Raw genomic sequence first — 111,350 nt, forward strand, 5'->3', positions numbered from 1 at the left:
CCCTCGTTCGCCAATGGCGCGCCGCTTCCGCGGCTTCCTGCCCGTCGTCATCGACGTCGAGTGCGGCGGTTTCAACTGCGCCACCGACGCCTTGCTGGAAATCGCTGCGGTGACCATCGGCATGGATGAGCAGGGCCTGCTCTATCCGCAGGAGACGCAGTTCTTTCGCGTCGAACCGTTCGCCGGCGCCAACATCGAGCCGGCAGCATTGGAATTCACCGGCATCAAGCTCGATCACCCGTTGCGCATGGCAGTCAGTGAAGACCACGCGCTGCACGAGATCTTCCGCAACGTGCGCAAGGCAGTGAAGTCCAGTGGCTGCAAGCGGGCGATTCTGGTCGGTCACAACAGCAGCTTCGACCTGGGCTTCCTTAACGCCGCGATCGCCCGCTGCGATATCAAGCGCAACCCGTTCCATCCATTTTCCAGCTTCGACACCGCCACGCTCGCCGGCCTTGCCTACGGCCAAACCGTACTGGCCAAGGCCTGCCAGGCTGCCGGGATCGATTTCGACGGGCGCGAGGCACACTCGGCACGCTACGACACCGAGAAGACGGCCGAACTGTTCTGTGGGATCGTCAACCGCTGGCGGGAAATGGGTGGCTGGGAAGAGTTCGACGAATAACCCCACAGCGACATCCGCCGCGGCGGCGAGGCGTCTGAAACGCCCCCGCTAGAATGTAAAAGGCCAGTCTCGCGACTGGCCTTTTACCTTGCTGCGCTCCGCTTACAGCGGCTTACCGCGATTACCATGCTGACTGACGAAGGCCTGAACCGCCTTCAACTCATTGGCCAGCACCGTGCAGCGCTCAGGCCGCTCGAACAGATCGGCCAGGTGCACCGGCAGCCCGAGCGCCTTGCCCACTCCTGCCTTCTGCACTGCCTCAGGGAACTTCACCGGATGAGCGGTGCCCAGCGTCACCATCGGCACGCTCAGGCTGCGTCGACATTCACGCGCGGCGCGCACGCCAATCGCGGTGTGCGGATCGAGCAATTCACCGGTTTCGCGGAACACTTCGGCAATGGTCGCGCAGGTCTGCGCATCATCCACCGCAAGCGAATCGAATAGCTTGCGCGCCTCGGTCCAGCGGTCTTCCTCGACCGACAACTTGCCGCTGGCCCTGAACGCATCCAGCAGATCAGCCACGGCCTTGCCATTACGCCCGTGCAGGTCGAACAGCAAACGCTCGAAGTTGGACGACACCATGATATCCATCGACGGCGACAACGACGGGTGCAGGGTGTCCTTGTCGTAGCGATTGCCGGACATGAAGCGGTGCAGGATGTCGTTGCGGTTGGTGGCGACGATCAGCTGGCTCACCGGCAGGCCCATGTTGCGCGCCAGGTAACCGGCAAAGATGTCGCCGAAGTTGCCAGTCGGCACCGAGAACGCTACCGAACGTGCAGGACCACCCAGCTGCAGCGCCGCATGGAAGTAGTAGACGATCTGGGCCATGATCCGCGCCCAGTTGATCGAGTTGACCGCCACCAGCCGGGTGCCCTTGAGGAAGCCCTGGTCGGCGAAGCTGGCCTTGACCATCTCCTGGCAGTCGTCGAAGTTGCCTTCGATGGCGATGTTGTGGATGTTGTCGCCGGCGATGGTGGTCATCTGCCGGCGCTGCACTTCCGACACTCGGTTATGCGGATGCAGGATGAAGATGTCGACGTTCTCGCAGCGGCGGCAACCTTCGATGGCGGCCGAGCCGGTATCGCCGGAGGTCGCACCCATGATCACCACGCGCTCGCCGCGCTTGGCCAGCACGTAGTCGAGCAGGCGGCCGAGCAGCTGCAGGGCAAAATCCTTGAACGCCAGGGTCGGGCCGTGGAACAGCTCCAGCACCCACTCGTTACCGTTCAGCTGGCGCAGCGGCGCCACCGCAGCGTGGGCAAATACGCCACCTTCGCCAGTGGCGTAGGTCTGCTCGAGAATCTGCTTGAAATCGGCATCCGGAATGCTGCCGCTGACGAACGGCCGCATCACCCGGAAAGCCAGCTCGTGGTACGGCAGCCCCGCCCAGGAGGCGATCTCCTCGACGGTGAAGCGCGGCAGGTTTTCCGGCACATAGAGGCCGCCGTCGCTGGCCAGACCGGCCAGCAGCACATCTTCGAAATTCAGGGCCGGAGCCTGGCCGCGGGTACTGATGTAGCGCATTTTGCAAACCTTCGGTTTGAGCCTGAAACCGCAAGCAGCAAGGCCTACGGCTCGTAAGCTCCGGTTAGTTCAGTTGTTCGACGCGAATCCGCACGACCTTGTCCGCCACGTCGTCGAGCGCTTCGAGCGCGGCAATCGCGTCATCGATGCGCTGCTCGACAACCCGATGGGTGACCAGAATCACCGGCACCAGGCCATCATGCTCCTCGACTTCCTTCTGCATGATCGACTCGATGTTGATCCCGCGCTCGGAGAGGATGGTGGCGACCTGCGCCAGCACACCCGGATGATCCTTGGCCTGGATGCGCAGGTAGTACGCGCTCTCGCAGGCAGTAATCGGCAGGATCGGGTGATCGGACAGCGAATCCGGCTGGAATGCCAGATGCGGCACGCGATTATGCGGGTCGGTGGTCAGCGCACGGGCGACATCGACGAGATCGGCCACCACCGCCGATGCGGTCGGCTCCATGCCGGCCCCGGCGCCGTAGTAAAGCGTGCTGCCCACGGCATCGCCATTGACCATCACTGCATTCATCACGCCATTGACGTTGGCGATCAGGCGATCCGCGGGAATCAGAGTCGGGTGCACGCGCAGCTCGATACCCGCTTCGGTGCGACGTGCCACACCTAGGTGCTTGATACGATAACCCAGCGCTTCGGCATAGTTGACGTCGGCGGTAGTCAGCTGGCCGATGCCTTCGGTATAGGCTTTGTCGAACTGCAGCGGAATGCCGAAGGCAATGGAAGCTAGGATGGTCAGCTTGTGCGCAGCGTCGATGCCTTCGACATCGAAGGTCGGATCGGCCTCGGCGTAACCCAGTGCCTGTGCCTCCTTGAGCACGTCCGCGAAGGCCCGCCCCTTGTCGCGCATCTCGGTGAGAATGAAGTTGCCAGTGCCGTTGATGATCCCGGCCACCCAGTTGATACGGTTGCCGGCCAGCCCTTCGCGAATCGCCTTGATTACCGGAATGCCACCGGCCACCGACGCCTCGAATGCGACGATCACGCCCTTCTCGCGGGCTTTGGCGAACAGTTCGTTGCCGTGGACAGCGATCAGCGCCTTGTTGGCGGTAACCACGTGCTTGCCGTTATCGATGGCCTTGAGCACCAGCTCGCGCGCCAGCGTATAACCGCCGATCAGCTCTACGACGATATCGATCTCGGGATTGTTGACGACGTCGAACACGTCATCGGTTACCGGGGTGCCGGTGGTGTCGCACTTGGGGTTTGGCTGGCGTGTGGCGATCTGCGCGACCTCGATGCCACGTCCGGCGCGGCGGGCAATCTCCTCGGCGTTGCGCTTGAGCACATTGAAGGTACCGCCACCGACGGTTCCCAGCCCACAGATGCCAACTTTCACCGGTTTCAAGCTGCACTCCCCCATTTACGGCGATCGACCGGGGGCACCGGCCGAACAAAAGAGTCGCACATTACGAAGGGCGTCGCCGTTAGTCAATCGGCCATCGCCGCGTCATCGACACCAGCCAGGCCCAGCCGCCGATGCCGCTACGCCAGCAACTCATCCGCCTGTGCGCTGAGGCTTTTGCTGCCCCTAGCAATGTCGTACCGCGCCCGGCCGAGGCACGAGCCCACCATCAGGTGCACGCCTCGGCGGATTGCGCATCGACCCGCCGAGGCGTGGCGACGAATCAGCTCGGGCCAGCCGTCAGTTGGCCTGCAGCGCCAGCTCCGCCAGCTGCGGTGCGGGCTGATAACCAGGAATCATCTGACCGTCGGCGAGGATAATGGCAGGCGTACCCTGCACGCCGATCAGCTGGCCGAGAGCGTACTGCTTGGCAATCGGGCTGTCGCAGCTGGCCTGCGGCACATCCTTACGCGCCTTGGCCAAGTTCATCGCGGCCTGGCGATCCTTCGCGCACCAGACGCTGGTCAGAGTATTGGCACCGTGACTACCCATGCCTTGGCGCGGAAAGGCGACGTACCGTACCTCCACGCCCAGACGGTTCAGCTCGGGAACCTCGCTATGCAGCTTCTGGCAATAGCCGCAATCGGTGTCGGTGAAGACGGTGATGTGGGTTTTCGGATTCTTCGGCGCGAACACCACCATCTCGCTCGCCGGAATCGCGTCGATCTCCCGCGCGACCGACTGACTCTGCGCCTGTTCGGTAAGGTTGACTGCCCGGCCGTCTTGAAAACGATAGAGGAAGCCCTGCAAGACGAACTGGCCGTCGGCGCTGGCGTAAAGCTGGCGACCGCCCTTCAGCTGCACCTGATAGAGCCCCGACATCGGACTTTCGGCAATCGCCTCGATCGGCAGGTCCGGCTGAGCCGTTTGCAGCGTCTTGCGAATCGCCTGATCAGGGTCAGCAGCGAAGACGAAGGTACTGGCCAGGCTGGCGACCACGACGGTAAACAAACGAATCGCGCCCATGAAAACTCCTGCAACGACGGTCGAGAAAAGGCGTACAGCCTATCACAGCAGCCGCCTGCAAATCGTTGCATGCAAGCCGACAGGCACAAACACCGAAGCGCGTCGCAGATTGGTGCGATTTTCCTCAACCACTCGCAGCTAGCCCCGCGGATGGTGCTCGGCATGCAGCGCCTGCAGGCGCGCGCGCGCGATGTGCGTATAGATCTGCGTAGTCGATAGATCGCTGTGGCCAAGCAGCATCTGCACGGTACGCAGATCGGCGCCATGATTGAGCAGATGCGTTGCAAAGGCATGCCGCAGGGTATGCGGCGAGATGGCGGCAGCGATCCCGGCCTGCCTGGCATGCAGTTTGATTCGATGCCAGAACGTCTGGCGTGTCATCGGATCGCCTCGCCGACTCAGAAATTCGACATCGCCCAGCTTATCGCCAAGCAACAGGCCACGCGCGTCGCGTCGATAGCGCTCCAGCCAGTACATGGCTTCATCGCCCAGCGGCACCAGGCGCTCCTTGTTGCCCTTGCCGAAGGTGCGTAATACACCCTGGCGCAGGCTTATCTGCTCCTGACGCAGACCTACCAGCTCACTGACGCGCAGGCCGCAGGCGTAGAGCACCTCGAGCATCGCGCGGTCGCGCAGGCCAAGCGCATCACCAATATCCGGCGCGGCCAGCAGCGCTTCGACGTCGGCCTCGGACAAGGCCTTGGGTAGCGATCGGCCCAGTCGCGGCAGCTCGATCCTCAGCGTCGGATCGCTCTCCACCAAACCTTCACGCAGCAGATAGCGATAGAAGCCACGCATACCGGAGAGAAACCGCGCGGTCGAACGCGCCTTGTAGCCATTGGCCAGGCGCCAGGCCAAGTGATCGAGAATGGCGTCGCGGCCCACACCGACCAGGGAAGCCCCACGCTCCGCGAGCCAACCATTGAACAGGGCAAGGTCACTGCAATAGGCGTCGCGCGTATTGTCTGCTAGGCCTTTCTCCAGCCACAGCGCATCCAGAAAACGATCAATGATTGGATCGTGTAGTGCCGGCATATCGAGACTCTCGTAAATTACCCGCGAATCTGCCACTCAGCACCGCCCGTGCCTCACCGGCAATAACGTGGGGGACGGGCATAAAAAAAGCAGCCCGCAGGCTGCTTTTTTCGTGCATCGAGAAATGCGCTCTCAGGACAGCTTTTCCTTGATGCGTGCGGCCTTACCGGACAGATCGCGCAGATAGTACAGCTTGGCCTTGCGTACGTCGCCGCGGCGCTTGACGCTCAGGCTGTCGACGACCGGGCTGTAGGTCTGGAAGGTACGCTCGACACCCACACCGTTGGAGATCTTACGGACGGTGAAGGCGCTGTTCAGGCCGCGGTTACGCTTGCCGATCACCACACCTTCGAAGGCCTGAAGACGCTGACGATCGCCTTCCTTCACCTTCACCTGGACAATCACGGTGTCGCCAGGGGCAAATGCCGGGATTTCTTTGTTCATCTGCTCGGCTTCGAGCTGCTGGATGATCTTGTTGGTCATGCTGTGCTCCTAAGACAAGCCCTTATGGCCTGCCATCGATACGTTGCGTTAACTATCGTCCCGCTGGCGGATGTACTCCTCCAGCAGCTTCTGTTCTTCTCCAGAAAGCGAGCGGCTATCCAGAAGATCGGCACGGCGCTCCCAGGTTCTCCCAAGGGACTGCTGCAAACGCCAGCGCCGGATGTGTTCATGGTTGCCGCTGAGCAGCACTTCAGGAACACGCTTGTCCGCATACACCTCAGGTCGCGTGTAATGCGGACAGTCGAGCAGGCCGTCAGTAAACGAATCCTCCTCGGCGGAATCAGCATGGCCCAACGCTCCGGGGAGCAGACGGGTCACTGCATCGATCAGCACCATCGCCGGCAGCTCGCCACCGGACAACACGTAATCACCGATCGACCACTCCTCATCTACGTGCGCTTCGATGAAACGCTCGTCGATACCTTCATAGCGGCCAGCGATGAGGATCAATGCCTCCTCCTTCGCCAACTGCCGGACATCCGCCTGTTTCAGCTGACGCCCCTGCGGCGAAAGATAAATCACCTTCGCCGCTTCCCCAGCCACATGACGTGCGTCCGTCAAGGCGCGCTCCAGCGGCTGGATCTTCATCACCATTCCGGGGCCGCCACCGAATGGTCGGTCATCCACGGTCTGATGACGATCGTCGGTGTAGCTCCGCGGGTTCCAGCAGCACAGCTGCAAGAGCCCCTGCTTGACCGCGCGACTGGTTATCCCGTAATCGCGGATCGCAGCGAACATCTCTGGGAACAGACTGATGACTTCAACGCGCAAACCAGACATGAGGCTCAGAAGTCCGCATCCCAGTCGACCCGCATCTCACCCAGCTCCAAATCGATGCGCTGCACGCACTGATCGGTATAGGGCAGCAGCCGCTCCCGCTCATCCAGGCTGCCGGCGCAGGGCTTGACCACCAGAACGTCATTGGCACCGGTCTCGAGCAGATGATCGACAACACCGAGCAACTGCTCGAGCTGGTTGATGACCTTCAACCCCTGAAGCTGGTACCAGTAGTACTCATCGCTGGCCAGCGCGGGCAGTTCCGTACGTGGAATGCAGATTTCGAAATCCGCGTACGAACGCGCGACCTCGCGATCATTCAGCCCTTTCAGCGACGCCACCAGGATCTTGCCCTGAAGGCGCCCCCTGACCAGCTCGACCTGCTTGACCTCGTCACCTCGCCGCAGCGTCCAGTGACGGTAGTCGAGCAGATTGTCGATCGGATCGGTAAAGGAGTAGACCTTTACGTCACCTCGCACGCCATGCACCGAAACGATCTTGCCGATGACGATAAGATCCTCGGCCGGAGCAGACGTTGCGCTCATGCGATTCAGGCAGCAGCCTTGGCAGCTTCCTTCAGCAGCTGAGCAACACGCTCAGACGGCTGGGCGCCCTGGCTCAGCCAGTACGCGGCGCGCTCCTGGTTCACCGAAAGCTTCACTTCCGCACCGCTGGCGATCGGATTGAAGAAACCGATGCGCTCGACGAAGCGACCATCGCGCGCATTGCGGCTGTTGGTCACGGTCAGGTGGTAGAAAGGGCGCTTCTTGGAGCCGCCACGGGCGAGACGAATAGTTACCATGTGAACATCGTTCCTGTAGTCGGTGCTAACTTAAGGCACACACTTAAAATGGGCCTAGGCCCGAAAGGCCGCGCATTTTACGAGTAAAAGCGACAACCTTCAAGCTGCCAGCCACAAGTAATCCCGGCAAGCAGGGCCGCTTGCAGGCGACCCGTCGTTCAAAGTACCGCCTCAGCTCAGAACTTCGGCATCCCGCCACCGGGGAACATGCCGCCCATACCGCGCATCATCTTGGCCATTCCACCCTTGCCGGTGACTTTCTTCATCATCTTCTGCATCTGCTTGTGCTGCTTGATCAGCCGACCGATGTCCTGCACCTGGGTACCGGAGCCTAGCGCGATGCGACGCTTGCGCGAACCGCTGATGAGATCGGGATTGCGGCGCTCGGCCGGCGTCATCGAGTTGATGATGGCCTCCATCTGCTTGAACTGCTTTTCTGCCGCGCCCTGGGCATTGCCCATCTGCGCAAGGTTAACGCCACCGATCGACGGTAGCTTGTCCATCAGCCCGCCGAGCCCGCCCATGTTCTTCATCTGCTGCAACTGGTCGCGGAAGTCCTCGAGGTCGAAGCCCTTGCCCTTCTTTAGCTTCTTGGTGAGCTTCTCGGCCTTCTCGCGATCGAGGGTCTGCTCGGCCTGCTCGATCAGACTGAGCACGTCGCCCATGCCGAGGATGCGCGATGCGATGCGGTCAGGATGGAACGGTTCGAGCGCGTCGCTCTTCTCGCCCATACCGAGGAACTTGATCGGCTTGCCGGTAATGTGACGTACCGACAGCGCGGCACCGCCACGGGCATCGCCATCGACCTTGGTCAGCACCACGCCAGTGAGTGGCAGCGCGTCGCCAAAGGCACGTGCGGTATTGGCGGCATCCTGGCCGGTCATGGCGTCCACTACGAACAGCGTCTCGACAGGATTGATCGCCGCATGCAGTGCCTGAATCTCGGCCATCATGTCGGCATCGATGGCCAGACGGCCAGCCGTATCCACCAGCACCACGTCGATGAACTTCAGCCGCGCCTCGCGGATCGCCGCCTGGGCAATCTCTACCGGCTTCTGGCTGATATCAGAGGGGAAGAAGGTCACACCCACTTCGCCAGCCAGCGTTTCCAGCTGCTTGATCGCCGCCGGACGGTAGACGTCGGCCGACACGACCATCACCGACTTCTTCTTGCGATCCTTGAGCAGCCGCGCAAGCTTGCCCACGGTCGTGGTCTTGCCCGCACCCTGCAGACCTGCCATCAGCACCACTGCCGGCGGCGCGACACTCAGCGCCAGATCCTCGTTGGCGGCACCCATCAGCTCCTCGAGCTCGGCACGCACGATCTTCACGAACGCCTGGCCCGGCGTCAGGCTCTTCGACACCTCGGTGCCGACCGCACGCTCCTTGACCTTGTTGACGAAGTCCTTGACCACCGGCAGCGCGACGTCGGCCTCGAGCAGGGCCATCCGCACCTCGCGCAGGGTGTCCTTGATGTTGTCCTCGGTCAGCTTCGCCTTGCCCGTGACATGGCGAAGGGTTTGTGACAGGCGATCGGTTAGGTTTTCGAACATGAGGCGTTCCACGTTGGATGTGGTGAAGGCAGCGATTATAGAGACTCGGGGCATCCGGCCGGTACCCCGGCAATGATGCTTTTCATGTAAGCGACCTCCCGCCGCTTTTGCACCTTGGGGGTTTGTGCCACACTCACGGCCTTTCGAGTCGCTACCAGAACCTATGCACCCTCTGCTGCCCAGCCTCACTGCCGCTCTTCTATATGCTGGCGTCACGGGCTATCAAAGTTTGCGTCTGGCACAACGTTCTGTCCCGGACAAACGTCTGCTGCTCGTTCTCGGCGCGTTGGCACTGTTGGCGCACGGCGCCAGCCTGTTCATGCAGCTGCTTTCCCCGAGCGGCCTGCACCTGGACTTTTTCAATGCCTCAAGCCTGATCGCCGCCGCCGTGATCCTGCTGATTCTCCTGGCCCTGCAACGGATGCCGGTTGAGAACCTGCTGGTGTTGCTGTTTCCGCTCGGCTGCCTGACGGTTCTGTTCGCACAGTTCGCGCCGACCGGCACCGCGCCAGCGATTACTGAAGAAGCGGGCATCCTGGCACACATCCTGTTGTCGATCCTGGCTTACGGCATGCTCACCATCGCGGTGTTCCAGGCGCTGCTGCTGCTGCTGCAGGATCACCATCTGAAGAACAAGCACCCATCCGGGCTGATCCGCAACTTCCCGCCGCTGCAAACCATGGAAAGCCTGCTGTTCGGCTTCCTCTGGGCCGGCTGGCTGCTGCTTTCGGCTTCGCTGCTGTCCGGCTGGCTGTTCCTTGACGACCTGTTCGCCCAGCATCTGGTGCACAAAACCCTGCTGTCGGTGGTCGCCTGGGTGGTCTTCGGCCTGCTGCTGTGGGGCCGCCACCAGCTCGGCTGGCGTGGCTACAAGGCCATCCGTTGGACCCTGGTCGGCTTCTGCCTGTTGATGCTGGCGTACTTCGGCAGCAAGCTGGTTCGCGAATTCATCCTGCACATCTAAGACACGGGACAGATACGTGGAACATCTACATCCCGGCCTAGTGGTCGGACTGCTGGTTTTCCTGATCCTATGTTCCGCGTTCTTTTCGAGCTCCGAAACCGGGATGCTCAGCCTCAACCGCTATCGCCTGCGCCATCGCGCCAGAGAAGGCCATCGCGGAGCCAGGCGCGCCATCGACCTGCTGGCGCGACCGGATCGGCTGCTAGGCACCATTCTGGTCGGCAACAACTTCGTCAACATCCTCGCATCTTCGATCGCTACGGTGATCGCCGTGCAGCTGTGGGGCGAAGCCGGTATCGCCATCGCCACCCTCGGCGTGACGCTGCTGTTGCTGATCTTCGGCGAAATCGCGCCCAAGACCTTCGCCGCGCTGCATCCGGAAACGGTGGCCTATCCAGTCAGCCTGCCGCTGGCCGCACTGCAGAAGGTGCTGTATCCGGTGGTCGCCCTGCTCGGCTGGATCAGCAACGGCCTGCTGCGCCTGGCCGGCATCGATCCGACCGCCAAACGCAGCGACAGCCTGTCCAGTGAGGAGTTGCGCAGCGTAGTCCGTGAGTCCGGCAGCGATCTACCGCTGAATCGCCAGAGCATGCTGCTCGGCATCCTGGATCTCGAGCGGGTGACAGTGGACGACATCATGATTCCGCGCAACGAAGTCGCGGGCATCGATCTCGAAGACGATCTGGAAACCATCATCGGCCAACTGCGCACGACCTCGCACACCCGTCTGCCGGTATTCCGCAAGGACATCAACCAGATCGAAGGCATCATCCACATGCGGCACATCGCCCGCCTGCTCAGCCATGATCAGTTGACCCGCGACAGCCTGCTCGAGGCCTGCAGCCCGCCGTACTTCGTGCCGGAGAACACGTCGCTCTCCACCCAGCTGCTCAATTTCCAGAAACAGAAGCGCCGCATCGGCATCGTCGTCGACGAGTACGGCGATGTGATGGGGATCGTGACCCTGGAAGACATCCTCGAAGAAATCGTCGGCGAGTTCAGCAACCAGGACACCCTGCGCAGCCCAGACATCCATCCTCAGGACGACGGCACGCAGGTGATCGATGGCGCCGCGTACCTGCGCGAGATCAACCGGGCACTCGGCTGGCAGCTTCCCTGCGACGGGCCCAGGACGCTCAACGGGCTGATTACCGAAGCCCTCGAACACATTCCCGACAGCGGTATATGCCTGCAGATCGGCCGCTACCGGCTGGAAATCCTGCAGGCCGCGGACAACCGGGTGAAAAGCGTTCGCGCCTGGGCCATCGAGCCTCCTCGAGACGAGTAAGCGGCGCTCTGGCCCGACCGCTAGAGTTGAATCTTGACCGCCGCCGCGGCGCGTTGAGCCTTTGCCCGCGCAGTCTCGAGCGACACGTCGCGGGCCAGCGCCACTCCCATCCGCCGTTGGCCGCTGACACCCGGCTTGCCAAACAGGCGCAGCGACGTGTCCGGCTCAGACAACGCTCCTTCCAGATTGCCGAAGCAGACCTCGGTCGACTCGCCCTCCGCCAGAATGACGGCCGAGGCGGAGGGACCGAGCTGGCGAATCGCCGGGATCGGCAAGCCGAGAATCGCCCGCGCATGCAAGGCGAATTCCGAAAGGTCCTGCGATACCAGCGTAACCAGGCCGGTATCGTGCGGACGCGGCGAAATCTCGCAGAACCAGACCTGCTCGCCCTTGATGAACAACTCCACACCGAACACGCCACGGCCACCCAGTGCGTCGGTCACCGCCAGCGCAATTCGCTCGGCTTGGGCAAGCGCCGCAGCGCAAACCGGTTGCGGTTGCCAGGACTCCTGGTAATCGCCCTTTTGCTGCCGGTGTCCGATCGGCTGGCAGAAGGTGCTGCCGCCGGCATGCCGCACCGTGAGCAGCGTGATCTCGTAATCGAAATCGATGAATCCCTCGACGATGACCCGACCACGCCCGGCGCGCCCGCCGGCCTGCGCGTATTCCCATGCGGCGTCGATGTCCGCCTCGCTGCGCAGCAGCGTCTGCCCCTTGCCGGACGAACTCATCACCGGTTTGATCAGGCAGGGAAAGCCCAGCGCCAGTGCCGCCGCCCGGCATTCTGCCAGTGAGTCGGCGAAATGATAGGGAGACGTCGGCAAGCCCAGTTCCTCCGCTGCCAGGCGCCGAATACCCTCGCGATTCATGGTCAGCTGAGCGGCACGCGCAGTTGGGATCACGGTGAAACCTTCGGCCTCCAGTTCAACCAGCGTGGCAGTGGCAATGGCCTCGATTTCCGGGACGATGTAGTGCGGCTGCTCCTGCTCGATCACAGTGCGCAACGCCGCGCCAACGAGCATGTCGATCACATGGGAGCGATGCGCCACCTGCATGGCCGGAGCGTTGGCGTAGCGATCCACCGCGATCACCTCCACGCCCAGACGCTGCAGCTCGATCACCAGCTCCTTGCCGAGCTCGCCGGAGCCACACAGCAGGACGCGCGTGGCGCTGGCAGTTAGCGGGGTGCCAATTCGGGGCATGGAAGTCCTCGTCGTTCGTCAATCAGCGGCGCACGATGCGCATACCTAAATCAGTTGTCCGCTGGCGCGGGCTCGCTCGGCGCACTGGCGCAACACTTGGCGTCGCTCATCGTTGTCCATGAGCCCCCAGCGACGAATCTCATCGGCGCTGCGCTGGCAGCCCACGCACACGTCGTCCTCACCCAACGCGCAGAGGCTGACGCAGGGCGAGCTGACAGGCTTGTCGCGGTCGCTCACTCGTCCGCCTCCAGCTCGCGCGCGTAGCGCTGGGCGTTGTGTACGTAGTGCGCAGCGCTGGCTTCGAGCATCTTCTTCTGCTCCTCGCTCAGCTCGCGCACCACCTTGCCTGGCGAGCCCACCACCAGCGAGCCGTCAGGTATTTCCTTGCCCTCGGCAATCAGCGTATTGGCGCCGATGATGCAGTGCTTGCCGATCTTCGCGCCGTTGAGGATCACCGCATTGATACCGATCAGGCTGTAATCGCCGACGCTGCAGCCATGCAGCATGGCGTTGTGACCGACGGTAACACCGGTGCCCAGCGTCAGCGGATGCCCCATGTCGGTGTGCATCACGCTGCCATCCTGAACGTTGCTGTTCGGGCCGACATGGATCAGCTCGTTGTCGCCACGCAACACGGCGCCGAACCATACGCTCGCCCCTTCATCGAGACGAACCTTGCCGATCAGCGTCGCCGTCGGAGCAACCCAGCTCTGCGGGTGGGCTTGGACGCGCGATTCTCCCAGACGGTATTTCACATGCGGATCCTCTCTGAATTCCGACGAAAAAGGCGCGGTGCTGGTGGTTGTCAGCGTGCGGCGCGCCCGGTGAGATCGATGAAAGATGCCGAGGCCTTGCGCATCTCGATACCGGCGTCGTAAACCAGATTCACCAGCTCGACGATCATGATCGCCGTCAGCCCCCAGATTTGGTATTCGCCATATCGGTAAGATGGGATGTACCAGCTCTGCCCCTGATAATCGATACGATGCGTGACCTCGCGAGGGTCCTGACAGAAGAAGCTCAGCGGGACGGAGAACACCGAGGCGATCTCCGCGTCGTTGGCGCGATACTCCACGTAATCGGGAACGATGCCGACGTAGGGCGTGACATGAATGCCATGCACCGAAATCAGGCTGCTCAGCGGCCCGATGACTTCAACCATGCCCGGCGCCAGACCGACCTCCTCCTCCGCCTCGCGCAACGCTGTATGCATGAGGTCGCGATCCTCCGGATCGCGGCGCCCCCCGGGAAACGCCACCTCGCCGCCATGCGTCGACAGCCCGCTGGCGCGCAGTGTCAACACCAGCTCCGGATCCTCGCTTCGGGTGATGGGCATCAGGACGGCCGCCTCGGGCAGTCGCCCCTCCGGCTCCAGAAGATGCGGAGAGTAGTCGCGCACCCGGCGAAGAATGGTATCCAGCATAATCATCTCAATTCATCTTTGACCGGCATCATGGCATGAAAGGCGCAACCGCCCAAGGCCCGCCGCAGCGCCCTGTACGCCAGCCTGAACGGCGTGCCGGACCAGCACGCGGGTCGTTGCGCGGAGCCGATGATCCGGCTCGTGTGTTCCGTAGCAATGACCCGCAAAGCGCCTGGAATGTTGCAGCCCGTCGCGTCGCTCGCCAATGCGCTGGCGATATCCGAATCCCCAGAGCCGACGCAGACGCGCTCCCGGTCGGCCCGCCTTTGCGCGCATCCACCGGTAACCTAGAATGTCGCCTCACTGACCGGGTGCAGCAGACCCTCCCGGTACGAGCAGGCGCCATGCCATCGCAACCCCAGGTCTGATGTCGTCGTATTGCAGGAAGAGTTCAGATGCGCTGGCTGTTCGCCGTTTTCTGTTTTACCTTCGCCACTCTTTCCCATGCCAATGCAACGCCGCATCTGGACGGGACGTCGATCGACAAGGTGCTGGTCATCAAGTCCGAACGCCAGCTGCATCTGCTCAGCCGTGGCAAGACCCTCAAGAGTTATCGCGTCTCGCTCGGCAAACAGCCAGCCGGCGCCAAGCTGCGCGAGGGTGACCAGCGCACTCCCGAAGGGCTCTACTGGATCGATTGGCGCAAGCCCAGCGACAAATTCAATCTGTCCATGCACATCTCCTACCCCAACGCCCGCGACCTCGCTCGCGCCGAGGCGCAGGGCGTGCCGCCCGGGGACATGATCATGCTGCACGGCACGCCGCTGGACGAGGAGTATCCTGAGTGGTTCTTCCACACCCTCGATTGGACCGAGGGCTGCATTGCGCTGAAGAACGCCGACATGCAGGAAATCTGGCAGTTGGTGCGCAACGGTACGCTGATCGAAATCCGGCCTTGAATCACCGCGGGCGCCTTTGACGCCCGATTTCGTTCCGTCAGAACTGCATGTCCGACAGACGCCAGACATCGAACGCCGGCGTTTCGTAGGGATGCGCCTTCTTCAACGCTTTGACGCTGTCATGAATCAGCTCGTCGGCAACCACCAGCTCGACCTTCCACTCAGCGACCTGTTGCACCTGCCCCAGTTGCCCGAGAAAAGGCTGGCTGTTCTCCAGCGGACGGTACTGGCCATGCCCGAGCGTCTGCCAGCAGCAGTTATCGTAAGCGCCGATACGGCCGGCACCGGCTGCGAACACTGCTTTCTTGACTGCATCCAGATGGCTCTCCGGAACGTAGAAACACAGCTTGTACATCGGGTTCTCCAGACGGGAGGTGGACCAGTGCCCACCGACAATGGATGGCATTTTGGCATGACGATGCACAGCGAAACGGTGCGGTCGATCAAAGCTAAGACGCGGTAAGACGATCCGGGTTCACCTCCTCGGCGACAGCACCCGGGCGCAAAAAAGCCCGATGGCCACGGGGTCCATCGGGCTTGTGCGTTATGGATCGATCCGCGTGATCAATCCACCCAGACGCGGGCGTTGCGGAACAGGCGCATCCAGCCGCCGTCTTCGCGCCACTCGTCCGGGCGCCAGGAGTTGGTCACGGCACGCACCACCCGCTCGGGGTGCGGCATCATGATGGTCACCCGGCCGTCACGACTGGTGAGGCCGGTGATGCCGCGCGGCGAGCCGTTGGGGTTGGCCGGATAGCGCTCGGTGACCTTGCCGTGATTGTCGATGTAACGCAGCGCCACGGTGCCGGACAGATCGGCCTGCAGCAGAGCCTCCTCGCTGGCGAACTCGGCATGCCCCTCGCCATGAGCGATGGCGATCGGCATACGCGACCCTGCCATGCCTTGCAGCAGGATCGACGGCGAATCCTGCACCTGGACCATCGCTACGCGCGCCTCGAACTGCTCCGAGCGGTTACGCACGAAGTGCGGCCAGTTCTCGGTGCCCGGAATCAGCTCGTGCAGGTTGCTCATCATCTGGCAACCGTTGCACACGCCGAGAGCGAAGCTGTCCTTGCGCTCGAAGAAGGCCTGGAACGCGTCGCGCGCGCCAGCATGGAACAGGATCGACTTGGCCCAGCCTTCGCCGGCACCGAGCACGTCGCCGTAGGAGAAGCCGCCGCAAGCGACCAACCCCTTGAACGCCTCGAGACTGACGCGCCCGGCGAGAATATCGCTCATGTGCACGTCCACCGCTGCGAAGCCGGCCCGATCGAACGCCGCTGCCATCTCCACCTGGCCGTTGACGCCCTGCTCACGCAGCACCGCCACCTGCGGACGCACGCCGCGCTTGATGTACGGGGCGGCGATGTCCTGGTTGACGTCGAAGCCAAGCTTGACGCTGAGGCCGGGGTTGTCTTCCTCCAGCAACGCATCGAATTCCTGATCGGCACAGTCGGCGTTGTCGCGCAGGCGCTGGATCTGGTAGCTGGTTTCGGCCCACTGGCGCTGCAGCAGGCGACGGTCGCCGCTGAACACTTCACTGCCGGCGAGACGGATCGACACGTAACCGTTGTTGGTCGGCTGACCGATCACCGCGACGCAATCGCCGAGGCCGGCGGCGCTGAACTGCGCCAGCACGATTTCAGTATCGTCCTGACGCACTTGGATGACCGCACCCAGTTCCTCGCTGAACAGCACGGCCGGTACGTCGTCTGCGTCGTCCAGCAGGCTATCGAGATTCAGATCGAGGCCGCAGTGGCCGGCGAAGGCCATTTCCAGCACGGTGGTCAGCAGGCCGCCGTCGGAGCGATCGTGATAGGCCTGCAGCAGGCCATCGGCATTAAGCCCCTGGATGACCGCGAAGAACGCGCGCAGGTCCTCGGCATCATCGACATCCGGCACTTCACGGCCGAGCTTGCCGTAGACCTGGGCGAGGATCGAGCCGCCCAGGCGGTTCTGCCCACGGCCGAGGTCGATCAGGATCAGGTCGGTGGCGCCCTTGTCCAGACGCAGCTGCGGGGTCAAGGTCTGGCGGACGTCGACCACCGGCGCGAAGCCGGACACGATCAGCGACAGCGGCGAGGTCACGCTCTTCTCGGCGCCCTCGTCCGACCAGCGCGTTTTCATCGACATCGAGTCCTTGCCCACCGGGATGGTCAGGCCCAGTTGCGGGCACAGCTCCATGCCGACGGCTCGCACGGTGTCGTACAGCCGCGCATCCTCGCCCGGGTGGCCGGCAGCAGCCATCCAGTTGGCCGACAGCTTGATATCGGAGAGCTTCTCGATGCGTGCTGCGGCCAGGTTGGTTAGCGTCTCGCCGATCGCCATGCGCCCCGAGGCCGGCGCGTCGAGCAGGGCCAGCGGCGTGCGCTCGCCCATCGCCATCGCCTCGCCGGTGCAGACGTCATAGCTGGCGGCGGTCACTGCGCAATCGGCCACCGGCACCTGCCAGGGGCCGACCATCTGGTCGCGCGCCACCAGGCCGGTGATGCTGCGGTCGCCGATGGTGATCAAAAAGCTCTTGCTCGCCACCGCCGGGTGGCGAAGCACGCGGCCCACGGCCTCGTCGAGGTAGACCGACGCGGCGTTGAAATCATCGCCCTGCCCGGCTTCGCGCTGTGCGCTGCGATGCATGCGCGGCGCCTTGCCGAGCAGCACGTTGAGCGGCATGTCCACCGGCTTGTTGCCGAAGTGGCTGTCGGCGACGGTCAGGTGCGCTTCCTCGGTGGCCTCGCCGACGACCGCAAAGGGGCAACGCTCGCGCTCGCAGATGGCGGCGAAGCGCTCCAGATCGGCGGCATCGACCGAGAGCACGTAGCGCTCCTGGGATTCGTTGCACCAGATCTCGTGCGGAGCCATGCCGGGTTCGTCGTTGGGGATGTTGCGTAGCTCGAAGCGACCACCGCGACCGCCATCGTTGACCAGTTCGGGGAAGGCGTTGGACAGGCCGCCGGCGCCGACATCGTGGATGAACTTGATCGGGTTGCGCTCGCCCAGTTGCCAGCAGCGGTCAATGACTTCCTGGCAGCGACGTTCCATTTCCGGGTTGTCGCGCTGCACCGAGGCAAAGTCCAGGTCAGCCGAACTGGTACCAGTGGCCATCGACGACGCCGCGCCGCCGCCCAGGCCGATCAGCATGGCCGGGCCGCCGAGCACGATCAGCTTGCCGCCGACCGAGATCTCACCCTTCTGCACATGATCTTCACGGATGTTGCCCATGCCGCCGGCAAGCATGATCGGCTTGTGGTAGCCGCGTACTTCCTCGCCGCGCGGCGAGTCGATCGCCTGCTCGAAGGTGCGGAAATAGCCGGTCAGCGCCGGGCGGCCGAATTCGTTGTTGAACGCGGCGCCGCCCAGTGGGCCTTCGATCATGATGTCCAGCGGCGTGACGATGCGCTCGGGCTTGCCGTAGGGCTTCTCCCAGGGCTGCTCGAAGCCGGGAATGTTCAGGTTGGAGACGGTGAAGCCCGTCAGGCCGGCCTTGGGCTTGGCGCCGCGGCCGGTCGCACCCTCGTCGCGGATTTCGCCGCCGGAGCCGGTGGAGGCACCGGGGAACGGCGCGATGGCCGTCGGGTGATTGTGGGTCTCCACCTTCATCAGGATGTGCACCGGCTCCTGGCTCGCAGCGTACTCGCGCGTCTCCGGATTCGGATAGAAGCGGCCAGCAACACTGCCGACGATGACGGCGGCGTTGTCCTTGTAGGCCGATAGCACGCCCTCGTTGTGCAGCTGGTAGGTGTTCTTGATCATGCCGAACAGGGACTTGTCCTGGCTTTCGCCGTCGATGTCCCAGCTGGCATTGAAGATCTTGTGGCGGCAGTGCTCGGAGTTGGCCTGGGCGAACATCATCAATTCGATGTCGTGCGGGTTGCGTGCCAGTCCGGTGAAGGCCTGTACCAGATAGTCGATCTCGTCTTCGGCCAGCGCCAGGCCCAGCTCGACGTTGGCCTTTTCCAGCGCGGCGCGACCGCCGCCGAGCACATCCACGGCAGTGAGCGGCTTGGGCTGGGCATGGCTGAACAGGTTGGCGGCTTCCTCGAAGCGGCCGAGCACCAGCTGGGTCATGCGGTCATGCAGCGCGGCGGCGACGAGCTCGGCGTCGCTGTCGGACAGCTCGCCCTGCACGTAGTAGGCGATGCCGCGCTCCAGGCGCTGAATCTTCTCCAGGCCGCAGTTGTGGGCGATGTCGCTGGCCTTGCTCGACCAGGGAGAGATGGTGCCGAAACGCGGCACCACCAGGAACAGCCGACCGGCCGGCTCCTGCACCGGCACGCTGGGGCCGTACTTGAGCAGGCGGGTCAGGACCTGCTGCTCTTCCGCGCCAAGCGCGCCGGAAACCTCGGCGAAATGGGCGAACTCGGCATACAGCCCGCTCACGGCGGGGACCTTCTCGGTCAGTTGTGCCAGGAGCTTGCCGTGACGGAAGGCGGAAAGAGCGGGAGCGCCGCGCAGAATCAACATCGTCGGAACAGCCTCGAAGAGGGGAGCAGTCGGGGCGCGTATTCTAGCCCATGACGGCGGTCAAAGGGGCAGCGACCCGCTGCAAGCGCAGCCGCCGACGAGCGCCCGAGCCCGACCGACGCTAACGCGCAGCGCCCTGCTGGGACTCGATGCCACGCCAGACGCTGTATTTGCCCACCGGCCGCTTCATCGGCAGGCGTTTGACATCCTCCAGACTCTGCGTATCGAACACGATCACGGCACCGTCATCGCGCCACAGACTGGCCAGCGCGTAGCGGCCGTCACGGGTGAATTCGACGTGCGCCAGCGTATCGCCCGGCTCGGCCGCGAAGTGTCGCGCGACCTCCAGGGTTTCCCGGTCGATCGCCTGCAGCACATGCCGCGAATCGGCCGCCAGCATCGAATCGACGAACAGGTAGCGACTGTTCTCATGGCCGGCGAGGAAAAAGCCCGGCCCCTGCAGGGCGATACGTTGCACCAGTTCGCGCCGCTGCGGGTCGACCACCGCAACTTCCGGCAGCTTGAGGTTGGTGCTGGCCATCAGCGTCACCCCCTGGCGGCGCCAGGTGACGGCCGTGCCCATGTGCGGACGCCCCTGCAAAGGCAAGCCGCCGATTCGCTGGCGTGCATCCAGGTGAATCACCTGCACCTCGCCCTGCGGCGACACGCCGAACAGCTCGGCCTGATCTGGATTGAAGAAGAAATCATCCAGCGGCGCGTCCAGCTCGATGCGTCGTGGATTGAGATACCCCGTGACGAAGGTGCCCTCCCGATACTGGAAGTCGTGCACCAGACCGATCGCCATGTCTTCAGCCTGCGGGTCGTAGCTGACCTCCCACAACTCGGCGATGTCCTTCATCGCCACGACGAAGGACCGTCTCGACGGCACGCTGTAGACCGCCGACACCCGGGAGCTGCGCTGCGTCTTCTGGTCGAGCGCCGGCATCGATTTGAGCAGGTTCAGGTCGCCATCCAGCAGCACCAGGGTATGGGGCTGGTAGTTGGCCACGGCGACGTGCTCGCCCGTCGGGTCGACGGCAATGTTGCGGGTGTCCAGCCCCGCGCGCACCTCGGCCACGACCTCCAGCGTCCACAGGTCGTACTTGGTCACCCAGCCATCGCGGGACACGAAGAATGCGTAGCGACCGTCGCGGGTGAATGTCGGACTGCCATGCAGCTGCGCCCGGGTGGCAAAGCGATGCAAGGGCTCGAACTTGTCGCCATCGAGGATCGTGATGTGAGAATCGCCAGTCTCGACCACCAGCATCAGCCCCAGCGGATCGGCCTGGTAGACCGGCGCCTGCGCCATCGTGGCCTCGCGCAGCACTTGGCGGGACGCGCGGATGTCTTGCTCGCGCCACGACTCCTGCCCCTGCGCGGCGGTGGCCAGCAGGCTCGCCAGCAGTCCGGCGACCAGGCCCTGCAGCGACCGCATGACACCACTTTTTCTGCGCCTGGACATGGCCCGCTTCCCGAACTGCGACGATGGGCAACGATTACATGCCAGGCGCAAACGCAACCCCATGACCGGCGTCAACCGAAGGCCGGGCGACGCCGCGCAGCAGTATTCCGCCCAGCCCTCGCTCAATGCAGGATCTGGCTGAGGAACAGCTTGGTCCGGTCGTTGACCGGATTGCTGAAGAACACCTCCGGCTCGGCCTGTTCGACGATCTCGCCGCGGTCCATGAAGATCACCCGGTCGGCCACGGTGCGGGCAAAGCCCATCTCGTGGGTGACGCAGAGCATGGTCATGCCGCTCTCGGCGAGGGCGATCATGGTATCCAGCACTTCCTTGACCATTTCCGGATCGAGCGCCGAGGTCGGCTCGTCGAACAGCATGATCTTGGGCTTCATGCACAGCGCCCGGGCGATCGCCACGCGCTGCTGCTGGCCGCCGGAGAGCTGGCCGGGATATTTGCCGGCCTGCTCCGGAATGCGCACCCGCTCAAGATAATGCATGGCGATTTCCTCGGCCTGGCGGCGCGGCAGCTTGCGCACCCACATCGGCGCCAACGTGCAGTTCTGCAACACCGTCAGGTGCGGGAACAGATTGAAATGCTGGAACACCATGCCGACTTCGCTGCGAATCGCCTCGATCTGCTTGAGATCGCTGGTCAGCTCCACACCATTGATGACGATGCGTCCCTGCTGGTGTTCTTCCAGCCGGTTCAGGCAGCGAATGGTGGTCGACTTGCCCGAGCCGGAGGGCCCACAGAGCACGATGCGCTCGCCCTGGCGCACGCTCAGGTTGATGTCCTTGAGCACATGGAACTGGCCGTACCACTTGTGCACGCCCTGCATCTGGATGACCGGCTCGCTCGCCTGCTCCGGTCGTGCCACGGTATCGCTCATAACCCTCTCCTAGTTCCTGTGACCGGTATCGAGCTTGCGCTCCAGGTGCATCGAATAGCGCGACATGCCGAAGCAGAACAGCCAGTACACCAGCGCGGCGAATACGTAGCCTTCGGTGGACATGCCCAGCCAGGCCGGGTCCGCCGTGGCGCGTTTGATGCTGTTGAGGAAGTCGAACAGGCCGATGATGATCACCAGGCTGGTGTCCTTGAATAGCGCGATGAAGGTGTTCACGATGCCGGGAATCACCAGCTTCAGCGCCTGCGGCAGGATCACCAGCAGCATGCTGCGCCAGTAGCCCAACCCCATTGCCGCGGCGGCCTCGTACTGCCCCCTCGGAATCGCCTGCAGGCCGCCGCGCACCACCTCGGCGATATAGGCCGCCTCGAAGAAGATCACCATCAGCATGGCGCGCATCAGCTTGTCCAGATTCATGCCCTCGGGCAGGAACAGCGGCAACATCACCGACGACATGAACAGCACGGTGATCAGCGGCACGCCGCGCCAGAACTCGATGAACGTCACGCACAACACGCGGATCGCCGGCATGTCGGAACGCCGGCCCAACGCCAGCAGAATGCCCATGGGCAGCGCGCCGGCGATGCCCACGGCAGCGATGACGATGGTCAGCATCAGGCCGCCCCACTGACTGGTCGGCACCGTCTGCAGGCCGAGGAAGCCGCCATGCAGCAGCCAGTACGCCAGCACTGGGTAGATCAGCAGATAGGCAAACCCGTAGCGCACCTTGTGCGGCATCTGGCGCAGGAAGAACGGCGTCGCCCCGAGGATCGCCAGCCACACGCTGAGGTCGACCCGCCAGCGCAGCTCCGCCGGATAGAAGCCGTACATGAACTGGCTGAAGCGCGTCTGCACGAAGACCCAGCACGCACCTTCGCGCGTGCAGTCGGCGCGGGTTTCGCCCGTCCAATCGGCGCTGAAAACCGCCCAGTCCAGCAGCGGCGGAATCACCAGCCAGACTACATACAGCCCCAGCAGAGTCAGCAGCGTATTGCCGACACCGGAGAACAGGTTCGCCCGCAGCCAGCCGATGGCGCCCAGGTTGCTCGATGGCGGTGGCAGGTCAGGTTTGAAACGATGAGTCGTCATGGCCTGGTCCTCACCGTTCGATCAACGCGATGCGCCGGTTGTACCAGTTCATCAACAGGGAAATGCTGATGCTGATGGCCAGGTACACGCTCATGGTGATCGCCATCGTCTCGATCGCCTGGCCGGTCTGGTTGAGCACCGTACCGGCGAACAGCGAGACCATATCCGGGTAGCCGATGGCCGCCGCCAGCGAGGAGTTCTTCGCCAGGTTGAGGTACTGACTGGTCAGCGGCGGGACGATCACCCGCAGCGCCTGCGGGATGATCACCAGCCGCAGCGTCTGCCCGGTACGCAGCCCCAGCGATGCAGCCGCCTCGCTCTGCCCGTGGCTGACCGCCTGGATGCCGGCGCGCACGGTTTCGCCGATGAACGCCGCCGTGTAGACCGCGAGCGCCAGCACAATCGACACCAGTTCGGGAATCACGATCCAGCCGCCGCGGATATTGAAGCGCTGCAGCTGCGGCACCTCCCAGTCGAACGGCGCGCCCCACAGCAGCACACTCAAGGTCGGAATCGCCACCAGCAACCCCAGGCTGGACCAGAGCAACGGAAACGGTTGCCCGGTCGCATGCCGACGCGCACGCGCCCAGCGCGCGAGCACCACGACGGCCAGCACCGCCACCAGTAGCGCCAGCCAGAATGGCCAGAAACCTTCCGCGGCACTGGGCGCCGGCAGCTGCACGCCGCGGTTGTTGAGAAAGATCACGCCCCCCAGGCTCAGGCTGTCGCGCGGGCCGGGCAGCGGACCGATCACCGCGAAATAGACGAAGAAGATCTGCAGCAGCGGCGGGATGTTGCGGAACGTTTCGATATACAGCGTCGCCAGCTGGCGAATCAGCCAGTTCGACGACAGCCTTGCCACGCCGAGCGCAAAACCGATGAGCGTCGCGAGAATGATGCCGATGACACTCACCAGCAGCGTATTGAGCAACCCGACCCAGAATACCCGGCCATAGGAGTCGCTTTCGCTGTAGTCGATCAGGTGCTGGGAAATGCCGAAGCCGGCGGCATTATCGAGAAAGCCGAAACCGGAGGTGATACCGCGATGGGCCAGATTGGCCTGCGTGTTGATGAACAGGAACCAGCCGAACGCCACCACCACGGCCACCGCCAGCACCTGGAACACCCAGGCACGCACACGTGGATCGGTCAGCGGCGAGCGTCGCACCAGCCTTGATTCAGTGCTGCGCATCGAAAACCCTCGTGCGGCACCGCCGGAACGCCGCGCGCGCCGTCAGTGCCGTTCCCTGGAAACGGGCCGGCAGCGCTGGCTGACGGCCCCGGATACCTCAACGCACCGGTGGTGCGTACTGCAATCCGCCCTTATTCCACAGGGCATTGAGGCCGCGCTCGATCTTCAGCTCGCTGCCGGCGCCGACGTTGCGCTCGAAGATCTCGCCATAGTTGCCCACCTGCTTGACGATCTGCACCGCCCAGTCCGCCGGCAGCTTGAGGTCCTTGCCGTACTCGCCCTCACCACCGAGCAGGCGCGCCACGTCCGGGTTCTTGGTTTCCTTGGCGGTCTTCTCCACGTTCGCCGAGGTCACGCCCAGCTCTTCGGCGTTGAGCAAGGCGAACAGCGTCCAGCGCACGATATCGAACCATTCCTCGTCGCCCTGGCGCACGGCCGGGCCGAGCGGCTCCTTGGAAATCACCTCGGGCAGCACGACATAATGATCGGGATTGGCCAGCTTGATGCGCTGCGCATAGAGCTGCGACTGGTCGGAGGTCAGCACGTCGCAGCGCCCGGACTCCAGCGACTTGGCGCTTTCGTCGGAGGTGTCGTAGGTGATGGGGGTGTACTTGAGGCCGTTGGAGCGGAAGTAGTCGGAGAGATTGAGTTCAGTGGTGGTACCGGCCTGAATGCAGACGGTGGCACCATCCAGCTCCTTGGCGCTGCTGACCCCGAGTTCCTTGTTCACCAGAAAGCCCTGGCCGTCGTAATAGGTCACCCCGGTGAAATTCAGCCCCATCGCCGAATCCCGCGAGCTGGTCCAGGTGGTATTGCGTGACAGCATGTCGATCTCGCCGGACTGCAGCGCGGTGAAGCGCTCCTTGGCCGTCAACGGACTGAACTTGACCTTGCCGGCATCGCCGAACACCGCGGCCGCCACCGCGCGGCAGACATCCACGTCGATTCCCTTGTACTGCCCCTTGGCGTCAGCGAAGGAGAACCCCGGCAGTCCGTCGCTGATGCCGCATTGCACGAAGCCCTTCTTCTTCACGGCATCCAGGGTCGCCCCGGCATGCGCCGCCCCGCTGATGGCGAACAGCGTCGCAGCACTCAGCACGGCCAGTGTGGATTTCACCCTCATCATCGAAACCTCCAGTTTGCTTTCTTATTCTCGGGTCGGGGCCGTCTGCCGTCGCGCGAGCGCGTAACGGCAGAGCCAGACCTGAGTCTAGTCGCAGCTGAGTGATCGGCAATGTCGTCGATCTGCCCTGATCTCGCCGTCAGCGAAGGCGCCCGGCACGCTGGCGGCGACAATGCAGGCGATTGCAAGCGGCGTACCAGCGTCCACAACGCCAGGCTGCGCGGTGCCACGGGTGCACCGGTGCCGCACAACCGGGTAACCTCGCACGACTTTCACCACGGGCGATTCGCCCGCGCCCCAAGATAGGGCGATGCCGCCTTCAGCCGCCGGAGCCATCCCATGAGCGAACCCCTGATCATCGAACCAACCCGGCAGGCCGATGCCTGCGTCATCTGGCTGCACGGTCTGGGCGCCGACCGCTATGATTTCCAGCCGGTCGCCGAAGCCCTGCAGCAGCGTCTGCTCAGCACCCGCTTTGTGCTGCCACAGGCGCCAACCCGCCCGGTCACCATCAATGGCGGCTGGCAGATGCCCAGCTGGTACGACATCCAGGCGCTGAGCCCGGCACGCGCGATCAACCGCGACGAACTGGAGGAATCCACCGAGCTGGTCATCCGCCTGATCGAGGCGCAGCGCGACAGTGGTATCGATCCGGCGCGCATCTTCCTCGCCGGCTTCTCCCAGGGCGGAGCGGTCGTGCTGCATACCGCCTACCTGCGCTGGCCGGGCACGCTGGGCGGTGTCATCGCGCTGTCCACCTACGCCCCGACGTTCAGCGAAAACCTCCAGCTCGCCGAAACGGCGCGCCGCCAGCCGGTGCTCTGCCTGCATGGCAGCCGTGACGACGTGGTGCCGCTGCCGATGGGGCGCGCGGCCTATGAATGCCTGCAGGCCGCGGGCGTCGCGGCGTCCTGGCGGGACTACCCCATGGGCCACGAGGTATTGCCGCAGGAAATCCGCGACATCGGCGAGTGGCTGGCCGAACGCCTGGCCTGAAAATTCGTCCGGCAAAGCGAAGCGGCGCGGCCGACGTTACGGAGCTACGCTTGTCGCAAGGCCGAATGCTTCGGAGTCGTTGCGCGTGACGCACGTCCGCCAGTTCGCGGCGCGTGGGAGGGGGCGCGATGAGTACCGCCAGAGAGTGTCGCCGCGATACGGGCCCGCGGCGATGAAGCTGCTCCAACAACCGGTTGACCTGCTGCAACTGAGCCAGATGCGCCTGATGCAGCACGTCGACATCGGCCATCTGCGCATGCTCGCCGATCGGTTCGAGCTGTGCGAAATGGCGGTCGACGAGGTGCTGCTGTCGCCGCGCAGCGTCAACCGCTTCCTCTATCTGCTGCTCGAGGGCCAACTGACGGTCCACCTCGACACGCTGGACAGTCCTGCGCTGCGGTTGATCGAGCCCTGTGAGTGCGCCGGCGAAGTGAGCTTCATCGACCGGCTTCCGCCGCCTACCTATGTCGTCGCCAGCCAGCCGAGCCGGCTGCTGCGCCTGCACAACCGGGACTTCGTCTGCCTGACAACCTCGCCCCGGCTCATGCGCAATCTCGTCGGTCTGCTCTGCGAGCGCGTTCGCCTGAGCGACCGGCTGATCATCGACAGCGAGCACAACGCCAACGTCGACATGCTCACCGGCGTTTTCAACCGGCGCTGGCTGGAGCACATCTTCGAACGCGAGCGCGCACGCTGTGCATTCAGCCAGCTGCCGCTGTGTCTGCTAATGCTCGATGTCGATCACTTCAAGGCCTATAACGACAAATACGGCCACCTGGCCGGCGACCACGCGCTGCTGATGGTCGCCCGCACGCTGGGCGGCCAGCTGCGGCCCAAGGACAGCCTGATCCGCTTCGGCGGCGAGGAGTTCGTCATCCTGCTGCCGGAGCTGGACACGGCCGAGGCCCGGCTGATCGGTGAGCGGCTGTTGCGCAGCATCGAACAGGTGAGCACATTCGATACCGCCATCGGCGCCCTGCCGGGCGTCACCGTGTCCATTGGGCTGGCGCAGATGCAGGCAGACGACGAGCTGACCAACCTGATCGATCGCGCCGACAAGGCGCTTTACCAGGCCAAGCAACAGGGCCGAAACCGCCTGTGCGTCTGAACGGCAACGCTGTCAACCCGGAAAAGGGCCAATACTTCGCCATGCCTGCTTCTTGCATTACACTGGCGCGCGAATTTCCCATTTGATGAACGAGAAGGCCGTGCTCAAAGCACTCAAGAAAATCTTTGCCAAGGACGAGCCCCAGCCGGCGCCCATAACGCCCGCCGCCAGCAGCTCCGCCGCCGACACTGCCCAGACGCAGCACACCCAGCCCGCGCAGCCGGACACCAAGAAAGCCGAGCGCGCCGCCGACAAGCCACGTCGCCCGCGCCACAGCAAACCGGCCGCTCCGGCCTGGAAGCTCGAAGACTTCGTAGTCGAGCCGGTCGAAGGCAAGACCCGCTTCCATGACTTCAAGCTCGCCCCCGAGCTGATGCACGCCATTCAGGATCTGGGCTTCCCGTACTGCACGCCGATCCAGGCGCAGGTGCTGGGCTTCACGCTCAAGGGTCAGGACGCCATCGGCCGCGCGCAGACCGGCACTGGCAAGACCGCGGCCTTCCTGATTTCCACCATCACCCAGCTGCTGCAGACGCCGCCGCCCAAGGAACGCTACATGGGCGAACCACGCGCGCTGATCATCGCGCCGACCCGCGAGCTGGTGGTGCAGATCGCCAACGACGCGCTGGACCTGGCCAAGTACACCGGCCTGAACGTGATGAGCTTCGTCGGCGGCATGGACTTCGACAAGCAGCTCAAGCAGCTCGAATCGCGCTTCTGCGACATTCTGGTCGCCACGCCCGGCCGCCTGCTGGACTTCAACCAGCGCGGCGAGGTGCATCTGGACATGGTCGAGGTGATGGTGCTGGACGAGGCTGATCGCATGCTCGACATGGGCTTCATCCCGCAGGTGCGCCAGATCATCCGGCAAACGCCGATGAAGGGTGAACGCCAGACCTTGCTGTTCTCCGCGACCTTCACCGAGGACGTGATGAACCTCGCCCGCCAGTGGACGGTGAACCCGGCCATCGTCGAGATCGAGCCGGAAAACGTCGCCAGCGACACCGTCGAACAGCACGTCTACGCGGTGGCCGGCAGCGACAAGTACAAGCTGCTCTACAACCTGATCAGCCAGAACGACTGGACCCGAGTGATGGTCTTCGCCAATCGCAAGGACGAAGTCCGGCGCATCGAAGAACGCCTGACCAAGGACGGCATCAGCGCCGCGCAGATGTCCGGTGACGTGCCACAGCACAAGCGCATCAAGGTTCTGGAAGGCTTCCGTGAGGGCAAGATCCGCGTCCTGGTGGCCACCGATGTCGCCGGCCGCGGCATCCACGTCGACGGCATCAGCCACGTGATCAACTTCACCCTGCCGGAAGATCCGGACGACTACGTGCACCGCATCGGTCGTACCGGCCGTGCCGGCGCCAGCGGCACTTCGATCAGTTTCGCCGGCGAGGATGACGCCTTCGCCCTGCCGCCGATCGAGGAGCTGATCGGGCGCAAGATTCACTGCGAGATGCCGCCGGCCGAGCTGCTGGTGCCGGTACCACGCAGCCGTTGAGGCTCACGGAAAAACAACGGGCGAAGCCGCGGCTTCGCCTTTTTTCTGTGCGCTGCGCCGTGCGTGACCCAGGTCAGCCGGCCACCACCGAAACGGAACTACCGTACAAGTACTGACGGCACGTACAAGGAGATTTCATGGAAAACCTCGACTGGCTGCTGCTGCTCATCCTTACCGGCTTCGTACTGTTGTGCGCCGGCTTCGCCAACCGCGACCGGCAATGGGGCATCGTGCTGCTCAGCCTGGGCATCATCGTCATGTTCTCCACGGTGTCGTTCAAGCTGTACATCGCGCTCCACTGACCGCCCGGCCGCCGCGACCAGCGCCAACGCCGACGGCGCTCAGCGCTGCCAGCGCTCGGCGGCGGCCTGATCGCTGTCGCGCCCATCGACCCAGCGCTCGCCGTCCGGCGTGTTCTCCTTCTTCCAGAACGGTGCGCGGGTCTTCAGGTAATCCATGACGAAACGGCAGGCATCGAACGCCGCCTCGCGATGCGCGCTGGTCACGCCGACGAACACGATCGGCTCACCCGGCTCCAGCGAGCCGACGCGGTGCAGCACGTCGATGCTCAGCAGCGGCCAGCGCTCCTCGGCCTCGGCGACGATCTTGCCCAGCGCCTTCTCCGTCATGCCCGGCGCATGCTCGAGGAACATGCCGGCGACCTCATGACCGTCATTGAAATCGCGCACGTAGCCGACGAAGGCGGCGACCGCACCGATGCCCAGATTAGCCGCGTGCAACGCGTTCAGTTCGGCCCCGGGATCGAAGGCCGCCTGCTGTACCCGAACACTCATTTCAACCTCCGGTCACGGTCGGGAAGAACGCCACTTCATCGCCATCGACGAGCGGTTCGTCCAGGCCGCAGAGCTCCTGATTGCGCGCGCACATCAGATTCTGCTCACCGAGTACCTCCCAGGCGCCGCCGCGGGCGAGCAGGCGCTGGCGCAGGTCATCCAGGCAGGTGAGCGACGGGTCCCAGTCAAGGCGTTCGCCATCGCTGCCCAGCGCCTCGCGGTAACGGGCAAAAAACTGTACGCAAATCATGCCTGCACCTGCCAATGCCCGCTCTTGCCGCCGCGCTTTTCCAGCAGGCGCACGCCTTCGATGCACATACCGCGGTCGACCGCCTTGCACATGTCGTAGATCGTCAGGGCAGCAACACTGGCGGCGGTCAGCGCCTCCATTTCCACCCCGGTCTGCCCGGCCAGCCTGCAGGTGGCGCGGATCAGCACGCTGTCGTCGCCTTCGGCTTGCAGCTCGACCTTCACACTGGTCAGCAGCAGCGGATGACACAGGGGGATCAGTTCGTAAGTCTTCTTCGCCGCCTGGATGCCGGCGATGCGCGCCACGGCGAACACATCGCCCTTGGGATGGCCGCCCTGCTGAATCATCTGCAGCGTCTGCGGCAGCATCCGCACGCGCGCCTCGGCCGTCGCCTCGCGCGCGGTGACGGCCTTTTCGGTCACATCGACCATGCTGGCACGGCCCTGGGAATCGAGATGGGTGAGCATATGACGCTCCTGGCTGGGAAAGCCGCGAGTCTAACCCAGCCAGCCACGCTCGGCCCGCTCCCGGAAGGGGTACCACCGACACCCCTTCGCCGCGACCGCGAGCTACATGTGCGCCTCGGCGTACTCGGCCAGAATCGAACGCGGCACGCCCTGCAGGGTGATGTGTACGCCGTGGGAGAAGTCCTTGAAACGCTCCGTCAGGTAGGTGAGGCCGGAACTGGTGGCCGACAGATATGGCGTATCGATCTGCGCCAGGTTGCCCAGGCAGACCACCTTGGAGCCGTTGCCGGCGCGGGTGATGATGGTCTTCATCTGGTGCGGCGTGAGGTTCTGGCACTCGTCGATGAGGATCAGGCTCTGCTGGAAGCTGCGCCCGCGGATGTAGTTCAGCGATTTGAACTGCAACGGTACCTTCTGCAGGATGTAATCGATGCTGCCGGGGGTGTTCTCGTCGTCCATGTGCAGCGCTTCGAGGTTGTCGGTGATCGCGCCGAGCCAGGGCTCCATCTTCTCCGCCTCGGTCCCGGGCAGGAAGCCGATGTCCTCGTCCAGCCCCTGCACGCTGCGGGTCGCGATGATGCGCCGGTAGCGCTTGCTCACCACCGTCTGCTCGATCGCGGCGGCCAGCGCCAGAATGGTCTTGCCCGAACCGGCCGCGCCCGACAGGTTGACCAGGTGGATATCCGGATCGAGCAGGGCGAACAGCGCCAGCGCCTGATGAATGTCACGCGGACGCAGGCCCCAGGCCTCCTGATGCAGCAGCGGCTCCTGGTGCATGTCGAGCAGCAGCAGCTCGTCTTCCTTGATGCCCTTGATCCAGCCGACGAAACCCTGCTCGTCGAGGATGAACTCGTTGATATGCACCGCCGGCAGGTTGTCGATCAGCTGCACGCGATGCCAGGTACGACCGTGCCCCTGATGGGTCTCGACCGTGCTCACGCGGTCCCAGAACGAGCCGCTCAGGCTGTGATAGCCGCGCGACAGCTGACCCACGTCGTCGACCAGCTGATCGGTGTGGTAATCCTCCGCGGCCACCCCGCAGGCCCGCGCCTTGAGGCGCATGTTGATGTCCTTGGTGACCAGCACCACCGGCACACCGGGCCGCTGTTTGCTGATCGCGACCACCAGGTTGATGATCTTGTTGTCGTTCAGGTCCTCCGGCAGGCCATTCTCCAGCCGCTGGGTCATCAGGATGGACAAGCTGCCGCGCGCCCCGCTCTTGTCGCGCTGAATCGGTACGCCCGCCTCCACCTCGGCGGGCGTGGCATTACCGAGCAGGCGGTCGATCAGGCGAATCGCCTGGCGACACTCGGCGGCGACACTGTGCTTGCCAGTTTTGAGTTGATCGAGTTCCTCCAGCACGGTCATCGGTATCGCGACCTGGTGCTCCTGGAAGTTGAGCAAGGCGTTGGGATCGTGGATCAGGACGTTGGTGTCGAGAACATACAGGGTGGGCTGAGTCGCGCGGGATCTGCCGAAATCATCCATACCGATCACCTTTTCGTTGGGTCAGTCGACGGAGAGCCATAGGCGCTCCGCCGCAGAAAGACCACCGTGCTGGCAGATGAACGGGCTTGGGAGGCGGGGTTCGGGGCCACCCAGGGGCCGCCACCTGTGTCGCAGGGTTCGGCGGTCTGATTCGGTAATAACCCAAAACCGATGACGGGCAAAAGCGTTTTTGTGCGATTTCCGCTTTTATTGCCCGTATCGACGGAACGCCCTTGGCGTGCGGAATCCAGCCGACTACAGTCGGGAATCCAGGTGCGCCGATTCGCCGCAGCGGTTTACCTCGGCGGTCACGTGCACCAGCTGCGGCAGGTCCTGCAGGGCACGCTTGTAATCGTCGGCGCTGTAGTCCTGATGCGTGACCACGCTGAGGATGCAGCTGTACTGGGCGCGACCCACGCGCCACAGATGCAGATCGGTCACCTCGGTATCCGGCACCGCTTCCAGCTGCCTGCGCACGCGACGCACCAGCGGATCGTCCATTTCCCGATCCAGCAACGCCTTGGCGGTCTCCACCAGCAGACCCTTGGCCCAGACCAGGATCACCAACGCGCCGATCACGCCCATCAGCGGGTCCAGCCAGCTCCAGCCGAAGAACTTGCCACCCAGCAGGGCCACGATCGCCGCCACCGAGGTCAGCCCGTCGGTCAGCACATGGATGAATGCGGCGTGACGATTGAGATCGCGCCCGTGCCTGGACGCAGCATGTTCGTGCTCGTGGTCGTGGTCGTGGTCGTGGTCGTGGTCGTGGTCGTGGTGATGACCATGAGCGTGGCCATGATCATGTCCATCGTGCAGCAGCCAGGCGGACGCCAGGTTCACCAGCAGGCCGATCACCGCGACCCAGAGCGCCTCATCGAAGCGAATGTTCGCAGGCGACCAGAACCGCAGCAGCGATTCGAAGATCATCATCAGCGCGATGCCGACCAGGAACAGCGCGCTGGAAAAGCCCGCCAGCACCTCGATCTTCCAGGTACCGAAGGCGAAACGCCGATCATCGGCATAACGCCGGGCAAGCATGTAGGCCAGCGCCGCCAGGCCGATCGCCACCATGTGCGAGGACATGTGCCAGCCATCGGCAAGTAGCGCCATCGAGTTGAACCAGTAGCCGGCGGCGATCTCCACCACCATCGTCACACCGGTAAGCAGCGCCACCGCCCAGGTCTGGCGTTCGGCGCCCTGCTCCAGCGGACGGTAATCGTGTGAGCTTTGCCAGTTCGAGTGATCGCACGTACTCATACCGCCTCCTCATCATCGGGCGGACGTAGCTTGCACCTTGCCCCCTGGAGAAGGTCAACCGCCCTCAATGGGCACGATAGCTGGAGGCGGGCTCGCCATCGCGCCTAGAATCGCCGCTGCACACAGGAGAGCAACTACATGCTGATGGTGATTTCCCCAGCCAAGACCCTCGACTACGAGACTCCACCAGTAACCCAGCGCTTCACCCAGCCCGAACACCTCGAGCATTCGCAGTTGCTGATCGAACAGCTGCGCGACTTCTCGCCGGCACAGATTGCCGAGCTGATGCACCTTTCCGACAAGCTGGCGGCCTTGAACGTCGCCCGCTTCGGCAGCTGGAGCACGCCCTTCACCCGCGCGAACGCCAAACAGGCCCTGCTCGCCTTCAAGGGCGACGTCTACACCGGACTTGCCGCGCAAGACTTCTCCGAAGCCGACTTCGACTTCGCGCAGCAGCACCTGCGCATGCTGTCCGGACTCTATGGCCTGCTGCGACCGCTGGACCTGATGCAGCCCTATCGCCTGGAGATGGGGACGAAACTCGCCAACGCGCGAGGCAAGGACCTCTACGCATTCTGGGGCGAGCGCATCAGCGAATGGCTCAACCAGGCACTGCAGGCGCAAGGCGATCAAGTGCTGCTCAACCTGGCGTCCAACGAGTACTTCTCGGCCGTCAAGCGCAAGGCGCTGCAGGCGCGGGTGATCGACGTGGACTTCAAGGATCTGAAGAACGGCCAGTACAAGATCATCAGCTTCTACGCCAAGAAGGCCCGCGGACTGATGGCACGTTACGTCATCAAAGAACGCATCCAGACGGTCGATCACCTGCGTGACTTCGCCTACGAAGGCTATCGGTTCAGCGCCGCCGACTCCTCGGATGATCACTTGGTGTTCCTGCGCGACACCCCTGCCGCCTGATCCGCCGCGTGTGGCGCGCCGCACGCCTCCCGAGCGCGTCGTAGACCCGGTACGACGCAGCTCCCCCGCCCCTCTCCTCATGCTGGCCGATCAACGGTTCTCCCCGCGGGAACTATCGAGCGACGCCGAGAATCATAAAGCGCGTACCGACAACTCCAGACTGGAAAGGAACGTCGCACATGAACGTGCTCGGGTTCTCGAACATTGACCACTGCCAGCCTCTCCAGCGGCTGGCGACACGAACGGCAGCGGCGCGTGATGCCGCCCGAATTCAGACGGGCCTCGCTCCAACGCTCGCCCGGCTTGGCAACCGCGCCTGGCCTGCCCCCGTCGTCGCGCACCAAGCAGCCATCAGACGGCTGACTCGCCGCGGCGGAGCATCCGCGCCAAGCGCAGGTGGCGCGCGCCGCGGCCGAACACGCAGCCACTGCCTGCGTTCTGCGCGCCGACCACGCACCTGATCCCGCTCGACCCATCCCATTTTCCCGAGCATGCCGACGGTGTGCTCGCAACAGAACGCTCTAACGATGCAGGAGAGACGACATGATTCCGGTAATTCTTTCAGGCGGTAGCGGTTCGCGACTGTGGCCGCTCTCGCGCAAGCTGTTCCCCAAGCAGTTTCTCGCCCTGACCGGTGAGCAGACGCTGTTTCAGCAAACCGTCGAGCGCCTGGCCTTCGAGGGCATCCAGCAGCCGCTGCTGGTATGCAACAAGGAGCATCGCTTCATCGTCAAGGAGCAACTGGCCGCACGCAAGCTGGGGGTCCAGGGCATGCTGCTCGAGCCCTTCGGACGCAACACTGCCCCGGCGATCGCCATCGCCGCGATGAAGCTCGTCGAAGAAGGTCGCGACGAACTGCTGCTGGTGCTGCCGGCCGATCACGTGATCGACGACCAGCGCGCCTTCCAGCGCTCGCTAGCCCTGGCCACCAACGCTGCGGAAAACGGCGAGATGGTGCTGTTCGGCATTCCGGCGACACGCCCGGAAACCGGCTACGGCTACATCAAGTGCGATCCGAACGACAACAGCGGGCTGCCGGAAGGCATCAGCCGCGTCAGCCAGTTCGTCGAGAAGCCGGACGAAGCCCGCGCGCAGAGCTATGTCGAATCCGGCGACTACTACTGGAACAGCGGCATGTTCCTGTTCCGCGCCAGCGTGTTCCTGGAGGAACTGAAGAAGCACGACCCGGACATCTACGACACCTGCTGCGTTGCGCTCGAACGCAGCACGCTCAATGGCGACGAGCTGCTGATCGACCCGGCCACCTTCGCCTGCTGCCCCGACAATTCCATCGACTACGCGGTGATGGAGAAGACCAGTCTCGCCTGCGTGGTGCCCATGTCCGCCGGCTGGAGCGATGTCGGCTCCTGGTCGTCGATCTGGGACGTGCACAACAAGGACGCCAACGGCAACGTGCTCAAGGGCGACGTGATCGCCGAAGACACCCGTAACTGTCTGGTTCACGGCAACGGCAAGCTGGTAACCGTATTGGGGCTGGAAGATGTCGTGGTGGTGGAAACCAAGGACGCCATCATGATCGCCCACAAGGACAAGGTGCAGGACGTCAAGAAACTCGTCGCCCGGCTGGATGAACAGGCACGCCCGGAAACGCAGAACCATTGCGCCGTGTATCGCCCGTGGGGCTGGTACGACTCGGTCGACATGGGCGGACGCTTCCAGGTCAAGCGGATCTGCGTCAACCCGGGCGCCAGCCTGTCGCTGCAGATGCACCACCATCGCGCCGAACACTGGATCGTCGTCTCCGGTACAGCACAGGTGACCTGCAACGAAAAGACGTTCCTGCTCACGGAAAACCAGTCGACCTATATTCCGGTCACTTCGGTACATCGTCTGGCCAACCCGGGCAAGATTCCGCTGGAGATCATCGAAGTGCAGTCCGGAAGTTATCTGGGCGAAGACGATATCGAACGCCTGGATGATGTTTACGGTCGCACCGAGGGAGCCGAAGCCAAGGTCGCTCGCTGACCGAAGTTTCACGCCGAATAAAACCCGCGCATCGCCGCGGGTTTTATTTTGCTGCAAAGTAAAGTCGCCCAATCTCCACGATCCGGCGCATAATGCGGTCTGCTGAAGCATGGCAAGTCCGCAGCGAACTCATGCGACATGCGTTTTCCACGTTCCAGAGTCCGCAGGTTTGCTTCAAAACCTTTTGCCAGTTCTTTGAACTGCTACCCGTTTTTCAAGCCCGAATGCAAGAAGAGATGCCAGACGGCAGAACTTCCCCGGCATTACAACGCCTGAAAAGATGCACGCGGGCTGCGGCGCCGCCACATTCGATTGACGGTACGGCAATGTACCGCTTCAGCACCCTTACTCATTCGTACACAAACAGACAGGTCCAATTACGTGACAAAAGAACAACTGCGCATCGAACTCGAGCGTCAGGCGCAGCGCTACCAGGATATCTATGGCGGCGAAGTTACAACTTATGCAGCCAAGACCGAGCCGGAGCGCAAACCCTGGCGCAAGAAGGCAACCCTGCAAGATCGGGTTTTCCAGGAAGAACTGCAGAAGATGGAAAAAGAAAAAGCCCGGCAGGAAGCAGACGCGCAACGCTGACAAGGCCGGCAACTTTCAATACGGCCGGAACCACGCGCCGGACATCGATAACCGCTGAGTACCCGCCGCGGGTGCTCAGCGGCCACCGTTACTCAGCGCTTGCCACCCAGCAGCGAGCCAAGCAGGCCGCGCACGATCTGCCGGCCGATCTGGCTGGCCGCCTGGTTCAACGCACTCTTGAGTACCCGTCCGGCGAAGTCGCCGACCGCACCGCCTTCGCTGCCGCGCTTGCCCGCGTCTGCCGGCGCAGGCTCAGATGGCGCTTCGGTTGCCTGGCGTGCGCGCGCCGTCAGCATCTCGTAGGCCGATTCGCGATCGACCGGCTGGTCGTAACGGCCACGTAACGGCGAGTGCGCGATCAGCTCCGCACGTTCGGCCTCGCTCAGCACGCCCACGCGCGATTGCGGCGGCGCCACCGCGACCCGCTGCACCATCGCCGGCGTGCCCTTGGCCTCCAGACCGCCTACCAGCGCCTCGCCGATACCCAGCTCGGTGAGCACTTCAAGCGCGGAGAACTCCGGATTCTCGCGGAAGCCGTCAGCCACCGAGCGCAGCGCCTTCTGCTCCTTCACCGTGAACGCCCGCAGGCCGTGCTGGACGCGCAGGCCGAGCTGGGCCAGCACATCGTCCGGCAGGTCGCCCGGCGACTGGGTGACGAAGTAGACGCCCACGCCCTTGGAGCGGATCAGCCGCACCACCTGCACCAGACGCTCCTGCAGCGCCTTGGGCGTGTCGTTGAACAGCAAATGCGCTTCGTCGAAGAACAGCGCCAGGAGCGGCCGTTCTTGATCGCCGCGCTCGGGCAGCTGCTCGAACAGCTCGGCCAGCAACCAGAGCAAGAACGTCGCATAAACCTTGGGGGCCTCGTGTACCAGCTGGCTGGCGTCGAGTAGGTGGATGCGACCGCGACCGTCGCGGTCCGGCTGCAGCAGGTCTTCCAGCTGCAGCGCCGGCTCGCCGAACAGCGCCTCGGCGCCCTGTTGCTCGAGCGTCGCCAGGCGCCGCTGCAAGGCCTGCGACGAGGCGCCGGTGAACAGCGCACGATCCTCGCCGAGCACCTCGGGATGGTCGCGCAGGTGCCCCAGCAGGGCCTTGAGATCCTTGAGATCGAGCAGCAGCAGGCCTTCACGATCGGCCACCTTGAACGCGGCGTAGAGCGCCGCCTGCTGACTGTCGGTCAGCTCCAGCAGGTTGCCCAGCAGCAACGGCCCCATCTCGCTGAGGGTGGTACGCAGCGGATGGCCGCTGCGTCCCTGCACGTCCCACAGCGTCACCGGATAAGCGCGCGGCTGGTGCCCCAGCCAGGGCATGCTGGCGATGCGTTCGGCGATCTTGCCCGTCGGCGCACCGGCGGCGCCCAGACCGCTCAGGTCGCCCTTGATATCAGCGGCGAACACCGCGACTCCCGCATCGCTGAACTGCTCGGCCAAGCGTTGCAGCGTGACCGTCTTGCCGGTCCCGGTAGCGCCGGCGATCAGCCCGTGGCGGTTGGCCAGGCGCAGCGGGTGGAGGCTGGGCTGGCCGTGGGCATCGGCGCCCAGTACCAGATGATCGGCGAATGCTTCCATCAAGGGTTCTCCAAGGCGGGGAAACGCGCGCTCAGTCGAGCGCTTCCTGGTCGCGGCCAACCGGTAGCCCGGTACCACGCGAGACAACGGCAGGTGCCTGCTCACCGGCGGCGCGCAGGCGCTCCCAGAGTTCGGCGGCACCGGGAAATTCAGTGCCCAGCTCGGTACCCAGCGCAGCGGGGTCGTAGCGTTGCGTGCAGCCACTGCCGATGATCGGTGGCGCCTCGGCCGTGGCGCGAGCGAGCGGGTCGGTCATGGCTGCTCCACGATCAGTTGAATACCAGCGTCTTGTTGCTGTGCACTAGCACGCGATCCTGCAAGTGATAGCGCAGGCCGCGCGATAGCACCATCTTTTCCACGTCCTTGCCCAGCCGCACCATGTCCTCGACGCTGTCGCGGTGGCTGACGCGCACCACGTCCTGCTCGATGATCGGGCCGGCGTCCAGCTCCTCGGTCACGTAATGACAGGTCGCCCCGATCAGCTTCACGCCACGCAGCGACGCCTGGTGATACGGCTTGGCACCGACGAAGGACGGCAGGAAGCTGTGGTGGATGTTGATCACGCGCTGGGCGAATTCCTCGCACAGCTCCGACGGCAGAATCTGCATGTAGCGCGCCAACACGATGACGTCCGCCTCGTGCTCACGCACCAGTCGGGTCACTTCAGCGAATGCCTGCTCCTTGCGGGCCGGATCGACCGGCACGTGGAAATAGGGAATGCCGTGCCACTCGACCATGCTGCGCAGGTCGTCGTGGTTGGAAATCACGCAGGGAATATCGCAATCCAGCTCGCCGCTGTGCCAGCGATGGAGCAGATCGGCCAGGCAGTGCGATTCGCGGCTGGCCATCAGCACCACGCGTTTGCGCCGCTCGGAGTCGGTGATGCGCCACTCCATCGAGAACTCGCGGGCAATCGGTGCGAATGCCTGGCGGAAGCCGTCCAGATCGAACGGCAACGAGTCGGCGCGAATCTCGTGGCGCATAAAGAACCAGCCACTCTGATGATCCGAATGGTGGTTGGCTTCGGTAATCCAGCCGTTATAGGTCGCGAGGAAATTGCTGACCTTGGCCACGATGCCGACGCCGTCGGGACAGGCAATAACCAGCCTGAAAGTGCGCATTAAAGATGACTCCGCTCTAAACAAAAGACGCGGCATTCTAGCCCAGCCACCAACTGGCGCCCATCGGGACAATCGATGGATATCGGCGGTCGGCCGTGCGCCCGACCGGATCGCTTCGGCGATTCGCAAGCGCATAGTCGTTATAACTAGCGAATCTGCCTCGGTGCGTTACGGCAATTATCAAGGTACGTAGCTTTTCGCCGCAGGTCTTGAGTTGTACGTATCCCTTTTTATTGGCAGCAAAGGGCGCCTCGAAGAATGATTTATATACAAATAAAAAACACATTTTCCGGCAGCGGCTATATTTACTTGCAGATTGTGCATGACTATGATTGACGCCACTTGCGTACACCCTATCCCAAGGAAGCCATATGTCTCTCATTAGTGAATACCGCGCCACGGAAGAAGCCATCAAGGAACTTCAAGAGCGGCTGAAATCCCTCTCTGCCGATGACAAGCTGAAGAAGGAACTGGAGTTCGAAGGAAAACTGCGCGAACTCATGGGCGAATACCAGAAGTCGCTGCGCGACATCATCGCCCTGCTCGATCCGGACGCTCGCAGCACCAAGGCTCCGCGCGGTGCAGCCAAGGCGCCGACCGCCAGCAAGCGCGCACGCCGCGTCAAGCAATACAAGAACCCGAATACCGGTGAAGTTATCGAAACCAAAGGCGGCAACCACAAGACTCTGAAAGAGTGGAAAGCCAAGTGGGGCGCCGACACCGTGGAAAGCTGGGCAACTCTGCTCGACTGATTTCTCGGACGAAATAACAGAACGCCGCATCCCTTCACTGGGCTGCGGCGTTTTTGTTTTCCTGCCAAAACAGTTCAGTCGGTTATTGCATAGCGCTCGCGCAGCTGCTGGACATGGCTGCGCCACTGCTCCAGTACTTCGCTCTGCGCCGCAGTTGCCGTGACCGCGTATTGTCGAAGTCCTTCCTCGAATTGCTGCAGGGTATTCGGCGCACCATACCGCGCCTCGATCAAGCGTTGCCGGCAGAAGCTCGCCCACTGCTCCCGCTCGGCCGCCGACAACGCTTCGGGAAAGTTGCGTGCGCGGTAGCGAAACAGCAGCTCAGCCAGACGCGGATCATCGAATGGCCAGCGGCGCGCGGCACATTCTGCCGCCGAGAGGCTGCGCACCTGCTCGCATAACCGCCGATCACGGTCACCGAGAAAGCCATCGTAGAGTTGCTGTTCGGGATCGAGGCATTCCTCGAAGGCTTCCTGTTCGTAGATCTGCCCCAGTTTCGGCAACCACGCCTCCCGGGTTTCGCACAGCCAGCGGGCGCGCTGCAGGCACTGCGTCAGATCGAGCTGCAGACGCGCCAGGTCGCCTTCGCGCAGCACGCTCAACGGCGCCAGCACCGGGCAACGATTGACGTGCACCAGCTTCAAGGGCACCGGCAGCGCCTCCGCGGCCAGCTCGTCGCGGCGGGTATACAGACGCTCGCGCAGGGTCTGCGCGCTTTCATCGCAGAGCAGCGCCGGCTCGGCCTGCAGGTCGCAGACGATCAGCGCATTGCGGTTGAGCGGATGCCAGGCCAGCGGCAGCACCACAGCCAGATAATGACGCTCGGCCGAAAAACGCCCGGACACATGCACCAGCGGCTTGAGCAGCTCGATCTGGTCCAGCACCGCCTGCTTGCGCCGCAACTGGTACAGATAGTCGTAGAGGCGCGGCTGCCGGTCGCGCAACAACCGCGCCAGCGCGATGGTGGCGCGCACATCGGACAGCGCATCGTGCGCATGCAGGTGTTCCAGCCCGTTGGCGACCGTCAGGCGGTCGAGCTTGAGGGTCACCCGGCCGTTCTCCTGTGGCCATTCGATGCCCTCCGGACGCAACGCATAGGCGGTGCGCACGAGGTCGATCAGGTCCCAGCGGCTGTTGCCGCCCTGCCACTCACGCGCGTAGGGATCGAAGAAGTTGCGATACAGGCTGTAACGGGTCATCTCGTCGTCGAAGCGCAGGTTGTTGTAACCGGCGCCGCAGGTGCCGGGCAGCGCCAGCTCCTGATGCAGGCGCGTGATGAATTCGGCTTCGCACAGTCCGCGCTCTTGCAAGACGCCCGGCGTGATGCCCGTCACCAGGCAGGCCGCCGGGTGCGGCAGGATGTCGTCGGCGGGGCGGCAATACAGGTTCAGCGGCTCGCCTATCTCCTCCAACGCCTCGTTGGTGCGAATGCCCGCGACTTGCAGCGGCCGGTCGCGGCGCGGCGAGATGCCAGTGGTTTCGTAGTCGTACCAGTAGATGCTCGGGCTCACGCGAAGGTCCTTCTCAGTCATCGGCCGCCAGTCTAACAGTGCCACGCGCGCCACAGCCGCAGCCGTCGCGCATTGATCCGGCGGGCGGTTGCCGCATAGCATCAGCCTCCGCCGCGCGCACAGAGCCCTCGTCTTGCCCTCCCCCCAACCCTCCCCGCCGCTGGATAATCGCCATCGGGTCGAAACGCCCGAGGGTATCGACCTGCTGCTGCGGCCGGCCGGGCTGGTGCCGCGCGCCCTGGCGTTTACCGTGGATCTGGCGCTGCGTGCGGCGATCCTGCTCGCGCTGTTTCTCGGTTTCGGCCTGCTTGGCAAGTTCGGCAGCGGGCTGAGCGCGCTGCTGCTCTTTCTCGTGCAGTGGTGGTACATGGTGCTGTTCGAAGTGCTCAACCAGGGCCGCACCCCCGGCAAGCAGTGGCTGGGCCTTCGCGTGGTGCACGACGACGGCACTCCGGTCGGCTGGGCCGCTTCGCTCACGCGCAACCTGCTGCGTTTCGTCGACATGCTGCCGTTCGGCTATTTCCTCGGCGCCCTGAGCTGCCTGGCGCACCCGGCATTCAAGCGCCTCGGCGATCTGGCCGCCGGCACTTTGGTGGTCTACGTCGAGCGCCCCGGCAGGCGTCCCGCCCTGCCGATCGTGGAGGCACAGCGGCCACCGGTCGAACTGGATCGCGATGGCCAGCGGGCGCTGCTCGATTTCGCCGAACGCCAGGCATCGCTGAGCCCGGAGCGCGCCCAGGAGCTGGCCGCGCTGCTAGCCGAGCCCCTGCACCTGCCCGCCACGCAGGCCGTACCCGGTTTGCTCGCGATGGCCCAGGGGCTGCTGCGCGTGACGCTGAAGCAGGAAGAGTTCGAGCAGCGGCATCAGCCCGAATGGGAGCGCTTCGACGCCCATCTGGATGCTCTCGAACGTCGCCGGACCGCCCCCGACGAGGCCATGGACTTCCCCGCCGCCTACCGTCGCTTATGCCAGCAGCTGGCCCTGGCCGAGCAGCGCGGCTACAGCAGCCCGTTGCTGGAACAGCTGCGCCGGCGGGTGCTGCGCGGCCATCAGCAGCTTTATCGCCAGCGCAGTCCGCTGCTCGGCCGGCTGCTGGGCTTCGTCCTTGGCGGCTTCGCCCGCCTGACACGCGAGGAATGGCGCGGCGTATTCGCCGCCAGCCTGCTGTTCTACGGCAGCCTGCTGGGTATGGGCGTGCTGGTCTATGCGTTCCCCGAGCTGGCCTACAGCGTGCTGTCGGCCGATCAGGTCGCCGAGATGGAAACCCTCTACGACCCCGACGCCAGTCGGCTCGGGCGCTTCGGCGAGCGCGGCTCGGCCGAGGACTGGATGATGTTCGGCTACTACGTGATGAACAACATCGGCATCGCCTTCCAGACCTTCGCCGGCGGCCTGCTGCTGGGCGTCGGCAGTCTGTTCTTTCTGATGTTCAACGGCCTGACCATCGGCGCAGTCGCCGGACACCTGAGCGAGATCGGCTATCACCAACCGTTCTGGTCGTTCGTCATCGGCCACGGCGCCTTCGAGCTCACGGCCATCACCCTGGCCGGTGCGGCGGGCCTGAAGCTCGGCGCAGCGCTGCTCACACCCGGTCGACTGCGCCGTAGCGAAGCACTGCGCCAGGCCGCCGAACGCGGCGTGCGGCTGGTTGCCGGTGCCACGCTGATGCTGCTGATCGCGGCGTTCATCGAAGCGTACTGGTCGTCGATGACCTACGGCCCGGCCGGCGTTAAGTACGCGGTCGGTGCCCTGCTCTGGTTGCTGGTGGCGCTCTATTTCCTCTTCGCGGGCAGGAATCACCATGCGTCCGGCTGAGGCGAACCTGACGATCCGCCCGCGCAGCGCCTGGGAGGCGCTGGATCTGGGCACGCTGCTGGCGCGACGCCATGCCGGTGTACTGATGTTCGCCTGGGCGGCGCTGACGCTGCCGGTGTTCGGCCTGCTCAGCGCGCTGTGCTGGCAGCAGCCAAGCCTGGCGCTGCTGCTGTTCTGGTGGCTCAAACCCCTCTATGAACGCCTGCCGCTGCATATTCTCTCGCAGGCGGTCTTCGGCCAGACGCCCGGCGTGCGTCAGAGTCTGCGGGCGCTGCCCGGCGTGCTGCGCCCGCAGTGGCTGGCCAGCCTGACCTGGCGCCGCTTCAGCTCGACGCGCAGCTTCGATCTGCCGGTGCTGCAGCTGGAAGGGCTCGCCGGTGCGGCCCGCCAGCGCCGCCTGGCGGTACTCAGCCAGCGCGAGCGCAGCGTGGCGCGCTGGCTCACGGTGGTCGGCATGCACCTGGAAGGCGCGCTCTGGCTCGGTCTGCTGGCGCTGCTGTATTTCTTCCTGCCGGCGCAATTGGCCTACGACAGCTGGAGCTGGGAGGACCTGCTGCGCGCGAACGACGACTGGCTGTGGTTGGAGCACCTGTCCAACCTGCTCTACGTGCTGGTGCTGATTGTCTGGGAGCCGATCTACGTCGCCTGCGGCTTCAGCCTCTACCTGAATCGCCGCACCCGGCTCGAAGCCTGGGACCTGGAACTGGCCTTCCGCCGCCTGCGCGCACACCTGCTGACGGCACTGCCGGCGCTGCTGCTCGGCCTCTGCCTGCTGTCGCCGAATACCCCTGCGTGGGCTGCGAGCGACGGCGCTGCCGCCCCCGCAACCGCCCCCGCACCGTTGAGCCGCGACGAGGCCCGCCAGCGAGTGCGCGACCTGCTCGATCAGCCTCCCTTCACCCAGCGCGAGGCCGTCACCCGCTGGCGTTTCGCCGAATCGCCGGCCGATGCCGAGCCCGGCGTCCTGGCGCGTCTGCTGGAGAACCTGCTGCGGCTCGACTCGTTCTGGCACGGTCGCGAACGCTTGACGCTGCTGATCGAGACCCTGCTGTGGAGCGCGCTGGCACTGCTGGTCGCGTTGCTGCTGTGGCACCGTCGCGACTGGCTGCAGGCCTTCGGTCGGCGCTTGCCGCGACGTGACAGACGTCATCAGCCGCCGGCACAGCTGTTCGGCCTTGCCGTAACCCCGGAAAGCCTGCCGGACGATGTCGCCAGCGCGGCCGAACGGCTCTGGCCGACACAGCCCCGTCAGGCGCTCGGCCTGCTCTATCGCGCCATGCTCAGCCGCCTGCTGCATGACCACCGGTTACCGCTGGTGGCCGGTCATACCGAAGGCGAAGTGCTGGAGGCCGTGCGCACCCTGGCGCAACCCGAGCTGACCACCTTCGCCGCAACCCTCACGCGCCATTGGCAAGGCCTCGCCTATGGCCGGCAGACACCCGACGACGCGGCGTGGGTCACGCTGTGCGCTGCCTGGCGCAGGCTGTTCGAGCCGGAGTCGCGGCCATGAAACGGCGCCTGTTGGTGTTTCTCGGCATGGCGCTGGCGCTACTAGCCGGCGTACGCCTGCTGGCCACGCTGCAGCCCTACGACGAAATCGTCGATCACGGGCCGGCGCCGCAGGCACGTGCCAACCCCTATCTGGCAGCCGAACACTTTCTCGCCGATATCGGCCGCCCGGTCAGCCACAACGAGCACCTGGCCGATCTCGACCAGGCGCCGGCCAAGGGGCATAGCCTGCTGCTGCTCGGTGATCGCAGCCAGCTGACGCCGCGGCAGACCCAGCGGCTGCTCGATTGGGCCGCGCGCGGAGGCCACCTGCTGTTCGTCGCCGAACGGCTATGGAGCGAAGCCGACGGCAAGAGCGGCGATCTGCTGGCGGATCGCCTCAATTTGCAGCAGTACGCCAGCGAGAACCGCGATACCGCGAACACCCAGGGCGAATCGACCAGCGACGAGCAGCAGCCGCAACTGACGCGGCTCTACCTGGACAACGAAGCCAGCCCGGCCTTTCTCGCCTTCGATACCAGCTTTCACCTCTACGATGCGGACAAGCGCGCTCATGCCTGGGCCAACAGCGCCGGCGCTACCCACATGCTGCAGTTGCGTCACGGCGAGGGACTGGTCACCGCCCTGACGGACGCCTGGATCTGGCACAACGACCGCCTCGGTGAATACGACCATGCCTGGCTGCTGTGGTACCTGACCCAGGACAGCCAGGTCACCCTGGTCTACCGCGCCGATCACCCGGGGCTGCCCCGTCTGCTGCTGCGTCATTTTCCCGAGGTGCTGGCCGCCCTTGTGCTGCTCGTCCTGCTCAGCGCCTGGCACTTCGGCCAGCGCCACGGCCCGCTGCAAGCGCCGACCGGACGCGCCCGCCGCCGGCTGCAGGAACACCTGCTGGCTTCGGCGGAGTTCATTCAGCGCCACGGCGGGCGCGCGGTGCTGCTGCAGCGCTTGCAGCAGGACATCCTGCAGCGCGCCGGCCACCGTCATGCCGGTTTCGACCAGTTACCGGCCGCGCAGCAGCACGAACTGCTCGGCACACTGAGCGGACTGCCGGCCGGCACCATCGAACAGGCCATGCGCCCGGCGGCGGACGCCAGCGCCATCGACTTCACCCGGCAGGTCGCCGACCTGCAAGCACTCAGGAATGCCCTATGAGCGAATCCCATGCCGAACCCATTCCCGGCGCCACCGCCAGCCCACGCCAACGCGCGAGCCAGCTGGCACAGGCGCTGCGCGAGGAACTGCGCAAGGCCCTGATCGGCCAGGACGCGGTCATCGACGGCGTGCTGACCGCCTTGATCGCCGGCGGCCACGTGTTGGTCGAAGGCGTGCCGGGCCTGGGCAAGACCCTGCTGGTGCGCGCCCTGGCCCGCTGCTTCGCCGGCGAGTTCAGCCGCATCCAGTTCACCCCGGACCTGATGCCCAGCGACGTCACCGGCCACGCGGTGTACGACCTGCAGAGCGAGCAGTTCAAGCTGCGCAAGGGGCCGGTGTTCACCAACCTGCTGCTGGCCGACGAGATCAACCGCGCCCCGGCCAAGACCCAGGCGGCCCTGCTGGAGGTGATGCAGGAACGCCAGGTGACGCTCGAAGGGCGCGCGCTGGCGGTGCCGCAGCCGTTTCTGGTGATGGCCACGCAGAACCCCATCGAGCAGGAAGGCACCTACCCGCTGCCGGAAGCGGAGCTGGACCGCTTCATGCTCATGCTGCGCATGGACTATCCCGACGCCGAGGCGGAGCTGCGGCTGGTGCGCCAGGTGACCCGCTCGGCCCGCGCCGACATGCTGGATGTCAGCGCGCTGCGACCACAGCTCAGCGCCAAGGATGTGCTGGCATTGCAGAAGATCGCCAGCGACCTGCCGCTGGACGACCAGGTGCTCGACTACGCCGTGCGCCTGGCGCGTGCTACCCGTGACTGGCCGGGGCTGGCGCTGGGAGCCGGGCCACGCGCCTCGATTGCCCTGGTGCGCGGCGCACGGGCGCGGGCGCTGCTGCGCGGTGGCGAGTTCGTCACGCCGGACGACGTCAAGGGCTGCGCGGCGGATGTGCTGCGCCACCGCGTGCGGCTGACGCCGGAGATGGATATCGAGGGGCTGTCGGTGGAACGCGTGCTGCGCCAGCTGCTCGACCAGGTCGCGGCGCCGCGCCTGTGAATCGCCCGTCTGTGATCTGCCGGGTGCGCTCGTGAACCCGTCCGTGCGTCTGCTCGCTGCTGTCGCCGTGCTGCTGATAGCGGGGCTGCCGCTGGGCGTGCTCGATGCCCTCGGCCATGCGCCGGCCAGCGCCTGGCGCTCGCTGTGGTGGGGGCTGCTGCTGGCGCTCGGCCTGCTCGCCGCCGCCGATGCGCTGCGTTTACGGCGTATTGCCACGCCGCAGGTCGAACGCCTGCTACCGGCGCGCTTGCCGCTGGGACACTGGAGCGAGGTACGCCTGCAGCTAGAGCATCGCGGCGTCGCGCCACTGCAGCTGGAAATCTTCGACCACCCGCCGGCGCAGATGGCCTTCGACCAGCTGCCGCGGCACGTTTCGCTGCGGTCCGGCGAGCGGTGCGCGTTCAGTTACCGGCTGCGTCCACTGCAGCGCGGGCAATTCACCTTCGCCCACTGCGAGATCCGTCTGCAGTCGCCGCTCGGCCTGTGGCGCGGCCGGCGCCTGCTGGAACTGCCCGGGCGCACCCGCGTCTACCCGGACTTCGTTCAACTGCATGGCGCCAGCCTACAGGGCGTCGATCATTGGCTGAGCCGGCTCGGCGTCCGCCAGCAGCCACGCCGCGGCCTCGGCCTGGAGTTCCATCAGCTGCGCGAATTCCGCGACGGCGACAGCCTGCGGCAGATCGACTGGAAAGCCACCGCGCGCATGCGCACGCCCATCGCACGCGAATACCAAGATGAGCGCGACCAGCAGATCATCCTGCTGCTCGACTGTGGTCGGCGTATGCGCAGTCAGGACGACGAGCTGGCGCATTTCGACCATGCGCTCAATGCCAGCCTGCTGCTGGCCTATGCCGCGCTGCGCGAGGGCGACGCGGTCGGGCTGCAGACCTTCGCCAGCGATATGCCACGGCGCGTCGCCCCGGCCAAGGGCCAGGCCCAGCTCAGCCAGCTGCTCGACAGCGTCTACGATCTGCAATGCACCCTGCAGCCGGCCGACTTCGCCGCCGCGGCTGATCAGTTGCTGGCGCAGCAGCGGCGCCACGCGCTGGTGATCGTGCTGAGCAACCTGCGCGACGAGGACGACGACGAGCTGCTCGCCGCCATGCGGCGCCTGACGCGCCGGCATCGGGTGCTGCTGGTCAGCCTGCGCGAGGACGTCCTCGACCGCGTGCGTCAGCAGCCGGTGACTAACCTCGACGACGCCCTCGGCTACTGCGCAACGCTGGCGCATCTGGAGCGGCGCGAGGCCCTGTCCCGGCGCCTGATCGCGCACGGCCTGCACGTGCTGGATGCACGTCCGCGCGAGGTGGCGCCCGAGCTGCTCAGCCGTTACCTGGCCTGGAAACGCGCTGGCGTGCTCTGAACCGCCCCGTCAGCGCCCGCAGCAGCAGTCGTGATCGGGCGAGCGATCGGCCGCGAAGGGCGGCGGCTGGGTCAGCGGGGCATGCGGGCTCGGTTGGAAACTGAAGTAATGATGCAGCACGGCGATCATTTCCATGATCTCGGCCGGCGGCGTGATCAGCTCGAAGCCGGTGTCGTAGCTGCCCGGAGTGACGTCCTCGCGCGACCACAGGCTGATGGCGCTGAAATCCACGAAGCGCAGCTGGCCGACCTGCCCGGGAATCTTCAGGCGCATGTCGAAACGTTCCTGCAGCATCATCGGATAGCGGCTGATCAGCATCAGGCCACCCTCGGAGAGGTTACCGATGAAGCCCAGCGGCTTGTCGGTATGGCGATTGAACACGTTCAGGTAATACGGCAGCTGGTGCCGCTGGATGCGACGCTGATTCGAGATATTCATGGTTCGAGCCTGCCTGTGCGCACGCCCCTGCCACTGCTTCCAGTTCGCTCAGTCACATCGTTCGCGAATACGGCTGGCCAGTTGCTGCCGGGCTTTCTCAATTTCGTTTTCACTGTAGTAGACGCGCTCACCCGCTGCATCGGTACGAAAGTAACGTCCGCCACGCTGCAGCACCTCCAGCTCCTCGCGCAGCACCTGACACTCACGCTCGCGCTGCGCCCGCTGCTGCCCGGCCCGCTCGCCGGCGAGCTGGCGCTCCTCGCGCCGTGCCTCGAAGAACTTCTCGCTGCGCTGTTCGCGCTGTCGCGTCGCCTCGTCGCGCTCGACCACCTGCGGTCGCACGTCGACCCGCTCGGCGCCCGCCGCCGGACGCTGACCGAAATGCACCTGGCCTTGGGCATCGGTCCAGCGGTAGATCTCGGCCATCGCCAGCATGGGCGCCAGAGCCAGCAGCAATAACAGCACGCGCATCATTCCCTCCGTGGATGAGCTGCTCGCGATGCGCCTCAGGGGCGTGCCGGGTGGCTGATCGCGGGTTCGGCGGGCTCATAGTGCCCGAGCTGGCGCAGCGTCTCCAGTCGCGCGGCGGCGCGATAGGCGTATTCGCTGGCCGGGTAGCGCATGCGGATGAAGCGGTAGGTCTGTGCCGCATCGACGTACAGCCCCTGACGCTCCAGGCATTGGCCACGCAGTAGGGAAATTTCCGGCTGCACCTCGCCACGTCCGCGCGTGCGGCGCTCGGCCTGCGACAGGGCGAGCATGGCGCCACCGCAGTCGCCGGCCTCGTAACGGCTGTAAGCCTCGTTGAGCTGGCGATCAACGGCGTGCTGGCTGCTGCAGCCAACGGTGAACAGGGTCAGACAGGTAATAATCAGGGTACGCATGGATAGCTCCTCCGGCGCCGGCTTATCGGCCGCGGGGTAAAAAACTGCAGGCCATCCGGCGGCCTTTCGCATGGGCGAAAGAGTAGTGCCGCATAACGATGACTACAGCGAACGGGCATAGTAGCCTCGCGGCCAGACCGAAAAAGGAGCCATCGAATGACACCGCGTCGCACCAAGATTGTCGCCACCCTGGGCCCGGCCAGCAGCTCGCCCGAAGTCCTGGAAAAGATGATCCTCGCCGGGCTGGACGTCGCCCGCCTGAACTTTTCCCACGGCTCGCCCGATGAACATCGCGCCCGTGCCGAACTGGTGCGCACCATCGCCGCCCGCCACGGCCGCTTCGTCGCGCTGCTGGGCGATCTGCAAGGCCCGAAGATCCGCATCGCCAAGTTTGCCAACAAGCGCATCGAGTTGAAGGAAGGCGACCGTTTCCGCTTCTCCGTCACTCACCCGCGCGATGCCGGCACCCAGGAAGTGGTCGGCATCGACTACCCGGACCTGGTCAAGGATTGCGGCGTCGGTGACGAGCTGCTGCTGGACGATGGCCGCGTGGTCATGCGTGTCGACGCCGCCACCGCCGACGAACTGCACTGCACCGTGCTGATCGGCGGCCCGCTGTCGGACAACAAGGGCATCAACCGCCGTGGCGGCGGCCTCACCGCGCCGGCGCTGACCGCCAAGGACAAAGCCGACATCAAACTGGCCGCCGACCTCGAACTGGACTACCTGGCCGTGTCCTTCCCGCGCGACGCCGCCGATATGGATCTGGCCCGCCGCCTGCGCGACGAGGCCGGCTCCAGCGCCTGGCTGATCGCCAAGATCGAACGCGCCGAAGCGGTCGCCGACGATGAAGCCCTGGACGGCCTGATCCGCGCCAGCGACGGCGTGATGGTCGCGCGTGGCGACCTGGGCGTGGAAATCGGCGACGCCGAGCTGGTCGGCATCCAGAAGAAGATCATTCTGCACGCCCGGCGCAACAACAAGGTGGTGATCACCGCGACCCAGATGATGGAGTCGATGATCCACAACCCGATGCCAACCCGCGCGGAAGTGTCCGATGTCGCCAACGCCGTGCTCGACTACACCGACGCGGTGATGCTCTCGGCCGAGAGCGCCGCCGGCGAGTACCCGGTCGAGGCAATCAAGGCCATGGCGCGCGTGTGCTGCGGCGCCGAGAAGCATCCGACCAGTACCAAATCCGGCCACCGTCTGGGGCAGACTTTCAGCCGCTGCGACGAGAGCACGGCGCTGGCGGCGATGTACACCGCCAACCACTTCCCGGGCGTCAAGGCCATCATCAGCCTGACCGAAAGCGGCTACACCCCGCTGATCATGTCGCGCATCCGCTCGGCGGTGCCGATTTTCGCCTTCTCGCCGCACCGCGAAACCCAGGCCCGCGTGGCGCTGTTCCGTGGCGTGCAGACGATCCCCTTCGATCCGGCCGTGCTGCCGGCCGACAAGGTCAGCCAGATGGCGGTCGAGGAGCTGCTCAAGCGCAACATGGTGCAGCCCGGCGACTGGGTGATCCTGACCAAGGGCGACAGCTACCACGACAGCACCGGCGGCACCAACACGCTGAAGATCCTTCAGGTCGGCGCTCCGCTGAACTGATCGACCACGCGAGCCGGCCCGCCGGCTCGCGCCTTCCCTTGCAACGCATGGCCGCTGCCCATCGCAGTTCGGCCGAGCACTCAGTCCTCGCTCACATTCCGCTCGATGAAGGTGTCGCTGAACACCTGTCCGCGCGGCAGGCCGGCCAGAAACAGCCGTCGGCAGCACGCGGCAACGAAATCGGCATGACCGCAGACCAGCGCAATCTCCTGTCGCGACGCGATTCGCAGTGCCTGATCGTTCCACGGCTGATCCGCGTCGAGCCACTGCACGTCGAGATCATGCTGCTGCGCGAGCTGCAGCAGCGGTTCGGCCAGGTAGGAGGTGCCGTGCGTGCGATGCAGCAGGCGGATCGGCCCGGCATGGCCTTGGCGCAGCGCCTCGCGCAGCACCGCCCAGAGCGGCGCCAGGCCCGTACCGCTGGCAAGCAACAACAGCGGGCGCTCCGCCCAGTCCGGGTCGTAATGCAATGCGCCACCGTGCAGCTGCCCCAGCCGCAGGCCATCGCCAGTGCGCAAGCGGCGCGCCGCCTCGCTGAAGGCACCCGGGCGGTGACAGTCGAGATGAAATTCCAGCCAGCGATCGTCGTCCGGCAGGCTCGCCAGTGAGTAGGGTCGCGCGATGCCGTCCGGCGTCCACAGCAGCAGGTGCTGGCCGGCGCGGTAGCGCAGCGGTCGTTCGGGCAACAGGCGCAGGCGCAGCACGTCGCGCCGCAGCCAGTCGACCGCCTGCACCTGCGCCGCCAGGCCATCGCGGACGGGATCGAACAGCTCCACCTGCAGATCGCCATCGATCCGGCACTGGCAGGCCAATCGCCAGCCCTGCTCGCGCTGCGTGGCCGGCAGCGCCTCGGGACGCTCATCGAGCGGTTCGCCACCGCGGCAGCGCACCATGCAGGCCTGGCAGCTGCCCGCCCGGCAGCTGTAAGGCACGCGCAGTCCAGCCGCATTCAGCGCATCGAGCAGATTGCTGCCGGTTGCCACCGTCCAGCGCCGACCGGCACACGCCAGTTCAGGCATTGTCGGACGTCCAGGCCGCCTCGCAGCGGTTGCGCCCGCCGCGCTTGGCGCGATACAGCGCCTCGTCGGCGCGCTGCAGGGAGGCATCGAGATCGTCGCCGGCGTTCAGGAGCGTCAGCCCGACCGACAGACTCAGCTGCCCCACCGGGATGCCCGGGTCCACCGGCTGGGCGTTGGCGAACGCCTCGCGCAAGCGTTCGCAGCAGATGCCGAACTGTTCGGCGTCGGTATCCGGCAGCAACAGCACGAATTCCTCGCCGCCGTAGCGGGCCAGCACGTCGCCGTCGCGCAGGCAGGCCCGCGCAATCGCCGCAAAGGTCTGCAGCACCCGGTCGCCTGCGGCATGACCGTGCACATCGTTGATCCGCTTGAAATGATCGAGATCGATCAGCGCCAGGCCGATCTGATGCCCCTTGCGCAGCCGCGCCAGCTCACCTTCGGCGATGCGCAGGAAACGCCGGCGGTTGTAGAGGCCGGTCAGCTCGTCCGTGGACGCCAGATCCTCGAGCTGGCGCAACATGCCGCGCAATGTGTCCTGGTGGACCTGCAGGGCAAAGCGGCGCTGGCGCATGCGCTGACGCAGCTGGTAGACGTAGTTGACGAACAGGCACATCCACACCAGCGTCACCAGCAGTACGGACGCCTCGAGCAGGAACGCCGCCGGCTCGGCGAGGCGCCCCAGGTGGAAGTCCAGCAGGGTGAGCCCGACGAAGCTGAGAAACGCCAGCACGGCATAGCGGATGAAGATTCTCGGCGGCAAAAACACCGCGAACATCAGCACCAGCAGGTAAAGCACCAGCAGCGAACCGCGAGCGCTACCCAGGTTGAACAGCAGGCAGGTCAGCCACAGCAGCGCCACCAGCACCTGCGGCTGGGTCAGGCTCGGGTCCCGGAAGCGCTGGTTGAAGCCGCTCCAGAACAGCGCGAGGAACACCAGCTGGCTGAGCACGATGAGCAGCGAGCTGCCCAGCGCGACGGAGACCGGCGCGGTATAGAAACCCGCCGCAACCGACACCCAGGTCAGCAGCAACGCCAGCCCGTAGGTCAGCGCCGCCAGCGCGAACCGTTTCATTACCAACTGCTGCAACGCCTGCTGATCAAGCTCGACACGCGCACTCATAGGGATCCATCCCGCCGTGGCAATGGGTCGCACTCTACGCGAGCAAATTTCAAAAACCTAGCCAACATCCCTTCGCTCCCGGTCCATCCGTGTACCCGCCAGCCCGACGCGTTATACTGCCGCGCCTTTTTCACTCGGCACGCCGGCTGCCACGCTCGACGCGCCGAATCCCCGCCCCGTCAAGAGGACGCGCTGCATGACCGTGATCAAGCAAGACGACCTGATTCAAAGCGTCGCCGACGCTTTGCAGTTCATTTCTTACTACCACCCCGTCGACTTCATCCAGGCGATGCACGAAGCCTACCTGCGTGAAGAATCGCCGGCCGCGCGCGACTCGATGGCGCAGATCCTGATCAACTCGCGCATGTGCGCCACCGGTCACCGGCCGATCTGCCAGGACACCGGCATCGTCACCGTGTTCGTCCGCGTCGGCATGGACGTGCGCTGGGACGGCGCCACCATGAGCCTGGACGACATGATCAACGAGGGCGTGCGCCGCGCCTACAACCTGCCGGAAAACGTGCTGCGTGCTTCGATCCTGGCCGACCCGGCAGGTTCCCGCAAGAACACTAAGGACAATACCCCGGCCGTTATCCACTACTCCATCGTTCCCGGCGACAAGGTGGAAGTGGACGTCGCAGCCAAGGGCGGCGGCTCCGAGAACAAATCGAAGATGGCCATGCTCAACCCGTCCGACTCGATCGTCGACTGGGTGCTCAAGACCGTGCCGGAAATGGGCGCCGGCTGGTGCCCGCCGGGCATGCTCGGCATCGGCATCGGCGGTACCGCCGAAAAGGCCGCGGTGATGGCCAAGGAAGTCCTGATGGACCCGATCGACATCCACGAGCTGAAGGCCCGCGGCCCGCAGAACCGCATCGAGGAGCTGCGCCTGGAGCTGTTCGAGAAGGTCAACCAGCTGGGCATCGGCGCCCAGGGCCTCGGCGGCCTGACCACGGTGCTCGACGTGAAGATCATGGATTATCCGACCCACGCCGCTTCGCTGCCGGTGTGCATGATCCCCAACTGCGCCGCCACCCGCCACGCGCACTTCGTGCTCGACGGCTCCGGCCCGGCCAGCCTGGAAGCGCCGTCGCTGGACGCCTACCCGGAAATCGTCTGGGAAGCCGGCCCGAGCGCTCGCCGCGTCAACCTCGACACCATCACCCCGGAAGAAGTGCAGAGCTGGAAGCCGGGCGAGACCATCCTGCTCAACGGCAAGATGCTCACCGGCCGCGACGCCGCGCACAAGCGCATGGTCGACATGCTGAACAAGGGCGAGGAGCTGCCGGTGGACCTCAAGGGCCGCTTCATCTACTACGTCGGCCCGGTCGATCCAGTCGGTGACGAAGTAGTCGGCCCGGCTGGCCCGACCACTGCCACGCGGATGGACAAGTTCACCCGGCAGATCCTGGAAAGCACCGGCCTGCTGGGCATGATCGGCAAGTCCGAGCGCGGCCCGATCGCCATCGAGGCGATCAAGGACAACAAGGCCGTGTACCTGATGGCCGTCGGCGGCGCCGCCTACCTGGTCGCCCAGGCGATCAAGAAGTCCAAGGTGCTGGCCTTCGCCGAACTGGGCATGGAAGCGATCTACGAGTTCGAGGTGAAGGACATGCCCGTTACCGTCGCCGTCGACACCAAGGGCGAATCGGTGCACATCACCGGCCCGGCGATCTGGAAGCAGAAGATCGCCGACAGCCTGGCGGTGGAAGTGCAGTAATCGTCTCAGCGGCAAACGAAAAGCCCGGCTAGTGCCGGGCTTTTTGCTTTCGCATCGCGCGGATCAGCCGCGGCGGCGCAGCTGCACGAACAGCGCTTCGACCTTCTGCCGCGCCCACGGCGTGCGGCGCAGGAACGTCAGGCTCGACTTGATGCTCGGCTCGCTCTTGAAGCAGCGGATATCGACCCGCTGCGCCAGCCCTTCCCAGCCGTAGTGCGCCTGCAGTTCGACCAGCATCGCCTCGAGGGTGACGCCGTGCAGTGGATTGTTCGGGGCGCTGCTCACCTGCGGTTCTCCTTGTTGGTGACGAAAGCGTGGCCGCCGGCGCGCGGCGGTCCGGCATGCTACAGGGTTATCTCGGTGCCGAGCAGCTTGAGGAAGCCCGCCAGCCACGCCGGATGTGCCGGCCAGGCGGGCGCACTGACGAGATTGTCTTGCGTATGCGCCTGATCCACCGGAATGTCGACATACTCGCCACCGGCCAGCTTCACTTCCGGCGCGCAGGCCGGGTAGGCGCTGCAGGCGCGGCCCTTGAGCACGCCGGCGGCAGCCAGCAGCTGCGCACCGTGGCAAACCGCGGCAATCGGCTTGTTCGCCGCATCGAAGGCACGCACCAGCGCCAGCACCTGCTCGTTCAGGCGCAGGTACTCCGGCGCGCGGCCACCGGGAATCACCAGCGCGTCGTAGTCCTCGGCGCGCACGGCGGCGAAGTCGAAGTTCAGCGCAAAGTTGTGCCCGGGTTTCTCACTGTAAGTCTGATCGCCCTCGAAATCGTGAATGGCGGTGCGCACGGTCTGGCCGGCCTGCTTGTCCGGGCACACCGCGTGCACGCGGTGGCCGACCATCTGCAGCGCCTGGAACGGCACCATCGTCTCGTAGTCTTCGGCATAGTCACCGACCAGCATCAGGATGTTCTTCGCTGCCATTGGATCGTCCTCTTTTCCAGATAGGGAGCTGCGCTCCGGTGCAGGGCGGCCATCGGCTGATCAGCCGCCGCGGTTGAAGATGTTGACCAGCAGGCGATCCAGCCAACCCCACATGCGCTGATACAGACGCATGTGCAGCGGTCGGGCATACCAGCTGCGCAGATCGATTTCCTGGCTCTGCTGGAAGTCGCGCTCGAAGCTCTGCACGACCTGCTCGGTGAGCGCCGGATCGATCGCTTCGAGGTTCGCCTCCAGGTTCCAGCGCAGGTTCCAGTGATCGAAATTGCACGAACCAACGCTGACCCAGTCGTCCACCAGCACCATCTTCAGGTGCGAGAAGTGTGGCTGGTATTCGTGGATGCGCACGCCGGCGCGCAGCAACCGCGGGTAGAACCGCTGTCCGGCATAGCGCACCGGCGGATGATCGGTGTTGCGGCTGGTCAGCAGCAGGCGCACCTCCACCCCGCGCCGGGCCGCGTAGATCAGCGCGCGGCGCACCTTGCCGGTAGGCAGGAAATAGGGTGTGGCCAGCCAGATGCGCGTCTGCGCGCGCCGCAGGTTGTGCAACAGGCTGTGCAGAATATCGGTGTGCTGGCGCGCCGCTGCATAGGCCACCCGACCGAGACCCGAGCCGGTCGGCAGCAGCGGAATCCGCGGGATCTTGCGCGGCAGCGGCAGCTGCCAGATGCGTCGGCGCTGGCAGTTCACCCACTGCGCATCGAACAGCGCCTGCCAGTCCTGCAGCAGCGGCCCGCTCATCTCGACCATCACCTCGTGCCAATGCTCGTCCGGACGTTGCGGGTTCCAGAACTGATCGGTGGCACCCGCGCCGCCGACGAAACCGGTGCAGCCGTCGACCAGCAACAGCTTGCGGTGGTCGCGGTGCAGGTTGCGGAACTTCAAGCGCAGCGCCAGCGGGTTGTACAACCGCAGCTCAACGCCCGCGGCGGCGAGACGGTCGCGGCTGGCCTGGCCCATCTTCAGGCAGCCGAAGCCATCGAACAGACAGCGCACCCGCACGCCCCGCGCTGCCACTGCCAGCAGCACCTCCAGCAGACGCTCCAGGCAGCGGCCGTCCTCGACCAGATAGAGTTCCAGATCCACCCGCCGCTCGGCTCGGGCGATGGCCTCGAGCATCGCCGGAAAGAACTGCGGGCCGTCGATCAGCAGGCGAAAACGATTGGCCTTGCGCCAGGGAAATACCGAGCCGGCCAGCATCATCGACGACCAGTCCCGGTGGATACGCCGGCAAGGGCAGGCAAACGAAACAGTGTCATGAAATCCTTTTTCCGATCGAGTCGCCGCGAGGACGGCCATGGCGGTGTGACTGAGGCCGGGGCAGCTTAACCAGTCCGCCGGTCCCGGCAAAGAGCTGCCACCGGCCCAGCACGCGCGCTGGCGAGTCGTCCGGCAGATATCGCCGCCCGTCTATATAGGCGCGCCGCCGCGAGTCGAGTTCCCCTGAATTTCTTCCTCCGTGCCCGCCAGCCCGAGCCGCAGCCAGGCCTTGCGTAGTCGTTCGGCCTGCGCGGCACGCGCCAGTCCGAGCACACCGCGATCGCGCAGCCACATCGCCGACCATTCGCCGGGCGTCGCCGCCAGGGCGCCTTCGAGTTCCGCCTGCAGCGCGGCAAACTGCTCGCTCAACGCCGCCAGCAGCACGTGCGTGGCGGCAGCCTCGACCGGCTGGCGCGCGACTTCCGCCGCGCCGGCCAGCAACCCGACCAGGCGCAGCAGCAGCGCCTGCGACCAGCGATGCTCCAGCGCCACGCCGTACAGCCAGCCGAGCAGCGCGACCAGCACGTAGAGGTCCTCGTGCGTGCGAAAGGGTTTGACGTAGTCGGCCCAGCCGTCGCCCGGCAAACGCTCGCCGATGGCCTCGACCAGCACCAGCCGCCCATGCGCGATATCCGGCAGCAGCGGCAGCGGTGCGCCGGCTTCGAGCACCACCCCGCCAGCGTCGGCCGCGAGCACGTACATGCCCAGCCGCGGTGCATCGCCGATGCGTTCTTCGCGGGCTGGCACCAGCAGCCAGGCGGCCGCATCGCCGGCGGTGACGAAATCCTTGCGGCCGTCCAGACGGCCGTCACGCAGGCGGGTGGTCATGTCGGCCGGGCGCAACCGCCGGTTCTCCGTGGCGCAAAGCGCGCCGAGCCTCGCCGGTGCGTCCGCCCACAGTGCCCGCAACGCCTGCTGGTAGCCGGCGAGAAAGGCCAGCCCCGGCGTCGCCGCCAACCGGCCACCCAGCAGCGCACCGGCGAAGGGTTCGGTGCCAGCCACACGCTGTTGCACCGCGGCGTACCAGTCTTCCAGACGCCCGTCTGCCGGCAGCCGCGCCAGCGGCCCCAGCCATTCATGCCAAGCCATATTGCCTCCCGAACCGCCCGCTGCGGGCGTCACCCAACCATCACCGATCCGTCACAGGCGTGACACGCCAGCTACCTAGCCTGACCCGGCCATCAGATCGACCGAGCGCAACCATAACAACCAGGCGCCGCCGATTACCAACCCGCCACAGCCGGGCGGAACAGGAGTAGACAGCATGAACGCCATCGCTCACCCCCGCAGCACCCGTCAACTGCAGGCCGAGCGCCTGGTCGGCACCGCCGCCCTGCGCGAAGCCCAGGCGCTGCGCTACCGCGTGTTCAGCAGCGAGTTCGACGCTCGCCTGCAAGGCGCCGAGTTCGGTCTGGACATCGATGACTACGATGCGCATTGCAGCCACATCGGCGTGCGCGATCTGTCCAGCGGCGCGCTGGTCGCCACCACGCGCCTGCTCGATCACCTCACCGCGCGGCGCATCGGCCATTTCTACAGCGAGCAGGAGTTCAGCCTGCACGGGCTGGCAGCGCTGGACGAGCCCGTGCTGGAGATCGGCCGTACCTGCGTCGATTCTGCCTATCGCAACGGCGCCACCATCGCCGTGCTCTGGGGCGAGCTGGCCGAGGTGCTCAACCAGGGCGGCTATCGCTACCTGATGGGCTGCGCCAGCATCTCCATGCGTGATGGCGGCGTGCAGGCGCAGGCGATCATGCAGCGCTTGCGCGAGGGCCATCTGAGCACCGAACTGCTGCGCGCTGAACCGAAGACGCCGCTGCCCGCGCTGGAGCTGGCAGCGAACGTCACCGCGCAGCTGCCGCCGCTGCTCAAGGCCTACATGCGCCTGGGCGCGAAGATCTGCGGCGAGCCGTGCTGGGACGCGGACTTCCAGGTCGCCGACGTGTTCATCCTGCTCAAGCGCGACGAGCTCTGCCCGCGTTACGCGCGGCACTTCAAGGCGGCGGTGTGATGCGGCGACTGCGCCGCTACCGGCGGCTGGCACGGATCGCCACGGTGCTGCTGGCGGGTCTGGCGCTCGCCAGCGTCATCGAGCTGGGCCGATGGATCGGCGTGCAGACCTCGATGGCGCGCAAGCAGCGCCTGACCTGCTGGTTCCTTGCCCGTCTGGCGCGGGCACTGCCGCTGCGCGTGCGAATCATCGGCGACCGGCCGCGCGAGCCGATGCTGTGGGTCGCCAACCACATTTCCTGGAGTGACATTCCGCTGCTCGGCGCCCTGCTGCCGATCTCCTTCCTGGCCAAGGCCGAGGTGCGCCAGTGGCCAGTGCTGGGCTGGCTGGCGCAGCAGGCCGGCACGCTGTTCATCCGCCGTGGCGCCGGCGATGCGGGGCGGGTCAGCCGCGAACTGGCCGGGCACCTGCACCAGGGCCGGCATCTGCTGATCTTCCCGGAAGGCACCTCGACCGATGGCAGCACCCTGCGCACCTTCCATTCGCGGCTGTTCGCCTGCGCGGTGGAATGCGGCTGTCCGGTTCAGCCCGTTGCGATCCGCTATCGGCGCGACGGCCAGGCCGATCCGCTGGCGCCGTTCATCGGCGACGACGAGCTGCCCGCGCACCTGCTGCGTCTGCTCGACGCCGAGGTGGCGGAGGTGGAAATCTACCTGCTGCCGCCAATTGCCAGCCATGACCGCAGCCCGCGTGAACTGGCACGCCAGGCGCAGCAAGCGATCGCCCTGCGGTTGTTCGGCGACACCCCGCAACTGCAGCGAGCGGCCTAGCGCCGGCGGCCGGCAACTGGTTAAGCTCGACCGATGAACTACCTCGCACACCTGCACCTGGGCGGCGCTCAGCCGGCCGAACTGCTCGGCAGCCTCTATGGCGATTTCGTCAAGGGACCGCTGCAGGGCCGCTGGCCGGCGCAGATTGAAGCCGGCATTCGCTTGCACCGGCAGATCGACGCCTTCACCGACAGCCATCCGCTGGTGCTGCAGGCCAAGGCGCGCTTCCCGGCCGAGCGGCGGCGCTACGCCGGCATCCTGCTGGATCTGTTCTTCGATCACTGCCTGGCAGCCAACTGGCCGGACTATTCCAGCGAGCCGCTGGAGCAGTTCACCCTGCGTGTCTACCGCGTGCTGCAGAACGAACCGCAGCTGCCCGGCAAGCTGGCGTTGATCGCACCGCGCATGGCGGCGCAGGACTGGCTGGGCAGCTACCGCGAGTTCGCCGTGCTGGAACAGGTGCTGGCTGGCATGAGCCGCAGGCTCAGTCGCCCGGAAGGCCTCGCCGGCGGCCTGGAGGAACTGCAGCAGTTGTACGCGCCGCTGCAGGATGACTTTCGCGCCTTCTATCCGCAGTTGTGCGCCTTCGCCCGCCGCGCCGCGGGCTGAGCGCCCGTCTCAGCCGCGCAGGATTTCGGCGAAGCGCGCCAGCCAGGGCTCGGCATCGACTTCCGGCGTGACCGTCTCGCTGCCATCGATCCGCAGCATTTCCTGCACTTCCCGCACGCCCAGCTCGGCGAAAAGCTCGCGCACCAGCTCGCCACCGCCGCAGAACGTATCGCCATAGCTGGCGTCACCCAAGGCGATCACCCCGCCGGGCAGTCCGTGCCAGGCCGGGAACTGTTCGCGGATGGCCGAATACAGCGGCACGAAGCTGTCCGGCAGCTCACCCATGCCGGTGGTGGAGGTCACCACCAGCAGCGCTTGCGGCGCGAACTCCAGCACCTGCGGCAGTTGCGCGCGCGGATCGTGCCAGGCATCGAAACCGGCGGCCTTGAGCTGGCGCTCGGCATGACGAGCGACGTCCTCGGCGCTGCCGTAAACGCTGCCGGAAAGGATGGCGACTTTCATGAGGGAATCTCCGCAAATTGAAGCCGGCCATTATGCCGCAAGGCGCTCGCCTGTCGGACATCCCGAGGCAGCGAATCGCCAAAATCCGACAACCGTACTGAACTACTCTTGGAAATCACGATCACAGCGCGCAACAAACCGCCCGGCACGGATCGCCGTGCCGCGGTCGTCGGCGCCCGCCGCGCCGACTCCTCGAGGAAGTGACATGGCCGAACGGACAGTCCTGACCAGCGATGAGCTGGCCTTCATCAACAAGCTCATGCATCGCGCGGCCAATGGCCATGGCGAGCGCACCGCCGGCTTTCGCCTCGATGGCGGACCGCAGTCCAACGAGCTGCTGCTGGCGCTGGCGACCCACGCGGAGCTTTCGCTCGAAGCGAAAACCGCCGAGTTCCGCATGAGCTTCCCGGTGCAGCTCAAGGAGGACGAATTTCACAGCCTGCATCTGCATCTGGCGCCGCCGGTCATCTTCGAGCGCGGCCCGATCAACCGGGCCTGGCGCCTGCACCTCGAACAGCCGCTGGCACTGCTCAAGCGCGACGGCGAGGCGAGTCCGCTGCGCGTCTGCGAGCTGTCCTCGCACGGGCTGCTGGTCAAGGCCGGCCGCGGGCGCAAGCCCCCCAAACACTTCCATCTGTGCCTGGCGCTGCCCGACGACGCGCCGCTGGAAGTCGAGGCGCACCGGGTACGCGAGATCGACGACGACCTGGCGGCCTACGAGGTGGAGTTCAACGGCGAGCAGGATGCCGAACGCATCCGCAGCTTCCTCTACCGCCAGCATCGGCGCCTGCATCCCGAGTCGTCCGCCGATCTGGTGTAAGCTGGCCGGCCAGCGCTGCGCACCGGCATGACGACAGCGCCTGACCGACCGAGGCGCCCGATGAGCCAATCCCCGCTTCCCATCCTGATCACCGGCGCCGGCCAGCGAATCGGCCTGCATTGCGCCGAGCGCCTGCTCGACGACGGCCACTCCGTCATCATCAGCTACCGCCGCGAACGCGAAGGCGTGGCGCATCTGCGCAGCCGCGGAGCGATCACGCTGGCGGCCGATTTCGCCGATGCGGCTGGCATTCAGGCCTTCATCGAAACACTCAAGGCGCACACCGACGGCCTGCGTGCCATCGTGCACAACGCTTCGGAATGGCACAGCGAAACACCCGACCAGGAAGCCGAGCTGTTCCAGCGCATGTTCAGCGTGCACATGCTCGCGCCATACCTGATCAACCTGCACGGCGCCGCGCTGCTACGTCACGGCGGCGCCGCGGACATCGTGCACATCGGCGACGACGTCACCCGCCGCGGCAGCAGCAAGCACATCGCCTACGCGGCCAGCAAGGCCGGCCTGGACAACCTCACGCTGTCGTTCGCCGCCAGCCTGGCGCCGCAGATCAAGGTCAACGGCATCGCTCCGGCGCTGATCCAGTTCAATCCCGACGATGACGAGGCCTACCGGCGCAAGGCCCTGGCCAAATCGGCGCTGGGCATCGAGCCCGGCGCCGAGGTGATCTACCAGAGTCTGCGCTATCTGCTCGACAATCCCTACGTCACCGGCACCATCCTCACGGTGAACGGCGGCCGCCACCTGATCTGACCCGCCCACAAGGAGGCCCCATGCCCAGACTGGAACCCTCGATGGCACGCATCCGCGTCAAAGACCTGCGCCTGCGCACGTTCATCGGCATCAAGGAAGAGGAGATCCTCAACAAGCAGGACGTGCTGATCAACCTGACCATGCTCTACCCCGCCGCCGATGCGGTGCGTGACAACGTCATCGACCACGCGCTGAACTACCGCACCATCACCAAGGCGATCATCCGTCACGTCGAGGACAACCGCTTCGCCCTGCTGGAACGCCTCACCCAGGAAATCCTCGACCTGATCATGCAGCACCCGCAGGTGCGCTATGCCGAGGTGGAAGTCGACAAGCCCCACGCGCTGCGCTTCGCCGAGTCCGTCTCGATCACCCTGGCCGCGCACCGCGACTGAAGCGCGACGGCTCAGCGCCTCGCGTAGCCGGCACTGGCGAGGCTGGTCGCTGCCCAACACCGAGGTTATGATCCGGCCCACCTCAGCCAACGCCGAGAAGCAGACATGAACGAGCAAGAACGCACCGAACTGGAAGCCGCCGCCTTCCGCCGCCTGGTCCAGCACCTGCGCAGCCGTCCGGACGTGCAGAACATCGACCTGATGAACCTCGCCGGCTTCTGCCGCAATTGCCTGTCCAAGTGGTACAAGGCCGCCGCCGACGACCTCGACGTCGCCGTCAGCGTCGACGAGGCGCGCGAGGAGGTGTACGGCATGCCCTACGCCGAATGGAAGAAGCGCTACCAGAAGGAAGCGACGTCCGAGCAACAGGCCGCCTTCGACAAGGGCCAGAAGCCATGAACAGCCTCAAGGACTTCCGCGCCAGCCTGCGCAACCGCAACCACCCGTTCAGCGCCACGCTGGCGTTCATCGCTGAGCACTACGACTACCAGCCGAGCCGCTTCATCAACGGTGGTGTGGAAAACGCCGCGGGGGAGAACGAAGGTTCCTGCAAGACGCTGGGCCTCGCGCTGCTGGAAGGCTTCTCCACCGAGGAAGCGCTGCTGGCCTTCGGCGAGCACTACCAGGCCGTACTGGCCTCGCCGACCGGCTCCGACCATCGCAACATCCGCGCGCTGATGGAAACCGGCCTGCCGGGCGTTCGCTTCGACCGGCAGCCGCTCAGCCGGCGCTGAGCACCGCGTCGCCAGAAGAAAAAAGGGCCATCCCAAAGCGCTAGGGGAAGGCTGTGAGTGGATGGCCCTTGGGAAACCGATGGCGCCACTCTAGGCACCCCGCGCTGCCCGGTAAAATTCAACCCGTCCATCCTCTTCATAGACCTAGCCTATCGCTCGCCGACGCGACTTTGCGCCGTCGGGCAAAGCCGGTATGGTCCCGTCGTTTTCCTCTGCTGGAGCTTGCGCATGTCGTTGCCCGCCCTTTCCGGCCCGCAGTACCTTCGTGAAGGCCTGAAACTGGTCCTCAGCCCGGGGTTGCGGCTGTTCGTGCTCCTGCCGCTGACCGTCAACGTGCTGCTGTTCGTCGGCCTGATCTGGCTCGCCATGCGTCAGTTCGGACTCTGGGTCGAGGCGTTCATGCCGAGCCTGCCGGACTGGCTGACCTTTCTCGAATACCTGCTCTGGCCACTGTTCGTCGCGCTGGTCGTGCTGATGGTGTTCTTCACCTTCACCCTGCTCGCCAACGTCATCGCCGCGCCGTTCAACGGCTTCCTCGCGGAGAAGGTCGAGGTGGTGGCGCGCGGTGAGGATACGGCGCCGCCGTTCAGCTGGGCCGAACTGCTGGCCATGCTGCCGCGCACCCTGGCCCGCGAAGCGCGCAAGCTGGCCTATTTCGCGCCACGCGCGCTGGCGCTGCTGGTGCTGTCGTTCATTCCGGTGCTGAACCTTGTCGCCGCGCCGCTGTGGCTGCTGTTCGGCGTCTGGATGATGGCCGTGCAGTACATCGACTATCCGGCGGACAACAACCGGGTGAGCTGGGCCGAGATGCTGACCTGGCTGCGCCAGCGCCGCTGGCAGAGCCTGAGCTTCGGTGCGGTGACCTATGCGGCGCTGCTGGTGCCCGGCCTGAACCTGCTGATCATGCCGGCCGCCGTCGCCGGAGCGACCCTGCTGTGGGTCCGCGAAGGTGGCCAAAGTCACGCGCTGGCCAAACGCCCGAGCTAGCGCCGGGCGAAAAAGAAAAAGGCCGCAACGCCGCAAGCGTTCCGGCCTTTTTTGCATCGCGACGAATGCGTCAGGCGAGCGTCTTCAACGCCTCGCGGCTGAACGGCAGCACATCCTGCATCCGCCCTTCGCGCACTTTCTGCGCCCAGTCCGGATCGACCAGCAGCGCACGCCCCACCGCGACCAGATCGAATTCCTGCCGGTTCAGGCGCTCCAGCAGACCTTCGATGTTCGCCGGTTGGGCGACCTTGTCGGTCTTGACCATGTACTGCAGGAACTCGTCGTCCAGGCCGACGCTGCCCACGGTGATGGTCGGCTTGCCGGTCAGCTGGCGCGTCCAGCCAGCGAGGTTCAGCGGCGAACCTTCGAACTCCGGCTCCCAGAAACGCCGCGTCGAGCAGTGGAAAATATCCACACCCGCCGCCGACAGCGGCGCGAGGAATTCGCCCAGCTCCTCGGGGGTCTGCACCAGCCGTGCGCTGTAGTCCTGCTGCTTCCACTGCGAGAAGCGGAAGATGATCGGGAAGTCCGGCCCTACAGCCGCGCGTACCGCCTGGATCAGTTCGATGGCGAAGCGCGAACGGTTGGCCAGGCTGCCGCCATATTCGTCGATACGCTGGTTGCTGCCGGCCCAGAAGAACTGGTCGATCAGATAACCGTGAGCGCCGTGGATCTCCACACCGTCCATGCCGATCGCCTGAGCATCGCGGGCGGCCTGGGCAAACGCGGCGATGACGTCCTGAATATCCTGCTTGGTCATGCCGTGCACGACGACCTGGCCGTCCTTGAGCTTTTCCATCGGGCCGTACCCCGGCACGCTCGCCTCCGGCTCGGTGCCGATGCGGCGCACGTTGCCGACGTGCCAGAGCTGCGGAACGATGCGTCCACCGGCGGTGTGCACGGCGTCGACCACTTGCTTCCAGCCGGCCAGTGCATCGGCGCCATAGAACCGCGGAACCTGCGGATAGCCGTTGGCGGCCGCGTGTCCGACCGTGGTGCCCTCGGTGATGATCAGCCCCACCCCGGATGCCGCCCGCCGCCGGTAGTACTCGACCACATCGGCGGTCGGCACGCCGTTGGGCGAAAACGAGCGGGTCATCGGTGCCATCACCACGCGGGTCGGCAGGTGCAGCGAACCCAGCTCGAACGGCTGGAACAAGGCATTTGCGGTAGCGGTCATGCGACTCTCCTGTTGTGTGTGTTGCGACGGTGCGGGGCGCAGGCTCATTGGCACTCCAGCAGCCGCGCCAGCTGATCGAGAAAACGCTGCAGCGGCGTCACGCTGCCGCTGACCTTCATGCGCAGCAGCGCGCCTTCCCAGGCGTTGCCGATGAATTCGGCGATGGCGGCGCAATCACTGTCGGCGGCTATTTCGCCCTGTCGACACGCCTGTTCCAGGCAGTCGGCCAGCAGCTCGACCGACTGCCCGAGAATCGCCAATACCTTCTGACCGATGGGCGGACACAGCTCGGCCATCTCGAAACTCAGGCTGCCGATGAAGCAGTGGTACTCGGGCTTTTCCTGGCGCGAGAAGTGCGCGGTCAGCTCGCGGTAATAGGCGAGAATGCGCTGGCAAGGGGTGCCGGGCGCCTCGTTGAGCGCCACCCGGTAACGTTCGAGGCGCGGGCAATACAACGCCTCGAGCGCTTGCAGGGCGAAGTCTTCCTTGCTGGCGAAGTAGTGATAGAACGAGCCCTTCGGTACGCCCGCGGCCTGCACGATCTCCTGCACGCCGGTGCCGTGATAGCCGCGACGAATCATCACCTGGGCACCCCTGGCGAGGATCAATGCGTGCTTGTCGTTGCGGGTTTGAGTGGTCATGCGGCGAGGATATGACCGGTCGTCTCGCCAGCCTAGAATCATCACCCGGGCTTATCGGCCGCGATGTGTTACGAAGGCGCTACCGGCTTTCTCGGCGAGCGCGCAATCCCGATACCCCGACGCCCGTTGCAGACGCCGGGGCGTGGGGATCAGGGCAGCGCCGCCTCGATCGCCTGGATCAGCGCCGGGTCATCCGGGCTGGTGCGTGGCGAGAAACGCGCCAGCACGCGGCCGTCACGGTCGACCAGGAATTTCTCGAAGTTCCAGCTGATGTCGCCAGGAAAGTCCGCCCCCTCGCCTGCCAGCAGGCGATACAGCGGATGACGCTGCGGCCCGTTGACTTCGAGCTTGCCGGTCAGCGGGAAGCTGACGCCGTAATTGAGGCTGCAGAACGCACGAATCTCTTCGTCGCTGCCTGGCTCCTGCGCGGCGAACTGGTTGCACGGCACGCCGAGCACGCTGAAGCCACGCTCGCGATACTGCTGGTGCAGTCGCTCGAGGCCCGCGTACTGGGGCGTCAAACCGCATTGCGAGGCAACGTTGACCACCAGCGTGAGCTTGTCGCCGAACGACGCCAGCGGCAGCTCCTGACCACCCAGCCCCGGCAGGACCAATTGATGAAATGCGCTCATGTCTTCCCTCCAGACAAAAAAAAACGCCCCGGCCGCGACCGGAGCGCCTTCTACACGATCAGCTCGACCTGGCGCGGTCTCGAATGACCGGCGCCGCGGGCGTGCCGATCAGTGGTGATGACCGCCTTCGCCATGCACATGGCCGTGGGCCACTTCTTCTTCGCTGGCGTCGCGGACGCTGACGATCTTGACGTCGAAGCTCAGACGCTGGCCAGCCAGCGGATGGTTGCCGTCGACGATCACGTCATCACCCTCGACGTCACGGATGGTGACGATCTGCATGCCGCCATCCGGGCCGGAGGCATGGAACTGCATGCCGACTTCCAGCTCGTCGACGCCTTCGAACATGGCACGGTTCAGCGTGGCGACCAGTTCCGGGCTGTACTCGCCATAGGCGTCCTGCGGTTCAATGGTGACCTGAATCTGGTCGCCGCCCTGCTTGCCTTCCAGCGCCTTTTCAAGGCCGGGAATGATGTTGCCTGCACCGTGCAGGTAGACCAGCGGCGCGCCGCCGGCGGAGCTGTCGATCACCTCACCGGCGTCGTTGGTGAGGGTGTAGTCGATTGAGACAGCCTTGTTAGCGGCGATCAGCATGGGCTCAAACCTTTGCTTGGGGAAATGGACGACACAGTCTAACCGCGCGCCAGGCCGAATGTGAACCGAAGGCCGAGCAACGGACAGCGTGGTTCCCGATGAGCAAATCGTGTAGTGCCATCGACAGCCCGACTACAACCTTTGGATGGCATCGCTTTTACTATGGTTATGCAAGAATCCGGCTGCCTGAGATTCTTTTGTCACTTCATATCAATAACTTTCAGTGAATCAAGGAGCACCGATGCCGGCTCGTAACATCCTGGTGATCAACTGTGGCAGCTCGTCGATCAAGTTCGCCCTGGTCAACGAAGCGCAAGCTACCTTCCCGCTGCAAGGTCTCGCCGAATGCATCGGTACCGCAGAGGCTGTCATCCACTTCGAGAGCGCTGCCGGCAAGGAAAGCGTCAAGGTGCCGAACGCCGACCACCAGGCCGCGCTCGCGCAGATCCTGCCGCGCGTCGAAGACGCCGCCGGCGGTCATCTGGACGGCATCGGCCACCGCGTGGTGCACGGCGGCGAGAAGTTCTTCGCCTCCACTCTGCTCACCGACGAAACCCTGGCCAGCATCGAAGCCAACATCCAGCTGGCACCGCTGCACAACCCGGCCAACCTGAGCGGCATCCACGCAGCCATCAACCTGTTCCCCGAACTGCCGCAGGTCGGCGTGTTCGACACCGCGTTCCACCAGACGATGCCGCCGCATGCCTATCGCTATGCGATCCCGAGCTTCCTCTATGAGGAGCACGGCGTGCGTCGCTACGGCTTCCACGGCACCAGCCTGCGCTTCGTCAGCCGACGCGCCGCCGAAATGACCGGCCTGCCGGTGGAGAACAGCGGCTGGCTGGTCGCTCACCTGGGCAATGGCTGCTCCACCTGTGCGGTGCAGAACGGCGAGAGCCGCGACACCAGCATGGGCCTGACCCCGCTGGAAGGCCTGGTGATGGGCACCCGCAGCGGCGATGTCGATCCGAGCCTGCACTATTTCCTCAACCGCACCCTCGGCTGGGATCTGGCCAAGATCGACAACCTGCTGAACAAGGAAAGCGGCCTGAAGGGCCTGTCCGGCCTGTCCAACGACATGCGCACCCTCGCCGACGCCCGCAATGCCGGTCATCCGGGCGCCGTGCTGGCGTTCGAGGTGTTCTGCTATCGCCTGGCCAAGTCGCTGGCAGCCATGTCCTGCGGCCTGGACAGCCTGGACGGCCTGGTATTCACCGGCGGCATCGGCGAAAACTCCGCTGCCGTGCGCGAACGCACCCTCCAGCACCTCAAGCTGCTCGGCTTCAAGCTTGACGACGCGGCCAACGCCCGCTGCACCCGCGGTGTGTCCGGCGAGATCCAGGCCGAAGGCAGCCGTCGCGTCCTGGTGGTGCCGACCAACGAAGAGCGCCAGATCGCTCTGGACACCCTTGCGCTGCTCGACGCCTGATTCGCCCCCGACAGGCGGGATGCCTGTCTCGCAGGCCCGGAGACCGAAAGGTCGCCGGGCCTTCGCTCGTCCCGCCTGCGGACCCGCATTCTGCAGCCAGAGCTCCCCGCTCCCCTGAAGGAGAACCCATGCACACTCTGTTTCTAGCCCCAACCGGTTTCGGCGGCGGTCTGAACTCCATCAGCCTCGGCCTGATTCGCACGCTCGAAGGCGCCGGCCTGAAGGTCGGTTTCTTCAAACCGATCGCACAACCCTTCCCGGTCGACCAGGGCCGTGAGCGCTCCTGCATCCTCGTCGAAAAGACCCTCAACCTGCCCTCGCCCGAACCGCTGGCGCTGGAACAGGTCGAGCGCCAGCTGGCCGACGGCGAGCTGGACCTGATGCTCGAGGAAGTGGTCAGCCGCTTCCAGCAGGCCGCTGCCGGCAAGGACGTGGTCATCGTCGAAGGCATGGTGCCGACCACCAGCTCCGACTACACCTCGCGCATCAACACCCAGCTGGCCAAGAGCCTGGACGCCGAGATCATCCTGATCGCCGCCCAGGGCAAGGACAGCATCAAGCGCATGGCCGAGCGCATCGAGATCCAGGCGCAGCAATTCGGCGGCGCCAAGGACCCGAAGGTGCTCGGCGTGATCCTCAACAAGGTCAAGAGCGAGGACGGCGTGCCGGCCTTCGTCGAGCGCCTCAAGGAACATCTGCCGCTGCTCGGCAGCTCCGACTTCCAGCTGCTCGGCGCTATTCCCTTCGCCGAAGAACTCAACGCGCTGCGTACCCGTGACATCGTCGAACTGCTCGGTGCGCAGGTGCTCAACGCCGGCGAAGCCGATCAGCGCCGCGTCGGCAAGATCGTGCTGTGCGCCCGCGCCGTGCCGAACACCGTGCAGCTGCTGCGCTCTGGCGTACTGGTGGTGACGCCCGGCGACCGCGACGACATCATCCTCGCCGCCAGCCTGGCCTCGCTCAACGGCGAGAAGCTCGCCGGCCTGCTGCTGACCGGCGACTTCACGCCGGACCCGCGCATTCTCGAACTGTGCAAGACCGCACTGGCCGGTGGCCTGCCGGTGATGATGGTGAGCACCAACTCCTATGACACGGCCAACAACCTGTTCGGCCTGAACAAGGAAACCCCGTCGGACGACATCGAGCGCGCCAGCCTGGTCACCGATTACATCGCCAAGCACCTGCACCCCGAATTCCTGCACACCCGCTGCAGCGTCCCGCGTGCCGAGCCGCGTCTGTCGCCGGCTGCGTTCCGCTATCAACTGGTCAAGCGTGCGCAAGACGCGAACAAGCGCATCGTCCTGCCGGAAGGCAACGAGCCGCGCACCATTCGCGCCGCGGCCATCTGTCAGGAGCGCGGCATCGCCCGCTGTGTGCTGCTGGCCAAGCCGGCCGAAGTCGAGCAGGTCGCCCGCGAGCAGGGCATCAACCTGCCTGCCAGCCTGGAAATCCTCGATCCGGATCTGATCGCCAACCGCTACGTCGAGCCGATGTGCGAAATGCGCAAGGCCAAGGGCCTGACGCCCGAAGATGCGCGCGAGCAGCTCAAGGACACCGTCGTACTCGGCACCATGATGCTGGCGCTGGATGAGGTGGACGGCCTGGTTTCCGGCGCCGTGCACACCACAGCCAACACCATCCGCCCAGCCCTTCAGCTGATCAAGACCGCGCCGGGCTACAGCCTGGTGTCCTCGGTGTTCTTCATGCTGCTGCCGGATCAGGTGCTGGTCTATGGCGACTGCGCGGTGAACCCGAACCCGAGCGCCACCGAACTGGCCGAAATCGCCCTGCAAAGTGCCGAATCGGCCGCCGCCCTCGGCGTGCCGCAGCGCGTGGCGATGATCAGCTACTCCACCGGCAGCTCCGGCAGTGGTGCCGAGGTGGAGAAGGTCGCCGAAGCCACCCGCATCGCCCAACAGCGCGCACCGCAGCTGCCGATCGACGGCCCGCTGCAGTACGACGCCGCCTCGGTACTCAGCGTCGGCAAGCAGAAGGCGCCGGACAGCAAGGTCGCCGGTCAAGCCACCGTGTTCATCTTCCCCGACCTGAACACCGGCAACACCACCTACAAGGCTGTGCAGCGCAACGCCAACTGCCTCAGCGTCGGCCCGATGCTGCAGGGCCTGGCCAAGCCGGTGAACGACCTGTCGCGCGGCGCGCTGGTCGAGGACATCGTCTTCACCATCGCCCTCACCGCACTGCAGGCGGCCAACCGGAAAGCCTGACGTCCGCGCCCCAAAAAGCCCGCCCGCGCCTCGCGCGGGCGGGCTTTTTACTGTCACTTCAGATAGTTACAGATGCCTGCATAATCGCTACTCTTGGCGACTCGACTCAGCCGTATCGATGAGCCAGCCATGCTTAGCTTTCTTCCCGCGCCGCTGCGCGGCGTACTTTCCGCGCTTATCCTCGCGCTCAATACCCTGTTCTGGTGCTGGCCACTGTTCGCCCTCGCCCTGCTCAAGCTGGTGCTGCCCTTCGCGCCGATCCAGCGCACGCTGCGCTACGGCATGCACTGGATCGCCGAATCCTGGATGTCGGTGAACAGCTTCTGGATGAACCTGGCGCGGACCATCGACTGGAATGTCCAAGGCCGCGAGCTGGTCGACATGCACCATTCGTATCTGGTCACCAGCAACCATCAGAGCTGGGCCGACATTCTGGTGCTGCAGTACCAGCTCAGCCGCCGCATGCCGATCCTCAAGTTCTTCCTCAAGCAGGAATTGATCTGGGTGCCGGTCATCGGTCTGTGCTGGTGGGCGCTGGAGTTCCCCTTCATGAAGCGCTTCAGCAAGGAATACCTGGCCAAGCACCCGGAAAAACGCGGCGAGGACCTCGCCACCACCCGCCGCGCCTGCGAGCGCTACCGCACCAATCCGGTGTCGGTGTTCAACTTCCTCGAAGGCACGCGTTTCACACCCGCCAAGCACGACCAGCAGGACTCGCCGTTCCGCCACCTGCTCAAGCCGCGCGCTGGCGGCATCGCCTTCGTGGTCGACGCGATGGGCGAACAGCTGAGCGCACTGATCGACATCACTATCCACTATCCCGACGGTCGCCCCAGCTTCTGGGACCTGCTCGCCGGACGCATCCGCCAGGTGGTGCTGCGCATCGAACGGCGGGAGATTCCGGGCGAGTTTCTCGGCCGCAATTACGATCAGGACGAGGCGTATCGGCTGGCGTTCCAGCAGTGGGTCAACCAGTTGTGGACCGCCAAGGATGCCCAGCTGGCCAGCCTGCACGCGCAATTCCCGCCGCGCTGAGGCGGTCTCAGCACGACTCCCAGCTCACCCGCGCCGGAAAGGCGGTTGCCTGTGCCGGGGCGACCGCCGGCGAGACCAAGAAACCCTGCATCACATCGCAGCCATTGGCGAGCAGCCACTCGCGCTGCGCCAGGCTCTCGACGCCTTCGGCAATCACCTCCAGCCCCAGGTTGCGTCCCAGGTCGATGATGGCATTGACCACCGCCGCATCGCGTGGAGAGTCAAGCATGTTGGTGATGAACAAGCGATCGATCTTCAGCGTGTCCAGCTCGAAGTGGCGCAGGTAGGCCAGTGACGAATAGCCGGTGCCGAAATCGTCGATCGCCACGCGCACCCCCAGCTTGCGCAGGCGCCGCAGCTTGTCGCAGCTCTGCTCCAGATCCTGCATCAACGTGCCTTCGGTGACCTCCAGCTCGAGCTGCGCCGGCAGCAGCTGGTACTCGTCGAGCAGGCGCTGGAGGCTGTCCAGCAGGCCGGCGCGGGCAAACTGCACCGGGCTGACGTTGACGCTGAGAATCAGCCCTTCGTCGAGCGCCTGCGGCCACAGGCGATGCTGATTCAGGGCCTCGCGCAGCACCCAGTCGCCGACTCGCTCGATCAGCCGCGTCTCCTCCAGCAGCGGAATGAACACCCCCGGCTCGACCTGCCCGCTCTGCCCGTTGGGCCAGCGCAGCAATGCCTCGAAACCACGCAGCCGGCCGCTCTCGAGCATGATCTGCGGCTGGTAGGCCAGCTCAAAATCGTTGCGTTCGATGGCGCTGCGCAGGTTCTCCTCCATCATCAGGCGCGTGTGGGCACGGCCGTTCATCTCGTCGGAGAAGAAGCGATACTGCCGGCGCCCGGCACGCTTGGCCTCGTACATGGCCATGTCCGCCGAGCGCAGCAGCTCGTCGACGCTCTGCCCGCTGTCGGGAAAATGCGCGATGCCGATGCTCGCGCCCAGGGTGACCTCGGTGCCTTCGACACGGTGACGCACCGAGATCAGCTCGATGAGCTTCTCCGCCACGCGCGCCGCATCTTCCGGATGATCGAGCGAGTCCAGCAGCGCGGTGAATTCGTCGCCGCCCATGCGCGCGATGATGTCGTAGGGCCGCATGCAGGTTTCCAACAGCCGCGCCACCTTGCAGAGGATCTCGTCGCCGGCGTCGTGACCGAGTGAATCGTTGATGCGCTTGAAGCCGTCCAGGTCGATGTACAGGATCGCCATGCGCTTGCCGTTGCGGTCGACCCGCGCCAGCGCCGACTCCAGCGCCTGGTGGAAACCGCGGCGATTGAGCAGCCCGGTCAGCGAGTCGGTCACCGCCTGGGTCTCCAGCTGCACGTGCAGGTTGCGCACCACCGACATATCCAGCGCAATGACCACCATCGAGCGTTGCTGGCGTGGCAACGGCGAGCTGGACAGCGCCACCGGCAGCGTCGAGCCGTCGCTCTTGTAGAGCTGCGCCTCGTGCAGACGGTAGGTCGCGCCGTTGCGCCAGTGCTCGTAGAACTCCGACTCGCGCCACGGCACGCCCACCTCGGGCACCGCCAAATGCGCCAGCAGCGCGGTGCCCTGCAGGTCCTCCACGCGGGCGTGCAGCATCTCGGCGATGGCCGGATTGGCGAACGTGACATAGCCGTCCTCACCCACCACCAGGATGCCCTCGGCGGCGTTGCTCAGCACCGAGGCGTTGAAGGCCCGGGCACTGTCGAGCTGCTGGGAAAGCAACTGCAGGTCGCGACGGTTGTGTTCGTGTGCCAGCAGCGTGTTGATCTTGTGCTTGAGCACCTGTGGATCGAACGGTTTGAGAATGAAATCCACCGCGCCGCTGGCGTAGCCGCGCAGCACCGACTCGCGGGTGTGCGCAATGGCCGAAACGAAAATGATCGGCGTGTAGCGCGTATGCGGGCTGCCGCGCATCAGCCGGGCGACCTCGAAGCCATCCATGCCGGGCATTTGCACGTCCAGCAGAACCAGCTCGACGTCCAGTTCGAGCAGCGCCTTGAGCGCCGCCTCGCCGGAATTGACGCTGTGCACCTGCCAGTCGCCGTCGCCGAGCAGGGCCTCCATCGCGACCAGATTGGCCTCGCGATCATCCACCACCAGCAGCGTGCGGCTGCGCGGCTGCGTTCTAAGCTGCGCTCGGCCCATAGAAGCCTCCCTGCATCGCTGTGCGCACGTGCACGCGGGCACCCTCGCGCGTCACGGCGCCGTACCTGTTTGCGGCCAATCCAGCGTCTACTCCCACCGCTCCCCTACTCCTCTTCAGCCTTGCCCTGCTCCGCCTGCAGGCCCAGCCAGTGCTGCAACAGCGTCGCCAACGCGGCGCGCTCCACGGGTTTGGCCAGCACATCATCGGCGCCGAGCGCCAGACAGCGCTGGCGCTGCTCCTCGCCGGCATCCTCGGCCAGGGCGATGATCGGCACCTGGCAGCCGTGTTCGCCCTTGAGCGCGGCGGGCAACATCACACCTTCCGCGTCCGCTCGGCTCATGTCCAGCAGCACCAGATCGAAGGCACCCTCGGCAAACCGTGCCAGCGCCGACTCGGCACTGGTCACCGGCTCGACCTGCAGGCCCAGCTGATCGAGATCGGCACTGAGCGAATAGATCAGCCGCACGTCGTCGCCGACCAGCAGCACCTGACGACCCAGTTCCGGGCGCGGAGTCTGGTGCATCGTCTCGGACCTCTCCGTCGCCGAGGCCTGGCGCACCAACTCGCCGATGCGCTCGGGGCTGTCGGATTTCGCCAGCAGCACCGCCGAATAGCGCCGCAGACGCTGTAGCTGCTCGTCGTCCAGCGGTGCCTGGCTGCTCACCAGCACCGGCATGCCCTGCAGCGGCCGCAGGCGCTCGAGCGCCTCGAGCAGCTCCAGGCCGTTGCCATCGGCCAGATCGAAATCGATAGCCAGCGCACTGAACGCCTGCTCGGCGAACGCCAGGCGCGCCGACTCACTGTGCCCGGTGGCCGTCACGCTGTAGCCCAGCGTCTCGAAACAGTCGCGAATCTCCCGTCGCCGCTGCGGATCGCCTTCGACCAGCAGCAGGCGCAGCGGGTTGTGGCCCTGGCGGCGCAGCTCGATGAACAGTTGTTCGAGCGTCACCCGGTCGACCGGCTTGGTCAGGTAGCGCGCGTCATCGTCGTGCCAGTCGCCCGGTTGCGGCACGCTGGAAATGATCGCGACCGGCAATCCCTGCAAACGCTCTTCGGCGCGCAGCTCGCGATAGACCTGCCAGCCGCTGATATCCGGCAGCAGGATGTCGAGTATTACTGCTGCGAAACGCCGTTCGCGCAGCATCGCCAGTCCTTCGTTGCCGGTGGCGCAGCGCGTGCTGACGAAGCCGTGGCTCTGGCCGACTTCATCGAGCAGCGCGGCAAACACGCCATCGCCCTCGACAATCAGCAGGCTCGGCTCGTCGCCGCGTGGCCGCTCGGTGCTCGGCAGCGCCAGGCGACGCTCCGGCAGCGGCAGCTCGACGGTGAAGCGCGAACCCTTTCCCGGCTCGCTCTGCAGCTCGATCCGGCCACCCAGTACGGTCACCAGCTGCTGGGTGATCGCCAGCCCCAGGCCGGTACCCCCGTAGTGCCGGCTGATCGAGCCATCGATCTGCTGGAAGGCCTGGAAGATCCGCTCATGCTGGTCCCGGGCGATACCGATGCCGGTGTCGCGCACCTCGATCTGCAACGTATCGCCACCACTCGCGCCGCCCTGCGCAAGGCAACGCACCAGTACCTGCACCTCGCCGTGCTCGGTGAACTTCAGCGCATTGGTCAGCAGGTTATGCAGTATCTGCCGCAGGCGCAGGCGGTCGCTTTCCAGCCGCTCGGGGACGTTCGACGCCACTTCCAGCGTCAGCTTCAGGCCCTTCTGCTGCGCCATCGGCGCCAGCGCCGCCTCGGTCTCGGCCAACAGGTCGCGCAGATTCAGCGGCTCGAGCTTGAGCTGCAGATGCCCGGCCTCGATCTTGGCCAGGTCGAGCACGTCGTTGATCAGCTGCAGCAGATCGTGGCCGGCGCGGTAGATGATGTCGGCATGCCGTACCTGCTTGTCGGTGAGGTTGCCGGCACCGTTCTGACGCAGCTGGTCGCTGAGGATCAGGATGCTGTTGAGCGGTGTGCGCAGCTCATGGGACATGTTGGCGAGGAATTCCGACTTGTAGCGATTGGCGACCACCAGCTGGTCGGCCTGGTCACGCAGGCGGCGCTCGGCCGCCTTGCGATGGCTGATGTCGATGATCACCGCCTGCACCAATTGCTCGTCGCCGCGGCGCAGCGGCGACAGGCCGATCTCCACCGGCACCTGGCTGCCGTCGCGATGGCGGCCGAACAACTCGCGGTTGCCGCCCATCCGCCGCGGTTCGGGATGCGCAACATATGCCTGGCGAACCCCCCGGTGAGCCTCGCGCGCCGCTTCAGGCAACAGCAATTCGACCGGCTGGCCGAGCAGCTGCTCGCGCTCATAGCCGAACAGCAACTCGGTCTGGCGATTGACCATGACAATGCGTCCTTCGCTGTCGACCAGCACGAAGGCATTGGGCGACGCCTCGACCACGTTGCGGAATCGCTCTTCGTCGCGCTTGCGCGCCTGCAGGTCGAGCAGGTTGAGCACGTAGTAGCGCGCCTCGTCATGGTTGAAACTGGTCAGGCTGAGCGCAACCGGCACCGGATTGGCGTCCTCGCGCAGCGCCTGGGTTTCCTGCTGATGGAGCCCGCTGCGTTGGGCCAGCGAATCGCCGCCCAGCAGGAACGGCAGGTAGCGGCTGACCCGCTCGCCGGCCAGCAGCCCGGCGTTGGAGCCGAGCAGGCTGGCGGCGCTCTGGTTGGCCAGCTCGATCCGTCCGGCGGCATTGCACAGCAGGGTGGCCACCGGCAGTTGCTCGATGAGCTGGCGAAAGCGCGCCTCGCGTTCCTGCGCCTGCACGCTCAACCGCTGGCTGGCCCGCAACGCGCGCTCGCGCAGATAGAGATAGCCGCCGATCAGCAGCGAGAACAGCGCAGCCGCGAGCAGCGGCGACACCAGATCGAACGTGCGATTGCTGTGGCGCAGCACCGCTTCGTACTCGGGCGTGCTCGCCACCTTCAGCTGCCAGCTGCGGCCATACATGTAGATGTTGCGCGTGCGCTGGAAGCCGGCCTCCTCATTGGCCGGCCGGCGCCCGGCGAGCAGCGGCACGTCGGGTGCAGCGGCGTCCCGTAGCTGCAGTTGCAGCGCGCTGCTGCGCGAACCGAGGATGCCTTCCATCAGGTCGGTCAACCGGAAGGCGCCATGCAAGGTGCCGACAAAGGCGCTGCGCCGCTCCTCCTCGGTAGTGGTCGGCGCGTTGGCGCGGTACAGCGGCAGGTAGAGCAGCACGCCGGTCTGCACGTTCTGCTCGGTTTCCTGCTTGAGCCGCAACGGCCCGGTCAGGACCGGATTGCCGCTATCTCGCGCCGCCGCAGCGGCCTCGCGCCGGAACGTCTCGCTGAACAGATCGAACCCCAACACCCGACGGTTGCGCCAGTCGACGGGATGGATGTAGTCGACGATCAGGTATTCGTCGCGCACGCCGGGCGGATACATGCGAAAGCGCTCGCGCCCGGATTTGCGGATCGCCTGCAGTTGCGCTTCGACCGTCTGGCTGGTGGCATAGCGCGCCAGCGCCACCGCTTGGATGCCCGGGTAGAAATCCTGCAGCTGCAGCTGATCGGCCGCGCGCATCCAATCGTCCAGGGAAACGCTGTCGCTACCCGCGACCAGACCGGCCACGCCGCGCAGGACCATTTCATAGGCACGCATGCGCTCGCGCAGCGTGTGCTCGATGTCATCGACGGCAAAGGTGAAGCGCTGTTCCTGCTCGATGCGGTTGCGCGTTTCCTGAGCATGCCATTGCCAGCCGATCCATCCACCAAGCCCCGCCATCAACGCCAGCGTGACGAACAATGGCAGCCAAGGCTTGCGGGAATGGAGAGCGGGACGATCATCCATTCGACCTCCTCTGCGCCATTACTGGCGTGCTTCAAGTGCTTGAGAGTCACGAAGCGGACAGAGGTTCCGTGCGACGAACGGCGGGAGAATTCCATGACGCCGGCTTTCCGGCAGTGGCGGAGCCGTTGCGGCTCCGCCGGATGTTGCGGGCGTTACAGCGGACGCAGATTGATCTCGACGCGGCGGTTCTGCGCGCGGCCGGCGGCCGTGTCGTTGCTGGCGACCGGCTGGCTCGGGCCGACACCCGAGGCGGAGATGCGCGAGGACGGCACGCCGTTGCTGATCAGGTAGGACGCCACGCTCTGCGCGCGACGGTTGGACAGGTCCTGATTCAGCTGTAGTGAGCCGGTGCTGTCGGTGTGGCCGACGATATCCACACCGTTCTTGTCGAACTCCTTGAACACCTGTACCAGCGAATTCAGCGTCGGATAGAAGTTGCTGGCGATGTCCGCCGAGCTGCTGGCGAAGGTGATGTTGCCCGGCATGATCAGGGTCAGGTTGTCGCCCTCACGCTGCACCTGCACGCCGGTGCCCTGCAGCGTCTGGCGCAGCTTGGCTTCCTGGGTGTCGACGTAATAGCCGTAGCCACCACCGGCCGCGCCACCGACTGCCGCACCGATCAGCGCGCCCTTGGCACGGTCCTTCTTGCTGGAAGTCGCCGCACCGATCACCGCGCCGCTGACCGCCCCGATGCCGCCATAGATACCAGCCTTGCCGGCTTCGCGTTCACCGGTGTAAGGGTTGGTGGTGCAACCGACCAGCAGGGCAACGGCCACCGCAGCGGCAGTCAAGTTCAGCTTTTTCATATGGACTTCCTTCGTTTCGTCAGTGACCAGGGCGCGCAGCGTGCCGGCGCGCCCCGAACGCAGCGCTAGATTAACACCGGCCAACGTCGCAGGACTGCAACCAAGGCAGCAGAACCGCGCGGCGTGGGACGCACCGGTTCATGCCTACCGTTGCAGCGCGCGCCCCTGGGCCAGATAGGCGGCGAACTCCGCGTCCGGCACCATGCTGCCACCGGTTCCCCAGACCAGATGCGTCGCCCGCGCCAACCGCGCCGGATCGACGCCGATCCGCTGCAAATAGTCGGGCGCGCGCAGCACGCGCTGCAGGCCCGGCATCCCCGCCAGCGCCGAAGGCTCCAGGCGCACCTGTTCCAGCTCCCAGGCGCTGGCCAACAGGCGCGAGAGCGTCTCATCCGTCACCGTGTAGTAGCCGTCGATCAACCGTTGCATCGCCCTGCCGACGAAACCGGACGGTCGCCCGACCGCCAGCCCATCCGCGGCGGTGACGTTGTCGATGCCGAAATCCTGCACGCAGACCGCATCGTGCAGCCCGCTGTAGACGCCCAGTAGCATGCACGGCGAGTGGGTCGGCTCGGCGAACAGGCAATGCACCGCATCGCCGAAGGCCAGCTTGAGGCCGAAGGCAACCCCACCGGGACCGCCGCCGACGCCGCAGGGCAGATAGACGAACAGTGGGTGTTCGGCATCGACCTGAATGCCGGCCTGCTCGAACTGCCGCGCCAGCCGTTCGGCGGCAACCGCGTAACCGAGAAACAGCTGCGGCGAGTTCTCGTCGTCGACGAAATAGCAGTTCGGATCGCTCGCCGCCTGTTCGCGCCCCTGGGCCACTGCAACGCTGTAGTCCGAGGCGTATTCGATCACCGTCACGCCGCTGGCCCTGAGCCGGTCCTTCTTCCATTGGCGGGCGTCCGCCGACATGTGCACGGTCGCCTGAAAGCCCAGCCGGGCACTGACGATGCCGATCGACAGGCCCAGGTTGCCGGTGGACCCGACAGCGATACGGTAGCGGCCGAAGAACGCCCGGGCGGCGTCGCTGGCCAGCGCGGCGTAATCATCGCCGGGACGGATCAGGCCTGCCTGCAGCGCGAGATCTTCGGCGTGCTTGAGCACTTCATGGATACCGCCGCGCGCCTTGATCGAGCCGGAGATGGGCAGCTGGTTGTCCGCCTTCAGCCACAGCGCGCCGCCCGCGGCCACGCCGATCTCGTCCAGCAGCTGACGCCCCAGCGTCGGCAACGGCACCAGCGGCGATTCGATGATGCCGCCGGCCGCCGCGGTTTCCGGGAAGACCTTGGCCAGATAGGGCGCGAAGCGCTGCAGGCGGGCACTGGTCGCGGCGACGTCCTCCGCCGTCAGACCGACATCGGCCAGTGCCGTCGCGACCGGCGCGATGGCCGGGTTGAACCAGGCGGTTTCGCGCAGGGCCAGCAGCTCGCTGAGCAGCGGGTGGCTGGCGCACCAGGTTTCGAGTGTCTTGCCGTGAATCATCGGAGGGCTCCTGTCGACGGTGTGTATCGACCCTAACAGGAGCGCCCCATGGACGTCAGCCGCAGTCTCAGAGGCCCGAGATCGCCGCGTGCCCCTCCTCCAGCCAGCGCGCGATATCCACGCGGATACGCTTCTTGTCCAGCTTGCCCACGCTGGTCTTGGGGATCTCGCCGACCACCGCGATTTGCTGCGGCACTGCCCACTTGTTGATATGCCCCTGCGCCACGGCGGGCTCGAGGAAGGTCTTCAGCGCCTGGGCAGTCAGCGTCTGCCCTTCGCGCAGCACCAGCAGGGCGAACGGCCGCTCGCCCCAACGCTCGTCCGGCACGCCCACCACCGCCACTTCGCGGACCGCCGCGTGCTGGCTGATCAGCCCTTCGAGCGCCAGCGAGGAAACCCACTCGCCGCCGGTCTTGATCACGTCCTTGAGGCGGTCGCGGATATCGATGTTGCCCATCTCGTCGATCACCGCCACATCGCCGGTGTGCAGCCAGCCGCCCGCCCAGAGCTCCTCGCTCTTCTCCGGCTCGTTGAAATAGCCTTGGGTCAGCCAGGGCGCGCGCAGCACCAGTTCGCCCTGCGACTCGCCGTCGGCGGGCAGGAAGCGGCCATCCGGCGTCTGGATCGCGGCGTCCACCAGCACCACCGGCACGCCGGCCTTGAGCTGATAGGCGATACGGGTCTCGTCATCGGCGGCGAGCAGCTCGTCGTTAATGTGCGCACCGGAGATCAGCGGGCAGGTCTCCGACATGCCATAGGCGGCGATCAGGTTCATCCCGCGGGCACGGGCCGCGTCGTAGAGCCCGCGCGTCAGCGCACTACCGCCGATGGTGATCTTCCAGCCGGCAAAGTCCACGTCCTGCGCGGCCTTGGCATTGAGCAGCATCTGCACGATGGTCGGCACGCAGTGGGAGAAGGTCACCTGCTCGCGGCGCCACAGCTCGATGAGGAAATCCGGGTCGTAGCGCCCCGGATACACCTGTTTGAGGCCGAGCATGGTAGCGACGTACGGCAGGCCCCAGGCGTGCACATGGAACATCGGCGTGATCGGCATGTAGACGTCGCCGGCGCCCATCAGCTGCGGATTCTCGCGACAGCCGACGGTCACCGCCGCCGCCAGCGTATGCAGCACCAGCTGACGATGGGTGAAGTACACGCCCTTCGGATTACCGGTGGTGCCGGTGGTGTAGAAGGTGGTGGCGACCGAATCCTCGTCGAAGTCGGGGAAGTCGTAATGCGGCTCGGCCGCCGCCAGCAGGCTTTCGTATTCGCCTACGCAGCCCGGCAGATCGGTCGTGACGGCCTCACCGTCGGTGAGCAGCAGGGTCTTCTCCACGGTGCTCAGCTGCCCGGCGATGGCCTGGTAGAGCGGCACGAACTCGCTGTTGACCAGCACGAAGCGGTCCTCGGCGTGGTTCATGGTGTAGAGGATCTGGTCCGGCGACAGGCGCACGTTGATGGTGTGTACCACCGCGCCGATCATCGGAATGGCGAACATGCATTCGAGGTAGCGGTGGCTGTCCCAGTCCATCACCGCCACCGTATCGCCCGCTTTGACGCCAGCGGCGGTCAGCACGTTGGCCAGCCGCGCGATGCGCTGGTTGAGTGTGCGGTAGTCGAATCGCAGCTTGTCGCGGTAGACGATCTCGCGGCTGCGCTCGTAACGCAGCCCCGACAGCAGCAGGCGCTTGATCAACAGAGGGTATTGATAGGCGCTCGCGGCGGGCTTGATCACGCGGGTCTGCAGCATGAGGGCATCCTTTTTCTTGGAGTTGTAGCTGCACTCTAGAGCGTCGCAAGCGGGGCAAAATCAGTCCAAAGTAGGATTTTTCCGTCGTGCCACCATGGCGCTTCAGCCAATTTCGCTGAGTGCCAGCCGTGCGCCGAGGGCGATCAGCAGCGCTCCGGTGGCGCGGTCGAACCAGTGCCCCATGCGCGCAAAGCCAGCGCGCACGCGGGCCCGGCTGAACAGCCAGGCCACCAGCAGGAACCAGCAGATCGTCGCAATCGCCAGGTAGGCGCCGTAGCCGGCCTGCACCAACAGCGGCGTATCGTGGTCGATCACCACCGTGAATAGCGACAGGAAGAACAGCGTGGCCTTGGGATTCAGGCCGTTGGTGACGAAGCCCATGGCGAAGGCGCTGCCGGCCGAACGTACCGTTCCACCGGCAGCCGTCACGTCGGTCGGTGCCTGCGGCCGGGCACGCAGCGCACGCCAGCCCAGATAGAGCAGATAGGCGGCCGCCAGCCATTTGAAGAGGTTGAACAGGACGATCGACTGCGAGACGATCAGGCCGATCCCGAGCAGCGAGTAGGCGACATGCAGGAAGATGCCGCAGCCGACGCCCAGCGCCGTCCAGCTGCCGATCCGATGCCCCTGCGTCACGCTCTCGCGCACCACCACCGCGAAATCCGGTCCGGGGCTGGCCACAGCGAGCAGATGCACCAACGCCACGGTCAGAAACTCCATCCAGTACACGATCTATCCCTCGCTCATTCGTCTCGGGCTGTATTTTCGACCAGTCCGTGCCACTTCGAAAGGTACAGTTGATGACCCTTTATCGCGCCGTTTTCCTCGATCTCGCCCCGCTTGACCAGGGTGATCTCGATCTCGCCCCGCTGCGGACCGCCTTCGACGAGCTGATCTGCCACACGCAGAGCGCGCCGCAAGAGATCGTCGAGCGCCTGCAGGGTGCGCAGGTGGCGATCGTCAACAAGCTCGCCCTGACCGACGAAACGCTCGCCCGCTGCCCCGACCTCAAGCTGATCCTGATCGCCGCCACCGGCACCAACAACGTCGACCTGGAATCGGCGCGCCGGCGCGGCATCACCGTCTGCAATTGCCAGGCGTACGGCACGCCGACCGTGGCCCAGCACACGCTGATGCTGCTGCTGGCTCTGGCTACCCGCCTGCCGGACTACCAGGCCGCCGTCGCCGGCGGGCGCTGGCAGCAGAGCGGGCAGTTCTGTCTGCTGGATTTCCCAATCGTCGAGCTGGAGGGGAAGACGCTCGGCCTGCTTGGTCACGGCGAACTCGGCAGCGCCGTGGCGCGCCTGGCCGAAGCCTTCGGCATGCGCGTCCTGACCGGCAACCTGCCGGGGCGTCCGCCACGTCCGGGACGCCTGGATCTGGAGGAGCTGTTGCCGCAGGTCGATGCGCTGACACTGCATTGCCCGCTGACCGAGCAGACCCGCAACCTGATCGGCGCGCGCGAACTGCAGCTGATGAAGCCCAGCGCATTTCTGATCAACGCGGCGCGCGGCGGGCTGGTCGACGAACAGGCGCTGGCCGACGCCCTGCGCCGTGGCCACCTGGGCGGCGCGGCCACCGACGTGCTGACCAGCGAACCACCCAGCGATGACAATCCGCTGCTGGCCGCCGATGTGCCACGGCTGATCGTCACGCCGCACAGCGCGTGGGGCAGCCGCGAGGCACGCCAGCGCATCGTCGGCCAGCTGGCGGAGAACGCCACGGCATTCGCCACCGGCACGCCGACGCGGCAGGTGAACTGAAGCGACGGGCGCTGATGGCGGTGGGTAAAGGCTGTTAAGCTCGCCGCTTTTTCGGAGGCCTCATGGACCCGCGAAGCGAAGTATTGCTGCGGCAGGCGCAGCTGTTCGACGGCAAGCTGCTGCTGGCCGGATTGCCGGCCGACGACCTGCTCGGTCAGCTGCCGCAGGCGTCCGGCTGGAGCTGGCATGCGGGCGAGCAGCAGCGTCTGCAGCGGCGTTTTGCCGGACGCTGCAGCTTCGGCGTCGATGCGCCGGCCGGCGACTTCGAGGCCGCCGTGCTGTTCCTGCCCAAATCCCGCGAGCTGACCGAGTACCTGCTGCAGACGCTGGCCGCGCGCCTCGCCGGCCGCCCGCTGTATCTGGTCGGCGAGAAACGCGCCGGCGTGGAGCGCGCCGCGCGCCAGCTGGCCGCCTTCGGCCATGCACGCAAGCTCGACAGCGCGCGGCATTGCCAGCTCTGGCAGGTGCAGGTCGAGCAGACCCCGGCCCACCCCGAGCTGAGCGCGCTGGCCGAACGCTTCCAGCTGGAGCTGGCGGACGGTCCGCTGCAGGTGGTCAGTCTGCCCGGGGTGTTCAGCCACGGCCGGCTGGATCGCGGCAGCGCCCTGCTGCTCGAACACCTCGACGACCTGCCCGCGACCGGCCGACTGCTGGACTTCGGCTGCGGCGCCGGCGTGCTCGGTGCCACCCTGAAGCGGCGCTATCCGCAGAGCGAGCTGTTCCTGCTGGACGTGGATGCCTTCGCCCTCGAGAGCAGCCGCCTGACCCTGGCCGCCAACGGTCTGGAGGCGACGCTGATCGCCGGCGACGGCATCGACGCGGCGCCGTTCGAGCTGAGCGCCATCGTCAGCAATCCGCCGTTCCACCACGGCGTGCACACCAGTTACGAGGCCAGCGAAGCGCTGCTCGAACGCGCCGCGCGGCACCTGGCCGCTGGTGGCGAGCTGCGTCTGGTGGCCAACGCCTTTCTGCGCTATCCGCCGCTGATCGAGACCCATCTGGGCCACTGCCAGACCCTCGCCGAGGCCGACGGTTTTCGCATCTACCGCGCCGTACATCAGCCGTAGCGGTTGCGAAACCCGTAGCGCTTGGGCAAACTCGCGCCCGTCCCTGGGGGAGTAGTCTCGGGCGAGCGCCAGCCCGCCTGGCATGCGTCAACACACTTGATCGGCAGATCATGGCGCATGCGACCCGCGCGATCGTGACCACCACGTTTCGCCGTCGGTTTGACAAGACCCATGACATGAACACCTGGCCCGGGGCGGGCAGGTCGTGCATGTCATGGTGTTCATGTCGACCCGCCCTGAGGAATATCGCTTGGAATCGTTCTTCATCCCCACACTGATCGTTGCGCTCGCCGAGATCGGCGACAAGACGCAGCTGCTTGCCCTTCTGCTCGCCGCCCGCTATCGGCGCCCGTGGCCGATCATCTGGGGTATCGTGGTCGCCACGCTGGCCAATCACGCGGCTGCCGGTGCTGTGGGCAGCTGGGTTTCGGGGCTGTTCTCGCCCGCCGCACTGAGCTGGATTCTCGCCGCCTGCTTCGCCGCCGTCGCGCTGTGGACGCTGGTGCCAGACAAGCTGGATGAAGACGAAGCCAAGCTGGGCCGACCCTATGGCCCCTTCGTCGCCACGGTGATTGCCTTCTTCATTGCAGAGATGGGCGACAAGACGCAGATCGCCACCGTGATGCTCGCCGCCCAGTACCCGGACTTCCTGCTGGTCATTCTCGGCACCACCGCCGGCATGCTGATCGCCAACGTGCCGGTGGTGCTGGTCAGCCACTTCGCCGCCGACCGCCTGCCGCTGACGCTGATCCGCCGCGTGGCCGCCGCCGGCTTCGGTCTGCTGGCGCTGTATGCCGTGTACGAGGCGCTGAAGCTCAGCGGCATGCTCTCAGGCTGATACGCAGCGCAAATCCGCGAATCGGGGGAGCTGCTAGAGTGCTCAGCCGCAGCACCCAGCACCCCGAGGAGACCGGCTGCATGTCAGCGGATGGACGCAAGAAACGAGTCTGCACTCATATCGATCTGAGCTGGAACAAGGGCCGCCTGGCCCTTTCCGAGCAGTTGCAGAGCCGTTATTTCAGCTACAAGAGCTCGCTGCTCAGCCAGCCCCTGAACGCGGCCGGCTTCGCTGAGCTGGTGCGCGCCGTTCGCGGTGCGATGCCGGACCTGGAAGTGATGGTCGATGAGTGTCTCTGCGAAGGCCACAAGGTCATCACCACCAGCACGGTGATGGGCACCCTGACTCAACCGCTGCTGGGCTGGCCGGCGAGCGACAAGATTCTCGCCATCGCGGCGATCAGCACCTGGACGCTGAACAGCGCCGGTGACATCGAGGAAATCAGCACGTTGATCGATCTGGAAAATGCGCGCCTGCAGCTCGGGCTGCATAGCGCGCTCTCCGGGTTTATCCCGGCCAGCTGAGCGGCGGCCGGACGACAGTCAGCGACGCGCCTGCTCGTACAGCGGCATCACTTTCGGGATGTTGGCCTTGAGCGTCGCGGTACGCGTGCTGGAAGACGGGTGGGTGCTCATGAACTCAGGCGGCGCCGAACCGCCCGCCGAAGCCATTTTCTCCCACAGGGTCAGCGCCGCGTTGGGGTTGTAGCCGGCGCGCGCGGCCAGCTCGAGACCGATCAGATCCGCCTCGTTCTCGTTGCCCCGACTGTTGGGCAGCGTCATCAGGTATTCGACGCCCATGTTCGCCAGCTGCAGGCTGCCGCTACCGACCCCCATCGCCGAACCGAGCTGGGTGGCCATCTGCACGCCATAGGCCTTGGACATCGCCTCGCGGCCGTGCTCGCGCAAGGCGTGGGCAATCTCGTGCCCCATCACCGCGGCGATCTCGTCGTCGCTGAGCTGAAGCTTCTCGATCAGCCCGGTGTAGAAGATGATCTTGCCGCCCGGGCCGCAATTGGCGTTGAGTTCCGGGCTGTCGATGACGTTGACCGCCCAGTCCCACTGCGCCGCATCCGGGCGGAAAACCGGAACCTTGGCGATCAGGCGCTGCGCGATGGCGTCGACACGCCGCGTCAGCGGTCCGCTCTTGGCCAGCACGCCCTTGCTGGAGGCTTCGCTCAGGGTCTGCTGATACGACTGGGCATACATCTGGTTGACCTGTTCGGTCGACAGCATGCTGAACATGTACTGCTTACGGTCGACGCCGACGGCGCCGCCGCTGGTGGTGTTGACGGCCTGGCAGCCGGCCAGCAGCGCGGCGGCGATCAGCACGGACAAGGGTTGCAGCTTGGGCATGGAGCGTTCTCCGGGGAATCTGCGCGGTAGATTAGAGCGGCGTCGCCGCTCAGGCAACCAAGGCTGTTGGCCGGCTGCCGGCGCTGGTCTGGCGACCGGCTGAGCGCCGTTCGGCCGCCTCAGTTGGCCGGCGTCAGGCACTCCGGTGCATCGAGGCGCGGGTCGTTGACCAACGTCGCCAGCGGGCGCTCGCGCAGCGGCGGCTGCACCTGACCGAGCAGTGCATGCAGCATCTGCGGCGAAGCCTGCGGGTCGAGCCAGGCGGCCTGCGCGGCCTCGTCGAGAATCAACGGTCGCCGCTGGTTAGCGGCCGCGACGGTGACCACCGCGGCGCTGAGGTAGGTGTAGCCCTCGACCGGATAGGCCTCCCACAGCGCCGCGAAGTACATCAGCGAGCCTTCGGCGGTCATCCAGTACGGGCGCTTGCGCGCCGTGCCGCGCCACTCGTAGAAGCCGTTGGCCGGCAGCAGCCCGCGACGCAGGCGGAAGGCTTCGCGGAACATCGGCTGCTCGGCCAGCGTCTCGGCGCGTGCCTGCGCGGGCGTGCGAGTCAGGTCACTGAGCCAGGCAGGCGTCAGCCCCCAGCGCACGCGATCAAGCCTGAGGCCGTCCTCACACCTACGCAACAGCAGCACCTGTGCGCCGGGCGCAAGGTTCCAGTGCGGCGCCTGGTCGGCGGGAAACCCGGGCAACGCGGCAAACGCCGGGCTCCAGCGGAAAAAGGCATAGCGGCCACACATAACGGCACTCGTCAGCAGATCAGTTCGCCGGGATAACTCTGCGGTTCATCATCCGGCAGCGGCAGCGCGCCATTGTACGCGGCGATCAGCTGCTGCGCCCTCGCCGCGTCGCGGTCCGCCACCATCAGCCCGAGCAGGCCGATCGCCGGCAGCTCGCCCACCGCCCCGACCAGATGGCCGCCGGCAAGAAACGCCTCGACGCCCTCATCGGCCAGCATGCCGGTGAGCATCTGCGCCTCCAGCAGATCGCGCGGCTCGTAGATGCGCTGCATCACTCGTCCTCCCGGCGAACCTGCAGCTGCCAGTCTTCGCCATCGACGCTCAGATCGAATACCGCCGGCCGGCAGCACACCGGACAATCCTCGACGTACTGCTGATCGCCGCCGCTCAGATCGAGCAGCGCCTCGGCCGATTCGCCGCAGTACGGACATTGGTAAAGCTGTGATTCCAGCATGGACGTCTCCCTCGTGACTTGCCGCTATAATCGCCGTCCAGTTTCAGCCCACTACCGCAACTCGCCGTGACAATCCGGCAGGCACGGCCGGACAGCAGGATCGGGGCGCATCCGCGTTGGCGCGGGTCATGCGCCGTCGCCTTCCTACTGTATAGCGCGTCCGTGTCGCAGTGAGGTCGCACGGTCTTGCGCCGTTTCCTTCCAACCAGAGAGCATGATGGACGAATTCGAAGCCATCCGACCCTATGCCGACGCCGAAGTACCGGCAGTCATGTCCCGCCTGTTCACCGATCGGGACTTTCTCGACATCCTGTTGCGCTTTCGCTTCCCGCGGCTGGCCAACACCTTCGGCTGGCTGCTCAAGCCGATCATCGCGCATCGTCTGCGCCGCGAATTCGCCACGATCGATTCGGTCGACGCGCTGCAGCACAAGATCGAAGCCTACGTCGACCGGACCATCGAACGTGCCACCGACGGGGTGACCTATTCAGGCGTGCAACACCTGCAACGCGGACGCGCCTACCTGTTTCTCGCCAACCACCGCGACATCGTGATGGACCCGGCGTTCGTCAACTACGCGGTCTACCACGCCGGCATCCGCACCCCGCGCATCGCCATCGGCGACAACCTCCTGCAACGCCCCTTCGTCAGCGATCTGATGCGGCTGAACAAGAGCTTCATCGTGCGCCGCTCGATCACCGCGCGACGCGAGAAGCTCGCGGCCTACCAGGTACTCTCGGCGTACATCAACCACTCCATTCGCGAGGACGGCGAATCGGTATGGATCGCCCAGGCCGAGGGGCGTGCCAAGGACGGTGATGATCGCACCGATTCGGCGATCCTCAAGATGCTGCACATGAGCCGCAAGGACCAGCCCTTCGCCGAGGTGCTGGCGGCGCTGCAACCGACACCGGTGGCGATCAGCTACGAATACGACCCCTGCGACCTGGCCAAGGCGCGCGAGCTGTATACCCGCGCCACCACCGGCAGTTACACCAAGGCGCCGGGCGAGGACGACGCCAGCATCGCGCTCGGCATCACCGGCTACAAGGGCCGGGTACACGTGCACTTCGGCGCACCGATGAGCCAGGTGGCGGAGGATCCGAAGGAGCTGGCCGCCGCCCTCGACCGCGAAATTCTCTGCGGCTACCGGCTGTTTCCGGTGCACTACTTGGCGTACCGCATGTGGGACGCGCAGGATCCCGCGATCAGCGTGCCAAGCGCGGCCGAGCTGTTCGAGCCGGCCGAGCTGCAACGCGCCGAGGCGCAGTGGAGCGCGCGCCTGGCCGCCTGCCCGCCCGAGCAGCAACCCTACCTGATCCAGCAGTACGCCAACCCGGTCCGCAACCAGTACCGTCTGAACGCCGGCCTCCCCCTCTGAAGGGGGCGCCGCGCCGGCGCTCCCGCTGTCCATGCCGTGCCGTGCCAATTGGCAAGAGGCACGGCTGCATTATTGATGCCGCTGATGCTCCGCCCTTCGCCGGATCGGCTTGACGTGGCGGGCTCCCCACCCTCACCCTCCGAATACCCCGAAGGGGCGAACTAGAGCCTCCGCCCAGGCGGCGAAGGCAATTCGAGGGGCCCGCCACCAGCCTGCGCCGCGCGCGATGAGGGTTCGCATGCGGCACTGCGCAGGCATTTCGCCGGGACACAACAACAAGGATCACAGGACCACAACGATGCGCACGACACTTTTCAAATTGGGGACTCTTTCACTCGCCCTGTTGGCCGGCAGCGCCAGCGCGGCGGTATCCGAGGCGGACGCCGCCAAGCTCGGCGACAGCCTGACCCCGGTGGGCGCCGAGCGCGCCGGCAATGCCGCCGGCACCATTCCGGCCTGGACCGGCGGCCTTTCCGTGGATGCCGCGCCGGTGAGCGCCGAGGGTTTCGTCGGCGATCCGTTCGCCGCCGACCAGCCGAAGTTCACCATCACCGCACAGAATTACGAGCAGTATCAGGACAACCTGAGCCCCGGCCAGATCGCCATGCTCAAGCGCTATCCGCAAACCTATCGCCTGCCGGTATACGAAACCCGCCGCAGCGCCGCGCTGCCGCAGCACATCTACGATGCCGCGGCGCGCAACGCGCGCAACACCACGCTGGTGCGTGGCGGCAACGGCCTGGAGAACTTCGACACGGCACTGGCCTTCCCGATCCCGCAGGACGGCCTGCAGGTGGTCTGGAACCACATCACCCGCTATCGCGGTGCCTCCGTGCGCCGCGTGATCGCACAGGCCACACCGCAGGTCAACGGTAGTTACAGCCTCGTCAAATTCATCGATGAGGTGGTCTACGCCAATACCCTGACCGACTACAACGCCGAAAAGCATGGCAACGTGCTGTTCTACTTCAAGCAGCAGGTGACCGAGCCCTCGCGCCTGGCGGGCAATGTGCTACTGGTGCACGAGACTCTCGATCAGGTGAAAGAACCGCGCATGGCCTGGATCTACAACGCCGGCCAGCGCCGTGTGCGCCGCGCTCCGCAGGTGGCCTACGACGGCCCCGGCACGGCGGCCGACGGACTGCGCACCGCGGACAATCTGGACATGTTCAACGGCGCGCCGGATCGCTACGAATGGAAGCTGGTCGGCAAGCGCGAGCTGTACATTCCCTACAACTCCTACCGCCTGGACTCGCCGCAGCTGAAGTACGACGACATCGTCAAGCCCGGCCATATCAATCAGGACCTGACGCGCTACGAGCTGCACCGCGTCTGGGAAGTCGAGGCGACGCTCAAGCCGGGCGACCGCCACATCTACGCCAAGCGCCACCTGTTCATCGACGAGGACACCTGGCAGGCCGCGGTGATCGACCACTACGACGGCCGCAACCAGCTGTGGCGCGTTGCCGAGGCGCATGCGCAGCAGGTCTACAACGTGCAGGTGCCGCTGTATGCCGTGGAAACCCTGTATGACCTGATCTCCGGGCGCTACCTGGTGATGGGCATGAAGAACGAGGAGAAGACGCCTTACACCTACAACTACAAGGCCAACTCCAACCAGTACACCCCGGCCGCCCTGCGCAACGCCGGGGTCCGCTGAGGCACAGGAAACACGCCCGGGGACCGGGCGTCCATTCCGCCAGCACCAACTCGTAGGAACGAAAAAGCCCGCAATTGCGGGCTTTTTCATGGGTGCGGCAAGTGCCTCGTCAGCACTTACTGGGCCAGCAACTGACCGATGCTCTGGTCCTTGAACACGCGGGTCAGCGCATCGCTCAACACGTCGCTGACCAGCTTGGTATTGGTCTGCTCGTTGGGCGCCATGCCGAAGCGCTGATTCAGCGAGGCGCCATAGCGTCCGCTGTAGCGGCGACCGGAGTTCTGCACGTCGACGCGCAGGGTTGCGCCGATGTTGGCCTCGGTGACGTACAGGCCTTCCTTGGGCGACTGGTACTTCAGTTCGGCCAGGGTCAGCGTCAATTGCGGTGCGTTGTAGGCATTGGGCGAAGGTGTGAAGCCCAGCAGGCGCACGGCCGCTTCGGTCTGCGCCTGCAGCTTGGGCAGCAGTTTCTCGCTCGGCACGATCACCGCGCTGGTTTCCGGGTACAGACCGCCACGCGTACCCAGCGTGGGCGACGGACGTCCGTCGACAACCCGCACGACGACCGGCTGGCCCTGGCCGACCGGATTGATGGTGCCCAGCAGTTTGGGGCTGGGATCGAGCTGCTGCGGGCTGTGGGCACAGCCTGCGAGAGCCAGTCCAATAACCGCGGCAAGTCCGAACAACAGGCGCTGCAGCATGCTGTTTTTCTCCAAGTGAGGGGGATGACGAACGCGGCGCAGTATACCGGGCGCTTCCGTACCCCGACAGTGATGCGCTTCAGACCGACCGGCCGGCCGGCGCGTTCCGTCATTCGCCTGTCATCGACACCTGCGATAAAGCGCGCACCGCTTCCGTTGAGGTGTCCGATCATGAACTTCCTGCGCCGCCTGTTGCGCCTGCGCTCACGCCAGCACTACGCATTCGTCGACGAGCAAGGCTGCTGTCGCATGCTGTGCACCGCCACCAACCGCCCGCGGGGCCATCGCTGGATCGAAGTAGGCGAAGTCCGGCTCGACTGGATCGGCCGCCCGTTGCCGGCCGACGCGATCCTCGCAGGCCGCTGAACCGGCCAAGGTCGCAACACCTGCAAAAAAAACGCCCTGCCTCCAGGAGACAGGGCGGTTTTTCGTTCAGCCAAAGAACGCGGCAGTGATCAGTCCGCCAGGCCCAGGCGCTTGTCCGACAGCGCGCTGATCTCGCGATAGGCCGTCGCGTCGCTTTGCAGCTGGTTTTCGCGTGCCGGGAAGATCTCGCCCAGCTTGGTCGACCAGGCCTGCGACCGGTACTGCTCGGGGAAGCAGCGCTCGATCAGCTCGAGCATGATCGAAACCGTCACCGAGGCACCCGGCGAGGCGCCGAGCAGCGCGGCGATGCTGCCGTCCTTCGCGGCAACCAGTTCGGTACCGAATTGCAGGATGCCGCCCTTCTTCGGATCCTTCTTGATGATCTGCACGCGCTGCCCGGCGATCTCCAGACGCCAGTCCTCCGCCTTCGCCTCGGGATAGAAACCGCGCAGGGTTTCCAGGCGATCTTCCATGGACTGCATCACTTCCTTGATCAAGTAGCGGGTCAGATCCATGTTGTCGCGCGCCACCGCCATCATCGGGCCGATGTTGCTGGGGCGGATCGACAGCGGCAGATCCATGAAGGAACCACGCTTGAGGAACTTGGTGGTGAAGCCAGCGTAGGGGCCGAACAGCAGGGACTTCTTGCCATCGACTACGCGGGTATCAAGGTGCGGCACCGACATCGGTGGGGCGCCGACCGCGGCCAGGCTGTAGACCTTGGCCTGGTGCTGAGCGACGATTTCCGGGTTGTCGCAACGCAGCCACTGACCGCTGACCGGGAAGCCGCCGAATCCCTTGCCTTCCTCGATGCCGGACATCTGCAGCAGCGGCAGAGCGGCGCCACCGGCTCCGAGGAATACGAAGCCGGCAGCCACTTCACGGGACTCGCCGCTGCGGGTGTTCTTGATGTCGACCTTCCAGCCGGTCGCGGTGCGCGCCAGTCCGGTGACTTTCTGGTTGTAGGAGACCTTGACGCCGGCGCTGCGCGACAGATAGCTGAGCATCTGGTTGGTGACTGCGCCGAAGTTGACGTCGGTGCCGTTCATCGCACGGGTCGCGGCAATCGGCTCGTCGGCCGCGCGTCCCGGCATCATCAGCGGCATCCACTCGGCCAGCGTGGCACGGTCTTCGGAATAAACCATGTCGGCGAACGCGTGGTGGGTCTTCAGCGCATCGAAGCGGCGCTTGAGGAAATCGATGTTCTTGGCTCCGCGCACGAAGCTCAGATGCGGTACGGCATTGATGAAGTCGCGGGGAGAGCCGAAGCCTTCGCGATCGGCGAGATATGCCCAGAACTGCTTCGAGACCTCGAACTGGGTATTGATATGGACGGCCTTCTTGATATCGATCGTGCCGTCCTTGCTGTCGGGGGTGTAGTTCAGCTCACAAAGCCCCGCGTGGCCGGTACCGGCATTGTTCCAGGGATTGGAGCTTTCGATGGCTCCGGATTCCTGCAGTTCGACGATCTCAAGCTTGATGCTGGGGTCGAGTTCCTTGAGCAGTACCGCGAGGGTAACGCTCATGATGCCGGCCCCCACCAACACCATATCCACTGCTTCGCTATCGTGTTGCGTCATTAACGCGTTCTCCAGAATCACAGCATTAAACTGTCACGTCCGCAGTACGCGGCCGCGTATAACCCCACCAGCCAGACGGCCAGAAACGGAGGAAGTCTCTGTATCCGCTGCTCGGGATATCTGTGCCCGAGAACAGGCGAGAAGAACGCCTGCCAGCTGTTGGAAGGACGGCTTTTGGCTTCCTTCCTGACGCCTCGATCGGACCGGAGCGGGGTTAGACCCGGGCTCTACAGCCGGATGCGGCGAAAAAAACGATTTGCGAATCCTGCTGGCGATCGATACCGAGCGCGCCACGCGCTCACCGATCACCGGATATCCAATGCGTAGGTGCAGCCTCGTCAGCCAAGAGCCGCTTCGATCACCTCGATGTATGGCCGCGCCTGATGCTGATCAGCGACCAGCTCGATGAAATCCCGCCCCTTGGCGTCACGTGCGCCGAGGTCGTAGCCGGCGGCCTGGAAGAAACCGATGTAGCGCTCGAAGTCATCGATGCGCAGCCCGCGATAGGCCTTGATCAGTTTGTGCAGCGACGGCGGCGTATCGTCAGCCGGTTCCGGCAGAAGAAACAGTTTGATCGCTTCGTCGCCGATCTCCTCGCCAATCACCTGCTTCTTGTCTTTACGCATGTCGATTCTGCTCCGCGGTTTCTTACCGGGGCGGCAGTTTACTCCTCGCGGCCGGCACGCTCAACGCGCCAGGGCGGCTTGCGACCAAGGTCGTACTCGCAGCGGCGTACCCGGACAGGGGATTACCATCGATCCGAGCGCCACGCCGGTGCTTATACTGCTGCATTGCGTACAAGGAGCGTCACGGCATGAACCTACCGCCTCTATTCGCCGCCTGGCGTCAGACGCTGCGCCTGGGTTACGGCCCGACGCAGCTACGTGGCGATCTCAGCGCCGGCCTGACCGTCGGCATCATCGCCATTCCGCTGGCGATGGCGCTGGCGATCGCGGTTGGCGCGCCGCCGCAGCACGGCCTGTACACGGTGTTGATAGCCGCGCCGCTGATCGCGCTGACCGGAGGTTCGCGCTTCAACGTCAGCGGTCCGACCGCCGCGTTCGTGGTGATCCTGCTGCCGATCACCCAGCAGTTCGGCGTCGGCGGCCTGCTGCTGTGCACCATGCTCGCCGGGCTGATCCTGATCGCGCTCGGTGTGCTGCGCGCCGGCCGGCTGATCGCTTTCATTCCTTATCCGGTCACCTTGGGCTTTACCGCCGGCATCGGCATCGTCATCGCCACATTGCAAGTCAAGGACCTGTTCGGCCTGACGCTTAGCGAACAGCCCCAACACTACGTCGACCAGGTCGTACTGCTGGCGCGCTCGCTGCCGGGGGCGCAGGTAGGTGATGGGCTGGTCGCTATCGTCTGCCTGGCTGTTCTGATTCTCTGGCCACGCTGGGTGCCGCGCGTGCCCGGCCATCTGGTCGCACTGACGATCGGCGCACTGGTCGGCCTCGCCCTGGAATCGTCCGGCATGCCGGTCGCCACGCTGGGCGAACGCTTCAGCTATGAACTCGATGGCATCCGTCATCCGGGCATCCCGCCGCTGCTGCCGGACTTCACCTGGCCGTGGCTGCTCCCGGGCGCGGACGGCCAGCCACTGCAGTTGACTTACGAGCTGTTCCGCCAGTTGCTCGCACCGGCGTTCGCTATCGCCATGCTGGGGGCCATCGAATCGCTGCTCTGCGCGGTGATCGCCGATGGCATGACCGGCAGTAGCCATGAACCCAATGGCGAACTGATCGGCCAGGGCCTGGGCAACCTGATCGCCCCGCTGTTCGGCGGCATCACCGCCACTGCCGCCATTGCACGCAGCGCCGCCAACATCCGCGCCGGCGCCTTCTCGCCATTGGCGGCGATCATCCATGCGGGCGTGGTGCTGGTCGCGATTCTCTGGCTGGCACCGCTATTCAGCTATCTGCCGATGGCTGCGCTGGCGGCGCTGCTGCTGATGGTGGCCTGGAACATGAGCGAAGCGCCGCACGTTGTGCATGTGCTGCGCATCGCGCCGCGCAGCGACGTGCTGGTGCTGCTGACCTGCCTGGTGCTGACCGTGCTGTTCGACATGGTACTGGCAGTGGGCGTTGGCCTGCTGCTGGCCGCGGGGCTGTTCATCAAGCGCATGAGCGAGCTGACCGACACCGGTCAACTGTCACGCGATCAGCGTCGCGTCCTGGCCGACCTGCCGGAGCACGTGGCGGCCTATGCCATCCGCGGTCCGCTGTTCTTCGGCGCCGCGGAAAAGGCATTGGGCGCACTGCGCCGCTTCAATCCCGACGTGCGGGTGGTCATCGTCGACATCAGCGCCGTGCCCATGCTGGACATGACCGCCCTGGCGGCGCTGGAGAACGTGCTGGTGGATTACCGGCGGCTCGGCGTCACGCTGATTCTCAGCGGCAGCAATGCGCGCGTGCGGCTGAAGCTGCGGCGTGCCGGCATCCACCGGTTGCCGGGTCGCCTGCTATACGTACGCGATCTGACCCAGGCGCGGGAAAAGGCCCTGCGTCTGCTGCAGGACGAGGACAAACCGCTGCCGCAGCCGGCCTGAGGGCCGCGCGGCAGCCAATGCCACGGTGATGGTCAGCCGGCGTACTTCTGCAGGTTGGCCATCATTTCCCGCAGCGCCTCGAGGTTGTCCGCTGGGTGCGCTGCCTCGTGAAAGTCGCAGATGCGCGACCAGTTGGAGGCGACGTCCTCGGCCGCGAAACCGGTGCGCGGATCGAAGCCGACGCCCAGGCTGCGCTCCCAGCGCACCTTGCCCATCCAGCCACCGCCAACCTCGAACAACCCACCACTGTCCTGGCATTGCTCGCTGGCGAGATACACCACCAGCGGGCTCACCAGCTCGGGCTTGAGCTGCTCGAACACCTGCGGCGGAATCAGCCCCTCGGTCATGCGCGTGCCCCCGGTCGGCGCGATGGCGTTGACCAAGATGTTGCTCTTGCGTCCTTCCAGCGCCAGCGTGCGGGTCAGGCCATAGAGGCCGAGCTTGGCCATGCCGTAGTTGGCCTGACCGAAGTTGCCGTAGATGCCGGAGGTGGACGCGGTGAAGATCACCCGCCCGTGCCCCTGCTCGCGCATCAGCGGCCAGGCGGCGCGCGTGACCTTGTAGGCGCCCTCGACGTGCACGCGGTAGACCAGATCCCAGTCGGCATCCTCCATCTTGTGGAACGTGCGATCACGCAGGATGCCGGCGTTGTTCACCACCACGTCGACACGCCCGAAGCTATCCAGCGCCTGCTCGACGATACGCTCGCCGTCGGTCACCGAGTCATGGTTGGCCACAGCGGTACCGCCGGCCTGGCGGATCTCCTCGACGACCCGGTCTGCGGCGGAGCTGCTGGCACCCTCGCCCTGAGCAGTCCCGCCCAGATCGTTGACCAGCACCCGCGCGCCGTGCCGGGCGAACAGCAGCGCGTGGGCGCGCCCCAGGCCGCCACCGGCTCCGGTCACGATGACCACCTTGTCTTCAAAACGAATGGGTTGCGTCATGGACTGCTCCTCGGTCATGAATGCCGCGAGTCTCCCCGCCGCCCGGTGCCGCGACAATCAAACGCCTCGAAATGAATAGACCGGCATAACGGTCGATCATGTCCACTGATCGTTTTTTGTACCGCAGGCCCGCAGCCCCGATGCCACGGCGCTTCGCCCGCTTTTCCAGCAGTTTATCCACAGCGACATCCACAGTTTTCGGGGATAAAAAACTTCACGCGCGTCCACATAGCAGCGCTCGCTGGAAAACTGCAAGCAGCTGATTTAACTAGGGGTATCAAGCCAAAAAAGCGAATCGATCAAAAATCGAGCAGTCCTTCACAGGCCAGGCGCCATCATCTCGGCGAGCATCGCTCCAAAGGTTATCCACAGAACGCTGCACAGATCGCGGGGATAACACGATTGCCGTATGGCTATTACCGCCATGGCCTAAATCAACCAGTCTTCGGCCGGGTGCAGGCGTAACCTTCAGCTGCCAGTCGCAGCCCGGAGTCACGCCATGATCAGTCATGCCATCTTGCAATGCCTTTTCGCCAACTATGCCTCGGCTGTCAGCGGTACCTGCGCGGACGAATAACCCCAAAGCTATCGTTGCTCAAATATTACCCAATGCGCCGTAGCTCTCATGCTGCCGGGTGTACGGCGCTGTTTGCCCACCTTATCCACAAATCACTGCACAGCATTCGTGGATAACGGAACTCGCGCTGCGCCCTCGCGATGATGTCCATCCGACGCACCTGCTCAGAAAGCGAGCAATTGCGGCAAGCGCCCGCCACGATTGAGGTGCACGCATCCATGCAGACGTTATCCACAAGGTAGCGCACAGCACGGGTGGATAAGCCTGGTGCGCTGACTTGTCCCGACCGGAGCGGGCACTGCCGAGGCGACCGTGCGGTCACAACCGGGTCGGCCTTGCCGGCGACGGACACCGTCCGCTTCCAACAACCGATCCGGAAAAAAAGAATGAAATACGCCCTCTCCCTGATCATCTCCACGGCGGCACTGCTGCCATTCACCGTGCAGGCCGCCGACGATGCCTGTCCGAGCACCAGTGAGAACGATATCGCCGCACTGTTCACGCAATGGAACGAAGACCTGCGCAGCGGCGATCCCAAGCGAGTAGTCCAACGTTATGCGACCGACTCGCTGCTGCTGCCGACCTTGTCGAATACCCCACGCGAAACCGCGGAGGGCAAGGAAGACTACTTCTCGCACTTCATGGCCAAGCGTCCGGACGGGCGCATCGACTCGCGCATGATCCGCATCGACTGCCGCACCGCGCTGGATACCGGGCTCTACACCTTCCGCTTCGGTGATGGTTCGGCGGTGCAGGCACGCTATACCTTCACCTACCGATGGGATCCGCAGCAGGCGCGCTGGCTGATCAGCAGTCATCACTCGTCGGCAATGCCCGAGCGTGCCGCGACGACACCCTGACAACCCCCTTGACCGGCCCGTCGCAGCGGGCCATTGTGCCGCCCGCATGTGCGGGCAGCACGCCTGCCGCATGCAATCTCAGCATTCCTGCACTGTCCAAACGGATAAACCCACCGGCTCGAAGTGATCCTCGCATGCGCCTGAAATCCCGCCTGGCGCTGCTGATCGACCGAATCAGCGCGCTCATCCGCCGTTTCCCCGGCACCGTTGCGCTGTTCGGTTTCTGCTCGGGCGTGGCCAGTTTCCTGCTGGTCGAGCGCCATGCCGGGCTGGCCAAGGGCATCGCCGTCATCATGTTGGTGAGCTGGGTCTGGCTGACCCTCGAACACAGCCTGCGGCGCAGCCTGAAGCGCTGGTTCGGCTGGCAGTTGCCGGCGCCGCTGCTGCGCTATGCGACGCAGATGGTCCACCAGGAAAGCCTGTTCTTCATCATCCCGTTCTTCGCCATCACCACGACCTGGAACAGCGGGCAGGCGGTGTTCACCGGGCTGCTTGGCGGCGCGGCGCTGATCTCGTTGATCGATCCGCTGTACTACCGCTGGTTGGCGCCACGCCGCTGGGTCTACCTGGGCTTTCATGCCGTGACGCTGTTCGCCGTGCTGCTCACCGCGCTACCGATCATCCTTCATCTGTCCACGCCACAGAGCTATCAGTTGGCGCTCGCCGTGACGGTGCTCTTGGCCTTGCCCAGCCTGGGCAGCCTGTTCCGCCAGTGGAGCTGGCGCAGCCTGCTTGGCATCGCCGGCCTGGCTGTCGCGCTCGCGGGCGCAGGCTGGCTCGGGCGCACCTGGGTGCCGCCGGCGACGCTGTGGCTCACCGATGTCGCCGTAACGACTCACCTGGACGACCGTCAGCGCAAGCCGGGCAAGGGTCTGCGCCAGCTCAGCAGCGCCCAATTGCACGCCACCGGCCTCTACGCCTTCACCGCGATCAATGCCCCGCGCGGGTTGAAAGAACGCATTTACCACGAGTGGCTGCACGAAGGACGTCAGGTCGACCGCATCGCCCTGGACATCAGCGGCGGCCGCGAGGCTGGCTACCGCGCCTGGACGCACAAGCGCAACTTCCCGCCGCAATCGACCGGAAAGTGGCGCGTACGGGTCGTGACGGAGGCGGGCCAGATGATCGGCATGCTGCGCTTCGAGGTCAGCGAATAGCGAACGTCCGTGCGCGCCGCTACTCCTAACGAGAAAGCGTAGCGCGAATCGGAGGCTGACATGGACTGGTGGGACATCGTTGCCCGGACGATCGCCGCGGAATTCGCGGATATCCCCGATCTGGACGAGGCCGTGCGCATCGCCACGCGCCTGCTGCTCGCTGCATTGCTGGGCGGCCTGCTCGGCTACGAACGCGAACTCAAACGCCGCGCCGCCGGCCTGCGCACGCACATGCTGGTGGCGCTCGGTGCCGCACTGTTCGTACTGGTGCCGGCGCATGCCGGCGTGGAGGTTTCGCGGGTGATGCAGGGCATCATCACCGGTATCGGTTTTCTCGGCGCAGGGACCATCCTCAAGGGCACCTCCATCGAAGACGTGCAGGGGCTGACCACCGCCGCCAATATCTGGATGACGGCGGCCATCGGTGTCGCCGCCGGCCTCGGTCACGAGGCGACCGCAGTGCTGAGCACGTTGCTGACATTGCTGGTGCTGCTGCTCATGCCGTCGGTGGAACGTCACGCGGCACACAAGCGGAAAGACACGCCGCCGTCCTGACGAACGCGCGAACGATGACGCCGCCAGGGGGGTCGTAAATCAGACAGTCCGCGTCCCGGAGCCGAGACCATGCCCGCTGCCCGCCCCTGTTTGATCGCCACCTCACTCGCCCTCGCCCTGGGCGGTTGCGGCGATACCGCGAAAACGCCAGTCGAAGCCGGCTATGGTCCTGATCCGGCGCTACCGGCTCCGAACAAGACGCTGCTGCCGACCGTCAACATCGCCCCGGCCAAAGGCTGGCCCGAAGGCGGCAAACCGCAGGCCGCGCCCGGATTGGAAGTCGCCGCGTTTGCCGACGACCTGAAGCATCCGCGCTGGATTCACGTGCTGCCCAATGGCGATGTTCTGGTTGCCGAAGCAGATGCTCCGCCCAAACCGGAAGGTAGCCAGGGCATCCGCGGCTGGATCATGAACAAGGTAATGGCCCGCGCCGGCTCGCGAACACCGAGCGCCAATCGCATCACCCTGCTGCGCGACCGCGACGGTGACGGCCGACCGGAACAGCGCAGCGTCTTTCTCGAAGGACTCAACTCGCCGTTCGGCATGGCACTGGTCGACGACCAGCTGTACGTCGCCAATACCGACGCCCTGCTGCGCTTTCCATACCGGGAAGGCGCCACGCGCCTGGAGCTGGCCGCTGGCGAGAAGGTCGTCGACCTCCCGGCAGGGCCGATCAACCACCATTGGACCAAGAATGTCATCGCCAGCCGGGATGGCACGCGGCTGTACGTCACCAGCGGCTCGAACAGCAACGTCGCGGAAAACGGCATGCAGGCCGAGGAAAACCGCGCAGCGATTCTCGAAGTCGATCCACAAGCCAAAACGCTGCGCCTGTTCGCGTCAGGGCTGCGCAATCCCAACGGGCTGGCCTGGCAGCCCGACAGCGGCCAGCTGTGGACTACCGTCAACGAGCGCGACGAGATCGGCAGCGATCTGGTGCCCGACTACATGACCTCGGTACAGGAAGGCGGCTTCTACGGCTGGCCCTACAGCTATTACGGCCAGCACGTGGACAAGCGAGTCGAACCGCCGCGCCCGGACCTGGTCGCCAAGGCCATCGTGCCCGACTACGCGCTGGGCGCGCATACCGCGTCGCTGGGCCTGGCCTTCTACGAGGGCGACCTGCTGCCCGGACGCTATGCCAAAGGCGCCTTCGTCGGACAGCACGGCTCTTGGAACCGCAAGCCGCTCAGCGGCTACAAGGTGGTCTTCGTGCCGTTTCGCGACGGCAGGCCCGCCGGTCCGGCCGAGGACGTGCTGACCGGTTTCGTCAACCCGGACGGCGACGCTCAGGGGCGTCCGGTCGGCGTCGCGATCGACCGCAGCGGCGCGCTGCTGGTGGCCGATGATGTCGGCAACCGTGTCTGGCGCGTAACCCCCACCCCCAATCAAGACACCCGCGCGCAACCGCGCGAAGGAGGTTCCGATGCCCCGCGGTGACAAATCCAAATACACCGACAAGCAGCAGCGCAAGGCCGAACACATCGAGGAGAGCTACGAAGAACGCGGCGTAGCGCCGAAGGAGGCCGAAGCGCGCGCCTGGGCCACGGTCAACAAGCAATCCGGGGGCGGCGAGCGCAAGGGCGGCGCGGGCCGCAAGAAAAGCGAGACGGCCAAGCGCGCTGACCGCAAGGACTCGGCACACCGCGCCGCGCAGACGCGCGCCGGCACCTCGCCCAATCGCGGCTCGACACGTCAGCGCGGCGGCGCAGCCAGTACGTCTCTCGCCGAAATGACGCGCGACGAACTGCTGCAGAAGGCCCGCGAGCGCGGCATCCGCGGACGCTCGAAGATGCGCAAAGCCGAATTGCTGCACGCGTTGAGCTGAGCGAACACATGCACGCGCCTGACTGCCCGACCACACCCGATCCCACTACCAACCCCAAGCGCGAGGAGCCGGGCGAGCCGCTACCGATCGACGACCCGCGCCAGCCGCCACCGGTCGAAAAAACCGCCTGCGCGCGAGCCCGAGCAAGGCAACGCGTTCACCACGGCATAAAAAAAGCCACCCGAAGGTGGCTCAAGAATACTTAAGGAAGGAGGTATTGCTTAGCCGGCTGCCGCCGGACGCATGTAGGAGATCGGGGCGGTCTGAGCGTCATCGAAAGTGACCAGCTCCCACGCATCCTTCTGGGCCATCAGGGTGCGTAACAGGCGGTTGTTCAATGCATGCCCGGATTTGAAGCCACGGAACTCGCCGATCAGGCTGGTGCCCAGCAGATACAGATCGCCGATAGCATCCAGGATCTTGTGCTTGACGAACTCGTCCTCATAACGCAGGCCGTCTTCGTTGAGCACGCGGTTCTCGTCCACCACGATGGCGTTATCCACGCTGCCGCCGAGCGCCAGATTGTGCGAGCGCAGGAATTCAATGTCGCGCATGAAGCCAAAGGTTCGCGCACGGCTGACTTCCTTGACGAAGGAAGTGCTGGAGAAATCCACACTGGCGGTCTGGGTACGGCCCTTGAACACCGGATGGTCGAAATCGATCTCGAAGCTCACCTTGAAGCCGTCGAACGGCAGGAAGGTCGCACGCTTGTCGCCCTCCTCAACGGTGACTTCGCGCTTGATGCGAATGAACTTCTTCGGCGCGTCCTGCTCCTGCAGGCCGGCTGACTGAATCAGGAATACGAACGGCCCGGCACTGCCATCCATGATCGGCACTTCCGAGGCGGAGAGTTCGACGTAGGCGTTGTCGATTCCCAGCCCGGCCATTGCCGAAAGCAGATGCTCCACTGTGTCGACCTTGACGTCACCGTTGACCAGCGTCGTGGACATGGTGGTTTCGCCGACGTTCTCGGCCCGCGCGGGAATCTCCACGGGCGGGTTGAGATCGGTGCGACAGAACACGATTCCGGTATCCACCGGCGCCGGTTTCAGGGTCAGGTAAACCTTCTCTCCCGAATGCAAGCCGACGCCAGTGGCGCGAATGATGTTCTTCAGGGTGCGTTGTCTGATCATGGCCTTTGGTTCGCTATTGCACTAGTTGCGAATTGTTTTCAACAATTGCCGGCGATAATAGCAGATGCCAACTTTGCTGAACACCAATCACAACAATACTCCTGATAACTTCAGTCAATCGGCCTGACGACGCAGAAACGCCGGGATGTCCAGATAATCCAGATCCTCTTGCGGGTTCAGTTTGGCGGCAGTGGCCGCGGCATGGGCCTGATTGCGCATGACAGTCGGACGCTCCAGGTCACGGTAGTTGACTGCCACCTGCTCCTGACGCGGTGCAACCGGTGCGGACGGAGCAACCGAAGCCTGCAGGGTATTGTCGATGACCTTGACCGGCTTCTCATTGCGCGGCCCCAGGCCGGTAGCCACCACGGTGACGTGCAGCTCGTCACGCATATCCGGATCGATCACTGCGCCTACCTTGACGGTTGCCTCGTCGGAAGCGAAGGCCTCGATGATCTCGCCAACCGCGGCGTATTCGCCCAGCGACAGATCCAGGCCGGCGGTGATGTTCACCAGGATGCCGCGGGCGCCCTGCAGATTCACGTCCTCCAGCAGCGGATTGCGGATCGCCGCCTCGGTGGCCTCGCGCGCACGATTCGGGCCGGTAGCGCAGCCGGTACCCATCATCGCCATGCCCATCTCGCCCATGACGGTCTTGACGTCGGCGAAGTCGACGTTCATCAGACCCGGACGCTGCATGATGTCGGAGATGCCGCGCACCGCACCGGTCAGCACGTCGTCAGCCTTGGCAAAGGCGGACAGCAGGCTGGCGTCCTTGCCGAGGATGGTCAGCAGCTTCTCGTTGGGAATGGTGATCAGCGAGTCGACGCATTCGGACAGCGCGCGAATACCCTCGTCGGCCACCTGCATGCGGCGACGGCCCTCGAACGGGAACGGACGGGTGACCACAGCAACGGTGAGGATGCCCATTTCCTTGGCCACCGAAGCGATGATCGGCGCAGCGCCGGTACCGGTACCGCCACCCATGCCGGTGGTGATGAACACCATGTCGGCACCTTCGAGCACCTCGGCGATGCGCTCACGATCTTCCATCGCCGCCTGGCGACCGATGTCTGGATTGGTGCCGGCGCCCAGGCCCTTGGTGATGGCCGAACCGAGCTGCAGCACGGTGCGCGCTTCGATCTTCTTCAGCGCCTGCGCATCGGTGTTGGCGCAGATGAATTCCACGCCTTCGACGTTGTTGCGCACCATGTGATTGACGGCGTTGCCGCCACCACCGCCGACGCCGATGACCTTGATGACTGCACTCTGCGGGGTATGATCTACGAGTTCGAACATGGCCCTCTCTCCTTCCAGCTTTCTAGTTTTGGGTTGCCGCGTACTGATTAGAAATTGCCCTGAATCCAGCCCTTGAGCCGATCCAGAACAGACGTTTTGGGTTCTTCGTTCAGGCTGCCGGTGCCACGCGGACCGATGCCATCGACCTGCTTCTGCACGCCGTACAGCAACAGGCCAACGCCAGTCGCATAGATCGGGTTGCGCACCACATCATTGAGCCCCTTGACCGTATGCGGGACGCCCAGGCGTACCGGCATGTGGAAGATTTCCTCGGCCAGTTCGACCGCGCCTTCCATCTTCGACGTACCGCCGGTAAGCACGATGCCGGCCGGTACCAGATCCTCGTAGCCACTGCGCCGTAGCTCGGCCTGGATCAGCGTGAACAGCTCGTCATAGCGTGGTTCGACCACTTCGGCCAGAGCCTGGCGCGACAACTCGCGCGGCGGGCGATCGCCGACGCTGGGCACCTTGATGGTTTCGCCGGCACCGGCCAGCTTGGCCAGCGCGCAGGCGTAGCGGATCTTGATTTCCTCGGCGTATTGCGTGGGGGTGCGCAGGGCCATCGCGATGTCGTTGGTGACCTGGTCGCCGGCGATCGGAATTACCGCGGTGTGGCGAATCGCGCCTTCGGTAAAGATGCAGATGTCGGTGGTACCGCCGCCGATGTCGACCAGGCACACGCCCAGTTCCTTCTCGTCGTCGGTCAGCACCGCATGAGCGGAGGCCAGCTGTTCGAGGATGATGTCGTCCACTTCCAGGCCACAGCGACGCACGCATTTCTCGATGTTCTGCGCGGCGTTCACGGCACAGGTCACCACGTGCACCTTGGCCTCCAGGCGTACGCCTGACATGCCCAGCGGCTCGCGCACACCCTCCTGATTGTCGATCACGTAATCCTGCGGCAGCGTGTGCAGCACGCGCTGGTCCGCGGGGATTGCCACGGCCTGGGCGGCATCGAGCACCCGTTCCAGGTCGGCGGTGCTGACCTCACGGTCGCGAATCGCGACGATGCCGTGCGAATTAAGGCTGCGGATATGGTTGCCGGCGAGGCCGACGAACGCCGAGTGAATGCGGCAGCCAGCCATCAGCTGGGCTTCCTCGATGGCACGCTGGATCGACTGCACGGTCGACTCGATGTTCACCACCACGCCCTTCTTCAGGCCACGGGACGGGTGAGTACCGATACCGACGATTTCCAGATCGCCGTCGGCCGTGACCTCGCCCACCAGCGCGACCACCTTGGAGGTGCCGATATCGAGACCGACGATCATCTTGCCGCTTTGCACGCTAGACATGTGTTTCATTCCTCAATTCTTCGCCGCGACGGTCATGTCCGTCGCAGTCGGGATCGGTTCGCGCCAGGCGACGGCGAGGCCGTTGGCGTAACGCAGGTCGATCCTTGCAATTTTCTCGCTTTGCGCCTGCAACGCCTTTTGATAGATGGCATTGAAGCGACGCATTTTTTCCACCACGTGGTCCCGTCCCAGCAGCAGCTCGATGCCCTGGCTGGTGGTCAGGAACCAGCTGCCACGCTCGCGCAGTTCCAGGCTCGCGATGGAAAAGCCCAGCGGCCGCAGCATCTGGCTGAGCATCTGGTACTGCTGCATGACCCGCTGCTGAGCCCGCTTCGGACCATGCAATTGCGGCAAGTGTTCATAATGATTGAGGTTATTCGGTGCGAAGGCCTGCCCACGGTTGTTCAGCAACGCTTCGTCGCCCCAGCGGGCAATCGGCAGCTGTTCCTCAAGATTCACCTGCACCTGGTCCGGCCACACACGGCGCACTTCCACATGGGCGATCCAGGGCATCTGCTCGAGATCGTGACGCATGCCGTTCAGATCAACCTTGAAAAAGCTCGCCTCGACGAACGGCGCAATACGCTGCTGCACCGCCTCACGCGCCACGTAGCTCAGCTCACCCTGCACGCTGACCTTGGCGATCGGCCGGTCAGCGTAGGGCAGCAGGCGCTCGCCCAGCTCGTACAGGCCGAAGGCCAGACCGACGAGCAGCAATGGCCAGACAGCGCGCTTGAGCCCCGTCAGATTCGGTCGCGGCAACCGTGCGGACAGCGGCTCGCGGGCCACCAGCCGGCTGGCCCCACGCGGCGCCGGCTTGCGCAGCGCACGGCCGCCTCCCGGTTGCGAGTGACGCAGCGTGGTGATCATCTCAGTTCTCCGCCCCGACGCTGTCGTCGAGAATGCTCAGCACCAGTTGCTGGAAGTCCAGACCCGCGGCCCGTGCCGCCATCGGCACCAGGCTGTGGTCGGTCATCCCCGGTACGGTGTTCACCTCCAGCAACCAGAAGTCGCCGTTGGCGTCCTGCATCACGTCGACCCGTGCCCAACCGCGTACGCCGACCGCTTCGCAGGCGCGAGCCGACAAGTCCTTGAGCTGTTGTTCACGCACCGGATCGAGCCCGCAGGGAATACGGTACTGGGTGTCGGAGGCCAGGTACTTGGCGTCGTAGTCGTAGAAGCTGTGCGGCGTGCCCAGGCCAATCGGCGGCAGTACTTCGCCGCGCAGCACTGCAATGGTGAACTCCGGGCCCTGGATCCACTGCTCGACCAGCACCTGCGAATCGAAGCGACTGGCCTCACGCCAAGCGGCTATCAGCGCCTCGACGTCGTCCACCTTGGCCATGCCGATGCTCGACCCTTCGTGGGCCGGCTTGACCATCAGCGGGAACCCCAGCTCGACAGCCGCCGCGTGGCAGTCCTCGACACTGGCCAGCGCGGCGTGACGCGGAGTCGGCAGGCCAAGGCTCTGCCAGACCTGCTTGGTCCGCAGCTTGTCCATTGCCAGCGCCGACGCCAGGATGCCGCTGCCCGTGTAGGGGATGCCGGCGCACTCCAGCAGACCCTGCATGCTGCCGTCCTCGCCGCCACGTCCGTGCAGAACGATGAACGCCCGGTCGATACGCTCGCGATCAAGACGCTGCAGCAGATCGTCGCCGACATCGATGCCAAAGGCATCCACACCGGCTGCCTGCAGTGCCTGCAGCACGGCCGCGCCGGACTTCAGCGATACTTCGCGCTCGGCGCTCTTGCCGCCGAACAGCACGGCAACCCGGCCGAACGCCTGCGGGTCACGGGTCGAATGCAGGGCGCTCATGGTTGTTTCCTCGCGGTGCCTTCGGCATCGCCAAACAGGGGACTCTTGATCAGTTGCGGGGCTACGCCGCCGATATCGCCAGCCCCCTGGCAAAGCAGAATGTCGCCAGCGCGCAGCAGCGGCTTGATGATCGAGGCCAGGTCGGCGCCTCGCTCGACATAGATCGGATCGAGCTGGCCGCGCTGACGGATGCTGTGGCAGAGCTGGCGACTGTCGGCCCCCGGAATCGGCTCCTCGCCGGCCGGGTAGACCTCCATCAGCAACAGCACATTAGCGTCGGCCAGTACCTGCACGAAATCGTCGTAGAGATCGCGGGTGCGACTGAAGCGATGTGGCTGATAGACCATCACCAGTCGGCGCTCCGGCCAGCCGCCACGCACGGCCTTGATCACCGCAGCCACTTCGCGCGGATGGTGGCCGTAGTCGTCCACCAGCATCACGCTGCCGCCCTCAACCGGCAGCTGACCGTAGACCTGAAAGCGCCGCCCCACGCCCGCGAACTGCGACAGTCCCTGAACGATGGCCTCGTCATCGATGCCTTCGTCGGTGGCAATGGCGATGGTCGCCAGCGCGTTGAGCACGTTATGGGTACCGGGCATGTTCACCGTCACGTCCAGCGGTTCGCAGCCGGCGCGCAGCACGGTGAAATGGGTGCGCATGCCTTCCTGGCGAATATTGATGGCGCGCACGTCGGCGTCTTCGCTAATGCCGTAGGTGGTGGTCGGCCGGCCGATCTGCGGCAGGATTTCTCGCACCACCGGGTCGTCCACGCAGAGCACGGCCAGCCCGTAGAACGGCAGGTTGTGCAGGAATTCGATGAAGGTTTTCTTCAGCTTGCCGAAGTCGCCGCCGTAGGTGCTCATGTGATCGGCGTCGATATTGGTGACCACCGCCACCATCGGCTGCAGATGCAGGAAGCTGGCGTCGCTTTCGTCCGCCTCGGCGATCAGATAGCGGCTGCCGCCGAGCTGGGCGTTGGTGCCCGCCGCGGTCAGCCGGCCACCGATGACAAAGGTCGGATCCAGGCCGCCGGCGGCGAACACCGAAGCCAGCAGGCTGGTGGTGGTGGTCTTGCCGTGGGTACCGGCCACCGCGATGCCGTGGCGGTAGCGCATCAGCTCGGCGAGCATTTCCGCGCGCGGCACCACCGGGATACGCTGTTCCAGTGCCAGTGCGACCTCGGGATTGCTGGCATTGATGGCGCTGGACACCACCAGCACGTCGGCACCGGCGACGTTACCGGCTTGATGGCCGATGAAGATATGCGCGCCGAAACTCTGCAGGCGCTCGGTGCTGGCCGATTCCCTCAGATCCGAACCGGAAACCTCGTAGCCCAGGTTCAGCAGCACCTCGGCGATGCCGCACATGCCCACGCCGCCGATGCCGACGAAATGGATGCGGCGAATGCGCCGCATGCGCCGGACTTCAGCCTTTACCGCAGCCGGGGACTTAGCCATTGGCCACCTCCAGGCAGATATCGACGACGCGCCGCGTCGCATCGGGTCGCGCCAGCCGGCGAGCGGTGGCGCCCATGACCTTGAGTTTTTCCGGGTGCATCAGTACCTCTTCAAGCTGCGCGGCGAGGACGGCAGCATCGGTCTTGGCTTGCGGCAGAAGGACGGCCGCGCCCTCCTTCGCCAGATATTCGGCATTGCGCGTCTGGTGGTCATCGATCGCATGCGGCAGCGGCACCAGAAACGACGGCAGACCCGCGGCTGCCAGCTCGCAGACGGTCAGCGCGCCAGCGCGGCAGATCACCAGATCGGCCCAGGCGTAGGCGCGCGCCATATCCTTGATGAACGGCGCCACTTCGGCGGCGACGCCAGCTTCGGCGTAACGCTCGGTTGTGATGTCAGCGTGCTGCTTACCGGCCTGGTGGAACACCTCGGGACGCAGCTCGCCCGGCACACGCGCCAGCGCAGCAGGTAGCAGCTTGTTGAGCGGCTCGGCGCCCAGGCTGCCGCCGAGCACCAGCAGGCGCGGACGGCGGTTGACCAGGGCGTCGCGCGGCGTTTCGAGAAACAGCTCCTCGCGTACCGGATTGCCGGTGGTGCGACGCTTGTCGCTGGCTTTGAACGTATCCGGGAACGCCTCGCAGACACGGCGCGACAGCGGCACCAGACTGCGATTGGCAGTGCCGGCGACGGCGTTCTGCTCGTGAATGATCAGCGGCACGCCAGCGAGCCAGGCCGCCAGACCGCCCGGACCGGTGACATAGCCGCCCATCCCCAGCACGCATACCGGTTGCAGCTCGCGTACGATGCGACGCGCCTGCAACAGCGAGCGAATCAGCTGCAGCGGTGCCTTGATCAGTGAAGCGATGCCCTTGCCGCGCAATCCGCTGACTTGGATCAGATGCAGTGGCAGACCGGCGGCCGGTACCAACTCGTTCTCGATACCACGCGGCGTACCCAGCCAGTGCACCGCGTAGCCGCGAGCCTGGAATTCGCGGGCGCAGGCCAGCGCCGGAAACACGTGGCCGCCGGTCCCGCCGGCCATGATCAGTACGTTAGCGGCCACGGACGACCTCCTTGGCGGCTGGCGCCTCCTCGAAGTCGGCTTCGCTGAACTCGACATCCTCGCTGCCGAGCACCGTGCGGCTTTCCCACTCGATACGCAGTAGCAACGCCATGCTCGCGCAGGTCACCACCAGCGAGCTGCCGCCATAACTGAGAAACGGCAGCGTGAGTCCCTTGGTCGGCAGCAGGCCAATGTTCACCCCGACATTGATGAGGAATTGCCCCAGCCAGAGGAATGCCATGCCCCAG

General features: G+C 65.3%; 110 protein-coding genes, 1 pseudogene and 1 riboswitch (2 of these 112 running past the window's edge). Of the genes and pseudogenes, 45 read left to right on the plus strand and 66 right to left on the minus strand.

Features of this window, described 5'->3' with window-relative positions; all coding sequences use genetic code 11:
* Positions 1–625, plus strand: partial view of a ribonuclease T gene (rnt, locus tag U8L64_RS11660; protein ID WP_009867781.1) — the 3' portion only. Its footprint begins 50 nt before the window's first position; the window shows 625 of its 675 coding nt (coding positions 51–675); its start codon lies off the left edge, out of view; its stop codon occupies positions 623–625.
* Positions 626–727: 102 nt separating this feature from the next.
* On the opposite strand, the gene thrC is transcribed toward rnt, so the two are convergent.
* From thrC to ffh, 9 genes are all read right to left on the minus strand, one after another.
* Complete coding sequence (thrC, locus tag U8L64_RS11665; protein WP_054093672.1) at positions 728–2,152, minus strand: threonine synthase; 1,425 nt, start codon at positions 2,150–2,152, stop codon at positions 728–730.
* Between the two features lie 64 nt (positions 2,153–2,216).
* Positions 2,217–3,521, minus strand: a complete 1,305-nt coding sequence (locus U8L64_RS11670; protein WP_043295916.1) for a homoserine dehydrogenase — start codon at positions 3,519–3,521, stop codon at positions 2,217–2,219.
* A gap of 297 nt (positions 3,522–3,818) precedes the next feature.
* Entirely contained in the window at positions 3,819–4,544 is a 726-nt protein-coding gene (locus tag U8L64_RS11675) for a thioredoxin fold domain-containing protein (RefSeq protein ID WP_054093671.1), read from the minus strand.
* A gap of 138 nt (positions 4,545–4,682) precedes the next feature.
* Positions 4,683–5,579 carry a site-specific tyrosine recombinase XerD gene (xerD, locus tag U8L64_RS11680; protein WP_054093659.1) on the minus strand — a complete coding sequence of 299 codons (897 nt, stop codon included), beginning with the start codon at positions 5,577–5,579 and terminating at the stop codon, positions 4,683–4,685.
* Positions 5,580–5,711: 132 nt separating this feature from the next.
* A complete protein-coding gene (gene rplS / locus U8L64_RS11685) occupies positions 5,712–6,062 on the minus strand; it encodes a 50S ribosomal protein L19 (protein ID WP_003287109.1) in 351 nt (116 codons plus the stop codon).
* A gap of 48 nt (positions 6,063–6,110) precedes the next feature.
* Complete coding sequence (gene trmD, locus U8L64_RS11690; RefSeq protein ID WP_333397515.1) at positions 6,111–6,863, minus strand: tRNA (guanosine(37)-N1)-methyltransferase TrmD; 753 nt, start codon at positions 6,861–6,863, stop codon at positions 6,111–6,113.
* Positions 6,864–6,868: 5 nt separating this feature from the next.
* The gene (gene rimM, locus U8L64_RS11695) at positions 6,869–7,405 is read right to left on the minus strand and encodes a ribosome maturation factor RimM (RefSeq protein WP_043295913.1); all 537 of its coding nucleotides are present in this window, start codon (positions 7,403–7,405) and stop codon (positions 6,869–6,871) included.
* Positions 7,406–7,410: 5 nt separating this feature from the next.
* Positions 7,411–7,662: a 30S ribosomal protein S16 gene (gene rpsP, locus U8L64_RS11700; protein ID WP_009867795.1), complete on the minus strand. Its 252-nt coding sequence runs from the start codon at positions 7,660–7,662 to the stop codon at positions 7,411–7,413.
* A 176-nt stretch (positions 7,663–7,838) separates the two neighbouring features.
* The gene (gene ffh / locus U8L64_RS11705) at positions 7,839–9,215 is read right to left on the minus strand and encodes a signal recognition particle protein (RefSeq protein ID WP_138299388.1); all 1,377 of its coding nucleotides are present in this window, start codon (positions 9,213–9,215) and stop codon (positions 7,839–7,841) included.
* A gap of 163 nt (positions 9,216–9,378) precedes the next feature.
* Here ffh and U8L64_RS11710 point away from each other — a divergent pair, with 163 nt between their 5' ends.
* Both U8L64_RS11710 and U8L64_RS11715 read left to right on the plus strand, forming a co-directional pair.
* Positions 9,379–10,179, plus strand: coding sequence for a cytochrome C assembly family protein (locus U8L64_RS11710; RefSeq protein ID WP_043295911.1), 801 nt, complete (start codon positions 9,379–9,381; stop codon positions 10,177–10,179).
* 16 nt (positions 10,180–10,195) lie between these two features.
* Positions 10,196–11,467: an HlyC/CorC family transporter gene (locus U8L64_RS11715; RefSeq protein ID WP_333397525.1), complete on the plus strand. Its 1,272-nt coding sequence runs from the start codon at positions 10,196–10,198 to the stop codon at positions 11,465–11,467.
* A 20-nt stretch (positions 11,468–11,487) separates the two neighbouring features.
* Here U8L64_RS11715 and purT read toward each other — a convergent pair whose 3' ends face one another.
* From purT to U8L64_RS11735, 4 genes are read right to left on the minus strand one after another with little or no spacing between them, the layout of a single operon-like run.
* Positions 11,488–12,669, minus strand: a complete 1,182-nt coding sequence (purT, locus tag U8L64_RS11720) for a formate-dependent phosphoribosylglycinamide formyltransferase (RefSeq protein WP_333397528.1) — start codon at positions 12,667–12,669, stop codon at positions 11,488–11,490.
* Between the two features lie 45 nt (positions 12,670–12,714).
* The gene (locus U8L64_RS11725; protein WP_333397531.1) at positions 12,715–12,906 is read right to left on the minus strand and encodes a DUF1289 domain-containing protein; all 192 of its coding nucleotides are present in this window, start codon (positions 12,904–12,906) and stop codon (positions 12,715–12,717) included.
* Positions 12,903–13,424: a gamma carbonic anhydrase family protein gene (locus U8L64_RS11730; protein ID WP_043295908.1), complete on the minus strand. Its 522-nt coding sequence runs from the start codon at positions 13,422–13,424 to the stop codon at positions 12,903–12,905. Before U8L64_RS11730 ends, U8L64_RS11725 begins: the two co-directional genes overlap by 4 nt.
* Before the next feature lie 50 nt (positions 13,425–13,474).
* Entirely contained in the window at positions 13,475–14,092 is a 618-nt protein-coding gene (locus tag U8L64_RS11735; RefSeq protein ID WP_043296375.1) for a CoA pyrophosphatase, read from the minus strand.
* Positions 14,093–14,487: 395 nt separating this feature from the next.
* Between U8L64_RS11735 and U8L64_RS11740 the strand changes: the two genes are divergently transcribed.
* Positions 14,488–14,991 (plus strand): L,D-transpeptidase family protein, encoded by a 504-nt coding sequence (locus U8L64_RS11740; RefSeq protein WP_043295907.1) that lies wholly within the window; start codon positions 14,488–14,490, stop codon positions 14,989–14,991.
* Between the two features lie 37 nt (positions 14,992–15,028).
* Here the strand turns inward: U8L64_RS11740 and U8L64_RS11745 are convergent, their stop codons facing one another.
* The 7 genes from U8L64_RS11745 to U8L64_RS11775 form a co-directional block, all read right to left on the minus strand.
* Entirely contained in the window at positions 15,029–15,346 is a 318-nt protein-coding gene (locus U8L64_RS11745) for a Nif3-like dinuclear metal center hexameric protein (protein WP_043295906.1), read from the minus strand.
* Between the two features lie 209 nt (positions 15,347–15,555).
* Positions 15,556–19,452: a phosphoribosylformylglycinamidine synthase gene (purL, locus tag U8L64_RS11750; RefSeq protein ID WP_333397538.1), complete on the minus strand. Its 3,897-nt coding sequence runs from the start codon at positions 19,450–19,452 to the stop codon at positions 15,556–15,558.
* A gap of 121 nt (positions 19,453–19,573) precedes the next feature.
* A complete protein-coding gene (locus U8L64_RS11755) occupies positions 19,574–20,887 on the minus strand; it encodes a cytochrome D1 domain-containing protein (protein WP_333397540.1) in 1,314 nt (437 codons plus the stop codon).
* Between the two features lie 149 nt (positions 20,888–21,036).
* Complete coding sequence (locus U8L64_RS11760) at positions 21,037–21,804, minus strand: amino acid ABC transporter ATP-binding protein (protein ID WP_054093649.1); 768 nt, start codon at positions 21,802–21,804, stop codon at positions 21,037–21,039.
* A gap of 9 nt (positions 21,805–21,813) precedes the next feature.
* Complete coding sequence (locus tag U8L64_RS11765; protein ID WP_043295902.1) at positions 21,814–22,911, minus strand: amino acid ABC transporter permease; 1,098 nt, start codon at positions 22,909–22,911, stop codon at positions 21,814–21,816.
* A 10-nt stretch (positions 22,912–22,921) separates the two neighbouring features.
* Positions 22,922–24,103, minus strand: a complete 1,182-nt coding sequence (locus U8L64_RS11770) for an amino acid ABC transporter permease (protein WP_234301950.1) — start codon at positions 24,101–24,103, stop codon at positions 22,922–22,924.
* Positions 24,104–24,200: 97 nt separating this feature from the next.
* Positions 24,201–25,229, minus strand: a complete 1,029-nt coding sequence (locus U8L64_RS11775; protein ID WP_234301949.1) for an amino acid ABC transporter substrate-binding protein — start codon at positions 25,227–25,229, stop codon at positions 24,201–24,203.
* Positions 25,230–25,565: 336 nt separating this feature from the next.
* On the opposite strand from U8L64_RS11775, the gene U8L64_RS11780 reads away from it, so the two are divergent.
* The 4 genes from U8L64_RS11780 (at position 25,566) to U8L64_RS11795 (ending at position 29,139) form a co-directional block, all read left to right on the plus strand.
* Positions 25,566–26,222, plus strand: a complete 657-nt coding sequence (locus U8L64_RS11780; RefSeq protein WP_054093645.1) for an alpha/beta hydrolase — start codon at positions 25,566–25,568, stop codon at positions 26,220–26,222.
* 172 nt (positions 26,223–26,394) lie between these two features.
* The gene (locus U8L64_RS11785; protein WP_077683628.1) at positions 26,395–27,330 is read left to right on the plus strand and encodes a GGDEF domain-containing protein; all 936 of its coding nucleotides are present in this window, start codon (positions 26,395–26,397) and stop codon (positions 27,328–27,330) included.
* Between the two features lie 100 nt (positions 27,331–27,430).
* The gene (gene rhlB, locus U8L64_RS11790; protein WP_054093670.1) at positions 27,431–28,837 is read left to right on the plus strand and encodes an ATP-dependent RNA helicase RhlB; all 1,407 of its coding nucleotides are present in this window, start codon (positions 27,431–27,433) and stop codon (positions 28,835–28,837) included.
* Between the two features lie 137 nt (positions 28,838–28,974).
* Positions 28,975–29,139: a DUF6095 family protein gene (locus tag U8L64_RS11795; protein WP_175415014.1), complete on the plus strand. Its 165-nt coding sequence runs from the start codon at positions 28,975–28,977 to the stop codon at positions 29,137–29,139.
* 39 nt (positions 29,140–29,178) lie between these two features.
* Here the strand turns inward: U8L64_RS11795 and moaE are convergent, their stop codons facing one another.
* The 5 genes from moaE to dmeF all read right to left on the minus strand — a co-directional run bounded on the left by moaE (position 29,179) and on the right by dmeF (position 33,093).
* Positions 29,179–29,631, minus strand: coding sequence for a molybdopterin synthase catalytic subunit MoaE (gene moaE / locus U8L64_RS11800; protein WP_043295898.1), 453 nt, complete (start codon positions 29,629–29,631; stop codon positions 29,179–29,181).
* Position 29,632: 1 nt separating this feature from the next.
* Positions 29,633–29,881 (minus strand): MoaD/ThiS family protein, encoded by a 249-nt coding sequence (locus U8L64_RS11805; protein WP_043295897.1) that lies wholly within the window; start codon positions 29,879–29,881, stop codon positions 29,633–29,635.
* The gene (moaC, locus tag U8L64_RS11810) at positions 29,878–30,348 is read right to left on the minus strand and encodes a cyclic pyranopterin monophosphate synthase MoaC (RefSeq protein ID WP_009867826.1); all 471 of its coding nucleotides are present in this window, start codon (positions 30,346–30,348) and stop codon (positions 29,878–29,880) included. Before moaC ends, U8L64_RS11805 begins: the two co-directional genes overlap by 4 nt.
* A 102-nt stretch (positions 30,349–30,450) precedes the next feature.
* Positions 30,451–31,836: a PhoH family protein gene (locus U8L64_RS11815; RefSeq protein ID WP_333397566.1), complete on the minus strand. Its 1,386-nt coding sequence runs from the start codon at positions 31,834–31,836 to the stop codon at positions 30,451–30,453.
* Between the two features lie 255 nt (positions 31,837–32,091).
* The gene (dmeF, locus tag U8L64_RS11820; RefSeq protein ID WP_333397569.1) at positions 32,092–33,093 is read right to left on the minus strand and encodes a CDF family Co(II)/Ni(II) efflux transporter DmeF; all 1,002 of its coding nucleotides are present in this window, start codon (positions 33,091–33,093) and stop codon (positions 32,092–32,094) included.
* A gap of 138 nt (positions 33,094–33,231) precedes the next feature.
* Here dmeF and yaaA point away from each other — a divergent pair, with 138 nt between their 5' ends.
* The 3 genes from yaaA (at position 33,232) to U8L64_RS11835 (ending at position 36,591) form a co-directional block, all read left to right on the plus strand.
* A complete protein-coding gene (yaaA, locus tag U8L64_RS11825) occupies positions 33,232–34,011 on the plus strand; it encodes a peroxide stress protein YaaA (RefSeq protein WP_333397572.1) in 780 nt (259 codons plus the stop codon).
* A 543-nt stretch (positions 34,012–34,554) separates the two neighbouring features.
* Positions 34,555–35,997, plus strand: coding sequence for a mannose-1-phosphate guanylyltransferase/mannose-6-phosphate isomerase (locus U8L64_RS11830; RefSeq protein ID WP_333397574.1), 1,443 nt, complete (start codon positions 34,555–34,557; stop codon positions 35,995–35,997).
* Between the two features lie 381 nt (positions 35,998–36,378).
* Positions 36,379–36,591 (plus strand): hypothetical protein, encoded by a 213-nt coding sequence (locus U8L64_RS11835; RefSeq protein WP_043295892.1) that lies wholly within the window; start codon positions 36,379–36,381, stop codon positions 36,589–36,591.
* A 92-nt stretch (positions 36,592–36,683) separates the two neighbouring features.
* Here U8L64_RS11835 and U8L64_RS11840 read toward each other — a convergent pair whose 3' ends face one another.
* From U8L64_RS11840 to purU, 3 genes are read right to left on the minus strand one after another with little or no spacing between them, the layout of a single operon-like run.
* Entirely contained in the window at positions 36,684–38,159 is a 1,476-nt protein-coding gene (locus tag U8L64_RS11840; protein ID WP_333397578.1) for a helicase HerA-like domain-containing protein, read from the minus strand.
* 31 nt (positions 38,160–38,190) lie between these two features.
* Positions 38,191–38,415 carry a hypothetical protein gene (locus U8L64_RS11845; RefSeq protein WP_333397582.1) on the minus strand — a complete coding sequence of 75 codons (225 nt, stop codon included), beginning with the start codon at positions 38,413–38,415 and terminating at the stop codon, positions 38,191–38,193.
* Positions 38,416–38,428: 13 nt separating this feature from the next.
* Entirely contained in the window at positions 38,429–39,280 is an 852-nt protein-coding gene (gene purU / locus U8L64_RS11850; RefSeq protein ID WP_043295889.1) for a formyltetrahydrofolate deformylase, read from the minus strand.
* A 371-nt stretch (positions 39,281–39,651) separates the two neighbouring features.
* Between purU and mvaT the strand changes: the two genes are divergently transcribed.
* Positions 39,652–40,032 (plus strand): histone-like nucleoid-structuring protein MvaT, encoded by a 381-nt coding sequence (gene mvaT / locus U8L64_RS11855; RefSeq protein WP_054093637.1) that lies wholly within the window; start codon positions 39,652–39,654, stop codon positions 40,030–40,032.
* A 74-nt stretch (positions 40,033–40,106) separates the two neighbouring features.
* Here the strand turns inward: mvaT and sbcB are convergent, their stop codons facing one another.
* A complete protein-coding gene (gene sbcB, locus U8L64_RS11860) occupies positions 40,107–41,543 on the minus strand; it encodes an exodeoxyribonuclease I (RefSeq protein WP_234301944.1) in 1,437 nt (478 codons plus the stop codon).
* Positions 41,544–41,676: 133 nt separating this feature from the next.
* Between sbcB and U8L64_RS11865 the strand changes: the two are divergent.
* The 6 genes and pseudogenes from U8L64_RS11865 to U8L64_RS11890 all read left to right on the plus strand — a co-directional run.
* A pseudogene (locus tag U8L64_RS11865) lies at positions 41,677–42,369 on the plus strand (RDD family protein); the annotation flags it as partial.
* 9 nt (positions 42,370–42,378) lie between these two features.
* Positions 42,379–43,359 (plus strand): stage II sporulation protein M, encoded by a 981-nt coding sequence (locus U8L64_RS11870; RefSeq protein WP_054093668.1) that lies wholly within the window; start codon positions 42,379–42,381, stop codon positions 43,357–43,359.
* Positions 43,346–44,869, plus strand: coding sequence for a DUF4129 domain-containing protein (locus U8L64_RS11875; protein ID WP_333397591.1), 1,524 nt, complete (start codon positions 43,346–43,348; stop codon positions 44,867–44,869). The genes U8L64_RS11870 and U8L64_RS11875 overlap by 14 nt, the downstream gene beginning before the upstream one ends.
* Positions 44,866–46,023, plus strand: coding sequence for a DUF4350 domain-containing protein (locus U8L64_RS11880; RefSeq protein WP_333397594.1), 1,158 nt, complete (start codon positions 44,866–44,868; stop codon positions 46,021–46,023). Before U8L64_RS11875 ends, U8L64_RS11880 begins: the two co-directional genes overlap by 4 nt.
* Positions 46,020–47,021, plus strand: a complete 1,002-nt coding sequence (locus U8L64_RS11885) for an AAA family ATPase (RefSeq protein WP_333397597.1) — start codon at positions 46,020–46,022, stop codon at positions 47,019–47,021. The genes U8L64_RS11880 and U8L64_RS11885 overlap by 4 nt, the downstream gene beginning before the upstream one ends.
* A 31-nt stretch (positions 47,022–47,052) precedes the next feature.
* On the plus strand, positions 47,053–48,384 hold the full coding sequence (locus U8L64_RS11890) for a DUF58 domain-containing protein (RefSeq protein WP_301619951.1): 1,332 nt from the start codon (positions 47,053–47,055) through the stop codon (positions 48,382–48,384).
* A 9-nt stretch (positions 48,385–48,393) separates the two neighbouring features.
* Here the strand turns inward: U8L64_RS11890 and U8L64_RS11895 are convergent, their stop codons facing one another.
* The 3 genes from U8L64_RS11895 to U8L64_RS11905 are packed head-to-tail and all read right to left on the minus strand — an operon-like array spanning position 48,394 to position 49,706.
* On the minus strand, positions 48,394–48,822 hold the full coding sequence (locus U8L64_RS11895) for a PilZ domain-containing protein (protein ID WP_138299369.1): 429 nt from the start codon (positions 48,820–48,822) through the stop codon (positions 48,394–48,396).
* A 48-nt stretch (positions 48,823–48,870) separates the two neighbouring features.
* Positions 48,871–49,293, minus strand: a complete 423-nt coding sequence (locus U8L64_RS11900; RefSeq protein ID WP_138299368.1) for a DUF4124 domain-containing protein — start codon at positions 49,291–49,293, stop codon at positions 48,871–48,873.
* A gap of 35 nt (positions 49,294–49,328) precedes the next feature.
* The gene (locus U8L64_RS11905; RefSeq protein ID WP_043295880.1) at positions 49,329–49,706 is read right to left on the minus strand and encodes a tetratricopeptide repeat protein; all 378 of its coding nucleotides are present in this window, start codon (positions 49,704–49,706) and stop codon (positions 49,329–49,331) included.
* A 156-nt stretch (positions 49,707–49,862) separates the two neighbouring features.
* Here U8L64_RS11905 and pyk point away from each other — a divergent pair, with 156 nt between their 5' ends.
* Positions 49,863–51,317: a pyruvate kinase gene (gene pyk, locus U8L64_RS11910; RefSeq protein ID WP_009867860.1), complete on the plus strand. Its 1,455-nt coding sequence runs from the start codon at positions 49,863–49,865 to the stop codon at positions 51,315–51,317.
* 80 nt (positions 51,318–51,397) lie between these two features.
* Here pyk and U8L64_RS11915 read toward each other — a convergent pair whose 3' ends face one another.
* A complete protein-coding gene (locus U8L64_RS11915; protein ID WP_234301938.1) occupies positions 51,398–52,336 on the minus strand; it encodes an iron-sulfur-binding ferredoxin reductase in 939 nt (312 codons plus the stop codon).
* Positions 52,329–53,456, minus strand: a complete 1,128-nt coding sequence (locus U8L64_RS11920) for a GGDEF domain-containing protein (RefSeq protein WP_054093630.1) — start codon at positions 53,454–53,456, stop codon at positions 52,329–52,331. Before U8L64_RS11920 ends, U8L64_RS11915 begins: the two co-directional genes overlap by 8 nt.
* A gap of 196 nt (positions 53,457–53,652) precedes the next feature.
* On the opposite strand from U8L64_RS11920, the gene U8L64_RS11925 reads away from it, so the two are divergent.
* Positions 53,653–55,176, plus strand: a complete 1,524-nt coding sequence (locus tag U8L64_RS11925; protein WP_003287184.1) for a fumarate hydratase — start codon at positions 53,653–53,655, stop codon at positions 55,174–55,176.
* 63 nt (positions 55,177–55,239) lie between these two features.
* Here U8L64_RS11925 and U8L64_RS11930 read toward each other — a convergent pair whose 3' ends face one another.
* The 4 genes from U8L64_RS11930 to U8L64_RS11945 form a co-directional block, all read right to left on the minus strand.
* Positions 55,240–55,461, minus strand: coding sequence for a VF530 family DNA-binding protein (locus U8L64_RS11930; protein ID WP_009867864.1), 222 nt, complete (start codon positions 55,459–55,461; stop codon positions 55,240–55,242).
* A 59-nt stretch (positions 55,462–55,520) separates the two neighbouring features.
* Positions 55,521–56,102: a DJ-1/PfpI family protein gene (locus U8L64_RS11935; RefSeq protein WP_333397614.1), complete on the minus strand. Its 582-nt coding sequence runs from the start codon at positions 56,100–56,102 to the stop codon at positions 55,521–55,523.
* Between the two features lie 60 nt (positions 56,103–56,162).
* Positions 56,163–57,320: a phospholipase D-like domain-containing protein gene (locus U8L64_RS11940; RefSeq protein ID WP_333397884.1), complete on the minus strand. Its 1,158-nt coding sequence runs from the start codon at positions 57,318–57,320 to the stop codon at positions 56,163–56,165.
* Between the two features lie 210 nt (positions 57,321–57,530).
* Positions 57,531–58,469, minus strand: coding sequence for an acyl-CoA dehydrogenase (locus U8L64_RS11945; protein WP_333397617.1), 939 nt, complete (start codon positions 58,467–58,469; stop codon positions 57,531–57,533).
* Between the two features lie 175 nt (positions 58,470–58,644).
* On the opposite strand from U8L64_RS11945, the gene olsB reads away from it, so the two are divergent.
* Genes olsB through U8L64_RS11960 form a run of 3 tightly spaced genes read left to right on the plus strand, consistent with a single transcriptional unit; the run spans position 58,645 to position 60,770 of the window.
* Positions 58,645–59,391 (plus strand): L-ornithine N(alpha)-acyltransferase, encoded by a 747-nt coding sequence (gene olsB, locus U8L64_RS11950; RefSeq protein WP_003287192.1) that lies wholly within the window; start codon positions 58,645–58,647, stop codon positions 59,389–59,391.
* Positions 59,391–60,161 carry a lysophospholipid acyltransferase family protein gene (locus U8L64_RS11955; RefSeq protein ID WP_333397621.1) on the plus strand — a complete coding sequence of 257 codons (771 nt, stop codon included), beginning with the start codon at positions 59,391–59,393 and terminating at the stop codon, positions 60,159–60,161. The genes olsB and U8L64_RS11955 overlap by 1 nt, the downstream gene beginning before the upstream one ends.
* Before the next feature lie 33 nt (positions 60,162–60,194).
* Positions 60,195–60,770: an acyl carrier protein phosphodiesterase gene (locus U8L64_RS11960; protein ID WP_043295874.1), complete on the plus strand. Its 576-nt coding sequence runs from the start codon at positions 60,195–60,197 to the stop codon at positions 60,768–60,770.
* 9 nt (positions 60,771–60,779) lie between these two features.
* Here U8L64_RS11960 and U8L64_RS11965 read toward each other — a convergent pair whose 3' ends face one another.
* Positions 60,780–61,232, minus strand: coding sequence for a flavodoxin (locus U8L64_RS11965; protein ID WP_003287196.1), 453 nt, complete (start codon positions 61,230–61,232; stop codon positions 60,780–60,782).
* A gap of 205 nt (positions 61,233–61,437) precedes the next feature.
* Here U8L64_RS11965 and U8L64_RS11970 point away from each other — a divergent pair, with 205 nt between their 5' ends.
* The 6 genes from U8L64_RS11970 to cysZ all read left to right on the plus strand — a co-directional run bounded on the left by U8L64_RS11970 (position 61,438) and on the right by cysZ (position 64,939).
* On the plus strand, positions 61,438–62,052 hold the full coding sequence (locus tag U8L64_RS11970; protein WP_003287197.1) for a PilZ domain-containing protein: 615 nt from the start codon (positions 61,438–61,440) through the stop codon (positions 62,050–62,052).
* A 60-nt stretch (positions 62,053–62,112) separates the two neighbouring features.
* Complete coding sequence (folM, locus tag U8L64_RS11975) at positions 62,113–62,823, plus strand: dihydromonapterin reductase (RefSeq protein WP_273527683.1); 711 nt, start codon at positions 62,113–62,115, stop codon at positions 62,821–62,823.
* 20 nt (positions 62,824–62,843) lie between these two features.
* The gene (gene folX / locus U8L64_RS11980; RefSeq protein ID WP_003287200.1) at positions 62,844–63,218 is read left to right on the plus strand and encodes a dihydroneopterin triphosphate 2'-epimerase; all 375 of its coding nucleotides are present in this window, start codon (positions 62,844–62,846) and stop codon (positions 63,216–63,218) included.
* A 105-nt stretch (positions 63,219–63,323) separates the two neighbouring features.
* The gene (locus U8L64_RS11985) at positions 63,324–63,617 is read left to right on the plus strand and encodes a DUF1244 domain-containing protein (protein ID WP_003287201.1); all 294 of its coding nucleotides are present in this window, start codon (positions 63,324–63,326) and stop codon (positions 63,615–63,617) included.
* Entirely contained in the window at positions 63,614–63,952 is a 339-nt protein-coding gene (locus U8L64_RS11990) for a HopJ type III effector protein (protein ID WP_237264561.1), read from the plus strand. Before U8L64_RS11985 ends, U8L64_RS11990 begins: the two co-directional genes overlap by 4 nt.
* Positions 63,953–64,180: 228 nt before the next feature.
* A complete protein-coding gene (gene cysZ, locus U8L64_RS11995) occupies positions 64,181–64,939 on the plus strand; it encodes a sulfate transporter CysZ (protein ID WP_273527685.1) in 759 nt (252 codons plus the stop codon).
* 70 nt (positions 64,940–65,009) lie between these two features.
* On the opposite strand, the gene U8L64_RS12000 is transcribed toward cysZ, so the two are convergent.
* The 4 genes from U8L64_RS12000 to U8L64_RS12015 form a co-directional block, all read right to left on the minus strand.
* Positions 65,010–66,119 (minus strand): NADH:flavin oxidoreductase, encoded by a 1,110-nt coding sequence (locus tag U8L64_RS12000; RefSeq protein WP_333397633.1) that lies wholly within the window; start codon positions 66,117–66,119, stop codon positions 65,010–65,012.
* Positions 66,120–66,163: 44 nt separating this feature from the next.
* Positions 66,164–66,760 carry a TetR/AcrR family transcriptional regulator gene (locus U8L64_RS12005; protein WP_054093620.1) on the minus strand — a complete coding sequence of 199 codons (597 nt, stop codon included), beginning with the start codon at positions 66,758–66,760 and terminating at the stop codon, positions 66,164–66,166.
* A 149-nt stretch (positions 66,761–66,909) separates the two neighbouring features.
* Positions 66,910–67,392 (minus strand): glutathione peroxidase, encoded by a 483-nt coding sequence (locus U8L64_RS12010; protein ID WP_077683648.1) that lies wholly within the window; start codon positions 67,390–67,392, stop codon positions 66,910–66,912.
* 108 nt (positions 67,393–67,500) lie between these two features.
* Positions 67,501–67,986 (minus strand): FKBP-type peptidyl-prolyl cis-trans isomerase, encoded by a 486-nt coding sequence (locus U8L64_RS12015; RefSeq protein ID WP_043295870.1) that lies wholly within the window; start codon positions 67,984–67,986, stop codon positions 67,501–67,503.
* Between the two features lie 241 nt (positions 67,987–68,227).
* Between U8L64_RS12015 and U8L64_RS12020 the strand changes: the two genes are divergently transcribed.
* The 3 genes from U8L64_RS12020 to U8L64_RS12030 all read left to right on the plus strand — a co-directional run bounded on the left by U8L64_RS12020 (position 68,228) and on the right by U8L64_RS12030 (position 72,675).
* Entirely contained in the window at positions 68,228–69,415 is a 1,188-nt protein-coding gene (locus tag U8L64_RS12020) for an acetate kinase (RefSeq protein WP_043295869.1), read from the plus strand.
* A 128-nt stretch (positions 69,416–69,543) separates the two neighbouring features.
* Positions 69,544–71,640 (plus strand): phosphate acetyltransferase, encoded by a 2,097-nt coding sequence (pta, locus tag U8L64_RS12025; RefSeq protein ID WP_077683649.1) that lies wholly within the window; start codon positions 69,544–69,546, stop codon positions 71,638–71,640.
* 129 nt (positions 71,641–71,769) lie between these two features.
* A complete protein-coding gene (locus tag U8L64_RS12030; RefSeq protein WP_054093618.1) occupies positions 71,770–72,675 on the plus strand; it encodes an acyltransferase in 906 nt (301 codons plus the stop codon).
* A gap of 7 nt (positions 72,676–72,682) precedes the next feature.
* Here the strand turns inward: U8L64_RS12030 and U8L64_RS12035 are convergent, their stop codons facing one another.
* The 6 genes from U8L64_RS12035 to U8L64_RS12060 all read right to left on the minus strand — a co-directional run bounded on the left by U8L64_RS12035 (position 72,683) and on the right by U8L64_RS12060 (position 83,391).
* Complete coding sequence (locus U8L64_RS12035; protein ID WP_043295866.1) at positions 72,683–74,806, minus strand: two-component system response regulator; 2,124 nt, start codon at positions 74,804–74,806, stop codon at positions 72,683–72,685.
* Between the two features lie 104 nt (positions 74,807–74,910).
* Entirely contained in the window at positions 74,911–78,618 is a 3,708-nt protein-coding gene (locus U8L64_RS12040) for a CHASE domain-containing protein (RefSeq protein ID WP_333397642.1), read from the minus strand.
* A 152-nt stretch (positions 78,619–78,770) separates the two neighbouring features.
* A complete protein-coding gene (locus U8L64_RS12045) occupies positions 78,771–79,424 on the minus strand; it encodes an OmpA family protein (protein ID WP_043295864.1) in 654 nt (217 codons plus the stop codon).
* A 144-nt stretch (positions 79,425–79,568) separates the two neighbouring features.
* The gene (locus U8L64_RS12050; protein WP_333397644.1) at positions 79,569–80,912 is read right to left on the minus strand and encodes a D-serine ammonia-lyase; all 1,344 of its coding nucleotides are present in this window, start codon (positions 80,910–80,912) and stop codon (positions 79,569–79,571) included.
* A 67-nt stretch (positions 80,913–80,979) separates the two neighbouring features.
* Positions 80,980–82,662, minus strand: coding sequence for a fatty acid--CoA ligase (locus U8L64_RS12055; protein ID WP_333397646.1), 1,683 nt, complete (start codon positions 82,660–82,662; stop codon positions 80,980–80,982).
* 102 nt (positions 82,663–82,764) lie between these two features.
* Complete coding sequence (locus U8L64_RS12060) at positions 82,765–83,391, minus strand: LysE family translocator (RefSeq protein WP_333397648.1); 627 nt, start codon at positions 83,389–83,391, stop codon at positions 82,765–82,767.
* 71 nt (positions 83,392–83,462) lie between these two features.
* Between U8L64_RS12060 and U8L64_RS12065 the strand changes: the two genes are divergently transcribed.
* The 4 genes from U8L64_RS12065 (at position 83,463) to U8L64_RS12080 (ending at position 86,854) form a co-directional block, all read left to right on the plus strand.
* Complete coding sequence (locus tag U8L64_RS12065; protein WP_333397650.1) at positions 83,463–84,425, plus strand: 2-hydroxyacid dehydrogenase; 963 nt, start codon at positions 83,463–83,465, stop codon at positions 84,423–84,425.
* A gap of 62 nt (positions 84,426–84,487) precedes the next feature.
* Positions 84,488–85,492: a class I SAM-dependent methyltransferase gene (locus tag U8L64_RS12070; protein ID WP_077683655.1), complete on the plus strand. Its 1,005-nt coding sequence runs from the start codon at positions 84,488–84,490 to the stop codon at positions 85,490–85,492.
* A 41-nt stretch (positions 85,493–85,533) separates the two neighbouring features.
* A riboswitch (yybP-ykoY riboswitch) is annotated at positions 85,534–85,715 on the plus strand.
* A 27-nt stretch (positions 85,716–85,742) separates the two neighbouring features.
* Entirely contained in the window at positions 85,743–86,330 is a 588-nt protein-coding gene (locus U8L64_RS12075; RefSeq protein ID WP_043296364.1) for a TMEM165/GDT1 family protein, read from the plus strand.
* Positions 86,331–86,410: 80 nt separating this feature from the next.
* Complete coding sequence (locus tag U8L64_RS12080) at positions 86,411–86,854, plus strand: ester cyclase (RefSeq protein WP_043295858.1); 444 nt, start codon at positions 86,411–86,413, stop codon at positions 86,852–86,854.
* An 18-nt stretch (positions 86,855–86,872) separates the two neighbouring features.
* On the opposite strand, the gene U8L64_RS12085 is transcribed toward U8L64_RS12080, so the two are convergent.
* The 4 genes from U8L64_RS12085 to U8L64_RS12100 form a co-directional block, all read right to left on the minus strand.
* Positions 86,873–87,685, minus strand: coding sequence for a M48 family metallopeptidase (locus U8L64_RS12085; protein WP_054093612.1), 813 nt, complete (start codon positions 87,683–87,685; stop codon positions 86,873–86,875).
* Positions 87,686–87,804: 119 nt separating this feature from the next.
* Positions 87,805–88,425: an SOS response-associated peptidase gene (locus U8L64_RS12090; protein WP_333397653.1), complete on the minus strand. Its 621-nt coding sequence runs from the start codon at positions 88,423–88,425 to the stop codon at positions 87,805–87,807.
* Between the two features lie 11 nt (positions 88,426–88,436).
* The gene (locus U8L64_RS12095) at positions 88,437–88,697 is read right to left on the minus strand and encodes a putative signal transducing protein (protein ID WP_003287235.1); all 261 of its coding nucleotides are present in this window, start codon (positions 88,695–88,697) and stop codon (positions 88,437–88,439) included.
* Positions 88,697–88,879, minus strand: a complete 183-nt coding sequence (locus U8L64_RS12100) for a CPXCG motif-containing cysteine-rich protein (protein ID WP_102827554.1) — start codon at positions 88,877–88,879, stop codon at positions 88,697–88,699. Before U8L64_RS12100 ends, U8L64_RS12095 begins: the two co-directional genes overlap by 1 nt.
* Positions 88,880–89,093: 214 nt before the next feature.
* On the opposite strand from U8L64_RS12100, the gene U8L64_RS12105 reads away from it, so the two are divergent.
* Together U8L64_RS12105 and U8L64_RS12110 are read left to right on the plus strand one after the other, a co-directional pair.
* Complete coding sequence (locus tag U8L64_RS12105; RefSeq protein ID WP_333397657.1) at positions 89,094–90,260, plus strand: 1-acyl-sn-glycerol-3-phosphate acyltransferase; 1,167 nt, start codon at positions 89,094–89,096, stop codon at positions 90,258–90,260.
* A gap of 298 nt (positions 90,261–90,558) precedes the next feature.
* Entirely contained in the window at positions 90,559–91,920 is a 1,362-nt protein-coding gene (locus tag U8L64_RS12110; protein ID WP_234301928.1) for a DUF1329 domain-containing protein, read from the plus strand.
* 116 nt (positions 91,921–92,036) lie between these two features.
* Here U8L64_RS12110 and U8L64_RS12115 read toward each other — a convergent pair whose 3' ends face one another.
* Positions 92,037–92,621 carry a YajG family lipoprotein gene (locus U8L64_RS12115; protein ID WP_156716322.1) on the minus strand — a complete coding sequence of 195 codons (585 nt, stop codon included), beginning with the start codon at positions 92,619–92,621 and terminating at the stop codon, positions 92,037–92,039.
* A 171-nt stretch (positions 92,622–92,792) separates the two neighbouring features.
* Here U8L64_RS12115 and U8L64_RS12120 point away from each other — a divergent pair, with 171 nt between their 5' ends.
* The gene (locus U8L64_RS12120) at positions 92,793–92,987 is read left to right on the plus strand and encodes a hypothetical protein (protein ID WP_043295852.1); all 195 of its coding nucleotides are present in this window, start codon (positions 92,793–92,795) and stop codon (positions 92,985–92,987) included.
* Positions 92,988–93,076: 89 nt separating this feature from the next.
* Here the strand turns inward: U8L64_RS12120 and mqo are convergent, their stop codons facing one another.
* Together mqo and U8L64_RS12130 are read right to left on the minus strand one after the other, a co-directional pair.
* The gene (gene mqo, locus U8L64_RS12125; RefSeq protein ID WP_333397888.1) at positions 93,077–94,582 is read right to left on the minus strand and encodes a malate dehydrogenase (quinone); all 1,506 of its coding nucleotides are present in this window, start codon (positions 94,580–94,582) and stop codon (positions 93,077–93,079) included.
* A gap of 323 nt (positions 94,583–94,905) precedes the next feature.
* The gene (locus U8L64_RS12130) at positions 94,906–95,193 is read right to left on the minus strand and encodes a PA4642 family protein (protein WP_043295850.1); all 288 of its coding nucleotides are present in this window, start codon (positions 95,191–95,193) and stop codon (positions 94,906–94,908) included.
* 188 nt (positions 95,194–95,381) lie between these two features.
* Between U8L64_RS12130 and dauA the strand changes: the two genes are divergently transcribed.
* Positions 95,382–97,118 (plus strand): C4-dicarboxylic acid transporter DauA, encoded by a 1,737-nt coding sequence (gene dauA, locus U8L64_RS12135; protein ID WP_333397662.1) that lies wholly within the window; start codon positions 95,382–95,384, stop codon positions 97,116–97,118.
* A 32-nt stretch (positions 97,119–97,150) separates the two neighbouring features.
* Here the strand turns inward: dauA and U8L64_RS12140 are convergent, their stop codons facing one another.
* Positions 97,151–98,062, minus strand: a complete 912-nt coding sequence (locus U8L64_RS12140) for an SDR family oxidoreductase (RefSeq protein ID WP_054093606.1) — start codon at positions 98,060–98,062, stop codon at positions 97,151–97,153.
* Entirely contained in the window at positions 98,040–98,243 is a 204-nt protein-coding gene (locus U8L64_RS12145) for a hypothetical protein (protein ID WP_333397665.1), read from the minus strand. The genes U8L64_RS12140 and U8L64_RS12145 overlap by 23 nt, the downstream gene beginning before the upstream one ends.
* Positions 98,244–99,025: 782 nt before the next feature.
* On the opposite strand from U8L64_RS12145, the gene U8L64_RS12150 reads away from it, so the two are divergent.
* From U8L64_RS12150 to U8L64_RS12170, 5 genes are all read left to right on the plus strand, one after another.
* The gene (locus tag U8L64_RS12150) at positions 99,026–99,499 is read left to right on the plus strand and encodes an SgcJ/EcaC family oxidoreductase (RefSeq protein ID WP_054093605.1); all 474 of its coding nucleotides are present in this window, start codon (positions 99,026–99,028) and stop codon (positions 99,497–99,499) included.
* A gap of 134 nt (positions 99,500–99,633) precedes the next feature.
* Entirely contained in the window at positions 99,634–100,656 is a 1,023-nt protein-coding gene (locus tag U8L64_RS12155; RefSeq protein WP_234301926.1) for a DUF5924 family protein, read from the plus strand.
* A gap of 60 nt (positions 100,657–100,716) precedes the next feature.
* Positions 100,717–101,211: an MgtC/SapB family protein gene (locus U8L64_RS12160; protein ID WP_043295845.1), complete on the plus strand. Its 495-nt coding sequence runs from the start codon at positions 100,717–100,719 to the stop codon at positions 101,209–101,211.
* Between the two features lie 69 nt (positions 101,212–101,280).
* Positions 101,281–102,651: a PQQ-dependent sugar dehydrogenase gene (locus U8L64_RS12165; RefSeq protein ID WP_167136097.1), complete on the plus strand. Its 1,371-nt coding sequence runs from the start codon at positions 101,281–101,283 to the stop codon at positions 102,649–102,651.
* Positions 102,638–103,039 (plus strand): Rho termination factor N-terminal domain-containing protein, encoded by a 402-nt coding sequence (locus U8L64_RS12170; protein WP_234301925.1) that lies wholly within the window; start codon positions 102,638–102,640, stop codon positions 103,037–103,039. Before U8L64_RS12165 ends, U8L64_RS12170 begins: the two co-directional genes overlap by 14 nt.
* Before the next feature lie 221 nt (positions 103,040–103,260).
* On the opposite strand, the gene lpxC is transcribed toward U8L64_RS12170, so the two are convergent.
* From lpxC to ftsW, 8 genes are all read right to left on the minus strand, one after another.
* Complete coding sequence (gene lpxC / locus U8L64_RS12175; protein WP_009867939.1) at positions 103,261–104,172, minus strand: UDP-3-O-acyl-N-acetylglucosamine deacetylase; 912 nt, start codon at positions 104,170–104,172, stop codon at positions 103,261–103,263.
* A 114-nt stretch (positions 104,173–104,286) separates the two neighbouring features.
* Positions 104,287–105,471 (minus strand): cell division protein FtsZ, encoded by a 1,185-nt coding sequence (ftsZ, locus tag U8L64_RS12180; RefSeq protein ID WP_043295841.1) that lies wholly within the window; start codon positions 105,469–105,471, stop codon positions 104,287–104,289.
* A gap of 47 nt (positions 105,472–105,518) precedes the next feature.
* Positions 105,519–106,766, minus strand: a complete 1,248-nt coding sequence (gene ftsA, locus U8L64_RS12185) for a cell division protein FtsA (RefSeq protein WP_077683664.1) — start codon at positions 106,764–106,766, stop codon at positions 105,519–105,521.
* A 12-nt stretch (positions 106,767–106,778) separates the two neighbouring features.
* Positions 106,779–107,636 (minus strand): cell division protein FtsQ/DivIB, encoded by an 858-nt coding sequence (locus U8L64_RS12190; RefSeq protein ID WP_043295840.1) that lies wholly within the window; start codon positions 107,634–107,636, stop codon positions 106,779–106,781.
* Position 107,637: 1 nt separating this feature from the next.
* A complete protein-coding gene (locus U8L64_RS12195) occupies positions 107,638–108,582 on the minus strand; it encodes a D-alanine--D-alanine ligase (protein ID WP_043295839.1) in 945 nt (314 codons plus the stop codon).
* A complete protein-coding gene (gene murC / locus U8L64_RS12200) occupies positions 108,579–110,039 on the minus strand; it encodes a UDP-N-acetylmuramate--L-alanine ligase (RefSeq protein WP_081002741.1) in 1,461 nt (486 codons plus the stop codon). Before murC ends, U8L64_RS12195 begins: the two co-directional genes overlap by 4 nt.
* Entirely contained in the window at positions 110,032–111,102 is a 1,071-nt protein-coding gene (gene murG, locus U8L64_RS12205) for an undecaprenyldiphospho-muramoylpentapeptide beta-N-acetylglucosaminyltransferase (RefSeq protein WP_043295837.1), read from the minus strand. The genes murC and murG overlap by 8 nt, the downstream gene beginning before the upstream one ends.
* Positions 111,092–111,350: the 3' portion of a putative lipid II flippase FtsW gene (ftsW, locus tag U8L64_RS12210; RefSeq protein ID WP_333397677.1), read on the minus strand. 968 nt of this gene lie beyond the right edge of the window; only the last 259 of its 1,227 coding nucleotides appear in the window; its start codon lies off the right edge, out of view; its stop codon occupies positions 111,092–111,094. Before ftsW ends, murG begins: the two co-directional genes overlap by 11 nt.

The sequence above is a fragment of the Pseudomonas sp. FIP_A4 genome (assembly GCF_036701605.1).
Lineage (GTDB): Bacteria > Pseudomonadota > Gammaproteobacteria > Pseudomonadales > Pseudomonadaceae > Stutzerimonas > Stutzerimonas phenolilytica.

Excerpts from the sequence above, each read along its gene's own strand:
- thrC (WP_054093672.1), bottom strand. The coding sequence starts at position 2,152 with ATGCGCTACATCAGTACCCGCGGCCAGGCTCCGGCCCTGAATTTCGAA.
- U8L64_RS11675 (WP_054093671.1), bottom strand. The coding sequence starts at position 4,544 with ATGGGCGCGATTCGTTTGTTTACCGTCGTGGTCGCCAGCCTGGCCAGT.
- xerD (WP_054093659.1), bottom strand. The coding sequence starts at position 5,579 with ATGCCGGCACTACACGATCCAATCATTGATCGTTTTCTGGATGCGCTG.
- rplS (WP_003287109.1), bottom strand. The coding sequence starts at position 6,062 with ATGACCAACAAGATCATCCAGCAGCTCGAAGCCGAGCAGATGAACAAA.
- trmD (WP_333397515.1), bottom strand. The coding sequence starts at position 6,863 with ATGTCTGGTTTGCGCGTTGAAGTCATCAGTCTGTTCCCAGAGATGTTC.
- rimM (WP_043295913.1), bottom strand. The coding sequence starts at position 7,405 with ATGAGCGCAACGTCTGCTCCGGCCGAGGATCTTATCGTCATCGGCAAG.
- rpsP (WP_009867795.1), bottom strand. The coding sequence starts at position 7,662 with ATGGTAACTATTCGTCTCGCCCGTGGCGGCTCCAAGAAGCGCCCTTTC.
- ffh (WP_138299388.1), bottom strand. The coding sequence starts at position 9,215 with ATGTTCGAAAACCTAACCGATCGCCTGTCACAAACCCTTCGCCATGTC.
- U8L64_RS11710 (WP_043295911.1), top strand. The coding sequence starts at position 9,379 with ATGCACCCTCTGCTGCCCAGCCTCACTGCCGCTCTTCTATATGCTGGC.
- purT (WP_333397528.1), bottom strand. The coding sequence starts at position 12,669 with ATGCCCCGAATTGGCACCCCGCTAACTGCCAGCGCCACGCGCGTCCTG.
- U8L64_RS11735 (WP_043296375.1), bottom strand. The coding sequence starts at position 14,092 with ATGCTGGATACCATTCTTCGCCGGGTGCGCGACTACTCTCCGCATCTT.
- U8L64_RS11740 (WP_043295907.1), top strand. The coding sequence starts at position 14,488 with ATGCGCTGGCTGTTCGCCGTTTTCTGTTTTACCTTCGCCACTCTTTCC.
- U8L64_RS11745 (WP_043295906.1), bottom strand. The coding sequence starts at position 15,346 with ATGTACAAGCTGTGTTTCTACGTTCCGGAGAGCCATCTGGATGCAGTC.
- purL (WP_333397538.1), bottom strand. The coding sequence starts at position 19,452 with ATGTTGATTCTGCGCGGCGCTCCCGCTCTTTCCGCCTTCCGTCACGGC.
- U8L64_RS11755 (WP_333397540.1), bottom strand. The coding sequence starts at position 20,887 with ATGCGGTCGCTGCAGGGCCTGGTCGCCGGACTGCTGGCGAGCCTGCTG.
- U8L64_RS11760 (WP_054093649.1), bottom strand. The coding sequence starts at position 21,804 with ATGAGCGATACCGTGGCACGACCGGAGCAGGCGAGCGAGCCGGTCATC.
- U8L64_RS11765 (WP_043295902.1), bottom strand. The coding sequence starts at position 22,911 with ATGACGACTCATCGTTTCAAACCTGACCTGCCACCGCCATCGAGCAAC.
- U8L64_RS11770 (WP_234301950.1), bottom strand. The coding sequence starts at position 24,103 with ATGCGCAGCACTGAATCAAGGCTGGTGCGACGCTCGCCGCTGACCGAT.
- U8L64_RS11775 (WP_234301949.1), bottom strand. The coding sequence starts at position 25,229 with ATGATGAGGGTGAAATCCACACTGGCCGTGCTGAGTGCTGCGACGCTG.
- U8L64_RS11780 (WP_054093645.1), top strand. The coding sequence starts at position 25,566 with ATGAGCGAACCCCTGATCATCGAACCAACCCGGCAGGCCGATGCCTGC.
- U8L64_RS11785 (WP_077683628.1), top strand. The coding sequence starts at position 26,395 with ATGAAGCTGCTCCAACAACCGGTTGACCTGCTGCAACTGAGCCAGATG.
- U8L64_RS11795 (WP_175415014.1), top strand. The coding sequence starts at position 28,975 with ATGGAAAACCTCGACTGGCTGCTGCTGCTCATCCTTACCGGCTTCGTA.
- moaE (WP_043295898.1), bottom strand. The coding sequence starts at position 29,631 with ATGAGTGTTCGGGTACAGCAGGCGGCCTTCGATCCCGGGGCCGAACTG.
- U8L64_RS11805 (WP_043295897.1), bottom strand. The coding sequence starts at position 29,881 with ATGATTTGCGTACAGTTTTTTGCCCGTTACCGCGAGGCGCTGGGCAGC.
- moaC (WP_009867826.1), bottom strand. The coding sequence starts at position 30,348 with ATGCTCACCCATCTCGATTCCCAGGGCCGTGCCAGCATGGTCGATGTG.
- U8L64_RS11815 (WP_333397566.1), bottom strand. The coding sequence starts at position 31,836 with ATGGATGATTTCGGCAGATCCCGCGCGACTCAGCCCACCCTGTATGTT.
- dmeF (WP_333397569.1), bottom strand. The coding sequence starts at position 33,093 with ATGAGTACGTGCGATCACTCGAACTGGCAAAGCTCACACGATTACCGT.
- yaaA (WP_333397572.1), top strand. The coding sequence starts at position 33,232 with ATGCTGATGGTGATTTCCCCAGCCAAGACCCTCGACTACGAGACTCCA.
- U8L64_RS11830 (WP_333397574.1), top strand. The coding sequence starts at position 34,555 with ATGATTCCGGTAATTCTTTCAGGCGGTAGCGGTTCGCGACTGTGGCCG.
- U8L64_RS11840 (WP_333397578.1), bottom strand. The coding sequence starts at position 38,159 with ATGGAAGCATTCGCCGATCATCTGGTACTGGGCGCCGATGCCCACGGC.
- U8L64_RS11845 (WP_333397582.1), bottom strand. The coding sequence starts at position 38,415 with ATGACCGACCCGCTCGCTCGCGCCACGGCCGAGGCGCCACCGATCATC.
- purU (WP_043295889.1), bottom strand. The coding sequence starts at position 39,280 with ATGCGCACTTTCAGGCTGGTTATTGCCTGTCCCGACGGCGTCGGCATC.
- mvaT (WP_054093637.1), top strand. The coding sequence starts at position 39,652 with ATGTCTCTCATTAGTGAATACCGCGCCACGGAAGAAGCCATCAAGGAA.
- U8L64_RS11875 (WP_333397591.1), top strand. The coding sequence starts at position 43,346 with ATGCGTCCGGCTGAGGCGAACCTGACGATCCGCCCGCGCAGCGCCTGG.
- U8L64_RS11880 (WP_333397594.1), top strand. The coding sequence starts at position 44,866 with ATGAAACGGCGCCTGTTGGTGTTTCTCGGCATGGCGCTGGCGCTACTA.
- U8L64_RS11885 (WP_333397597.1), top strand. The coding sequence starts at position 46,020 with ATGAGCGAATCCCATGCCGAACCCATTCCCGGCGCCACCGCCAGCCCA.
- U8L64_RS11895 (WP_138299369.1), bottom strand. The coding sequence starts at position 48,822 with ATGAATATCTCGAATCAGCGTCGCATCCAGCGGCACCAGCTGCCGTAT.
- U8L64_RS11900 (WP_138299368.1), bottom strand. The coding sequence starts at position 49,293 with ATGCGCGTGCTGTTATTGCTGCTGGCTCTGGCGCCCATGCTGGCGATG.
- U8L64_RS11905 (WP_043295880.1), bottom strand. The coding sequence starts at position 49,706 with ATGCGTACCCTGATTATTACCTGTCTGACCCTGTTCACCGTTGGCTGC.
- pyk (WP_009867860.1), top strand. The coding sequence starts at position 49,863 with ATGACACCGCGTCGCACCAAGATTGTCGCCACCCTGGGCCCGGCCAGC.
- U8L64_RS11915 (WP_234301938.1), bottom strand. The coding sequence starts at position 52,336 with ATGCCTGAACTGGCGTGTGCCGGTCGGCGCTGGACGGTGGCAACCGGC.
- U8L64_RS11920 (WP_054093630.1), bottom strand. The coding sequence starts at position 53,456 with ATGAGTGCGCGTGTCGAGCTTGATCAGCAGGCGTTGCAGCAGTTGGTA.
- U8L64_RS11925 (WP_003287184.1), top strand. The coding sequence starts at position 53,653 with ATGACCGTGATCAAGCAAGACGACCTGATTCAAAGCGTCGCCGACGCT.
- U8L64_RS11935 (WP_333397614.1), bottom strand. The coding sequence starts at position 56,102 with ATGGCAGCGAAGAACATCCTGATGCTGGTCGGTGACTATGCCGAAGAC.
- U8L64_RS11940 (WP_333397884.1), bottom strand. The coding sequence starts at position 57,320 with ATGCTGGCCGGCTCGGTATTTCCCTGGCGCAAGGCCAATCGTTTTCGC.
- U8L64_RS11945 (WP_333397617.1), bottom strand. The coding sequence starts at position 58,469 with ATGGCTTGGCATGAATGGCTGGGGCCGCTGGCGCGGCTGCCGGCAGAC.
- olsB (WP_003287192.1), top strand. The coding sequence starts at position 58,645 with ATGAACGCCATCGCTCACCCCCGCAGCACCCGTCAACTGCAGGCCGAG.
- U8L64_RS11955 (WP_333397621.1), top strand. The coding sequence starts at position 59,391 with ATGCGGCGACTGCGCCGCTACCGGCGGCTGGCACGGATCGCCACGGTG.
- U8L64_RS11960 (WP_043295874.1), top strand. The coding sequence starts at position 60,195 with ATGAACTACCTCGCACACCTGCACCTGGGCGGCGCTCAGCCGGCCGAA.
- U8L64_RS11965 (WP_003287196.1), bottom strand. The coding sequence starts at position 61,232 with ATGAAAGTCGCCATCCTTTCCGGCAGCGTTTACGGCAGCGCCGAGGAC.
- U8L64_RS11970 (WP_003287197.1), top strand. The coding sequence starts at position 61,438 with ATGGCCGAACGGACAGTCCTGACCAGCGATGAGCTGGCCTTCATCAAC.
- folM (WP_273527683.1), top strand. The coding sequence starts at position 62,113 with ATGAGCCAATCCCCGCTTCCCATCCTGATCACCGGCGCCGGCCAGCGA.
- folX (WP_003287200.1), top strand. The coding sequence starts at position 62,844 with ATGCCCAGACTGGAACCCTCGATGGCACGCATCCGCGTCAAAGACCTG.
- U8L64_RS11985 (WP_003287201.1), top strand. The coding sequence starts at position 63,324 with ATGAACGAGCAAGAACGCACCGAACTGGAAGCCGCCGCCTTCCGCCGC.
- U8L64_RS11990 (WP_237264561.1), top strand. The coding sequence starts at position 63,614 with ATGAACAGCCTCAAGGACTTCCGCGCCAGCCTGCGCAACCGCAACCAC.
- cysZ (WP_273527685.1), top strand. The coding sequence starts at position 64,181 with ATGTCGTTGCCCGCCCTTTCCGGCCCGCAGTACCTTCGTGAAGGCCTG.
- U8L64_RS12000 (WP_333397633.1), bottom strand. The coding sequence starts at position 66,119 with ATGACCGCTACCGCAAATGCCTTGTTCCAGCCGTTCGAGCTGGGTTCG.
- U8L64_RS12005 (WP_054093620.1), bottom strand. The coding sequence starts at position 66,760 with ATGACCACTCAAACCCGCAACGACAAGCACGCATTGATCCTCGCCAGG.
- U8L64_RS12010 (WP_077683648.1), bottom strand. The coding sequence starts at position 67,392 with ATGAGCGCATTTCATCAATTGGTCCTGCCGGGGCTGGGTGGTCAGGAG.
- U8L64_RS12015 (WP_043295870.1), bottom strand. The coding sequence starts at position 67,986 with ATGCTGATCGCCGCTAACAAGGCTGTCTCAATCGACTACACCCTCACC.
- U8L64_RS12020 (WP_043295869.1), top strand. The coding sequence starts at position 68,228 with ATGCCGGCTCGTAACATCCTGGTGATCAACTGTGGCAGCTCGTCGATC.
- pta (WP_077683649.1), top strand. The coding sequence starts at position 69,544 with ATGCACACTCTGTTTCTAGCCCCAACCGGTTTCGGCGGCGGTCTGAAC.
- U8L64_RS12030 (WP_054093618.1), top strand. The coding sequence starts at position 71,770 with ATGCTTAGCTTTCTTCCCGCGCCGCTGCGCGGCGTACTTTCCGCGCTT.
- U8L64_RS12035 (WP_043295866.1), bottom strand. The coding sequence starts at position 74,806 with ATGGGCCGAGCGCAGCTTAGAACGCAGCCGCGCAGCCGCACGCTGCTG.
- U8L64_RS12040 (WP_333397642.1), bottom strand. The coding sequence starts at position 78,618 with ATGGATGATCGTCCCGCTCTCCATTCCCGCAAGCCTTGGCTGCCATTG.
- U8L64_RS12045 (WP_043295864.1), bottom strand. The coding sequence starts at position 79,424 with ATGAAAAAGCTGAACTTGACTGCCGCTGCGGTGGCCGTTGCCCTGCTG.
- U8L64_RS12050 (WP_333397644.1), bottom strand. The coding sequence starts at position 80,912 with ATGATTCACGGCAAGACACTCGAAACCTGGTGCGCCAGCCACCCGCTG.
- U8L64_RS12055 (WP_333397646.1), bottom strand. The coding sequence starts at position 82,662 with ATGCTGCAGACCCGCGTGATCAAGCCCGCCGCGAGCGCCTATCAATAC.
- U8L64_RS12065 (WP_333397650.1), top strand. The coding sequence starts at position 83,463 with ATGACCCTTTATCGCGCCGTTTTCCTCGATCTCGCCCCGCTTGACCAG.
- U8L64_RS12070 (WP_077683655.1), top strand. The coding sequence starts at position 84,488 with ATGGACCCGCGAAGCGAAGTATTGCTGCGGCAGGCGCAGCTGTTCGAC.
- U8L64_RS12080 (WP_043295858.1), top strand. The coding sequence starts at position 86,411 with ATGTCAGCGGATGGACGCAAGAAACGAGTCTGCACTCATATCGATCTG.
- U8L64_RS12085 (WP_054093612.1), bottom strand. The coding sequence starts at position 87,685 with ATGCCCAAGCTGCAACCCTTGTCCGTGCTGATCGCCGCCGCGCTGCTG.
- U8L64_RS12090 (WP_333397653.1), bottom strand. The coding sequence starts at position 88,425 with ATGTGTGGCCGCTATGCCTTTTTCCGCTGGAGCCCGGCGTTTGCCGCG.
- U8L64_RS12095 (WP_003287235.1), bottom strand. The coding sequence starts at position 88,697 with ATGCAGCGCATCTACGAGCCGCGCGATCTGCTGGAGGCGCAGATGCTC.
- U8L64_RS12100 (WP_102827554.1), bottom strand. The coding sequence starts at position 88,879 with ATGCTGGAATCACAGCTTTACCAATGTCCGTACTGCGGCGAATCGGCC.
- U8L64_RS12105 (WP_333397657.1), top strand. The coding sequence starts at position 89,094 with ATGATGGACGAATTCGAAGCCATCCGACCCTATGCCGACGCCGAAGTA.
- U8L64_RS12110 (WP_234301928.1), top strand. The coding sequence starts at position 90,559 with ATGCGCACGACACTTTTCAAATTGGGGACTCTTTCACTCGCCCTGTTG.
- U8L64_RS12115 (WP_156716322.1), bottom strand. The coding sequence starts at position 92,621 with ATGCTGCAGCGCCTGTTGTTCGGACTTGCCGCGGTTATTGGACTGGCT.
- U8L64_RS12120 (WP_043295852.1), top strand. The coding sequence starts at position 92,793 with ATGAACTTCCTGCGCCGCCTGTTGCGCCTGCGCTCACGCCAGCACTAC.
- U8L64_RS12130 (WP_043295850.1), bottom strand. The coding sequence starts at position 95,193 with ATGCGTAAAGACAAGAAGCAGGTGATTGGCGAGGAGATCGGCGACGAA.
- dauA (WP_333397662.1), top strand. The coding sequence starts at position 95,382 with ATGAACCTACCGCCTCTATTCGCCGCCTGGCGTCAGACGCTGCGCCTG.
- U8L64_RS12140 (WP_054093606.1), bottom strand. The coding sequence starts at position 98,062 with ATGACGCAACCCATTCGTTTTGAAGACAAGGTGGTCATCGTGACCGGA.
- U8L64_RS12150 (WP_054093605.1), top strand. The coding sequence starts at position 99,026 with ATGAAATACGCCCTCTCCCTGATCATCTCCACGGCGGCACTGCTGCCA.
- U8L64_RS12155 (WP_234301926.1), top strand. The coding sequence starts at position 99,634 with ATGCGCCTGAAATCCCGCCTGGCGCTGCTGATCGACCGAATCAGCGCG.
- U8L64_RS12160 (WP_043295845.1), top strand. The coding sequence starts at position 100,717 with ATGGACTGGTGGGACATCGTTGCCCGGACGATCGCCGCGGAATTCGCG.
- U8L64_RS12165 (WP_167136097.1), top strand. The coding sequence starts at position 101,281 with ATGCCCGCTGCCCGCCCCTGTTTGATCGCCACCTCACTCGCCCTCGCC.
- U8L64_RS12170 (WP_234301925.1), top strand. The coding sequence starts at position 102,638 with ATGCCCCGCGGTGACAAATCCAAATACACCGACAAGCAGCAGCGCAAG.
- lpxC (WP_009867939.1), bottom strand. The coding sequence starts at position 104,172 with ATGATCAGACAACGCACCCTGAAGAACATCATTCGCGCCACTGGCGTC.
- ftsZ (WP_043295841.1), bottom strand. The coding sequence starts at position 105,471 with ATGTTCGAACTCGTAGATCATACCCCGCAGAGTGCAGTCATCAAGGTC.
- ftsA (WP_077683664.1), bottom strand. The coding sequence starts at position 106,766 with ATGTCTAGCGTGCAAAGCGGCAAGATGATCGTCGGTCTCGATATCGGC.
- U8L64_RS12190 (WP_043295840.1), bottom strand. The coding sequence starts at position 107,636 with ATGATCACCACGCTGCGTCACTCGCAACCGGGAGGCGGCCGTGCGCTG.
- U8L64_RS12195 (WP_043295839.1), bottom strand. The coding sequence starts at position 108,582 with ATGAGCGCCCTGCATTCGACCCGTGACCCGCAGGCGTTCGGCCGGGTT.
- murC (WP_081002741.1), bottom strand. The coding sequence starts at position 110,039 with ATGGCTAAGTCCCCGGCTGCGGTAAAGGCTGAAGTCCGGCGCATGCGG.